The sequence below is a fragment of the Ruminococcus sp. RTP21484sp1_RTP21277st1_D2_RTP21277_210401 genome (assembly GCF_040924225.1).
Taxonomy (GTDB): Bacteria; Bacillota; Clostridia; order Lachnospirales; family Lachnospiraceae; genus Blautia_A; species Blautia_A faecis.
This window is the reverse complement of sequence record NZ_JBCOMJ010000011.1, coordinates 1-115,343: the sequence shown is the minus strand read 5'-3', so window position 1 is coordinate 115,343 and position 115,343 is coordinate 1. Positions and strand designations below refer to the sequence as shown.

Here is a 115,343-nt window from a genome sequence, read left to right as displayed (position 1 = left end):
GCACCGTAGTGGTTAGAGGTAGGGAATCCCTGATAGTGCATTCTTCCTGCTCCGCCGGTTGCAATGACAACTGTTTTTGCTCTTGCAACGGAGTAATCGCCGGTTTCCATATTAAGAAGAACAGCACCTGCAGTCTGTCCTTTTTCATCTTTCAGAAGTTCTACAGCGGAAGTAAATTCTACTACCGGAATGCCAAGGTTCAGAACCTCGTCACGGATAGTACGCATGATTTCAGATCCGGAATAATCCTTTGCAGCGTGCATTCTCTTTCTTGATGTTCCGCCGCCGTGTGTGGTGATCATGGTTCCATCGTCTTCTTTGTCGAACTCAACGCCAAGATCATTCAGCCATTTAATTGCATCCGGAGCTTCCATTACAAGTCTCTTTACCAGCTCTGGTTTTGCAGCAAAATGTCCGCCGCCGAAGCAGTCCAGATAATGCTGTACAGGAGAATCGTTTTCTTTGTCAGCTGCCTGGATTCCGCCTTCTGCCATCATGGTGTTGGCATCACCGATACGAAGCTTGGTCACGATCATAACGTTGGCACCTGCATTGTGTGCTTCGATGGCACAGGAGGAGCCTGCACCGCCGCCGCCGATTACAAGTACATCTACATCATAATCGATTTTGTTAAGGTCAATTTTTTCATTCAGAAGACGGCTTTCGGAGTGAAGCATTTCTGCCAGCTCCAGTGGTGCCTTCTGTCCTTTGTTTGGTCCTACTTTGATTTCTGCAAATGCATCCGGGTTATAGTCTGGATGGAATTTCTTAAGAAGAGCATCTTTCTCATCAGCGCTCAGACGTCTTGGCTCTGTTGCCATACGCTGTGCTCTTGTAGCCTCTACCTTTTTGATGGATTCCATCATATTTTCTGGATATGGTGCGTACATGTTTTTATGCCCTCCTTATTTCTCAATTTCTCTGTTGTTATAAAGTTCTTCCATGTCTGTGATCGGTTTCTGCATGATCTGCTCGATCAGATCATCGTATTTGCCTTCATGGATCTCTTCTACACGTTTTTCAAGATGCTCACTCTTAGGAGCAATGTATTTTCCTGTAAGACGTCTTGCAAGAAGACCTACCATCGGATGGGAGATACCTGCCGGACATCTTACGGAACAGCATCCGCAGCTTACGCAGTCAAAGGATTCTTCTGCGCATTTCTCAAGCTCACCTCTCTGCGCATATGCGATGTACTGCATTACATTTAAGCCCTGGGTACATGCTTTTGTACACGCGTTACAGCCGATGCAGCTGTAAATTTCCGGGTAGAGCTCCATCATGACCTGCTGGTTTGGCTGAAGGTCTTCGATGTTGTAGAGTCTCTTGTCTGTAGGGAAGAACGGGATGCTTGCTACATACATGCCTTCCTGTACCTGTGTCTGACAGGCAAGACAGGTTTTCAGTTCGTTGTCGCCTTTGATTCTGTAGATTGTGGCGCAGGCGCCGCAGAAGCCGTGACGGCAGCCGCAGCCGCGTTTTAAAGTGTATCCGGCGTATTCCATGGCCGTCATAATGGTCAGGTCAGCTGGTACGGTGTATTTTTTACCGAAGAAATATACGTTTACCATATTTTCCATGTTGTGGGGTCCTTTCTTCTACTTATTCAACCCGTACGACTTGTGAAATGGGTATCCCGCACGTGCCCGTCGCAACGCTCTGCTGAACTAATCGCTAACTGCGACTAAGGAGTTCAGGAGAGCCTTCACTCCTAAGTCTTCGTAAGCGCTGGATTTCAGCGCCGCTAAAACCGCTCCTGAAATGGGCATCTTAGCGAGATACCCATTCCCCAAGTCTGTGTACTGGCAATAACTGATTCATTTATTCGAAAGTTTCTTAAGATTAAAAAGTTTAGTACTCGTCAGGTAATTGATCGATCTCGTCCATTCTAAAAACCGGACCATCTTTACATACGTACTTAGATCCGATATTACAACGTCCGCATTTACCAATACCGCACTTCATACGAAGCTCCAGTGTTGTATAAACCTGAGTTCTTGTAAATCCAAGCTCCTCAAGGCCCTGAAGTACGAATTTGATCATGATCGGCGGTCCACAGACTAATGCGACTTTGTTGGTATCAAAGCCGATTTCTTTTAAATAAGTCGGTACGAAACCTACATGTCCGTCCCAGCCTTCCTGCTCACGGTCGATGGTCAGATAGACGTTTACGTCTTTTGCATTCATCCACACTTCCTGGATCTCTTTTAATTTTACAAGATCGTCTGCGGAACGGGAACCGTAGAGGATGTCTACAGTGCCGTAGTCATCACGGTTGTCCAGCACGTAATTGATCACGGAACGAAGTGGTGCAAGACCGATACCTCCGGCGATAAAGAGAAGATTTTTGCCTTTCAACTTATCCTCTACCGGGAAATGGTTTCCGTATGGTCCACGGACTGTGATCTCATCTCCCACCTGAAGGCTGTGAAGATAAGAGGTCAGCTCACCACATTTCTTAATACTGAATTCCTGATACTCTTTATTTGTAGGAGAGGAAGTAATGGAAAACATACCTTCGCTTACACCAGGAGCACAAACCATGGCACACTGTCCAGGCATATGTTCAAAAAGCTTTCCTCCATCCGGTGCTGTTACACAGAATGTTTTTACATCCGGAGTCTCCTCATGAATATCTGTGATCACGCCAACCTGCGGGATCAGAGTATCCAGAGTATAATTTTTATGACAGGTACACTCGCTCATTACTTTTCACCTCCATGCTTTTCAAAAGCCTTGATCACCTTTACGATATTTAAAGATGACGGACATTTTTCCACGCAGCGGCCACAGCCTACACAAGAGTACATACCGTCGTTATTAGCAGGGAAATATACAAGCTTGTGCATAAATCTCTGACGGAATCTCTGCATCTGGCTGGTACGGTTATTTCCGTGAGCCATCATTGTGAAATCGGAATACATACAGGAATCCCAGCAGCGGTAACGCTTTACACCGTGTCCTGTGTCGTAATCCTTAATGTCGTAGCACTGGCAGGTCGGACATACAAAGGTACAGGTTCCGCATGCCAGACATGGTTTATATAAGGTCTCCCAGACAGGAGAATTAAACTTCTCATCTGTGGCGTTTCCATCCCAGCCTTCCAGGGAAAGATGGGTGTATGGAAGTTTTTCCACAATGGCTCTGATTGCCTCTTTTTCCGCATCCACTTTTACCTGATCGTCGTCGGCCGGGATAAGAAGTTCTTTTACTGCTTCTGTAAGAGCCTCTCCTTTTTCAGTAAGAGCTTTCCAGTAAAGGCTTCCCTCCACCATCCAGGCTGCTACATCGGCAATGCCTTTTACGTCGGCATCTGCTTCCGGATCTGCTGCATCTGTTCCAAAAACCTTACAGAAGCAGGATTCCTCCGGCTCGTGACAAGCCATGGCAACGATAGTTCCATGATCTCTTCTTGCTGCGTAAAATGTATCAACAGGATCTGCAAGGAAAACCTTATCCAGAACTGCAACACCTTTTACATCGCAGGCCTTCATGCCAAATACAACGAAAGGACGACTTCTCAGCTCTTCCGGCTCTACGGTCAGCTTCTTTCCATCACGAACACAGGTGTAAAGTGTTTCGCTCTGTGGGAAAAAGGCATCTTTGCCGGATTTTACGGTTTTCAAGGTCTCAAGGTCTGCCTCTTCTCCCTCACTCCAAAGGCCGAAGTTGGTCTGTCCTGCCTTTTTGATTGGAAGGATCAGATCCTGGCTTTCTGCGATTTTCCGGAATAATGCTTCCAGATTTTCTTTTTCAATCTTATACATACATTATCCCCTTTCTGCCACTACACCTGGCTCTACATCATCAAATGTAAAGCTGGTCAGCGGGCCTTTTGACTCAGCATCTGCTCCTGCCTGATATTCACCGTAGAAAGTATCAATATCTTTGATGAACTTACGGTTAAACAGATGAAGCGGAATACCCTGCGGGCAGACACGGCTGCACTCACCGCAGTCTGTACATCTTCCTGCAACGTGGAATGCACGGATAATGTGGAACATTTTTTCTTCAAAGGAATCCACATTTGCCTTCTGTGCGCTGTCAAACTTGGTGCTGTCGAACACACATTTACGGCAGCTGCAGGCCGGACATGCATTACGGCATGCATTACAGCGGATACATTTACTAAGCTCCTTCTGGAAAAATGCGAAGCGCTCTTCCGGGCTCATTTTCTCAATTTTCTCAACTTCTGCGAAACGGTCTGCATCCTTTGTATCCTTGGATTCGCCGATGATCTCGTCGTAGATCATGTGCTCTTTTCCTTTGCATACATGGCAGCGCTCCAACATAGCATCTTTGTAAGCTACTGTCTTGTCTCCGTAGATTGTGGAAACGTTAAGTGTTTCACAATCATCGGTAAGCTCAGCGCCGGAAATGCTCTGGATTCCCTTGATGCCCATTTTACGAAGCTTTTCCACATCCAGCTTTCCTTTACAGCCAACACCGATAATGTAGGCTTTTTCGCGATCTACACGGTGCTCCTTGATCAGCTGGTTGAAGCTGTAGGTATCACAAGGCTTCAGACAGACAAGAGTTTTTCCCTCTAATTTGGAAGCCTCGATCATCATTTTACTTAAATTCTGTCCGCAGAAACCATTGTAGACAAATTCATCCAGGCTTTCTGCAGTTTCGAAATATGCTGCTTCCGGATTGTAAGGCAGGTCTCCGGCTTTCCAGCCAAGAACACGTGCTACGGTTCCATCAGCCAGCAGTTCTTTTGCACGAGCGATCAGTTCCTGCATCTTAAATCCTCCAATCTGACGTTTTTACCCAGAGAATGGATTTTTTCCACAAATTCATTCATAGTCTGGGAGAATTTTACACCTTCTGCGGCAGATACCCACTCAACACGGGTACGGCCGTTTTCCACACCGATGAAATCCAGCATGGAGAAAAGAAGGGTCATACGTCTTCTCGCGTAATAGTTTCCGGTTGTGTAATGGCAGTCTCCCGGGTGGCAGCCGCACATGATCACGCCGTCAGCACCTTTTTCAAAGGCACGGAGGATAAACATTGGATTTACACGGCAGGAGCATGGTACGCGGATGATCTTTACATCAGCCGGATAAGAAAGACGGCTGCTTCCTGCAAGGTCTGCACCTGCGTAGCTGCACCAGTTACAGCAGAATGCCACGATCTTCGGTCTGAATTCTTCTTTTGCTTCTATCGACATATTGCATCTACCTCCGCTAAAATCTGTCTGTTGGAGAATCCCTGGAGATCCATTGCTCCGGACGGGCAGGTTACGGTACATGCACCACAGCCCTGGCAAAGAGCATTGTTTACAACAGCAATTCTTCTTGTCTCACGGATTCCGTGGTCATTTACCTGTTTTTCCTCATAGGAAATCGCACCATACGGACACACATTTGCACACTGGGAGCATCCGTTGCAAAGAAGCTCGTCAGAATGTGCCGTACATGGGTTGGTGGTCAGCTTGTCTTTTGCAAGAAGGCCGATTGCCTTCACTGCTGCTGCGCCAGCCTGTGCAACGGTCTCCGGAATATCCTTTGGTCCCTGGCAGACACCGGAAAGGAAAATACCAGCTGTAGGGGACTCTACCGGACGAAGCTTTGCATGTGCTTCTGTGAGGAAGTTGTTGGTATCAATACTTGCGGTAAGCATAGTTGCAATTTTTCTTACATCCTTGTTTGGCTCGATGGCAGCTGCAAGAACCACCATATCAGCCTCCATAAGGATCTGTTTATTTTCAAGCAGGTCAGAAGCCTGAACCATAAGAGTTCCATCCGGCTGTGGGATTACCTTTCCAACCTGGCCTTTTACATAATTTACACCGTAATCTTCAACAGCTCTTCTGTAGAACTCATCGAAGTTTTTGCCTGGAGTACGAACGTCAATGTAGAAAACAGTTACATTTGTATCCGGGTATTTGTCACGGATCAGCATTGCATGTTTTGCAGTGTACATACAGCAGATCTTGGAGCAGTAGCTCTTTCCTCTTTCATCAGAGCAACGACTTCCCACACACTGTACAAATACAATGTTTTTCGGAGCTTTTCCATCGGAAAGTCTCTCAAGATGACCTTTTGTAGGTCCTGCTGCATTCATGATACGCTCAAGCTCAAGAGAGGTGATAACGTCCTTACTCTGGCTGTAAGCGTACTCATCATATTTATCCAGCGGAATCACGTCAAAACCGGTTGCAACCACGATTGCACCGTATTTCTGTGTAACAATTTCATCCTTCTGCTCATAATCAATTGCACCTGCAGCACAAACCTTGGAGCAGACACCGCATTTTCCGGTTTTGAATTTGGTACAATGCTCGCGATCGATTACCGGAACATTTGGGATAGCCTGAGCGAACGGAATATAGATAGCACTTCTGTTGTTCAGACCGCGGTTAAATTCGTTTGGATTTTTCTTGGACGGACATTTCTCAGAACAAACGCCGCATCCGGTACATTTGCTCATATCCACGCTTCTTGCTTTCTTGCGGATATCAACGGTGAAGTCACCTACAAAGCCGCTTACCTTCTCAACTTCACTGTATGTATAGATGTTGATTTTCTCATGTGCTGCTGCCTCTACCATCTTTGGTGTAAGGATACATGCGGAGCAGTCCAGAGTTGGGAAGGTTTTGTCCAGCTGGGACATTCTTCCACCAATACTTGGAAGCTTCTCTACAATATCAACCTCATAACCAGCCTCTGCAATGTCAAGGGCTGACTGGATTCCGGCAATACCTCCGCCGATTACAAGAGCTCGTTTGGTTACAAGGCTCTCGCCTGGCTGAAGAGGAGCATCCAGATTTACTTTTGCAATTGCGGCTCTTGCAAGGATTACTGCCTTTAAGGTAGCCTCTTCCATATCCTTGTGGATCCAGGAGCAATGCTCACGGATATTGGCAATCTCTACCATATATGGGTTTAAGCCCGCTTTCTGTGCTGCCTTTCTAAAGGTAGCCTCATGCATACGCGGGGAACAGGAACAGACTACGATTCCTGTCAGATTTTTTTCATGGATGGCGTTAATGATCTTGGCCTGTCCTGCTTCAGAGCACATGTACTGATAATCTTCCGCATGAACAACGCCCGGCTCTTTTGCTGCCATCTCTACTACTTTTTTTACATCAACTGTGGCTGCAATATTGGTACCACAATGACATACGAATACACCTATTCTCTGCACCTGTTTTTCACCTCCTGTATCTTCTGAATGCACTTACCAACAGCTGCTGCGGTGTGTCTTCATCAAGCAGCTCCGGAATTTCGTCTGCGGTCAGATAGTTCTGTTCACGCTCACGGACAACCAGCTGTCTGGCTGCATCGATCAGTTTTCCCGGTTTTACATCTCTTGGGCAACGCTCCACGCATGCAAAACAGGAAAGACATTTCCAAAGGGATTTTGACTGTGCCAGTGCTTCAATATCGCCGTTCTGTACATAAGTTACAAACTGGTGAGGCTTGATATCCATCTCGTTAAATGCAGGACAGGTTGCGGAGCATTTTCCGCATTTCATACATTTCAGGGGATTTACTCCGGAAATTTCTTTGATTCGCTCTGCCGCATTCTGAGTATTTCCATATGTATAAGCCATTACTTCGCCACCTCCTCTTTTACTCCGAGAGCTTCTGCAAGAAGTTCTGTAAAATAGTAAACAGGAAGATCGCCGGTTCCGTTCTTTTTCAGGTTATACATGCAAAGTGGACAGGCTGTGATCAGCATATCTGCTTCAAAGCCCTTTGCACTGTCCATGATTTTCTCGCACATATTCTGTGCCATTTCTTTTTCTTTCAGGGAAATGTAGCCGCCGCAGCACTCATTGCGGTATGGGTATACCACAGGTTCTGCGCCAAGGGCACGGATGAAGTCTTCCATAATGGTTGGATTCTCCGGATTATCAAATGACATGATTTTTCCTGGTCTTAAAAGAAGGCAGCCATAATATGCACCGATTTTTTTGCCGGTTAAAGGATTTACCACTTTCTTTTTAATCTCATCAAATCCAACTTCATCACGGAGTACTTCCAGATAATGAAGGACATTTGTCTCTCCTTTATATGGAGTATCCAGTTTCAGATAATTATTTGCTCTGGTGCGGATGTCGTCCACGTTTTTCATGTCGTCGTTCACACGTTTGAGCACATGATGACAGGCTGAACAGACTGTAATCAGATCCTGTCCTTTTTCTTTTGCGTCATTTAAAGCCCGGACGGAAGAAAGTTTGGTGGCAATCTCATCGCTGCCAAGAGGATATACGCCGCCGCAGCACTGCCAGTCTTCTATCTCTTCCATTTCGAAGCCCAGTGCTTTTGCAGAAGCTCTGGCATAGGCATCCAGATCTTTTGCCTTATTCTTCAGGGTACATCCTGGATAATAACTGTACTTCATGCTTCTTGTTCCTTTCTTGTTACTGTTCACAAAATATGCTTTTCTAAATTCACATATGTAAACAGCAGCTATTTGGGTTGCTTTCGCAAAGTGGAACCCGACTTACCGCTTTCCACGATAGAAGCCGGGATGTCTTTGCTGGTATAGTTGAATGTATTGCTTCACGGAATAATATCTGGGAACAATAACTTTTAAAGCTCAATCTGTGCGATTACTTCCTTCAGGGCATCGGCACTCTTCTTCAGCAATGCAATTTCCTCTTTATTCATACGCATCTGAACTTTTCCCTGTATTCCATTTGGTCCTACAAGAGTAAGGGTACTCAGGCACACATCTTCGATTCCATACTCACCGTGAAGCATGGAGGATACGGTTGCAAGGGAATCGGAAGCTGCCAGGATCAGACCTACCAGCTGGCAAACGGTAGCAGATACTGCGTAGAAGGTTGCGCCTTTCTTTGCAATAACTTTTCCGCCGGATTTCTGTACATATTCCAGCATGGCTTCTTTATCCAGAGGTTTCACATCCTTGCCGTGAGCTTTCATTTCTTCATAATACTCATCTGTGCTGAGACCGGAAATGTAAGCGCCTGTCCATGGAATGAAGGAGGTGTCGCCGTGCTCGCCAAACACATAAGCGTGGATATTTCCCTGGGCTACTTTGAAGTGCTCGGAAAGTCCATAGCGAAGTCTTGCTGTATCAAGAATAGTTCCGGATCCCATAATCTGATTCTCCGGAAGACCGGAAATCTTGGTAAATACATAGGTCATAATGTCTACCGGGTTGCTTACAATAATATACTTTGCGTCCGGAGCTTCTTTTACGATCTGAGGAGTGATGCTCTTCAGAATATTTACGTTTGTCTGAGTAAGCTCAATTCGGGTCTGTCCAGGTTTGCGGGCGATTCCGGATGTGATGATCACAATGTCGGAATCTTTGGCATCTGCGTAATCTCCGGCTACCAGAGATACAGGGCTTCTGAAGCAGGTTCCCTGCTCAATGTCCATAACCTCGCCTTCTACCTTTTCCTTGTTGATGTCGATCAGAACAATCTCGGAAGCGATCTCATCGTGTGCCAGTGTGTAAGCGATAGTGGAGCCAACGCTTCCAGCTCCGATAATGGTAATTTTGCTGCTCATAAAAAACTCCTTTCATGGGGGTGTGGGATTGTGTCAACTTTTCCCTCTGTTTTGTTACTTTTCCGTGGGATTGGTTGGTTTTCCCTGTGTGATGTCCTTTGTTTCTTGTTTATTTTTTAACAATCACAGTTAGAAAAAAAGCGGGTAAAAACTTTATTTTCTGCCTTGTGACATGGCCTAAACCAGAAACACAGAGGATTTTCTTCCTGTTTTCCTGGTTCAAGTCATGTCACTATGTGTTTCTTGACAAACAATTCTCAACAAAAGGACTTTTCCCTCTTCGTCTCCGCATAAAATATTGGTTTTCTCCGCTCTCATTAAGATACCACAATGACAATCTTTTAACAACTATTTTTTGAAATTTTTATCTTTATTTTTGGGCTTCTACATATTGTACAAATATAGGAGCTCTGTTTTGTGTATTTTTATGTAGGTTACTTTCGGTAACGGTTATGTCTGCTTATATGAAAATTTGGCTCCTCGCTCATATAAACAACACTTATTTATATATAGTTCATCTGAAGAGTTCCCAAAAACCTTCACAATAAGCTTGTCTCTATAGCACTTTACGTCCATTTACCGTTAGCTTAAATGTGGTTTTCAGAACTTCCGCTGATTTTCTGCAAAGCATCATCCGATCCAGAAAAATCTCGAAATAGTCGTACATAGAACAGATGCTTTCATCCACTTGAAGATTCAAGGCAAGTACAGATTTGTCTTTCTCAATTTTCAGCTTGGATTCTGTAACCGCGTAATTCACGCGGTCATGGATATCGTATGCTGAGCTTTCTTTCTGGCGCACTCGGCTTCTTCTTACATCTGTTTTATCTGCAATAATCAGAGCTGCTGAAACAACGTCTTCAGGGTTTCCTGTAGATTCATCATGATTTCCAATGGCAGATACAATGGTAATACGGTCTTCCATTGGCATATTGGTTTCTTTTAAAAGATCGTTTGCAAGCAAGGCACCGTATTCTGCGTGATGAGTTCTGTTGATGGCATTTCCAATGTCGTGCATATATCCTGCAATTTTGGCAAGTTCCACATCATGTTTGGAATATCCCAGTTTTTCCAGTATTTTTCCGGCTCTGTGGGAAACCTGTATACAATGTGCCTTGGAATGATCCGTAAACCCCATTGTCCCCAGATTGGCGTCTCCCTTTTTCAGATATGCATTAATTTCCTTATTATTTACAATTTCCTGGTACTTCAAGTAGATCAGTTCTCCTTTTTAGCTTTTTTCTCAGGATAATTATAAGGGGGAAAAAGCATGTTGTTGTCTTAGCCATGTAAAATTTTGTTTAAATTTTGAGAAGAAGAAAGCACCTGTCGGTTACAATTCGACAGATGCTTTTTTCTAAAGCATGTTTAAAAAATCATATATCTCACCAATGCTTTTTTCTTGCCCGAATCAGCATGCGTACAGCTTCACAATATTCTTCAGATTCTCCACTGCGTAATCCATACCTTCTACTGTAATGTGCTCGCATGGACCGTGGAAGGCGTAGCCGCCGGTGCCGAGGTTGGGGCAGGGAAGACCCATAAAGGAGAGGCGGGCGCCGTCGGTGCCGCCGCGGATGGCTACGGTTACTGGGGAAAGGCCGGACTGCTGGACGGCTTTCTTGGCGTTATCGATCAGGTGCATGCAAGGCTCGATCTTCTCTTTCATGTTGCGGTACTGTTCTTTGATGGTGAGGGTTACGGTACCTTCGCCGTATTTCTCGTTGAGAAGCTTGACGATATGTCTCATCAGCTCCTGGCGGCAGGCGAACATGGCGCTGTCGTGGTCACGGATAATGTAGTCAAGGCTTGCAGAAGACACATCTCCGCTCATTTCACAGAGATGGAAAAATCCCTCATACTCTTCTGTGTTCGCTGGGGTATCTCCTGCCGGAAGCATGTTATTGAACTCCATGGCAACCAGGGCTGCATTGATCATGGTGTTCTTACTGCTGCCCGGGTGTACAGAAAAGCCTTTGATCTTTACTTTCGCACCTGCGGCATTGAAGTTCTCATACTCGATCTCATTCTCCGCACCGCCATCTACAGTATAGGCAAAATCTGCTCCAAAGTCTTCTACATCGAAGAAGTCTGCGCCGCGGCCCACTTCTTCATCCGGGGTAAAGCCGATACAGATTTTTCCATGAGGAATGTTCTCTGTGATCACCTGCTCTGCCATAGTCATGATCTCAGCCACACCAGCCTTGTCATCTGCACCAAGAAGGGTGCTTCCGTCGGTGGTGATCAGGGTTCTTCCTTTTAAAGATGCCAGATGTGGGAAATCTTTCAAGGTAAGAGCATATTCACTGTCTCCCAACTTTACATCACCGCCGTCGTACTCCGGGATGATCTGTGGATTTACGTTTTCTCCGGAGAAATCAGGTGCTGTGTCCATATGTGCGATAAAGCCGATGGCTGGTTTCTCTTCCAAGCCTTCTGTAGCCGGGATCACGCCATAAACATAGCACTTGTCATCAATGCGCACGTCCTGAACCCCTATTTTTTTCAGTTCCTCTGCCAGCTGGTTTCCCAGGTCAAACTGACGGCTGGTGGATGGCACGTTCTCCTGCTCATCCTCGCTTGTGGTATATACTTTCACATAATTTAATAAACGTTCGTATGCACGCATTTTTGCTTTTCTCCTTCTCATGTATTCTTTATTTTCAAGCAGCTCGGCTAAATAATTTTACAGCTCTTCCAGTTTCTCCAGTTCCCCGCCAAATGAAGTATCCATACATTCTTCAAAAGACGCTTCCTTCTTCATCTTCTCCAGTGCCACTCCCGCCTTCTTTACAGTCTGCACCGTTCCGGCACCTGCTATGCAGCCGCCAGGACACGCCATGCCTTCCAGCAGATATCCGTTGTATTTCCCTGCTTTGGCTGCCATCAGCATCTTTTTACACTCCTGAAGTCCGTTAGCACTGACTACCTTCACCTCGCGATCCGGATCCATTCGCTTTACAGCTTTCACAACTGCGGCTGCCACACCGCCGCTAACAGCGAAGCCACGACCGTCACTACTGGCCTGGGTAAGAGGCTCTTCCTCCGGAAGGCTGGCGAAATCAACGCCCTTGGCATCAAACATGCCTTTCACCTCTTCAAAGGTGAGAACGAAGTCCACATAGCTTCGAACCGATTTACGGCTTGCCTCCAGCTTCTTGGCTGCACATGGTCCTACAAACACGATCTTGCAGTCTGGCTCTTCCTGCTTCAGAAGTCTGGCAGTCAGTACCATGGGAGTAAGCGCCATGGAAATGCAGTTGGCAAGCTGTGGAACCGTCTTTTTTGCCATAACAGACCATGCCGGGCAACAGGAGGTTCCCATAAACGGAATTTTCTCCGGCACTTCCTTCATGAAGTCCTTAGCCTCCTCAATGGTGCAAAGATCTGCACCCACAGCCACTTCCTTAATATCCGTAAATCCAAGCGCCTTAAAAGCTCCCCGAAGCTGGGTATTCTTCAATTCCGGTTCAAACTGACCTGCCACAGCCGGCGCTACAATGGCATAAACTGGTGTATCACTTTTTAATGCCATAATGGTCTGATAAATCTGTCCCTTATCTACAATGGCACTGAACGGACAGCTTACCAGGCACATTCCACAGGAAACACACTTGTCATAGTCGATCTCTGCTCTGCCATACTCGTCTGAATGGATGGCATTCATTCCACAGGCCTTGGCACACGGACGCTCCTGCTTGATAATGGCATTATATGGACAGGATTCCAGACACTTTCCACATTTGATGCATTTCTCCTGATTGATCACAGACCGCCCGTTTTCCATGTGGATAGCCTGCTTGGGACAGACCTCCTGACAAGGATGTTCCAGACAGCCCTGGCAGCCCTCTGTGACAATCACACGCTTCTCCGGACAGGAGTTGCAGGCGAATTTAATAATATTGATAAGGGGCGGCTCATAATATTTCTCTTCGATCAAGCTGGCTTCTACGCCCTTGGAAATTGGCGCATGCTCGGAAATGTTTCGAAGAGGCAGTCCCATTGCCACACGCAGTCTCTCTCCTACGATAGCTCTCTCCAGAAAAATACTGTCACGATATGTTGCAATCTCTCCTGGAAGAATTTTGTACGGAAGATCATCCATCTCTTTCTCAATGTCGCCCTCATAGGCAAGCCGGGCAATTTCAGTAAAAATCTGGTGTCTGATTTTTGTCTTTGATGAGTATAGTCCTCTCATTCTTTTTCTCCTTATGCTGTAGTATTTTGCACCAGCCAGATTTTACCGCAATCAATCTAACTGTCTTTATAAAGTTTTCTTTCTCCGCTTTTTTAAATAGTTGATATAAATTCATCAAGTATTTATTATACCACCTATCATACAAAAAAATTATAATTTAAGCAAATCTTTTTCCAATTTCTTTTCCTGGAGCATGTATGAAAAAGGCTTTCTTTTAGTGTGTTGAAAGTTGTTCAAATGTGTCCCTCCTGAAGAACTTTTCACCCTCCCAACACATTAAATAAGAAATGCACGCAAAAAAAGACACTGTACAGATTTCTCCACACAATGTCTTTCTTCAAAATTTTCACATAAAATATTATTTCATCCACCTATCTGGCAATCCAGATCACAGACGGAATGCACTGCTTTTTTTAAAAGTTCCATATGCTCCGGTTCTGGAGGAAGTATCTCCGGCAGCTTGTATTCTCTTCCAAGCCAGTCGTACTTATCCTGTCCCAGACGGTGATATGGAAGAAGGTGAATCTTCTTCACACCTGGCAATGTAGATGCAAAGGAAGCAATAGACTTGATTTCCTCCACACTGTCATTGAACGTTGGAACGACAGGTACACGAATCACCAGATTGGTCTGGCCAGAAAGAGCTACCTTTCTGGCGTTCTCCAGAGCCAGTCCATTGGGCTTGCCTGTAAACTGCTTATGCTTCTCCTGATTGGTATGCTTGATATCCATCAGGTAAGTATCCAGATAAGGCAGTACCATCTCTATATTTTTCCAGGGAACACAAGCCATACTCTCGATAGCTGTATTAATTCCACGCTCTTTCGCTGCGCGAAGAAGGTCACGGGCAAATTCCGGCTGACAGAGACATTCGCCGCCGGAAAGTGTCATTCCGCCGCCGGAACGGTAGTAGTATGGGCGATCCTTCTCTACCAGTTCGATCATCTCGCGGACCGTTACGTCTCGTCCCATGGTCTTCACGCCGTCTGGAGTTTTCATTGTCTGGATCTTATATTCCTGGGATTCCGGATTGCAGCACCACTGACATCTGAGCACACAGCCTTTCAAAAACACAATGGTACGGATTCCAGGACCGTCATGGATGGAATAGCGCTGGACGTCGAAAATACGTCCTGTAGTGTCTAAATATTCCATAGATTTCTCCATTATACGGAAGTGCCAGCAGACTTCTCTTAACGAAGCCACCAGCAATTCCATTTATATTTTTCGCAGAAAGTTCCCATTCACAGCCACACTTATCATCTCGCTAAGAAGTGAGCTATGGGGCAATTATAACTCTCCTGCATAAGAGTCTGCTGACTTTCTTTTTAGAATCCCTGCTCAGTTCTTCTGATAATGTCATCCTGCAGCGATTTGGAAAGTGTAGTAAACAGTGCACTGTAACCAGCCACACGTACAACCAGATGCTTATAGTTCTCCGGATGTGCCTGTGCATCGAGCAGTGTCTCTCTGCTTACAACGTTAAACTGCATATGCATTCCCTTCTGATCGAAGTAGGAGCGGATCAGTGCAACGAACTTCTCAAGACCCTCACGTCCAGACAATGCTGACGGATGGAATTTCTGATTGAACAGAGTACCATTGGATACGATGAAGTGATCCAGTTTTGCAACAGAGCTTGCTGCTGCAGTAGGTCCGTTCACATCCTTACCTGCGGATGGGGAAACACCATCTGCAACCGGAGTATGTGCATATCTTCCATCTGGTGTAGCACCAGTCTGTCCGCCAAGGGGTACGTTTGCAGAAACCGGATAAAGTCCTGCCTGGTACTGTCCACCACGTGGGTTCTTAAAGTTCTGAAGCGGTCTTGTATATGTGTAAGCCACATCTCTTGCGAAGTAGTCCACTTCCGGAATATCATTTCCGAATTTCGGAACTTCTGCGATCATATCGTGGATTTCCTGGTATCTTGCCATCTTCTCAGGTGCCATCTGGGCATTCATAACAGATTTCAGGACAGCTGCTGCAGTATCCGCATCAACCTTGGCACCGCTCTCAGTCATCTCTCTTAAGATGCCGGTTGTGATCTCTTTCACAGACTGCTCATCCAGGCCTTTGCCATAGTTCCATGCAAGAGCTTCCTTCAGCTCCTCCATCGTAAACTTCTTCTCTTCATAGACCAGCTGACGAATTGCATACAGGGAATCTGCCATGTTTGCAATACCAAAGCCCTGGGGACCGGTAAAGTTATAAACTGCGCCGCCTTCCTGTACGGTCTTTCCACGTTTGATACAGTCATCGATCATACTGGAAAGGAATGGAAGCGGACAACGCTTTGCATGAGCCACGTCAATGGCATTATCTGCATTTACAAGAAGGGAAATGCAGTACTCCATCTGTTTCTTGTATGCATCATAGAATTCATCGAATGTAGCCATCTGGGTTACATCGCCGGTAGGAATTCCGACCATCTCGCCCTGATCCATACCATTGGCAAATACAAGCTCCAGCGGACGGCACATATTAAAGAATGCTGCATCATGCCATCCCTCTGTCTTACCTGCTTTCTGTGGCTCTACGCAACCGATGATATTATACTCACGGGCATCTGCAAGGGAAAGTCCTCTGTTCTGCAGTGCTGGGATGATTACCTCGTCGTTATAATAAGCCGGAAGTCCGATACCCGTTCTGGTAAGCTCTGCTGCCTTGATCAGAAGGTCATGAGGAGAACCATTCCATACACGGATGGAAAGGGACGGAGCCGGAAGATGTACATGCATGGATGCCTCAATACACATAAAGGAAAGGTCATTGGTCACATCATTGCCATCTTTATCCTGACCTCCTACGATCAGGTTCTGGAACAGACTGTAGCCTGCGAAGCCTTCTGCGGAAGCAGCATCACGGACTTTATTCAGGTCATTTAATTTTACCCAGATGCAATCAAGAAGCTCCTGGGCTGCTGTTCTGGTAATCGCGCCGCTCTCAATATCCTTCTTATAATAAGGATACATATACTGGTCGAAACGTCCTGGGGAAATGGAATGTCCGCTAGACTCCATCTGGAGAAGCTGCTGCACAAACCAGAAGGACTGACACGCCTCCCAGAAATTGGTAGCTCCCTTCGCCGGAACCTTGCTGCAATTGGATGCAATCACAAGAAGCTCTGCTTTACGCTGTGGATCTGTACATTTCTCTGCCATTTCAAGGGCAAGCTTTGCATATCTGTCTGCATAATCAATCACTGCCTGGCAGCTCATGATAACTGCTTCCAGGAAACGGGAACGCTCTGCGTAATCTCCATCCCCCACATTGCATTTATCCAGCTCAGCCTGTGCTTTCGCCATAATGCCTTCGTATCCAATTTCAAGAACTTCCCAATACTTTACTGTAACGTGTCCTACACCATTGTAGAAATAATTTCCTGGTGTAAAAATGTTGTGATCGATGGCACGGATTGCTTCCGGTGCCATATATGCTGTGGCAAGCTCACTGGTAGTCTTGCCTTTCCAGTATTTGTGTACCTCGCGAAGATCTGCTTTGGCCTGCTCTGAAATATAGAATGGATCAGCAGTTCTGGTGGCAACCGTATCCAGCTCGTCTTCCAGCCACTGGTAGGAAAATTCCGGGAATGTCTGGCATCCTCTCGGTGCAATGGAGTTACTTCCCACGATCAGTTCCTCATCACGGATGATGATCGGAATATTATGTAAAATGTGGGAAAAAGCTTTCGCTCTTCTGGTAATGATCGGCTGGTCTTCCGTCTCCTTATAGGACTCTGTGATCAGCTTCGCTCTGTAAGATTCGATCTCCGGCATCTTGGCATAGAGATGATCTACCAGGCGGGTAATTCTGGAAGATTTGGGAATCTCACTTGTATTGTATTTTTCCATGGTTCTCCTTTCTCATGGATGTCCCGGCATATGAAATAGTATTCTGTATCTCAAAAACACAATATTCTCTCTGTCGGCAACATAAATGTCCGTTGTTCCATGACATAGTTTTCTATGCTCATTATACGTCATTTGCTATGCGGTGTCAACATAATTCAACACCAGTTTTGTTGTTTTAGTTGGTGTTTTTGGTTGATTTTTGTGGTTTTTCGTTGTTTTTATTAAAAAGCACAATTAAACCAAAAAGCGTTTTCCGATTTTCATATTTTGATTTCGGAAAACGCTTTTCAAATTATATCTCCACACAAATTATATAGCAGTTCAGTGCCATACGTTGAAAGTTATCAATTTATTTGAAATATATGTGTATTCTTTCTCTCTGCCCCGTCTTGATATTTTCAGCCAATGCAACAGCAAGAAATCCAGATCCTCCTGCAACTTTTATTTTGCTGCCATTTGGTGACATCTTTGCTACACCCCAGTTACTTCTTGCATACGATATTCCCCCTCTGAGTTTCCAACCTTTTTTCAGATTAAATTTAAATGCGATACTCTTATTTTTATATTTGGAATAACGCAGATTATAAATTGCATTCTTTTTAAAAGCAGTTCCTTTAATTGTGAGCTTTCCCACCTTTGCAGAAGAAACAGGATTTACATATTTATACACGGTAAATGTACATTTGTAAGTTTCCCGTTCAGTTTTCACAGTAATAGTTGTTGTGCCAGCTTTTTGGGGCGTAGCCCAAATAGCATTATCCTTTATCTTTACAGTTGCAACTTTTGTATTACTGGATTCCACAACTACTTTTCTTTTTCCAATGTAGGCAATAAGTTCATCCGGATTGTAGCATCTGCGATTTTCCATAGTTTTAGAAGAATAAATAGTTGCATTTGTCTTAAGAATTTTAAATACCTCTTTTGCGTAAGCAGGCACGGTCATTGCAAACATCATAGCAAATGTCAGCACAACCGTTATTATTTTTTTTAGTGACTTTTTCATTTTCAACACTCCCTTCATGATATGGACATTACAGAATACAATATATATATGCATTTTTGATTTTATAACAGTTTATACCCATTTACAATCTGTGCCAAAATGTGTGCGCAATTCTTTCGCGGGTTTGTCACATTCTGTTTTTTATCAATAAAAAAACTGCCATATCAGATTTCTCCAATACAGCAGTTTCCTCATCTTCTTATTTACCAGCTATGTAAAATACCAGTGCCTCATTCACATCTTAGTGGCAGTGTCCGCCGCAGCTTCCACAATTACCATTGCAGCCTTTTCCGCTTTTTTTATCCTTCACAATACTTCTCACTGCCAGACCTGCTATTACGACTACGATAGCACCAACAACTACTGTTCCCATATGATACTCCTTTCAGATTACCTATAAGCTCCTTTATGTTGTTAGTATATTCTAACATTCATTAGATGTCAATATTTATTTTATATTCCTTACACATTCAGCTTCATCTGTCCGTCTTTAATATATCCCATATTTCGCATTCCGCGGTAAATCACATAGGATAACAGTCCCGGAAGTAGGAAGTGGAACAATACAATTTTCAGAATTACCAGCACCGGTGATTCTGTTGCCACCATAGTCTGGTAAGTCATGATCTGTCCAACCAGACCAGAGGTTCCCATTCCGGAACCAGTTGCATTGTTTGTCATATGGAAAGGCCCGATAATGGCAATTGGGCCTAAAATAGCAGATGCCAGTGTAGGAGGCAGCCAGATCAGCGGACGCTTCATAATATTAGGGATCTGCAGCATGGAAGTTCCGATTCCCTGGGCAAAAAGACCGCCCACGCCATTATCCTTAAAACTTGTCACTGCAAATCCAATCATCTGACAGCAGCATCCGATCGTTGCCGCACCCGCTGCCACGCCATTCAGCCCCAGAATAATTCCAAGAGCTGCAGAACTAATTGGCAAAGTCAGTACCATTCCCATGATGACAGAAACCACAATTCCCATTAGGATTGGCTGCTGCTCAGTTCCCCAGTTTACCAGGTTGCCAAGCCATGTCATGAAGCTTGATACTCCCGGTCCTACCAGTATCCCTACAGCACCACCGGAAAGGATGGTGATTGCTGGTGTAATAAGAAGATCCAGTTTTGTTTTTCCGGCAACCAGCCTCCCAATCGTAATTCCCACATATGCAGCCACAAACGCTCCAAGAGGCTCGCCAGGACCGGATAACACTAATGCCCCTGTATCAGACAACAGGGTTCCTGCAATCAGGTTAGATGCATAGGCACCAATCATTCCAGCTGCCGCAGCCGACAACAGCACATAAGTAGATTCCCGGAATTTATACGCAACACCGATGCCGATTCCGGCACCTGTAAGCCTCTGGGCAACCACTGCAAATGCACTTAAATAAGTGCCATATGTACCGCCCATCAAATCACCAATCTGTTTCAAAATAGTTCCGATGATCAAAGTAGAAAACAACCCCAAAGCCATTCCGCTTAAACCATCAATAAAAATATTGTTTAAAACCTTCTTTATCGCTTTCATACTCTCTCCTTGTCCCCACCATCTAAAGCATGTAAAAAATTAATCTTGCAATCTGCAAAATACACCGAAAAGTGGGGCATGCAGACTGCGAGATTGTTTTTTCCGAACACGCTCTAATATAGATCCATCTTCTTCCTTCCCAGTTCAAGAAATACCTTCGTCCCTTTTCCAAGCTCCGACTCTATCCTGATTCCGTGATCCAGCCTTTTCATAATCTTTCCGCAAAGATAAAGCCCAATTCCAGTAGACCTGTTCTCTTCACGTCCATTATAGCCAGTAAACCCCTTTTCAAAAACCCGGGGCAAATCTTCGGCACGGATTCCGATTCCAGTATCTTCGATCACCAGCGTATGCGGCCTGGATATGCTCATATAGATGGATATTTTTCCTTTTTTTGTGTATTTCAGTGCATTTGATAAAATTTGTCCCAACACAAAGCCAAGCCATTTTTCATCTGTAAGCACCGTTTCCGATACCTCTTGATACTCCAGAGAAAGCTTTTTCCCAATAAATATTCTGGCAAATTTGTGAATCTGCTCACTAATCAGAGAATCCATATCCACTTCCTCAAAGCGGATGTCTGAAGCCATATCCTCCGTTCGAAGATACCCCAGCACCATCTCCACGTACTGCTCCACCTTAAAAAGCTCATTCTGAATCTCCTGAGGTCTGGGCTTCTCTTCCTGAAGAAGCAGTCTTGCTGCAGCAATAGGTGTTTTGATCTGGTGAACCCACAGCGTATAAAAGTCTGTCAATTCTGTACCAAAAGCACTTCTCTGATTTTCAGCCTCTATTCTCTTCTCATCCAGACTACGGCAGATTTCCCGGTAAATAGCCTCATTTTCATTCTCCGGAGCCTCCAGATATTCTTCTGAAAAATTGCCGCAGTCTCTTATGTAAAGCAGACTTTCCTGCTTTTTCCGGTATTTATGGTAATCCCACATAAGCCCCAGGCCTGTCAGCAGCATTTCAAAAACCGCCACATAACCTACAGGCTCCAGCGGAATATCATACAGAAAAAGGATTCCAGCCGTTACCGCTACCATAAGTAAAGCCAAAACACCTGTTTTCCATCTGGTTTTCAGATATTTAATCATACCATGTACCCCAGGCCTTTTTTGGTGATAATGAAGTTCTCTACACCCAGACCTTCCAGCTTCCGACGGATTCTTGTGATGTTTACTGTCAAAGTATTGTCATCCACAAAGCTGTCGCTCTCCCACAGTTTTGTCATAATCGACTCTCTGGATACAACATGCCCCTGATGTTTAAATAGTATCTGCAATATCTTCAATTCGTTTTTCGTCAGGTCTGCAAGCTTTCCATCCACTGAAATCGTCCCATTTCCAGGATTCAGCACTACGCCGCCCCTTTCCAGAAGACTGTTGTTCTGACCAAAGGCATAGGTTCTGCGAAGCACAGCCTGCACCTTCGCAGTTAACACATCCAGATCAAAAGGTTTCGCGATAAAATCATCTGCACCCCGGCTCATGGCCATTACCATATTCATATTGTCAGCCGCTGAAGACAGAAACATCACTGGTACCTGTGAAATTTTGCGGATTTCCTCACACCAATGAAAACCGTTAAAAAACGGCAGTTTCAAATCCAGCAGCACCAGCTGTGGATCTTTTTGCACAAACTCCTGAATCACATGAGTGAAATCTTCGATCTGAAAGACCTCATATCCCCAGGATTCCAAATGTCGCTTTACTATCTGTACAATAATTTCGTCATCTTCTATTATTAATATTTTATACATTTTTAATCAAGTTTTTCTTCTAAACGGACATGTCTGCCTGCGCAGACATCACCCCAAATGAAAGTCGATTGTTCCGCGCCTTTAGCGCTACCGCGCAGGACTTTTATCCTAAATATGCCTTCAGTAATTTCAGTGTATTCTTCGCTCCATCCCTGTGTGACCGCTCGTATCCATGAGAAGCGTAAACTCCCGGTCCGATCAGACCATGTTTCATATCATAGCCCGCCTTCAGCGCTGCATCCACGTCAGAACCATAGTGCGGATATACATCCACTGCAAATGCAATGTCATTCTCCTGTGCAGCCTTGATCAGGCCGGAAACCACCTGGTAATCATATGGTCCCATACTGTCCTTAGCGCAGATTGAAACCATGGTTTCATCACATTCCAGGCCTTTTCCAACACATCCCATATCTACGGAGATCATCTCTGTCACTCCATCTGGGATAGCGGCACATCCACCATGTCCCACTTCCTCATAAGAAGTGATCAGTACATAAATGGTACGCTCTGTCTGAATTTCTTTCTCTTTCAGATATTTAGCATAGCCGAGAAGAATGGCAGTGCTGAATTTATCATCAAGGAAACGGCTCTTGATGTATCCGCTCTCAGTCACAACTGTCCTTGGATCAAAGCAGACAAAATCGCCTGTCATGATTCCAAGTTTTTTCACATCCTCTTTATTCTTCACTGGCTCATCAAGAATGGCCTCCATCGTCTCATAAGTACGTTTGGTATCGCTATACTCGCCGTTTACATGAACAGACGCATTCTCCAGCTGGAAAGTTGCATCATATACTTTGCCGGACTTTGTATAAACCTTACAATTCTCAGCCTCTGCATTGTTTGGATTCATACCGCCAATATTAGTCAGCTTCAAATGACCGTTATCCATGATCTGGCAAACCATTCCGCCCAGTGTATCCATGTGGGCAGCCAGAACTACTGCGTTCTTATCGTCCTTTCCCCCAAGCTTTACAAGCACAGCGCCCTTCTGGGTGATCTGCGGCTCATAGCCCAGCTTTTCAAATTCTTTTTTTACAAAATCTGCTGCCATGTGGGTAAAACCACTTGGACTTGGCACTGAAAGCAGATCCTGTGCTGTTTTCATAATGTAATCTGTGTATTTTCCCATGATATTCTCTCCTGTTTTTTACAAATTTTAGTCTTCTTACCTATCGTTCTTCACTTTCTGTATAGCAATGCGCCTCACAGAAATTACTTTTAAGCGATAACATTATATGATACCAGTGTCAAAAGGTCAAAAAGCTGTTCGTGCTTGCACGATAAGGCTTTTGAACTTGGGACACGCCAAATATGAGAAAGTAGCGATTTACGCAGTAAATCAGCGGATTTCGAATATTTGGAGGATTGCGGGAGCAGCGTAGCTGCGTAGCAATCTGGGTATCAAATGAGTGTCAAAAGACCTTTTGACACTCATATCATTATATTTACTTATTATCCTCAAATGTGATAACTTTATAAACCCATACTTTTTGCCAATTCCACTGGTCTGGCTGCGTCACATAAGCTTCCCATGAATTTCCTGCGGCACTCTGGCTTTCACCAGAATTCCAGTATCTGTGTACTCCTCCGAAAGCAGCTGCCCATATTCCCGAATCAGCTGGATCTTGCCAGCCTCCTGGTAGGTAAAAAGCTTTTCCACATAAATCTGCTCTTCAGAAAGGATTTTCCCCAGAAGCTGCTTTAAATCCTCCAGACCTTCCCCTGTTTTGGCCGAAACCTTAAGAGTATGGTCTGCCATACTGTCGCGCAGGCGGATTGCTGCACCCACATCGACCTTGTTAAATAAAGTAATCGTCTTTTTGCCCTGGACACCAAGCTCCTGCAGGGTATCATAAACAACCTCCATCTGCTGTACCGCCTGAGGATTCGAGCAGTCTACCACATGTATAATATAATCTGCATATTTCGCTTCCTCCAGGGTACTCTTAAAAGCTTCAACCAGATTATGCGGCAGCTTACGGATAAACCCAACAGTATCTGTAAGCAGGATCTGCTGTCCGTCATCTAATGTCAATGCTCTGGTTGTAGGATCCAATGTGGCAAACAGCTTATCCTCTGAAAGCACTCCGGCTCCAGTGAGGGTATTTAACAATGTAGATTTACCTGCATTGGTATAACCTACAATAGCAACAGTCTTCATCTTTCCCCGGGTACGTCCGGTACGGAGCAGCTCTCTGTGCTTCTCCACCTGGGAAAGCTCTTCCTTCAGCGCTGTGATTCTCTTTCGGATCAGACGTCGGTCGCTCTCCAGCTTCTTCTCTCCAGGACCTCGGGTTCCGATTCCTCCTCCAAGTCTGGACAAAGACGCACCTAGTCCTACCAGTCTGGATGCTCTGTAACGGAGCTGGGCCAGCTCTACCTGGATCTTACCCTCACTTGTGGTGGCATGTTTTGCAAAAATGTCAAGGATCAGAAGAGTTCTGTCCATTACCTTACATTCCAGCTCATGCTCCAGATTGTTCATCTGTGCCGGGGAAAGTTCATCGTCACAGATGATTCCTGTAGCATCCGTGGCCAGCATAAGAGCACGTACCTCCTCAATCTTTCCTTTTCCAATATAAGTTCCAGGATGTACAGTCTCACGGTTCTGGATAATTTTTCCCACTGTCTGGGCTCCGGCAGTATCTGCAAGCTCCTCCAGTTCATCCAAGGATTCTTTCACATTGTCGTTCTCGTCCAGCTGAACGCCAACCAGAATCACCTGCTCCTGTATTTCTTCAATATATTCCATAAATCCTCCTTCCGGATCATCCATAAACTAACTTTCAGTTACTTTTCTATCTGAAAATCATCTGTTAGAGTATAACACAAACCCATTCCTTTTGGGAGAGGTATATTTCAGTTACTGTTCACTGGTAACGTTCCGCGAGGCGTTTTTTGTGAACAAAGTTCACAGAAAACCCGAGAATTGCGGCGCGAAATCATGCGAATGCATGATTTCTGTGCATCGCGAAGCGCGTTACTGTGAACGGAGTGAACAGTAACATATTTCAGATCTGAAAACAACAACTACAGTTCAGATCTCATATAGTATATAATAATAGTAAAAGACCAAAAAAGGAGGAACCTATGAAAAAGAAAAATCTCAAAACTCTTGCAGCATGCCTTTGCCTGTCCTGTACGCTCCTGACAGGTACTCTTCCCACCCAGGCAGCTGCCCGGACATCAGTTTCCCAAACTGCGAAATCTTCTTCCACTGTCACCAATAAGAAGACCCATTCCGGTAAGGGACAGGCTTCCAATTCCTCTTCTGGTACCTGGAAGACCAGCAAAGGCCGCCACTACTATTACAATGCCCGCGGCAAGAAAGTCAAAGGCAAAGTCAAAATCGGATCCCGCTATTACTTTTTTGACAAAAATGGAATTCAGAGTTACGGCTGGAAAAAAATCAAAAATGATTACTACTTTTTCCGTATCAGCACAGGAACCACCGGCGCATACATGCTGACCTCCACCACTATAAATGGTATCGCTCTTGATGCTTCCGGACGTGCCAGCAAATCCGGTTCTAACCTGCGCAAGCTGAAACTAATGACAGAAGCGAACAAGATCGTAGAAAAGATCAGCAGACCAGGAATGAACAAAATGCAGCGCCTCCGTGCCAGCTTTGATTACGTCAAGAAGCAGTACACCTACTATTGCTGGCGTGAATTCAGAAATACACAGGACTGGGAAAAGGATTTCGCCGAAGATATGTTTTTCCGCGGCGGACGAGGTGACTGTGTTTCCTATGCAGCAGCTTTCGCCTACCTTGCAAACGCTGTAGGAATGAAAAAAGTTTATGTAATCTGCTCCGGCGGTCACGGCTGGGCTGAAATTGGTGGAAAGGTCTATGATCCTGACTGGGCGCTTGTAAGCAGCGTGGATTCCTACTTTGCAATGTCCTACGATCTCAGTGGCGTGAACGGCCGCCCTATGTACCGGGGCAACCGCCTTTATGTAAAAAAAGTCTGAGAGTATTACCAAAAAAGGATTTGAAATCCGGCATTCAATATTGCCTCAGATTTCAAATCCTTTTTATAATTATAAAAATAACTTCAGGAGCCTACTCTGTTTCCTATTCATTACTTCCAGTCCTGGATTTCAGGAAATCAAGCTCTTTCGCAGCTTCTTCATCCTCCGGATACATTCCGACATAAGATACAGCTTTCTCCTGTGCGGTAGAAAAATCCAGTTTCTTCTCATAAGCTACAATTTCATTAAATAACAAGCTCTGCATTTCATCATCGGAAGCAATGGTAATTCCGCTGCTGATATTTTCCAGAGCAGAATCATAGTTTCCTTCTGCCATATCACACACTGCCAGTCCATTGTATCCCTGTGCGGCAGTCTGTGTCTGATTCCCGGACGTATCATCCAGCTTCTGATTGATATACTGCTGGTACATTGCCCGGGCATTTGCGTAATCTGACTGGGCGCCATAGACCATTCCAAGGACCAGAAGTGCCTCTGTACTTCCCTGATTGGAAGCATCTGTCAGCTCTTTCCGGGCATTGGTATAATCTCCCATATAGTAATAGATTCTTCCCCGGCTGCAAAGATCCTCTGCTCCCTTTGCCTCTGTGGACAAGACAGCCTCCAGATACCTGGTTCCATCCGCTTCCATGTCCTTATCCAGATACGTCTCGTAGATCTGGATGGCCCGGTCATAGCTGGAATCTTCCCCATACGCCTGCTCAAAATCAGAGGAAGCTTCATCATAGACATCCATTTCCAGGGCAACCTTTCCAGTAAGGAACCAGGCATCTGCATCCATCTCATAATTCTGAGCAAGCACCTGACAGTCTGCCATGGCATCATCCAGATACCCAGCCTGCAAACGTGCTGTAGCGCGATACAGATACAGGTCCCGGGCCATACTTTTGTTTACCTTCTCCTCGCCAAGAGCACTGGTAAAGGCAGTAATGGCATCATCATAATTTCCCAGACGCAGCTGACAGATTCCAATCCCGCGGTAAGACACTGCAGGCTTCACACCATTATTCACAGAAGTAGTAAATTCATCCAGCGCATACTCATAGCTGCCCTGCTCCAGATCTTTCTCTGCTTCCTTAAAAATCTGCTGTTTTTCATTATCACAGCCAGCCAGAAGGGAAAGCCCCATGACCGCTGCCAAAATTAATGCTGTTTTTCTGATTTTCATTCTCAACCAACAATCAGTCCTTCGGCTTCCATTACTTCCACAACACTGTCTACATACTGATGGCAGAGCTCATCTGTCTCGGCCTCCACCATAACACGGATCAGCGGCTCTGTACCACTCTCGCGGACCAGAATACGTCCGGAATCGCCAAGTGCCTTTCCTGCTGCTTCGACTGCTTCAACCACCTTCGGGTTCTCACGCGCAGTCTTCTTATCTGCTACACGTACATTTCGAAGAACCTGAGGATAAACCTTCATCTCTTTGGCAAGATCACATAAGGTAGACTTCTTATCTACGCATGCTTCCATGACCATAAGAGAAGTAAGGATACCATCACCTGTAGCTGCATAACGGCTGAAAATAATATGTCCGGACTGTTCTCCACCAATGCTGTAGTTATTTGCCATCATATTCTCGGCAACGTATTTGTCACCAACGGCAGTCTGCTCATAACGCATTCCTTCACGCTCCAGAGCTTTGTAAAGTCCCATATTGGACATCACTGTGGTAACAACAGTATTTCCATTCAGTTTCCCCTGCTCTTTCAGATATTTACCGCAGACATACATAATCTTGTCACCATCGATGATATTTCCACGATGATCAACTGCGATACAACGGTCAGCATCTCCATCATAAGCAAATCCGATATCCAGGCCATTGTCTATCACATATTTCTGAAGGACTTCGATATGGGTGGATCCACAGTTTGTATTGATGTTAGTTCCATCCGGCTGATTGTTGATCACATAAGTTTTCGCCTGAAGTGCCTCGAAAACACTTTTTGCAATTGCGGATGAGCTTCCGTTGGCACAGTCAAGTCCGACTTTTACATTTTTGAAATCACGGCTTGGAATGGAGATCAGATATCCGATATAGCGGTTTCGTCCGGAAGCAAAATCAACAGTACGTCCAATGTCTTCTTTGCGTGCAAGAGGAAGCTCCTCGATTTCGCCATCAATGTAGGCCTCAATACGCTCCTCGATCTCAGCCTCAATCTTCTGTCCGTTTCCATTCAGAAGCTTGATTCCATTATCATAGAATGGGTTATGGCTTGCGGAAATCATAATACCGCAGTCAAAATCCTCTGTACGAACCGCAAAGGATACACTTGGAGTAGTGGTTACATGCAGAAGATAAGCATCTGCTCCGGAAGCGGTAAGTCCTGCAACAAGGGCATACTCAAACATATAGCTGCTTCGTCTGGTATCTTTTCCGATTACGATCTTCGCCTTATGGTCACGTCCATAATACCAACCTACATAACGTCCTACTTTAAACGCATTATCAACTGTCAGCTGAACATTTGCCTCTCCACGAAATCCGTCTGTTCCAAAATATTTTCCCATATCTAATTATCCTCCTTGCTTATTACACCTGAAAGCATATAGGAATCATACATTCTTTTCCATATTTTCAGGCAAAACTGCAAACAATTACAATATACAGTATCCGATAATCTTATTTGTAAAGTCCGTTTGGATATACGCCAGCCTCGGTAAGCTCTTTAAAGGCTTTGATCACAACCTCTTTATCTTCCTGATAAGTTACACCAAACCAGGTATCCTTTGTCTCAAGCACATCTACCTGGGCAGTTCCCTTCTGGATCAATGTATCAATCATAACCGGAAGAAGATACTCTGCCTTGATATCACCAGCTTTTACATTCTGAAGAAACTCTACAAATCCATCATATAAAGTATCCATAAACGCAGGAGTCAGTCCCCACATGTTCATGGAAACAAGCTCGTTTAAGTCAAGCTTCTCTGCCGGCTGGCCATCTTCGCGACTCTCAGCGCCATCTGCTGTTTTAAAAATGTTGTGAGTCTCGGTAACACCTGTAAGCTTGCCGTCTGTAATGTGGCAAAGTCCTCTTGTAACACTTCCGTTATCACTTAAGGTGTTTCCAAGGCGGAAGCCTGCCATGCAAATATGCAGGACATCATCTGCCGGCTGCTCCTGAACCAGATAATCATGTACTTTTACGTATGCTTCCTTTCCATAATAGTCATCTGCATTGATAACTGCAAATGGCTCTGTAAGGAACTCTCTTGCACAGATAACAGCATGACCGGTTCCCCAGGGTTTGGTTCTGTCTGCCGGTTTCACAAAGCCTTCCGGAAGCTTCTCCATTTCCTGATATGCATACGCAACTTCTGCGATCTTCTCTACTCTTGCACCAATGGTGCTTTTAAATTCTTCTTCCAGATCCTTACGGATAATGAATACAATTTTATTGAAGCCAGCCTCCAGTGCGTCTCTGATGGAATAATCCATAATGATCTCACCGTTTGGTCCAACTGGTGCAAGCTGCTTGATTCCATTTCCAAATCTGCTTCCAACTCCGGCTGCCATAATTACAAGAGCTGTTTTTTTCATAGGTATATCCTCCCATTTTTCACATGATTGTTATTTCGCTGCTGCCCATAGCCTGGCCAGCAACTTTTACACAAAAGCAGTAACTTTAAGCTTACTGCTCCTGCAGATTGCTCAATTTCGCCGCCTGGTCTGCTGCGATCAGACTGTCGATGATTTCATCCAGATCTCCATTCAGAATGTTATCCAGTCTGTGAAGTGTAAGCTTGATACGATGATCTGTCACACGTCCCTGTGGGAAATTATAGGTTCTGATTTTCTCAGAACGGTCGCCTGTACCAATCTGGCTTCTTCTTGCTTCTGCTTCTGCATCATGCTGCTTGGCCAGCTCCATCTCATACAGACGGGAACGAAGAACCTTCAATGCCTTATCCTTATTCTTCAGCTGGGACTTCTCATCCTGACAGGAAATTACGATTCCTGTAGGAATATGGGTCAGTCGTACTGCGGAGTCTGTAGTATTGACGCACTGTCCGCCATTTCCGGAAGCACGGAATACGTCGAATTTACAGTCGTTCATATCCAGATGGAAATCAATCTCCTCAGCTTCCGGCATAATTGCAACCGTACAGGTGGAAGTATGGATTCTTCCGCCGGATTCCGTCTCCGGAACCCTCTGTACCCGGTGTACGCCACTCTCATATTTCAGTCTGGAATAAGCTCCGGCACCGTTTATCATAAAGGTAACCTCTTTGAATCCGCCGATTCCATTCTCGTTTAAGCTCATCATCTCTGTTTTCCAGCGCCTGGATTCTGCATATTTTACATACATTCTGTAGATCTCAGCTGCAAAAAGAGCAGCCTCATCTCCACCGGCACCGGCGCGGATCTCCACGATAACATTCTTATTATCGTTAGGATCCTTAGGCAGAAGAAGGATCTTCAGTTCATGCTCCAGCTCTTCCACACGCTTCTTGGCATCGGAAAGCTCTTCCTTGAGCATTTCTCTCATATCTTCATCCTTCTCCTCTTCCAGCATGGAAAGGCTGTCCTGAATTGTTTCTTTATTTTTCTTATATTCCTTATAGGTATCCACAATTGGCTGCAGGTCGCTCTGTTCCTTCATAAGCTTCTGGAAACGATCTGGATTAGATGTTACATCTGGCTCACCCAGCTCATTCAGAACTTCCTCGAAACGTATGAGCAAATCGTCCAACTTGTCAAACATGGTTTTCCTCCTGTTATGTTCTTCTCTTTACTTATATAAAACTATCGTCTGCCCAACACAACTCTGTCAAGTCCCGTCAGGTCTTTAACAATCTGTACATCAAAAAAGCCATTCTCCTGCATCAGCGCCTTTACAGCTTCGCCCTGATCATATCCGATTTCAAACAGCATCCAGCCATCTTCCTTTAGGAAAGCCTTTCCCTCCGATACGATTTTTCTGTAAAAATACAGACCATCTTCATGTCCATCCAGTGCAAGTCTTGGATCGTGATCCCGCACTTCTTCCATAAGCTCTTCAATCTCTGCGCTTCTGATGTAGGGGGGATTCGAAATAAGGATATCATACTGAGGCATATCTTTACCAGTGTTTTGTTGAAAAAAAGCTGACGAAAACAAGTCGCTTTCCACGAAAACAGCTCTGTCTGACACTTCCAGGCTTACCGCATTCTTATTTGCCACCTGAAGAGCAAGAGGGGAAACATCAGCACCCACACCATATGCATCCCCGGTAAGTGCCAGAAGACTTAAAAGGATACACCCTGATCCGGTGCACATATCCAGAATCCCTGGTGTTTTTTTCCCCTTCATAACTTCCAGAGCCTTCTCCACCAATGTCTCCGTATCCTGTCTCGGAACCAGTACGTTTTGATTTACATAAAATTCAAATCCCATAAAATATGCCTGGTGGGTAATATGCTGTAATGGAATATGACCTGCTCTTTTTCGGATCAATTCCCTGTATCTGTCTGCTTTTTCCTCTTCAATCCCGTCAGCTGAATGGGCGAAATAAAAAGCTCTGTTCATCCCTGTCACATACTCCAGAAGAAGCCAGGCATCCAGCCTGGCTTCCTGGATCTTATGCTGTTCCAAAACCTTGGTTCCTTCTTTTAATAGTGTTTCCAGAGAAGTCATTGTGCAGCTCCCGTTTCTGGCACATTCCCGGTGCGTTCTTCACTGTCCCCGCTTTCAGATTGCGCGGAAGCAGCAGAAGGATCACCGTTTTCTTTGTTCTCATATGGAATATCCAGATTGAATTCTGTCTTTAAATATGCTCTCCAGTCAAACACAGCCTCCACAGCCTTGATGGCAACCTCTGCCATATCAGCTGTAGGTTCTTTTGTGGTAAATTTCTGCATTGCCATACCAGGTTTACTCATCATCAAGGCAAATTTACTGTCTGTCCTGCCTGCCCACTGGATAATTTCAAATGAAATTCCAGATACTACAGGTACCATGAGCAAACGTCCGAAAAGACGAAGCCAGTAAAACGGTACCAGTACAAAAATAAAATGCAGGAAAATACTTACTATCATAACCAGGAACAGAAAGCTTGTTCCGCAGCGTCTGTGGAATCTGGAGCTCTCAAGCACGTTCTCTACAGTAAGCGGCTTACCATTTTCCACACAGTTGATACATTTGTGTTCAGCACCATGATACATAAAGGTTCTCTGAATATCCTTCATTCTGGAGATCAGGATCATGTATCCCATAAACAGACCCAGCTTCACAAACGCTTCCACAATGGTAACCACCACTTCCGAAGCGCCTACCTTACGGCAAAGACTGGCCAGTGCATAAGGAAGCAGCATAAAGGCTGCAATGGAAATTACAATAGAAATGGCTACAGTTACATAGAGCAAGGCTTTAAATGCCTTGTCCTCTTTTTTCTTCTTGGCTTCCAGTTCTTCCGGAGAAAGAGCAGCATTCTTCCTGGTCTCTTCCTCGTCCTCCTCATCACCTGCAATTTCAGCTGAATACATAAGGCATTTCGTTCCGGTTACCAGAGAATCGATAAAGCTTACCATTCCGCGGATGATCGGTTTCCGCCAGATCCTGGCTTTCCCGAAAATGCATTTATAATCTTCCACTTTTACTTCAATTTCTTTATCAGGACGTCGTACTGCAATGGAGTATTTATCCTTATGGCGCATCATAATGCCTTCCATTACAGCTTGTCCACCGATATTGGATGGTTTCATTTTATCCTCCAGTTACAAAGAAAGGTTGAGATTTCCCAACCTCAACCTTCTCATTCAGTAATATTCAAATTATTTATTCAGACCGTATTTCTCATTGAACTTATTGATACGTCCACGAGCCTGACTAGCTTTCTGCTGTCCTGTATAGAACGGATGACATTTGGAGCAGATTTCTACGTGGATGTCCTGCTTGGTAGATCCTGTTACAAAAGTATTACCGCAGTTGCAGGTTACAGTTGCCTGATAGTAATTCGGATGGATTCCTTCTCTCATGATTTTCACCTCTCTATATTTATTCTATTTTATTTGCGTTGAATCTGACGAATTCACACTTTACACAGCCTATTGATTATAGCATGGGGTTCTGAGAAATGCAAGTTATTTATAAAAATTTCTAAAACTAATCCCAGATAATATTCTGCACGGTGTTTTTTGTGAACATTACAATTTCTGTTTTTTTACCATTTGCACAAATTCAGCATTATTTGCAGTACGTGCAAACATGTTCAGGATCTGTTCCACTGCCTCATCAGACTTCATTCCGTTAAGAGCCTTTCGCATAATATATACAGCTTCCTGCTCGTCTTTGCTCAGAAGCAGATCTTCTCGTCTGGTACCGGATTTCTGAATGTCGATGGCCGGGAAAACCCGTTTCTCCTGAAGCTTGCGGTCAAGAACAAGCTCCATATTGCCGGTTCCCTTGAATTCTTCGTAAATAACGTCATCCATTTTACTTCCGGTGTCAACCAGTGCAGTGGCCAGAATGGTAAGGCTTCCTCCCTCACGCATATTACGTGCTGCACCAAAGAAGCGCTTCGGCATATGAAGTGCTCCCGGATCAAGACCTCCTGACAGAGTTCTTCCGCTTGGAGGAACAACCAGATTATACGCTCTTGCCAGTCTGGTAATGGAATCCAGAAGGATCACAACATCCTGCTTATGTTCTACAAGGCGGCGTGCACGCTCTACAACCATCTCGGATACACGCTTATGATGCTCCGGAAGCTCATCAAATGTGGAATAAATAACTTCCACATTCGGTCCCTGTATTGCTTCCCTGATATCGGTAACTTCCTCAGGACGTTCATCAATAAGAAGAATGATCAGATGCATATCCTTGTTATTCTTAAGAATAGATTTCGCGACATCCTTAAGCAAAGTAGTCTTACCTGCCTTAGGCGGGGAAACAATCATACCACGCTGTCCCTTTCCGATAGGGCTGATCAGATCTACGATACGCATGGCAGTAGTTCCGCCGGGACGCTCCATGATCAGACGTTCATCTGGGAAGATTGGGGTCATGTTTTCAAAATTGTATCTCTTCTGTCCCTCACTTGGATGGAAACCATTGATAGACGTTACATATAAAAGGGCACTGAATTTCTCCCCCTGTGTTTTAATACGGATATTTCCCTGAATTATATCCCCTGTCTTCAAATTAAATCTGCGGATCTGTGACGGGGAAACATAGATATCATTCTCTCCTGGAAGATAATTCTCACTTCGAATAAATCCAAAACCATCCGGCATAACCTCCAGGATTCCATTGGCCTTTTCGCCACTGTCAAGCTGGACCGTTTCAGCCGGAACATTGTAAGCATTGCTTACCCCCTCTTCTGTACGGTTCTCACTGGCTGCGCCTGTACGGGGCTGTTCCGTTTCCTCAGGTCTTAATTCGGCTGGCGGAACCACTTCTACAGGTTTCGCTACAGGAGTGCGCTTCACGAAGTTCTCCGGTCTGTTTTCCCCATTATAACTGTTCTGGCGTCCTGCATTTTCATTTCTGCCATAATTATTGCTGCGGTACTCAGGATTACGCCGTATAATGGTACGGGATCTGGTTGGTGCTTCTCTTCTCTCCGGTGAAGAAACACTTCCCGTATTTTCTGTTTTTTCTGCTGCCACAGGCTCTGGTCTTGCAGGTATGGTATTCTCTTCTGCTGTTCCGGAAATAGTCTGCTCATTTTCTGCAGTCTGTTCTTTCCTGTCCTCTTCCAGCATACGTTCAATTAATTCAGGCTTTCTCATAGTAGAAATGCCCTTCAGTCCTCTGGCTTTTGCCAAGTCTTTCAGCGTAGCCAGGGATAATGATTCATACTTTTCTTTCATCAATCATCTACCTCTTCGACTAATACAATTCTAAAACACATTTCAATTTTGATTTAACGGGATACAAATGTCTGATTAGACAGAAGCTATATACTGAATTATAAAAACATCCTTCAAAAAACTTATTAAAGTTTATTTTAACACATTTCAGGCGCCGTGTCTACATCCATTCCAAATACATGTTACTGTTCACTTAGGACCAGTGACCCCAATATATCTATCCCTGCCTGCAAGAAAGTGATAACCTTTGTTTTGTATTATACACACCTAAGGTTTTTCATTGCAAGAATTTTCTGTCGACACATATCCTGACTCTTCGACATAGTTACTGTTCACTCCGTGACCAGTAACACGCTTCGCGATGCACAGAAAGACGAACCTTCTTGTGACAAGCACAAGAAGTAGCGTTTGCTGCCCAAACTTAATTCTCGGGTTTTCTGTGAACTTTGTTCACCAAAAACACCTCGCGGAATGTTACCAGTGAACAGCAACTCGCCATATATAAGATTACGGTTCTCCCGGTGACAAAAAGGTAAGTACTATCTGTCACTTACCTTTTTATAAAACACTATTTTCCCGCGCCTGTGGTATCCACAGTAAAACACCCGGAGATATTTCTCCGGGTGCCGGTCATCTTTAAAATCATTAGTTCCAGAACGCTCCATAAATCTTCTGAATCTTAGCGATCTGTGCATCTGTAATCTGATTCAATGCATTCTGAACAGCTGCATAAGTCTGTGGTCTGGTGCTCTTCAGGGAAGCATTGTTCAAGATGTAATCCTTAACAGATTCTGCAAAATATTCGGAAGCATTCTGTGTTACATAGGCTTTATTGAAGGCTGTAACATTTGCCTTCTCAGCTGCAAAAATGCTCTGGAAGCTTGCTGTCTTATCTACATTTCCTGCGATGAATGCGAGGAAATGACCCAGCTCATGATAAACAGAATCATCAATCTGCTTCATTGTAATAGATCTTGATCTTGCATCAAAATATCCGGAATAGTTAACGGATGGATCAACAACAATCTTAAAGCCCAGCTGCTGATATGCTGCAATTACACGATTGTCCATCTTACCTGCAACACTTGCTACATTTGCTTCGTATTTGCTCTGGTTCTGTGAAGAGCTTGCTGCTGCAGTTGCCTGGGAAACGGAAGTACCAGAAGAAGTAGTGCTTACAGCGGTCTCATTGGCAATTGATACCTGCTGTGTAGTTGTTGTCTGAACAGTTGTTGTGATCTTGGATGTAACAACTTTCTTTTTTGATTTCTTGGTGTATTTCGCTGTTGCTTTGGTAACAACGGTTGTTTTGGTATCTACTGTTGTATTACCGGATTTATTTGTTTTATTGGTTACTTTTGTTTTGGTTTTCAGTTTCTTGGTGTAGCTCTTCTTGGAAGCCTTTTTTAATTTAACAGTCTTCCTGGTTGTCTTGGTACTGGAGGTAGTCTTCACAGTAGTCTTCGGCTGGGAAGCCAGTGGAGTTTCATCTTCTATAATGGAAGTCTCCATGATCGGATCTGTATAACTGGGGAATTCAGGTGTTTCTCCTGCTCCTGAGAATAATGAAACGCCGCCGATCACTGCTGCCAATGCTATTGCAGCACAACTGGAAACAACTTTTTTATTTGCAAGCCACTCTGTTATTTTCTTTCCTTTCATAAATAACACACCTTTCTTGAACCATAATGTAACTGACTTGCCGCTATCTGGAAACTATCAGTCCCATCAGTTTGTGGAAATAAAAAAACCGTTTATCAGATTAAATAAACGGTCGCCACAAATAGAAGAACCACGTCTCCTGTCATATTACATTACCTAATCAATATCAATGCGGCAACCGGCTGTCATAGTCCTGAGACCTTAGACCCTTGGCTTTGCGTCCCTGTCTTTCAACAAGTTTGCCTTTTATTCACTTCATATAATAAAGCAAACTGTTGCTTTTGTCAACGGAATTTCCTTGTTAAAACTTACAAAAATCCGTCTAAAAAGTACGAAAGCAAAAAATCTGTAAAAATATCTGAGAGGATCGTAACGCATGATAATCATTCCTGGTTTCATATCCGATTTCAAGTGTGTTTCCAAATTCTGCATTCCAGAACAGGCAATCCTCAACAAGGATATGTCTCACATCTGTGCAGCCTGACGGATCCTGGAATTCCACAGCCTTAATAGATATACAATCATCATTTGCCCTTATAAAGCAATTACGAAGCACTACATTCTCACATCCGACTATATCGACGCCATCTCCTGTGATCACTTTTCCCAGAACATTTACGTCTTCAATCAGAACATTTTTACATGCAACCGGAACAATATGCCAGGAACCACCATCCAGAAGTGTGATTCCACGTATTTCAATGTTCTCACCCAATACAGGAACGATCAGCTGCTCTGCTCCATTTTCGTCCCATGCATGCCAGTTTCCTCCATACAGGATTCCATTTCCCAGAATACGGACTCTGTCTGCCATTCTGGAATAGATTCTTCCGCTTACAACTGCTCCGTACTCTATATAAACAGTTTCGTCAGAATTAAGCTGAAGGCATCCCACATTGTAGGCTTTTCCACTTTCAAATACATAAGTGGCATTCTCAGGCTTCGGTATGTATTTTCCAGGAAGAACATAAAGTGGTGACTCCAGTTTATCGTCCAGTTCAAGAGTAATTCTCTTTCCGGCAGGAAGGCTTATACTGATTTTGTTCCCCTCTTCTTCGAACGGTATCTGTGCAGCTGCAGGACGGATAACAGCCTTCTGAAATGGTTCGTTTACTGTAACTTCTACCTCTGCCTTTTCATTTTCATCCAAGAAAGAAACAAAATCAAAAAATTCCGTATGATATACTCACTGTTCCTTTCCGTTTATCTTAACCTGATACAGCTCTGATACCGGAATATCTTCCACTGATTTCAGTTCATACAGTGGTTTCTCGCTTATCTTTCGCGGTACAAATTCCTATTTTTTCATCATTATGTTTCTCCTTTATATTTCATTTATTTTCAAAATTTATAATTATGTTTACAAACATTACTATACAATGTTTTTCTTTTTTAGTAAAGTGTTTTATTTGACAAGATACTTTGCTTTTTTTATGCATTTTGTATAAGTCCCTCTGTTTTTTCAATTACTGTTTGACTTATTTGTTTGATATATATATACTATAGGTTACTAAACAACCTTATTTTGAAAGGAAACATTATGGAAAAACTTCCTGCATACAAGAAATGTTATAACAAATTAAAATCCGATATAGATAATAACGTTTATCCCATAGGTTCCTATCTTCCCACAGAAGATGAGCTTGGAAAAATGTTTTCGGTAAGCCGTACGACGGTCCGGCATGCCATTGACCTTTTGGTTAAAGACAAACGCATAAAGGTAAAGCAGGGTGCCGGCACACAGGTGATCAATCCCAAAGAACGGGAGCTTACCAGCTTCTCAAAATTTCATAACGTAATAGACATAAACACTCTGTTTCCGGATAATGCCGCCCTGACCATCAGCGGAACCTGGATTGACCGTATTCCTGCAAACAGCCAGGTCGCCAGTGCGTTGGACCTTAATGAAGGAACAGAAGTCTTCCGCCTTCAAAGAGTGGTTTCCTCCAATGAACAGCCTGTGATAATTCAGACAAATTATATCCGTATTGATTTTTTCCCGGATTTAGATACCTACCGCGAACAGCTTGTAGATCTCTATTACTTTATTCAGAAGCACTACGGAATTAAATTTGAAACTGGCGAAGAACACATCAACATCAGCTCAGCTGATTTCCTTGATGCACAGATTCTCAACATTGAACCGGGATCTCCTATTTTTTTCAACACCAGAACAGCACACTGTTCACTGGGTCCTATGGAATACCTGGAAGCCAGGATCCGTCCTGATCTGTGCCATTTCGTGGTTCGTATGAAGGAACCACCAGCATGGTACGATCTTCCCGAATTTCAAAAATCCCTGGAACGTGTTTGAAAATGAATGATCAACTTATAAAAAGGAGCGGCGCTATGTCTAAACGCATTTCGGCCCTTCTGCTTTGCTTATTTCTATTTTGCCTGCTAATAGTTTTCCAAGCTGCAGGCTGCGGTCAGAACAGCAGCTCCGGTTCCGGCGAAGAACCGCCTGTTTTTTCCCCGCTGAAGGTTCTGGTTCCGGAAGCTCCGGGAACAGACACCATAGGATATTCACCTCTGATACTGGATATTTCAAATATCAGTCAGGGATATCTGACTGCTGTCAGTGACAGCAATGGTACCACCAAAAATATCCAGCTTTCCGCGGATGACGGCGTTGTTTATTCTTATTTTGTAAGCTCCGGCGAAAGTGCTGTCATTCCGTTTACCAGTGGAAGCGGCACCTACCAGGTATCCTGTTATGAGCAGGTAAACGGCAGTCAGTATGCCGCACTTTTTGCCCAGGCTCTGGAGGTTTCCCTGGAGAATGAATTTCTCCCGTTTTTGTATCCGAACCAGTATGTAAATTTTACCCCGGACTCAGAAGCCTGCAAGCTGGCTCTTTCTCTTCTGGCAGAGGATGCCACGGAACAGGAAAGCATTGACACCGTTTTCCAGTATGTAACCCAGCATGTCACCTACGACGAGGACAAAGCAGCCACCGTTGAGACAGGATATCTTCCTGACATAGACGAAACCCTCTCTACCGGAAAGGGAATCTGTTTTGATTATGCTGCCTTGATGACGGCAATGCTGCGAAGCAGGGATATTCCCTGTAAGCTTCAGATCGGATATGCAGGTGACATCAAGCATGCCTGGATCGATGTTTACATACGTGGAAAAGGATGGGTGGAACAGGCGATTACCTATGACGGGGAGAAATGGAACCGCATGGATCCAACCTTTACCGCCAACAGTGAAGATGAAGAGCTTATCAATTCCTATATCGGTGACAGCGCAAATTATACGCTGCAGTTTACCCGATAGCACAACGAAAAACTCCTCGCAGATTCATGGATTTTTTCAGAATCTGCCTGATGTTTTTTTCAGAGAGGACTTTCTATGATTACCAGATTAAACAATCGGGAGCTGTTCCAATTCTGTGAACAGTTTTCCATCATATTACATTCCGGAATGTCTGCCATTGAGGGACTTGCCATCTTAAATGACGACAGCCAGACAGAACGGGGCAAAGAAATTTTGACCTTTCTTTATAAAGACATGGAGGAATCCGGCTCCCTGGCGCACGCCATGGAGCAATCCGGTGCTTTTCCTGCTTCTGCTGCTGCTTATGTACGCACCGGCGAAGAGACTGGCTGTCTGGATGAGGTTATGAAGGGTCTGTCTGCTTTCTATGCGAAGGAGATTCAGATCACAGACCAGATTCAGAGTGCAGTCGCCTATCCCCTTGTTATGCTGGGCATGATGACTGCGGTTATTGTAATTCTTCTTGTAAAGGTTCTCCCGGTTTTCCGCCAGGTTTTCCGCCAGCTTGGACTGGAAATGAGCGGGATCTCCGGTGCCCTTCTTGGAATCGGCGAAACACTTAGCCGCTATTCTACTGCCTTCCTTGTTCTTCTGGCCGCGATGATCGGCTTTATCCTTTTCCTGGTTCTTCACCCAAAGGGGCAGGAACTGATCCGCAAAATAGTCTGCCGTTTTCCCGGCATGAAGGAAATTCCGGTAAATCTGGATTACAGTCGTCTTTGCCAATGTATTTCCCTGGGAATCCGAAGCGGACTTTCCCCTGAGCTTTGTGTGGAGCTGGCAGGGGCTGTGGTTACCCAGACTGAGATCAGGGAAAAGCTTGCTTCCATTCAGAAGCAGCTCGCGGAAGGATATGGATTTACAGAAGCCATCACGGAATCCGGACTTTTTAAGGCTATGGAGCTTCGTCTGATCTCCCTTGGTTTTCAGGCTGGTGCATCTGACGAAGTAATGGAAAAACTGGCTGAGCAGTATGAAGAGAAATCCACAGACTCTGTTTCCCACATTGTGTCAATTTTGGAGCCTACTATTGTGATCGTCCTTTCAATTTTGGTAGGACTGGTCCTTCTTTCTGTTATGATGCCGCTGCTGGGACTGTTATCTGAAATGATCGCATAACAACTGTAAGGGAGAGTGAAAATGGATATATTTGAAACCAGACTCATTCGTGTCAGGCGGATTTTCCGCTTTATTGTTCCAATCCTGTTCGCTGCAGTCCTCTGCCTGATCTTCTATCTTGGAATTGCACGTACACAGACTGATTCCCTGGAAAAAGAACAGGTTACTTTAACGCAGGCACTTGAAGGAGGTGCCATCCGCACCTACGCCCTCACAGGCCAATACCCTCAGAGCCTGGATGAATTGCTTTCAGATTACCATATTACCTATGATTCTGAGAAATTTGTGGTAGAATATGTTCCAAACGGATCCAATCTTCTGCCATCGATCAGCGTACTTCCGGTAAATGCCAGAAAAGGAGGTGCCAGATGAATTCCAGATTTACCCGGAAGAACCACAGCATTGATTCACTGGCAGCCCTGCTGCTTTTTGCAATGTATGCGCTGTTTCTTCTATTTCTGATGCTTTTTGGTGCCGGAAACTATCAGGCCTCTGTAAAAAGCCTGGACACTAATAACAATCTTTATACGGCAGCCTCTTACATCACTACCAAGTTTCGTCAGCACGATATTCCCGGAATGACCTCCCTTACAGAGCTTCAGGGAACACAGGTTCTTTGCTTTCAGGAAGCTATTGAGGGGAAAGATTACTGCACTTACATTTATTTTGATGGCAGTCATTTAAAAGAGCTTTTTACAGCATCGGATTCCCAGGCCGATCTTTCTATGGGGACCAACCTTGCACAGCTTCAGGATTTCCAGATTGACGCTTTAGAAAACACTTTTTACAGAATCACATTAACGGACACAGATGGACATTGTTCCAGTTTTCTGCTTCATCCAGGGGCTCCTGCCTGATTCGTAGGCTCCTGATTTGGGGCTGGTCACTTCTGAATGATGTGCTGAAAGGAAGTTTTTATGAAAAAAATCACTACCCATTCCAAATCCGGGCTTTTTCTTATGGAAATGATATTTGTCCTTCTTTTTCTGGGACTGACCTGCGGTGTCTGCGTAAGACTGTTTGCGGCTTCCTACATGGCAAGGGTACATGCCCGGGAGGACTCTCATATCCAGGAGCTTATCACCAGTGCCGGTGAAATTCTGGAAGGAACTGACGGCACTGTCCAAAATTTTCTGGCACTGATGCCAGATGGAGTTGCAGATCAGGACAGTATTTGCTATTATTTTGACAAGCACTGGCAGAATACTTCCGAAGAAAGCGCGGTTTATAAAATGAGGCTTGTCTGCTCTGCTTCTGACAAGGTCAAAGAAATTCAGGTCACTTTTGAAAAACTCCAGAATGCAAATGAGGAAACCAGTCTTTATACACAAACAATTCGCTTTCCAGTTTTTTCCACAAAGGAGGAAACAGATTCATGAAAGAAAAGAATCATCTTTTTTCCGCAACTGGAATTCCTTCCCTTTTTCTAATCTTCGGAGTACTTATGCTGGTGATCCTGTCCTTGCTTGGCTATGGTACTTCCAGGCAGGATCTGCGCGCCAGCAGCCTTTCTCTGGAGCAGACCTCAGCCTATTATAATGCCTGCAGTGAGGCAGCTGATTTTTACTCAGAGCTGGTTCAGACATTGGAGGGATTTCAGACGCAGGCAAAAACAGAGACTGCATATTACCAGCTCGTCTCCGATTATCTGAACTCACAGGAGAACGTAGAATGGGATTCAGAGGAACATACTGCTGAATATGTGAAAGCATTTTCCGACACCCAGAGTCTGGCTGTGAAAATTGTTGTATTCTGGACTGACTGTACAGCTGATTCCACTGCTTCTGCTACCGCTGCCTTTGATAACGTTGCCTCTGATAATGTTGCCTCTGATAACGCTGCTTCTGATAACGTTGTCTCTGATAACGCTGCTTCTGATAACGCTGCCTCTGATACCATTAATGCAGGATTGGACATGACCAGCAGCAATATCGCCGGGATCCTCTCCTGGAATACGGTTGTAACTGCAGACTGGAATCCGGACAACAGCCAGTCTGTCTACAAAGGAGAATAATTTTATGGAAGAAAAAGTAAAGGCTTTTCTGGAGCTTGCCACTCAGAAAAAAGCCTCTGATATATTTATTATTGCCGGTCGTCCCCTTTCTGTAAAAATTGACGGAAAGCTCTGTACACTGGATGGTTTTGAAGAACGGCTCATGCCTCCGGAGACAGATGAATTTATCCGGATCATTTACAAGCTTGCTCACGACCGGAATATAGAACCTATGCTGGAAACCGGTGACGATGACTTTTCCATGGCTATCCCTGGTCTCTCAAGATTTCGTGTAAATACATACCGGCAGCGTGGTTCTCTTGCCGCTGTCATCCGTATTATTGCATTTAATCTGCCTGATCCGCAGGATCTGCACATTCCTCCAGCTGTTATGGAAGCAGCTGATCTTACCAAGGGAATGGTTCTGATCACAGGTCCTGCCGGAAGCGGAAAATCCACCACCATGGCTTGTATCATCGACAAGATCAATCACAGCCGTGAAGGACATATCATCACGCTGGAAGACCCTTTGGAATACCTGCACCGACATGACAAATGCATTGTCAGCCAGCGCGAGATCTGTACGGATACTGCCAATTATCTAGTTTCCCTGCGTGCCACCCTGCGTCAGAGCCCGGATGTGATCCTTCTTGGAGAAATGCGTGACCACGAGACTATCCAGACTGCCATGACTGCTGCTGAAACCGGACATCTGATTCTTTCCAGCCTTCATACTACCGGAGCTGCCAATACCATCAGCCGTATTATGGATGTTTTCGAGCCCAGCCAGCAGCATCAGATTGCCATTCAGCTTTCCATGGTTCTGCAGACTGTTATTTCCCAACAGCTGGTGCCGGATGTGAATGGGCACAATATTCCGGTTTTTGAGATCATGAGGCTTACCCCTGCCATTCGAAATATGATCCGCGACAACAAAATTTATCAGATTGACGGTGTGATCGCCTCTTCCTCCCAGGCAGACATGAAATCCATGGATAACAGCCTGCTGGAGCTTTATCGAAACCGCCAGATCACAAAAGAAACTGCACTTAAATATTCATCTAATCCAGAAATGTTAAAACGGAAGCTCATGTAATGGGCTTCCGTTTTTTTAATATCCGAAGGTTGTCCTGCTGCAAAAAACCTTATAGTTTTTACTATGTGCAGACTATCTTCTATTCCACAATGCTTTACTGTAAATTCTATTTCTTTTCTGTAATTGATTTCCTACTTTCTTGTAACTGCCGCCGATGCTTTATACTTTCCCTTTACAACACCATTTGGCTCTTTTACATAAGCACGCACATAATAACGGTACTTCTTTCCTTTTTTCACCTTCTTGTCTGTCCAGGTGGAAGTTTTCCCCTTCTTAATAGTAGCGGCCAGCTTATATTTTCCGCTTCCGGTCTTCTTGTAAATGTAATAGCCATCACACTTCTTCTGTGCCTTCCACTTTAATTTCAGACCTTTCTTCGTATTGGAAACCGATGAGACCGTCTGCCTGGAGGGTGCTGATTTATACTTTCCACTGGACTTGTAACTGCTTGCCACTGTTTTCTTATCCACAGTACAATAAGCTCTTACTGTATACTCATAAACGGTAGTTGATTTTATCTTTTTATCTTTGTAGGATGTAGTAGCTGCTTTCTTTATGTTTGCAAGCTTCGTCCATTTTCCAGAGGATGTTTTCCTGTAAACCACATAGCCTGCTGCACCGGAAATCTTATTCCAGTTTACTGTATTGTAAAGTCCGGAAGAAACCTTCACCGACACAGACGGAGTGGCAAGCATTGTCTTAGCCGCAGCTTCCGCGGTATAATCGGAATATTTTGCAGTACCGTTCACCATACTGTACGCACGGATCTTGTATGTATACGTAATTCCCGGCTGAACCTTCGTATCTGTCCAGGAAGTATCCGACCAGGAGGCTGTCTCCACCTTCTGATACTCTCCGCCGGAGATTTTTCTATAGATCTGATATCCGGAAACTCCGGCTGCTTTACTCCAGGTCAGACTGATCTGGTTATAGGCTCTGGCTGCTGCCTGGAACGAAGCGGGTCTGGTTACATTCACTGCGTTGCTCAATGTTCTTGTGTGAGCTTTTATTCTTACACAGGCACTTGGACTTGTTTTGAAAAAATCACTCCAGCCATTTTTTTCATGGTAACAGAAGCTCTGATTCTCCTCCAGACCTGCCTGAAATTCTACCCAGTCATAGGCACTGTTGGTCTCGCACAGGTATTCCACCGTATCTGAACCGATATTGGTGATCACTACCGAATAAAGAGTTCCATTCATCAGATTTACCTCTGGCACTTCCACTGTGGAAATACCGGCATGTTCCTGATAAAAAGTAACCGGATTGGCATAGGCCGGAGTTCCGCTTACCGGATTGCTCTTATCCTTCAGATTTGTATAAATCTGAATGCTGTAGCTTCCTCCGTCAGTGTAAGTAGCCAGAACCACTTCTCCAAGGGCTTCTCCATTCCCATTTCCGGCTTTCGCCTGAAAAACATTGGCAATGGAGGAAATCCCACTGCTGCCGGAAGGATACAGCTTCAGCTTGCTCAGTGCACTGGAACCGTCATAGAAATAGTTGTTCCGGTACTTCGGACTGGTGGTGGCTTCTGCTGCTACAATATTGTAATTACATTTATTCTCATAGGAAATATAAAAATAACCGGCTTCTCCCCAGTCATCTCCCCAGCTGTTTCTGGCAATCCATGCCCCGTTTGAAGTAACATTGCTGGCAGAATTGAAATTTTCCCTGGAATAATTGTCATCCCAGCCAATCAGGGTTACTGCATGATTCACGCCTGCACTTCCCGGGTAGCTGTATGCATACGTATACGGATTATAATAGGTATCATACATTCCAAAGGACATGGAAACAGATCCATATTCTGATATCAGACTTTTAATGTTATTTACAGAATAAGAGGAAAACGCCGCATTTTCCAGATATGCTGTGGTCTGGTATGCCATTTGGGAGGACGGCACCTTGTCAGAGTCCAGGGTATGATCTGCATTTGTCTCATAAGGAATCTGTGACTCCAGTGCCATACCACTCCACGTACTCAGAAAAATAGCAGCAAGAGTCTGATTGCCTCCCTCTCTGTAGGAATGAAGAACCTCGTTTTTGTCATTAGCTGTATTTCCAAGAGGATCGTTCATTCGGTGGGCAAAGAAATATGCCAGATGTTCTTCTGACAGATCAAACAGCCCAGCTCCTGCCTGCAAAAATGAGATTTCCAGGTTGGCAGCCAATGTGTATGCCCAGCACATATTAGAAGGCTTTTGATTTCTCACCGGGATGGAAAGACTGCTTCGGGGATCGTATTTCGCAGGATAAGACGCAGCTCTGGCAGCACCTACGCTTCCTGTATCACCGTTTCCATTGCCAGCTGGCGGGTCTACATAGCTTAAGGGCTGCAGCTCACGGATCGGCTCCAGCTGAGCCTCAATCTCCGCATCGGTCAGATCGTCTTCATTTTTCTCTTCTTCGGCAGAATCCGGATCCATGCTGCCAAAGCCAAAATCTTGTTCCTGAAGTTCATCAGTACCACCATCTGAGAAACCGTCTGACAGGTCTTCCGATTGGGAGGGATTTCCATCTGTCATGCCTGTGAAGCTGGCATTGCCTGACTGACCGGCATCGTCTTCCGTACTTCCATTGCCAGCCTGGCTGTCATCGCCTTCTGCACTTCCATTGCCAGCCTGACTGTCACCGTCTTCTACACTTCCATTGCTAGCCTGGCTGTCATCAGCTAAAGTGCTTCCGCTCCCTGACTGATCATCACCTGCTGAAAAATCATCCTGCACATAAAACTCCTCCGCAGTCATCGCATCCGACGACACAGCTGATGCAGCGTCTCCTGCGCTTTCCATTTCCACACTTTCCGTCCAGACCATACTCTGCCCGGCAATATCTGCTGCCTGAATAGGCAAGCCTGTAAAAATCAGGGACTGGGCAAGTAACAGACTTACAGCTGCTTTTTTCAATAATTTCTTATATTTCATATTTACTCCTGTCGTTCTGAGCTTCCTGTTCCGGAGTATTTTTCACACAGGCTCCAGAGCGTATTAAAAAATCACCAGAACAGAATTTTCGTTCAAACAGATATTTTTCACTTATTTATGATTTTTTAGATATTTTTCCAGAAAATGTATTAATTTCTCCATTTCTTCCTGAGTCCCTACCGTGATCCGCAAATGATTGTCAATCCTCGGCTTCGGGAAGTATCTTACATAAATATGCTCCTGACGAAGGGCCTCAAAAATTTCTTTGGCCGGACAGCTTTTGTGAGAAGCAAAGATAAAGTTGGTCTTAGAATCCGGGAATGTGAAACCAAGGGCAGCCAGTTCTTTCTTCGCCCATTCTCTGGTAGCAATAATCTTCTCACAGGTTTCTGTAAAATATGCCTTATCCTGGATAGCTGCCACACCGGTTGCAAGAGTGGTACGATCCATAGTGTAGGAATTGAAGGAATATTTTACATCGTTCAGAAAACTGATCAGCTGTGGATGGCCGCACGCAAAGCCGATACGCATTCCAGCCATGGAACGGGATTTGGAGAAGGTCTGAACTACCAGGAGATTGTCATATTTCTCTATAAGCTCCAGTGCTGATTTCGCTCCGAAATCTACATATGCTTCATCTACGATCACAATGACGTCCCGGTTGTGTAAGAGAATCTCCTCGATGTCACCGAGGGGCAGCTCCACTCCTGTAGGTGCATTGGGGTTCGGAAAAATAATTCCACCGTTTTCTCCGAAGTAATCTTCTTTGCGGATACAGAAGTTCTCATCGAGAGCTTTACATTCATATGGGATTCTGAAAAGATCCGCCCATACGTCATAGAAAGAATAGGTGATATCGGGAAAAAGGATCGGTTTATCTGAGTTAAAGAAGGTGAGGAAGCTCATGGCAAGTACATCATCTGAGCCAACACCTACAAAAACCTGTTCGTCTTTCAGCCCATAGTTACAGGCAATTGCGTGTACCAGGTCGCCAGCTGTAGGGTCCGGATAAAGGCGGAGGGTATCTGGCTGAATCCCGTGTAATGCTTTCTCCACGCCTGGTGCAGGGGGATATGGGTTCTCGTTTGTGTTCAGCTTGATCATGTCCGGCTGATTGGGCTGCTCGCCGGGTGTATAAGGTACTACTTTACGAATGTTTGCTTCCCATGTATTCATTTCGGTCCATCCTCGCTTCTTCGTATTTTTATTATAATTTCTTTTTGAAAAAATCTGTAGTATGCATGTTTCTGCATAGTTATTAGTATTTTACTTTTTTCCTTGGAGTTTGTCAAATTAGGTATCTTTGTCTTCGGGATTGCAAGCGATGTTTAAATCTGAGCCATCACAAACTAATAATTGATAGCCATTGTATTTTTTCTCAAGAGTAAAAGAAGCATTGAATTCATGAAACAAAAATGCCCAAGTTTCCAAAAGAAGTATTTTTGGAAAACAGCCATGGAACGGTAGCCATTTCACCAATCAAAGACAATAATTGTTTTTTCACCTGTTCTGCAAATATCATAGACGAAAAGTGGGAAAAACCAGCTTTTTTTCAAAAACTGGGAAACGCGGTTTAGCAAAAAACCTCCAATTATGGAAACATCAGCATTTCCAAAATTGGAGGTTTTCTCATTCATTTTCAGGCTCCCAGTGTCAGGAGCTCTCCAAAACTCTGAATCTTCACATCAGCAGCCGCATATCCAGCTGCAATCCCAATTCCCACAGCCTGCATTCCCGCGCTCTTCGCTGCGTCAATTCCAGCATAAGCATCTTCCACCACATAACAATCCTCAGGCTTTTCTCCAAGGAACTCTGCTGCTCTCAAAAATACTTCCGGATCCGGTTTGGACTTGGTAATATTCGTTCCATCGGAGATCGCATCAAATGCATCCAACAGTTGAACCTTTTCCAGGATAAATTTTGCGTTCTTACTGGAAGAGCCAAGTGCCAGCTTATACCCCCTGTTATGTAATTCCGCAAGAGTTCTTCTTACATCTTCCGTCACATCAGCCGGTGTCATGGATGCCAGAAGCTCTCTGTAAGTATTGTTCTTACTCTCCATCAGTTCTGCTTTTTTCTCCTTGGAAAGAGCCGGTCCTTCATATCTCTCCAGAATAATTTCCAGGCTCTCCGATCTGCTCACACCGCGAAGACGGTTATTTATGGTCTCATCAAAATAAATTCCCATTTCATCCGCCATCTTTTTCCACGCCTGATAGTGAAATTTGTCAGTGAAAACAATAACACCATCTAAATCAAATATAAAAGCTTTCATATATTTCTCCATTCCGTTAACAACTGCAAATAAACCTGCCAGCAATCATCTTAAATATAATTTTTCCCACACAAAGGATCCGCCGGACTTACCCCTGTAAATTCCGAGCGTCCCATAATCTTATCCATTGCTGCCTGAATAAATTCCGGGTTCCCACTGTATGTATTAATGTAAGTTTTCACCATCGGTGCATCAAACAGATGGAATGGATAAGCTGTAGAAATCATCAGCGCCGGAATCTCCGGAGCAAACCAGGGTGCATCATCTCCAAGCCCGAAGCACACATTCCAATTCAAGCGAAGAGTGGTATTATTGGAAGCATTTTCCATGTTACAGATATAAACATACAAGTCGTAGTCCTGCTTCATCTCCTCCACACTTCGGTACATTTCGTGCATCAGTTTTCCTTTTTCCGGTGTCATACCTGCCGGATTCACGAAATCTTCCATAGAGATAGATACCCGGCGGTCACGGACCGTCACCTGGAAGCCTTCCTGCTCAAACTTCTCTTTCCATGACTGCACAAAAGCATTCTCTGGATCCAGATCTTTCTGGATTACATTCAGATAAACCCGCTTGTATTTCTTAGGGGAAATTGGAAGCAGTTCCTGCTCATCCCTTACCAGAGTTATTGCCTGGTCTGCCACCTTTTTCGCCCAGCTTTTGTGCTTCTCACAGCCCACAATTTCCAACGCCTCTTTTTCTGGAACCAGAGTGCCCTCCGCTTTCTTCTTATGAAGCCCCAGTGACGCTTTTGTGGCCAGAATTCTGAGAACTGCCTCATCCAGTCTATCCATGCTCAAATTTCTAGTTTTCGCACCAGCCAGAAGATATCCAAAATCCTCTTCCAGACTTTTGTTGAACAAAATCATGTCACAGCCTGCATTGATTGCCTGAACAATCGCCTCGCTGCGCTTCATAGCTGCGGTAAACCCAACCATAGGTGTTGCGTCTGTGCTGATCAGCCCGTTAAATCCCAGCTTTCCTCTGAGAAGCCCAGTAAGAAGCTCCTTGGATAAAGAAGCCGGACGCAGCATCTCTTCCCTGGTTGCCTGGGGATTGAGCGCCTTCACATAAGCAGGCTGGGCAATATGCCCTACCATCACGGTCTTCGCACCTTTCTTTATCAGATTCCCATAAACATATCCATAGGTTTCATCCCATTTTTCTGTAGAAAAAGAATTAACACTTGTAAGAATATGCTGATCTCTTTCATCCACCCCATCTCCTGGAAAATGTTTGATAGCAACAGCCACACCGCATTCATCTGCTCCCTTCATATATTCCAGGGCAAAATCCAGCACCTTCTTTGGATCACTTCCAAAAGTTCTTACATTGGTAATGGGATTGTGAAAATCATAATTAATATCCACAATAGGCGCAAAAGACCAGTTCAGCCCCAAAGCTGCACCCTCTTTGCAGGCGGTATATCCCATTCGGTATCCATTTTCCGGATCATCTGTAGCCGCCACTGCCATAGGTTTTCCGAAGGAAGTTCCCTCATAGGCAAGTCCGTCTCCGCCTGCTTCCGTATTAGCCGCAAGTAGCAGCGGAATATTGGAAAACGCCTGCAGCTTTCTATAAATATCCTGAATATTTTCCGCGCTGTCTGCACGATACATCAGACCACCCACCTGAATATCCTGGGTAAAATGCTTCAGCGTTTCTTCCTCTCCGTTGAACCCCATGGGGCAAAATACCTGTCCGCATTTCTGCTCCAGACTCATATTTTTCCAGGTATCCAGAACCCAATTTTCTCCTTCTTCATCCAGAAAAAAAGGATTTCCTTTCATATCGATCTCTGTCATTATTTTTCCCCTTTCAATGAGCCGTCTGCTGTAAAATACTTTCTAAGAAAATACGCCGGGCCACAGCTCCAGGCATGGCAGTAGCTGTTCACGATGGTGCCGCCATATGGTGATTCTGAAGGGTTTTCCGGATTATATAATTCCCAGAATGTATCCGCTCCCAGATCGGTCATGCCGCCCCAGTATGCTTCCATTTTCTGCAGAGCCATTTTTTTCTCCCCCACAAGAAGCAGCGCCGCAATATAATTGTGATACATGTATGGCGTCACCATTTTTTCAGCTTCCGAAATGGTCTCCACCCTGCGCAGAAGATTTACTGCTGCCTGGTCTTCAATCGCCTCTCCCAAAATCATCCACACCTGGGAAGCAACTGAAACCTGTCTTTCTTTTCCACTGATGTAGCATTGTTTTTCTCCATCCCAGAGATATAAATTCGCCGCATTTCTGCACTCACAGTAAAGCTCCGCCAGTTTTTCCTCCGTCATAACATCTCCTAGCACCTGGGCAATCCGGATAGCTGCACTAAGCGCATAAAGAAAAATCCCCTGGGCAGACGCCTGTTTATTCAGATTCAGATTCCAATCCACAAAGCACCAGCCCAGCACATCTGAATCTCCTACCAACATTTTCTCATCCAGCTGCTCTTCTGCCAGTTCGATCTGTCTTAATGCTACAGGCCATAACTCCTGCAAAGTTTCCTTATCCTTTGTAGCTTCGTAATAGTCCCAAAGTGTGTTTATGAAAAACAGGGAATAATCAAACATCTGGGTATCATCCACTTCCGGTTCCGGGGAAAGAAACAAGCACGCCCCCATCCTTCCTTTTTCCATAGGAAGTGCTGCAAACAGATACAGGCAGGCTTTCACCATATCATTATTGTTATAAGTTTCATAATTGGTCAGTGCCTGGATACGAAGATCTCCCATCCACAGTCTGCGGTCTCTCTTCGGACCGTCCTCAAACACCTGCTGCATACAATTGTGAAGGGTTCTGCATGCGATCTGATCCATTTTTGCCAGCTTATGATTCTGCGCCTTAAATGCGGAAAGCTCCTGGTCTTTCGCAGAAGAAACAGCGGTACAAAAAGCATCTTCCACAACAAGATCAAACTTGGAACTAATATCCAGAACCTCGATCATCACATACCTGAACGCATATCTCCTTGGCAGGCGCAGCTGGGAAGGAACCACATCCACATGGAGCTGTTCCTCTTCGATCCAAGAAGAACAGATCCAGCCCTGATAGCTTTTTCCATCTTCAAAAAGCTCCGTCGCATTTTCTGCAAAGTGAAGCTTCAGCCACACAGGCGCGTCTGGATGACTCCCCCTGTAATTCAGATTTAAAGTCAGATACCCAACCTGATGATTTCCAAAATCCAGGCATACCCGGCTTCCCTTTTTCAAAACTCTCTTTCTGTAATCAACTGCCTGCTCAATGACAATACTGTTATCATTTTTATAAAGTTCTACTGTCTGCACTGCATCTACTTTTGTCTCAACCAGATCCGGAAGCAGATTTAATGCTTTATTCAACAATTTCTGATTTTTCATTTCAGCCATAAAAACCTCTTGTCACATAGAATTTTGTCAAAATTGTTATAAAAATGCGACCCTACGGAGTTTTCCGGCAGGGCCGCTGCAATCTCAGAGCGTGTTTGAAAAAGGCTTTCTGCAAGATGTGCGTCACAATTTGTGGGAGATTTTGCCCGGATGAGGGCGTCGTAGCGGGCTACGACAACCGAATTCGGGTGAAATATACCGCAAAGTGGGGCGTGCAGATTGCAGGAATGATTTTTCAAACAGGCTCAAGTTATTGTCTGATTTTTCCCGTGAAAATTCTTACCAGTAATTTTTCATTATTCAGATAAATCAGGAATGCCATCAGCAATACTGCATTGATAATAGACTGCATGGAAGCGGTCACCACATTTGAGAGAACTGCAAATGTGGAATTCAGCAAAGACATGCAAACCGCAGCCAGCAAAAATCCAAGTTTCTCATTGCTATACCTGCTTATGTAAGAACCAATAAACATTGGCAAAAATGCTGTAAACATAATGGAAATAGAGCCAAAGTTCAGCTGGCCTCCATTGATGGTCGTACTTCTTGCCGCATTCAAAAATCCAACAATTCCCATCAGCGCACCGCAGATCCCATAACAGCCAATGGCATTTGGAATCTCTTTGATTCCTGTATTTACTGCTACCTTCTGCCCATTTTTCAATGCATTATAGTCATAACCAAACCTTGTATAATCAAACAGAAGAATGGAAAGGACCAGTACCACAGCAATAATAATCGCCGCATAAATCCAGGTTCCTACAAAGCCTGACATGGAAGAATTCTGTACCTCTGTCATTACATATTTTCCGCTTGTAATGGTGTACAAAACACCTTCATAGATCAGGGTTACACCCAAAGATGTTATGATGGGCGGAATCCTGAGAGTCACATAAATAAGACCAGATACCATTCCCAGCACAGCGCCGGCCGCAATAGTGATTACCAGCATAAGTGCTGCACTTCCTGAGCCGCCGCCTAATACTGCATAGCTTATCTTCGCTCCCACTACAGCAGACAGAGAAGCCATGGCTCCAAGTGAAAAATCAAATCTTCCACTGTTCAGGTTAATGGACAGGGCAATTGTTGTAATCATAACAATTGCAGTATAGACCACAAAATTATCAAAGCCCTTCTGATTTGTTATGATGTTTTCTCCATGTGACAGACAGATCACTTCCAAAATAAGTAAGGTCAGTACAGGGATCGTAAATGTTCCCGCTATTTTCTTAGGGGTGCTCATAAATTCCAGCCTCCATCCAGCCTGTCCGATTTCCTGGATATGGGCATCCAGGGTTATCGGTCAGAGCTTTCATAAATTAATTTCCAGTTATTTAAATTCGTAACTGTTTAATGTCTTCACAGTTACCTGCAAAACAATTACTTAGATTCTACTAATGTTTTTACATCCTCAAATGTAACGTTATCGCCAATAATACTGTCCAGAGTTTCTTTGTCATAGATTGGTGCATCACCACTGTCAGAAACAGAGTATTTATCAAATGTGTCGCTGTCAGTTGCTACCAGATATCCCTGGCTGATAGATGGAGCGTTTCCGTCCTCGTCTCTGATCACATTTCCATTGATTGCATTCATTACCAGTGCAAAAACTGGTCCGATAGAAGAAGAATATTTTCCAGCAAGATAAGTAAGGGTACCATTTTTCATAGAATTTCCGTTTGTCTCAGTAAAGGAATCAATATCTGAGAAGGAGATTCCTGCCTCACTTAAGGACTGTGCAAAGAATGTGGTTGCCATACCTACGGAAATAAATGCATCCGGTGTTTTCTGGATTGCTGCGTTTAACTCATCCGTTGTGGTGTCACCATATCCCTGAAGATAGGAAACAACCTCTACATCGCCTTCTACTTTAGATAAATCAACTGTCTGATCCTGGAAAATCTGTCCAGCGATAGCGTTCATATCGCTTTCTCCGCCATAGGTGCAACCCAGTCCGTTAAGGACACCAGCAACACGGTAAACATGCATTGGGTTCGGAATAAAAGCTCCATAGATTGCTACTTTGGAAACACCCTGCTCTTTGTAGTAAGCTCCCATATCTTTTCCAGCTTCAAACTCTGTATCATTTCCAGGTCCTACCTGACCAGCAAAATATTCATAAGTTTTGTAAGTTTCATACTGTGCGTCATCCAGCACACCGGAAGCTACCGCATAGTAAACTCCGTATTTTTCACAAGTCTCAATCTGCTGTACACGATCGTTGCTGGAAAAAGAGATGATTGCCTGACACCCCTGGGAAGCAAACTTCTCAATTGCTGTTTTCTCATCTTCTGCACTTTGCAGCGCATCTGTGTAGTTAAATTCTACGTCATAGTTACCAGCGATATAATTCTCATAATAAGAACGGAAGCCCTGTGCTTCCTCGCCACTTACGTCTGCAACCAGCACACCAATCTTTGCCTTGTCAGCAGCCTTTACTTCACTTGTTCCTGCTCCTGCAAGAACTGCTACAGCCATAGTTCCTGTTAATGCCATGCTTACCATTTTTTTCATTGTTCGTTTCATTAGAATTTCCTCCTTTTTATTTGCAGCGTTATACGCTAATTCACCATTAAAAATCCCATATATCGGACAGTTATTTCTTATTCTCCATTATCTTGGAAGTATATTTGTCTTATAATTCATGCTTGTTACATATACAACGATCAGGAAAAATACTGCACTGATCACCTGGGTGATTCCATAAGCCGCACTTCCGTCAATCACCAGCTCCAGAATGTCATTGAGCAGGATAAAGGAAAAACCGCCAACCAGTGCCGCATAAATTCTGGAACGTGCTCCGCCTGAAATAGGCATTCCGCCAAATACAATTGCAATAAAAATATTCATACCAATGCTGGAGGCCGTAGTGGTTGTTACAGATGGTGTATAAACCAGAGTAAGAAACGCTCCAAGCCCTACGCCCAGGCCTGCCATTACGAAAGCAATAATGGTATATTTGTTGGATTCAATTCCGGTAAGAGCTGCGCACACCGGATTTCCTCCGATAAATTTCTGCCTTCTTCCCACTTTTGTAAGATTGAAAACAAAATAACTGATAATAAAGAAGACTGCCAATACTACGATTTTAAAAACTATATTGTCAAACGGCTTTACCACTACTCCCGGAATACTGATCCCGCCAAGTGCACCACCCTTTGTGGTAATGATCTGTGAGGCAATCGCAGAAAGCACAGACATCATGGCAACTGTAGTAACAAATGCTGGAATATGAAATACCGAAGCCAGCAGGGAATTTACAAGGGAACATGCAACTCCGCTTACAAAGATTGCCAGGATCATTAACACCACATTCTGTGTAGTATTGTAAGTAACCACACCCATGGTTGCAGAAAACAAGGTTGCAGCGCCAAGACTGATATCAAAAGTTCCCAATGTGTAAATGAAAATTGCTCCTGTAGCAACCACCGCCAACACAACACCTTCGTTAAAAACAATCTGCAGATACATATCCAGCCGATAGCCTTTTGCACTGACTACTGCCAGGAAGATTCCGAATAAAAGCACCAGAGCCGCAAATGGAAGAACCTTTATCGCAGTTTGGGCTGCTATATATTTATTCATATTATTTTTCATAATCTGATGTTCCCCCTTAAATCATATATCCAATTACATCTGCGTCTGTCAGGCTTTCACTTCGCATAAATTCACCGGTAATGCTTCCGTCTTTCATAATCAGAAGCCTGTCGCTCATTCCCAGCAGTTCCGGAAGCTCCTCGCTGATCAGCAGGATTGCTTTTCCCTCTTTTTTCAGCTCCATCATCAGCTGATACATGGACTGTTTGACGCCAATGTCAACACCTCTGGTGGGGCAATCCAGGATCAGGATCTCACTTCCACAGCCGATCCATTTTCCAAATACAACCTTCTGCTTATTTCCGCCGGACAGCTGGCTTGTCAGCTGGTCGCCATCAGAACATTTAATAGAAAGATCTTTTATCTGTTTTGCCACATATTCTTTTTCCTTTTTATTTGTTATAAGGAATCCGTTTACGGCATATTTTTCCATTCCGCCAACTGCAATGTTGTCCTGGATACTTGCGGACAGACAAAGGGATTCCACATCCCTGTCCTTTGACACATAACCAATCTTGTTTGCAACTGCGATGTGGGGACTGTTGATCTTCGTTCCATCGTAAGTGGTTACTTCTCCCTCTTCCAGGGCAAGTGCGCCGAACATGGCTTTTCCCAAAGTGTGCATTCCGCAGGCGGCAAGTCCGCCAATGCCTAAGATTTCGCCTTTTTTCAAAGTAATGCTTACAGATTTTAACTCCTCTTTGTACTTCAGATTAGTGGCTGTTATGGCAGCTTCTTTCTGGCTGCTTGGGGTAAAATCACTTCTGTAATAATCTCCCTGAAGCTCGCGGCCGATCATACTTGTACGGATTTCATCCGCATTGAATTCTTCTTTTTTAAACGTACGGATCAGGTTTCCATCACGGAGAACAGTGAGTGTATCACAAACTTCCATAATCTCTTCCAGGTCATGGGAAATAAAGATTATTGCTTTTCCACTGTCCCGCAGCTTTCGGATCAAGGAATACATGATCTCACGTCCATCCTGTGAAAGTGCTGTGCTTGTCTCATCAATTACCAGAATGTCTGGATTTTTCAGCATAACCTTAGCGATTTCTACCAGCTTTCTGGTCTGAAAATCCAGTGAATCAATAGGCATATCGCCGATTACATGTTCTACTCCAATGGCTCTCATTGCCTCTGTCGCTTTCTGGTTCATTGCCTTTTTATTGATCATCCCCAGCTTGTTCCGAAACTGGGAAAGCTCTGCCAGAAAAATATTTTCTGCAACGGTTACCCCCGAAATGGTTCCGCTCTCCTGCACAACCATTCCGATTCCATTTTGTAGCGCATCTATCATACTCGCTGGTTCCCAGCTCTGCTTTTTGAAAGTCATTCTTCCACTGGTGGCTTTCTGCATGCCAGCTGCAATAGAAGATATGGTAGACTTTCCAGAACCATTTTCACCGATCAAACCTCTTATTTCCCCTGGATATACCTCCAGATCTACATTTTTCAGTGCTATTACGCTTCCAAAATTCTTGGAAATATTTTTCATTTCAAGAATCGGTTCACTCATGTTTACCCTCCGTTCACTTGAAAACTGTTTATGAGATTATTATATTCTTCCCCCTAAAATTTCAAATTCACAATTTAGCTCAGTTTTATTGATGTATTTGATCTAAGATGTTAAAATACATCATATAAATAGCTTTATTTTAATATTTTGGATTGTGTGAATAGATTTTGTAAAAGGGGGATTTTTATGGATGTTGAAGAACTGAGACATCAGATTTATCAGTTTAATGATGAAGAATTGTTTTATAAAGAACAGTATGAAGCCCGGGAAGCCGGGCAGATTTATGCTTATATCGCAAAACAGGATATTCAGGAGGTGATCCGCCGCCACTTACTGATTCCGGAAGTGAAAGAAACCATTCCACCGGAATTTAAAGACTCTTTCTTTTTTGATATGGCGGACAAAGATAGCATTGTGGTACAGAAGCATAACCGCTATAGCCCGGCGCTGATTCACTCCCACACATTTTTTGAGCTGGTATATGTTTACGACGGGAAGTGTACACAGGAGATTTCCGGACAGACCATTTCCATGAAAACAGGAGATTTCTGCGTAATCCCCCCTTCTGTAGAGCACTCTATTTCTGTTTATGATGATAGTATTATTATCAACATCATGCTCCGCCGCAACACTCTGCATAGTATGTTTTATAATTTTTTGAATACGCCAAATAAGCTCTCTTCTTTCTTTTTGAATAATATTTATGCAAAAAGAGCAAATGATTATATTCTTTTTCATTCAGGAATGGATTCTTACATCCGGGAATCTTTTTGCTGGATGTTATGGGAAAGTATGAATAAACAGGAATACTCTTATCAGTGCATTACCAATGTACTGCTTCTGGATTTCTATCTATTGGTACGAAATTACTCGGAATCTGTGCAGATGCCTCTTTTCAACAGCAAGATTGATGTGCAGCGTTATGCGATTATTCAGTATATCCAGGATAATTACAGAGATGTGACACTTTCGACTGTGGCAAAGCGTTTTCATTATTCCAATGAATACACTTCCCGTTTAATTAAAGATCTGATGGGAATGACCTATACAGAAGTGGTCCGTACCGTTCGAATCGAACGGTCCCAGGATTTCCTGGCGAATACAACTATGACTGTGGCAAATATTGCGGAAGCAATCGGATATGATACCACAGAACATTATATCCGCCAGTTTAAAAAACATACTGGGATGACGCCTTCTGCTTATCGAAAACAGGAGGCCAAAAATCGGTTGTTTTAATTTTCCATTCTTTTCAGCTCTGGCAGCACCGTCAGCAGCATGATAACGCCTGCAGTACCCAGGCTGATAATATTTTTTGCATTCTCCATGCATCCTGAAAGTTCTTTTTTCTTCAGGAGCCGTGCCTTCATTTCTGCCTTTTTCTCAAGGAAAAGAAGTACATAGGCTGCGGATAAAAACTGGGAGATTACAGTTGCAATGGCAGCTCCCCGGATACCAAATCCAAACACAAAAATGAATAGTGAGTCTAGGATCAGCGGGAAGCAGATTCCTATTTCAAAGTCGATTCGTTTCATTTTTTGTTTCTCTAAAAAACACTTGAACGCACTTTTTGACTTGTGCAGTAAAAGGTTAGTCATTAGCTTGCCGGAACGTTGCGACGCGCGGCGGTAAATATACATTGTGAAATCGCGTCCGGGATAACGACCAACCAATTAAATAGCAATAAGAAAAGCCCCCTAGGAATTTTTATTAACTTCCCAAAGAGCTTTCAATATACAATCTTATTAACCTGCCAGATGCAGTATTCCGATGAGGAATACCCATCCAAGTCCATAATATGTCACAACAGCAACAAGGTCGTTGACGGTGGTGATCAATGGACCAGAGGCTACGGCGGGGTCTACACCTACTTTTTTGAAAAACAGAGGGATACAGGTACCTACGGCACTGGAGATCAGCATTGCAAGGAGCAGGGCGACTCCGATGCAACCGGATACGGCGTATGCAAATACCAAAGTCTTTCCTTTAAATAAGTAAATGTAAAGTCCAATGAGTACAAAGGACAGTATACCAAGCAACGCACCATTGCAAAGACCAATCCGCATTTCTTTAAATACAAGTTCCAGCTTCTGCTTGCCGGTGAGGGACTCATCCATCAGGACACGGATGGTAACAGCCAGGGACTGCGTACCGACGTTTCCGGCCATATCCAATATAAGGGACTGGAAAGCCATGATGATGGGAAGCTGGGTAACTACGTTCTCAAAGACACCAACTACAGAGGATACAACCATTCCAAGACCAAGAAGAACGATCAGCCATGGCATACGTTTCTTCATACTCTCTTTCAGCGGTTCCTTCAGATCTTCCTCTGCGGTAAGACCTGCCAGCATGGCGTAATCCTCTCCCATTTCATCATCAACCAGGTCGATGATATTGGAAGATGTGATAACACCTAAAAGGCGGTTGTCATTATCCAGCACGGGAATGGAATCCTCGGAATACGCTTTCAGTTCTTCGATACAGTCGTCAATATCCTCTTCGGCATATACATATGGGTAAGAGGTTGCCACCAGATCTTCCAGAGATTTATCCTGTCTTGCAATGATCAGGTCTTTCAGATCAATGGCTCCGTAAAATTTCTGTGACTCGGTTACCACAAAGATTGTGGAAATATTATCGTTCTTAGCAGCCTGCTCTACAAGGCTGTTCATAGCCTGCTTCACAGTCAGGTTCTCACGAATGATAATGCAGTTAGTCGTCATACGGCTACCGATTTCATCCTCATCAAAGGAAGCGATCATCTCAATATCATGGCGGACATCATCATCCATTAATTCGAACAGCAATTTCTTTTTGGCTTTATCAATCTTATGAAGAACCTCTACAAGGGCATCAGTCTCCATGCGTGAAAGAATGGCTGCACCTTTTTTTACATCCATCTCTTTCACATATTCTGCTGCATTATCTGAGTCCGTATACTCAAAAATATCGGACAGCATATCCAGTTCCAGAATACGGTACAGTTTGCAGCGTTCCTGAACAGTCAGCCTCGGCATTGCATCTGCAATGTCATTGGCATGAAAATCTCCCAGCTTATCGCTCATAGCTGCCGGAGAGGTATTACTTCTTACTACAGCCAGAATGTCCTGGGTGTAGTCCTGCACTCTTTTCTCCATCCTACTTTCTCCAATCTGACAATAAGACAGTTCACCATTTCCAGGTGTTTATCTTATGTATTTTTGACAGACTTATACAAAGTCCATTTTTACGGACAGTAAAATCCGTATTTAAACAGAATATAAGCGTATAGCTTTTCTGTTCTTTGAGCGTGTTTGAAAAAGGTTTTCTGCAAGATGTACGTCACAATTTGTGGGAGATTTCACCAGAATGAAGGCACCATAGTAGGCTACGGCAACCGAATTCGGGTAAAATATACTGCAAAATGGAGCGCAGATTGCGGAAATGCTTTTTCAAACAGGTTCTAGGGAATATTGGATTCTTCTGAAGAACTCATAGGATAGAAAAAAGAAATGAAACAGTGTTCTTAAGCGCAATGCGCCTTTTACATGAAAAGAAGAACAGAATGTGCGCGATGCTCATCTGTCATTTCGTTTTTCCATCCTATGCAACTACTTCGCCCATGAGAATCGCAACTATCCATTCTGTTCACCTGCCTTTGTTCTTAGATTTTGTGGGAATATATTTTATTCCCACAGGTCATTCTAACTGCTTTTATACAAAAAATCAATTCCTATTTTGCTATTTACCTGATTTTTTCAAGTTTCTTTCCATTTCTTTACATAGCTGTCATTTTTCTGTGGGCAAATAGAAAAAGAGAGACGGCAAAAGCCGTCTCAAAAGAATCAACACGATATCAATTACAGCAACTGGCGCAATGGTCTTATTATAATTCTTAATACTCCATAGAACAGCTTTTTCTGCCAGTTCAGCACTTTCGTTTCGTACTGTGCTCCTTCGGTCTCCTGTCCGTTTGACAGAACTTCTTTACTTTTTTCTATGTAAGTACCTTCCGTGAACTGAATCTGCTGATTCAGTTCTTTGCTGTCGATAACAAGCATTAATTCCGTATCCAGATAAGTACTTCTCATATCCAGGTTATAGGATCCGACGACAGAAAGTCGGTCATCAAGCAGAACAGCTTTTGTGTGAACTGGAACCTCGTTCATCAGCTCATATACATCGGCACCGATACTCAGAATTTTCTTTTTCTGATTCAGGTAGTCGGTGCAGCCCCAGGGATTGGAGCCTTTCTCTACTGCGTTAAGAATGATTTTTAACTGGGCATGGGACGCGATTTCATTTAAAGTGTCGTACATGTATCCGTTGCAAATTACATATGGGGTCTGGATCGTTACATTGTCTGTATTCTGCGCCAGATAACGGATTGTCTGAAGTACCAGGGGCGTTTTTGGACCTGCATGGGTTCCGTTGTTGACAAGCGTAATTTTATTTGCCGGAATGGTATCCTCCTGCCAGGAGCTGTAATCTTCAATATCGGCGTATTTTTCTTTCAGGGAAGCGTAACGCATTTCTAAAGACTGGTACTGTTTTTCGTACTTTGAAAGCTTTTCCTGTGTCTCGTCTGCAATTTCATTTTCAACATTCGGTATTCCATTCACAATATTTGAGTTTTTTAAATTGCTTTCTGCACCCTCACTGTCATCCGATGCTTCTTCTGACACAGAAATATCTGAACTATTCTTTTTTCTTCCACCCTTTATTTGCACGCAGTCCTCATTCCATATCTGCCGGAAATACGCTTCCAGTTCCTGCAGAGATTCTCCCTCGCCCTTTGTGATATCCCACACCAGAATATCCCTGTCCACATTGATATCCGTGGTATAATCTCCAAGGAAAATATCATTGCTGTTGCGTCCACCCAGTAGATACATTTCGTCATCCACGATCACATATTTATCGTGCATACGGTAATTCAGCTTAAATAAGCCTGCTGGAGTCACCGGATTGTAAACACCAACAACTACATTCTCCCTCGCTGCCAACGCCTGAAAGTCTTTACTTCCATTCAAGAAAAGCTGCTGGTAAATACCATCGATCAATAGTTTGATTTCCACACCTCTTTTGGCAGCTTGATCCAATGCTGCAAGAAGATCTGTTCCGCTTTCATCTGCCCGCAGATCAAAGGTTGCCAGTACAATACTCTTCTTCGCCGCTCCAATCATCCGCAGACGCCACAAAAGTGCCTCTTCATTATCATCAATACAGCGGATCCGTTCGCCCCCTGACGTATCGGAAGTAAATTCTGTCTGTTTCAGCGTTTCCGCAAATTTTTCATCTGGCTTCCTGCAATACAGCGGTGCAAAAACATTTACCAGTACTACAATAAGTAAAAACCATAAAAATATATTCCGTATTCGTTTTAGATTTTTCTTTATCGTTATACACCCTTTCTAAAATCAACATTCCCACAAATATTTTTTCAAATCTACACAACCATTTTCTTTCAGAGTAACTCCTTCCCCTTTCAGCAGCCACTCCTGCTCTGTCCACCCCGGCGCCAGCCTCCCCATGTGGTTCACCACCCGATGGCAGGGAAACTTCCCATAGTTCTCTGCATGTGACAACACTCCCGCCACCAATCTGGAATTCTTCTCCCGCCCGATCAGCTTCGCGATCTGTCCATAGGTTGCCACTCTCCCAGCCGGAATTTCCTCCACCACGGAAAGAATCTCATAGGCAAGATCATCGTTTAATTTGGAGATATTTTCTTTGCGTTTGTTTGTTTTCAGTAAATCTGAAAAGGGATCGTCAATCATAACTTTTGTCACCTACTTTTATTCATTTCTATTTTGCCATGTAGTATTTCGTTTGGTGGCCCCCTTTTTTTGCTCCAGCACTATGCTGATGAGCTTTGACAATAGAAGCGTCAATTGACAGTTCTGTTAATTCGGCTTCTAAGCTCAAAACACGAAAAATATTATCAAGGGTGCCGTCTTCAATCCATTTACGGAAACGGGAATAAACAGTTTGCCAGGAACCATAACGTTCTGGAAGGTCTCGCCATGGAGCTCCGTTACGAGCAATCCAAACAATTCCTTTCAGAATTGCCCGGCTGCACTTTTGGGGGCGTCCCTGTTTTCCGGAATTTTCAGGCGGCAGTAATGGAGCTATACGGTTCCTTTCTTCATCGGTTAATTCGTATCGTCTCAACATAATTAACACCCCTTTTTCTTTATTCTAACATGAAAATGGGTATTAGAATATATGCTTTGTGCAACTTTTATTTTTCAAACAGGCTCTAGCGTAGGCGTAATCGACAGGGAAAATTATGTTGTACCCATTTGGACAATTTGAATATAAGACTCCCTCGTAAATCAAAATGCCATCACACCGACTACTCCAAGTGTGATGGCATATGCCTTCTTTCTGTATTTTCCTACTTGATTTACGAATGGGTAATTGAATGTTCCCGCCGGGGTATCACAGATACTGACTAAACTCTATCTTTTCCTTATTCGGTCCCTTAATTGTGAAAAATCTGACTCCGTTTTCCCAGAATGGTAAAAAATGGATCGTATCCCTGGTGGTATTTAAACCAGCATGGTTGATCAGTTCATATACTTTTTCGATGTCTTTTACATCAATTGCGACGTGATCAATAGCACCTGATTCCATTTTTGCGGCTTTATTCTCATAGGTCTCAATTACCAGATTATTCAGCTTGAGGAATGCAACTTTCTCATTTGCTTCCTCATTGACAGTTTGCAAAGCGACCTCAAATCCAAGCTTTCCATAAAATTCAATGGTTGCTTCTATATCATTTGTGGGAATTCCTACATGCTGAATTCCATTTAACTGCTCCCTTAACATTATTTTTCCTCCTGCTTTTTCTCATATAACAGCCCGGCTTCGGCCAGCTTTTCTAAAATCTGCCTCTTTTCCGCTTCCGTCTCAACTGGAATCTGCAATTCTCCATATGCAAAATCCGGCAGGCTTAAGACTCCAAGCATGGATTTCGCATCTACTATGTAACGGCCATAACACAAATCCACATCATATGCAATTGATCCTGCAATACTGACCAGTTTACTTGCATTCTGCATAGTTCCCAATATTACTTTTATTTTCATCGCTTTCACGCTCCTACGCAAACAGGCTGAGCACAATCGCACAGACCAGACCTGTAATTCCAATGATAGTTTCCATCATGGTCCAGGATTTCAAGGTCGTCTTCTCATCAATCTCAAGAAGGGAGCTGACCAGCCAGAAGCCTGAATCATTTACATGGCTGAAAGCGGTCGCGCCTCCGTTGATGGCACAGACCATAGCCGCCAGATAAAGTGGTGACAGTCCTGCTACTCCAGGCATAGCGGCCATGATTCCGGCTGCCATTGTCATGGCTACCACAGCAGCTCCAACAGACGCGCGGATCAGTGCTGCGATGAGAAAAGCAACCAATACTAATGGAAGACCGCTTTTTTCAAGGGCTGGTCCGATAATGTTTCCCATACCGCAGTCCTGGAGCACCCAGCGGATAATTCCGCCGCCAGTAATTACAAGAAGGATTTGTCCTGTAGGGCGCAGGGAACGGTCCAGGATTTTCTTTAACTGTTCTCCATCATATCCCTGTTTTTTACCAAGGAAGTACATGGCACACAACACAGCAATGATCAGCGCTACAAATGGAGTTCCCAGAAATTCCAGCACTGGTCTCGCCGGAGCAATACCAGGAATATAAATTGAAAGTGTGTTACACAAAATCAGTACCAATGGTACAAGGATAATACATAACACTGTAGAAAACTTCGGAAGATTTCCTTCTTCGGCTTCCCGAACTTCCTGAATATTTGAAGGAAGTCCTGCATTAATTTTACTTCCGATAAATTTTGACCATAAAATACCGGCAAAAATCAGTGACAAAATTCCAACAGGCACACCTACTGCGATCATAATGCCAAGATCCACGTTCAGCATATTTGCCACCAGGACAGAGCCTGCTGATGGCGGAATAAATGCAAAGCCTGTGGCAAGTCCTGCCAGAAGAGGGATCACATAATATAAAGTAGATTTCTTTGTCTTTTTTGCAAGTCCGAATGCCAGTGGAATGAGAATCACCACACCAGCCTCAAAGAATACGGTTGTACCAACTACCAGCCCTGTGATTCCCAGAGCAATTCCAGATTTTTTTTCGCCGAATTTATTGATCAAAGTCTGGGCAACACATTGTGCACCTCCGGATACTTCCAGGATTCCTCCAAACAAAGAACCAAGTCCAATTAACAGGACAATGCCCTGAAGGGTATCCCCAGCACCTTTTTCCACTGTACTTACCAGAGTTGGAACCGGCATTCCGGCTCCAAGTCCAATAACCAATGCTGAGATCAGCAGTGATAAAATCGGATGAATCTTAAATTTAATGATAAGAAGCAGAAGCAATATAATTCCTGCTGCTGCCGCGATCAGCAGTCTGGCTGACTCCGCCGCAAATACCGGTTCTGTCATTTTGTATCTCCTCCCCAAATTTCTCATTCCATAATCTACAGTTAAACCAATAATAACACCCGCATTTTTACTATCCTATATTCGGGACTTATCAGCGTAGTGCATCTCAGATAAATTTATTACGCTGCAACATATTTATGGATGGTAGCTCGCACAGCGCCAGGTCCTGCGATCATTTCCCGGAACATGTTCTCAATCTTCTCTCCCACACCAGCTTTGTAAAGATCTGTGAAGAACAGACGCTCGTTAGAAAGGATCGGCTTCAGCTGATCCTTAAAGGTCTCAGGCTTTCCAATAACAATATCCTTTAACTGTTCCTGAAGTTCCTCATTCATCGGATCTGGTGCCAGTTCGTATTTATTTCCTGCATCATCCACTGCCAGCATATATCTTAACCAGCCAGCGATTCCAAGAGGAATTGCTGTGAGCTTAGATGCATCCCCGAATCTCTTTACATATGCCTTCACAGTCTCTCCAAAACGGATTCCAACCATCTGGGATACATCCACAGCAAGACGAAGGTTGGTATCGCCAAGGTATTCATTTGGGAAACGATCGTTAAAGAGCTCATCCACAAATGCCTGTGGAGAAAGGATTCCAGGATCAGCAACTACCGGAAGACCCTCACCATAGGCTACCATACGTGCCATTTTCATCATGTCTTCATTTGTATTCAGCATATGGGCAAAAAGGTCATATCCAAGAACCACGCCAAGAGGACCAGTTGCAGAATGGACCGGATTCAGACATACCGTTACTTTCATTCGTTCAGAAAGGTTTACTGTATTTCTGTCTGCCATGTATACGCCGAAGCCTTTTTCCAGAGCAGGACGTCCGTTGGGGAAGCTGTCCTCTATTGCAAGATACTGTGGTTTCTCAGCATTTACAAATGGTGCAATGTATGTTTTCTTACTTGTGATAACAGGCTGCATGCTTTCTACGCCAAGCTTCTCAAGGTCGGCTGCGATCTGCTCACTGGGACGAGGTGTGATCTTATCGATCATGGTCCATGGGAAAGCAACCACTTTCTCATCACTTACATAGCTTACAAATCCATCATCTACAAATCCGGCTTTCTTCCATTCTTCTGTCATAGTCAGCACAGACTCACGAAGCTTCGCACCATTCTGGGAACAATTGTCCATAGATACAAGAGCGATCGGATATTTGCCTGCTTTATATCTCTCATAAAGCATTGCCACCAGAACTGCCATGGCACCTGTGGCCTTGTCCGGACCATTCTGGATATCAGCCTGTACAAATGGGAACCAGGTTCCGTCAGCTTTATGTAATGCGTATCCTTTTTCCGTGATTGTAAAGGATACCATCTGAAGGGATTTACTGGTAAAAATTTCTTTCAGACGGTTCCACTGAGCCAGTTCTGAAGACTGAGCCTTTACAGCTTCTGCCAGAGCGCCCAGAACCTTATATTCACGGGTTCCGTCTCCATGAAGGATTACATTTAATCCAAGATTGTCATATGGTTCATAAATCTTATCCACTACATCATAGTCAAAGGTCTCCACACAGGTAATTCCTCTGTCCAGAATTTCGTCTTCCAGAAGTCCGTCTGCAATACCACCGATAAATACACGGAAAATATTGCCGATTCCAAAATGTACCCATACCGGAGCTTCTTTCGCTTTGGCAGATATTTTCTCCACATCATAACCTGGAAGCTGAATTCCTGCATTTTCCCATGCTTCATGCTCTTTGATTCCGTTTAATGTTAATTTCATGTTCTGTTCCTCCCTAATTTTCTTATTGTACAGATCTGATTCTCAATCCCAATCTGTTTTGTTGTTCTTTATGTTTCTTTTTGTTTTAACTTATGTGTATGTCTTAATTGTAAGTTGAGTATATATCTTTTCTTTTCAAAAATCCATTGACAGAAATTCTAATTTTTGTTTCTAATTTTTGTATGGTTTTACCAGTAGTTTTCTGCTTATTGCTTTTCTAACTGTTCTATATTAAAATGCAAGTAAGACTTAACATTATCTGATAAAGTAAAGATTACGTAATTACTGTTCACTTCATGGTCTGCAGTACGCGCTTTGTTACCAGCGGACAGTAGCATTACGTATTTGAGTATTTGTTAACAGTTACTAACCTTACGTTGTACTAAGAACATAACCAGGAGACCATCATGAGTGAAAAAGGATTAACCACCATTGCTTTAAAAAAGATAAACCGTTCCAAGATTTACCAATACATTTACCGGAGCAAACTGACCTCCAAGCTACAGATCGTCCAGGATCTGCAGATGGGTCTGTCTACTGTCAGCCAGAATTTAAATCTTCTGGAAAATGAAGGGCTGATTGAGAAAAATGGTTACTTTGATTCCACCGGAGGACGAAAGGCCAATGCCATTCAGATTGTTTCGGATTTCAGAATTTCCATTGGTGTTGGAATATTAAAAAATATGTTTCATATCACCGCCATTGATCTGTACGGAAACACGGTCTATACGGATACAATTCCGCTTACCTACTCAAACACAGCTGTGTATTACCAGCAGATCACTGACAAAGTCAAGGACTTTATTGACAAAAACCAGTATCCGGAGAATAAAATTCTGGGGGTTTCCATCGCTACCCAGGGAATTACTTCCCCGGATAATACCACTGTTATCTACGGAAACATTATGAACAACACCGGTATGCGTCTAAAGGATTTTTCCAGGCATCTGCCTTATCCCTGCCATCTGGAACATGACTCCAAATCAGCTGCTTTTCTGGAATTGTGGAATCATCCGGAGCTTGACAGCGCTGTTGTCCTTTTATTGAATCGAAATCTTGGCGGTGCCATTATCACCAATCACCAGATTCACCAGGGACGTTCTATGCACAGCGGAACAATCGAGCATATATGTGTCAACCCTGACGGACCGCTTTGCTACTGCGGAAACCGGGGCTGTCTGGAAACCTATTGCTCTGCCAACTCCTTGGAACAGGCCAGCGGCATGACTATAAAGGAATTTTTTCCTCTTTTAAGAGAAAAAAAATCCCCCCAGCTTATACAAATCTGGGAGGATTATCTGAAACATCTGGCTTTTGCAATGAAAAACCTGAATCTGGTTATTGATGCACCCATCATTATCAGTGGATATCTTGCACCTTATTTTACGGAAGATGACACGGATTATCTGCTGCGGCAGATCAATTCCATGACTCCATTTGAGCTGAAAGAAGAACAGATTCTCGTGGGCACACATGGGCAGTATACACCTGCGATCGGGGCTGCACTTTTTTATGTGAAGGAATTTATCCAGTCAGTTTGACACTAAAAAAGCTACTGTTCACTCTGTGACCAGCAACACGCTTCGGGATGCACAGAAATCATGCATTCGCATGATTTCGCGCCGAGGTTCTCGTTTTTTCTGTGAGCTTTGCTTACAAAAAACACCTCGCAGAATGTTACCAATAAACAGTAACCTAAAAAATCAATGCAAAATATGTAATTACACATTTTTCTTGACAAAAGTTTTCGCTCTTATTATAATTACTGCTGTTAATTAACAGTGGTAATTATTTTTTTGTAAGGAGAAATAACTATGGACATTGAACTTATCAAGCGTATGATGGATGCCTGTTATCAGGGCAAGCGGATCCGGGATATGCTGCCGCCTCTGCCAGATGGAGTTGCATCTTCTTATATTCAATATCTGGATATCATTGAAAAGCTGGAAAAGCAGGGAATCCAAGTGAGGGTATCAGATGTAAGTGATGCTCTTTCCCTCCCACGTCCCGGTGTAACCCGTACAGTGAAGGACATGGAAGCCAAAGGCTATGTGAAAAAGTTTGCATCTGCAGAGGACGGCCGGGTTACTTATCTTACTGTCACAGAAGCCGGAAAAGCCCTTTCCGAAAAGTACAATAAGCAGTACTTTACTATCCTGTCCGGTTATGTAGACAGTATTCCAGATGAGGACATTCTGTGTACCATCCGGACCATGGAGAAATTTTATAAGATTATGTGTGAAAGGAGAATTGACCTTGACAAATGAAAAAAATGATTTCACCCAGGGCAGCATTCTGAAAAAGCTTGCCCTTTTTATGCTGCCGATTCTGGGAGCGCTTGTACTGCAGGCAGCATATGGTGCCGTAGACCTTCTGGTAGTTGGACGCTTCGGCTCCACCTCCGGATTATCTGCCGTTTCTACCGGAAGCCAGGTACTGAACCTTGTGACTTTTGTGGTAACACAGTTTGCTATGGGAATCACAGTCCTCATAGCCCGCTATCTTGGCGAAAAAAAGCCTGAACGGATTGGCTCTGTCATTGGCGGTGCTGCAGTTGTTTTTGCTGTTATCTCTGCCATACTTTTTATTGTAATGATTACCTTCGCCCACCCTATTTCCGTGCTTATGCAGGCTCCTGTGGAGGCTGTTTCACTTACCACAAGCTATGTAAGAATCTGTGGAAGCGGCATCTTCTTCATTGTTGCCTATAACCTGCTCGCTGCTATTTTCCGCGGGCTTGGTGACAGTAAGTCGCCGCTTTTATTCGTTCTGGTAGCCTGTATTGTAAATATTTTCGGAGATTTATTTCTGGTTGCAGGACTTCATCTGGATGCCGCCGGCGCAGCTCTCGCAACCGTTTTCGCACAGGCGGTCAGTGTAGTATGTGCGATCATCATCCTGCTGAAAAAGAAGCTTCCCTTTTCCATCAAAAAATCCGACTTCTGTTTTAATTCCCAATGTAAACGTTTTCTGGGAATCGGACTGCCTCTGGCTCTCCAGGAATTTCTTACCCAGCTGTCCTTCCTGGCACTTTGTGCATTTGTAAACAGATTGGGACTGGAAGCCTCCTCCGGATATGGGGTTGCCTGCAAAATTGTAAACTTTGCCATGCTAATTCCAAGCGCACTGATGCAGTCCATGGCATCCTTCGTTTCCCAGAATGTAGGAGCGGGAAAGCCGAAGCGTGCAAAGCAGTCCATGTTCACCGGAATCGGAGTCGGACTGCTATTCGGATGTCTGGTTTTTGTTCTGATTCTATTGAAGGGTGATGTACTTGCCAGCCTGTTCTCAACTGATGCAGCAGTTATCCAGAAAGGCTTTGAGTATCTGAAGGGCTTCGCGCCTGAAACAATTTTAACAGCAATTATGTTTAGTATGGTTGGTTATTTTAACGGAAATAATCAGACCTTATGGGTTATGTTTCAGGGATTGTTCCAGACACTTCTGGTGCGTCTTCCAATGTCATATTATATGAGCATTCAGCCTGCTGCCAGCCTGACAAAAATCGGCCTGGCGGCACCTGCCTCCACACTGGTTGGAATTTTGCTTAATATGATTTTCTTTCTGTATTTCAACAAAAAAATTAATAACAGGCAATAAGTAAAAATTCAAAGTGTCTACACGATGCGTAGACATTTTGAACAGGCGAAAGCCGTATAAAAAAAGTCCCCTGCGCAGTCTGTAAAATATACTGCGTAGGGGACTTGTTTTGTGACGGGGTTATTCTTATTATGCCCGTTTTGCTGCTTTTTCAGCCTCTGGTTTTTCCAAAAGCTTCTTAATACCCTGGATTGCAACCAGCACACCCAGTATTAACAGTAATACTGCAAATATCAGCTGTAAAGAATTTCCAAGATCCAGACCTGTTGTTACAAATGCTTTGGAAAGCTTTACAATTGTCATTCCAAGTGCGGTAAAGGTAACTGCCATCATAAATACCATTGGTACCCAGAGCATCCAGCCCTGACGCTTGGTTTTCTTTAAGAATACTGCGCAGGCTACCAGTGCCAGTACAGATAACAGCTGGTTTGCAGAACCAAACAGTGGCCAGATTTCTGCATATCCAACCTTTGTAAGCAGGTAAGCAAGTACAAGTGTAATGATGGTTGCAAAGTATTTGTTTGTTACTACTTTCTGGAATGGACTCATATTTTTCTCATCTGTGTCAGAATCAAGGAAAAATTCCTGGAAGGACAGACGTCCTACTCTGGCTACAGAGTCAAGTGATGTAAGCGCAAAAGCAGATACAGCAAGGTTGATCAATGTAAATACCAGTGAGTGAGGCAAACCGATCACAGAAAGGAAGTTTGCAATCGCACCTGCGAAAATCTGGGGCTGGGTGGTAAGTCCCTGTGCAGCAGCCTCTCCTTTTCCAAATGATGCAACTGCGATCAATGCGATGATTGCAAGCATACTTTCCATAAGCATTGCACCAAATGAAACTGGAAGCATGTTCTTTTCATTTTTAATCTGCTTGGAAGCAGTACCGGAAGATACCAGGGAATGGAAGCCGGAAACTGCACCACAGGCGATTGTTACAAATAAGATTGGGAACATGTATTGTCCATCTACATTAAAGCTTGTAAAGGCCTGAAGATTACATGCCGGGTTCGCTGCAAATACACCGATAACAGCGCCCACGATCATGAAGATCAGAAGATAACTGTTCAGATAATCACGTGGCTGAAGCAGCGCCCATACAGGAGCTACACTGGCAATCAGAATATATACAAAGATAATAATGTGCCATGTTCCAAGGCTTACATACATCGGGAACTGCAGTCCCAGCACAATTGCTGCAACCAACAGCACAATTGCAAAAGCAGTATTTACCCATTTATTGAACTTTGTGTATTTCAGGAAAAATCCAAGTCCAACTGCTTCAAAAATGAATAACATGGAAGTTGTTGCAACAGCTCCATTTGCCACTACCTTTGTCACTTCTCCTGCATCATTTGTGGCAAATCCGTTAAAGGTTCCGGCTACAACATCTGCGAATGCCGCAACAACCAGAATACAGAATAGCCAGCAGAATAAAAGGAATAATTTTTTTCCAAGTTTTCCAATGTACGCTTCAATAATGTATCCGATTGTACGTCCTTTGTTCTTTACAGAGGCATACATAGATGCAAAGTCCTGAACTGCTCCAAAGAACACACCACCGATCAGGATCCAAAGAAGTACCGGAAGCCATCCAAAAATTGCAGCCTGGATTGGTCCATTGATCGGGCCGGCACCGGCAATGGATGCGAACTGATGTCCAAATACTACATTGGTATCGGCCGGTACATAATCAACTCCATCCTCCATTTCGTAAGCCGGAGTTTTGGCTTTCGGGTCAATTCCCCATTTGTTCTGGAGGTAACGGCCATACAGAAGATAGGCGCCGCCCAGAACTACGATAGCGATTACCATCATCATAATTCCACTCATAATCTTTCTCCTCGTCTTTCATTTGTAGTCAAGTGGTTAATATATATAAAAAACGCCCTTGCTATCCAATGGATAACAAAGGCGGAATTTCCGTGGTACCACTTTGTATTATCGTATCTATTACTAAATACGACCACTCATTGCTGTCTGTATAAACAGCTTCTTCTGTAACGTGAAGACTACGTCCCAGCTTACTGAAATTAGTTATTATTTTTTCAGCGGGATGCTCCCAGGTGATACCACAAAATACCTTCTGCCGCCTCTCACCAGTCTGCGGCTCTCTGTGTTCCGGTTATCTTTTGTAATTTGTCCTGTTCAATGCATTTCTCTTTATCTAACTAAAGTTTTACTACTTTTTTTAGAAAATTGCAATACATTTTTTGTATATATTATACGATTTTATCAATCTGTTTTTGTGCATTTTCGCTGGCCGGTATCAGTATCTTCAGGTCAAACCAATTCTCCTTTGTATCAATGGAAACAGCGCCATCATATTTATTTACCGTATAGCGAATGCTTTTCAGTCCATAACCGTGGAATTCTTTGTCCCGCTTCGTTGTGATAAACGCTCCGCCCTGGTAATTCAGTTCGGTATCATAATAATTTTCAAACCGGAGAAGCAGAAAGTTTTTCTGTTTTGAGACACTGACGTGTATTAATCTTTTTTCTTTATCCGGAATCTTCAATTCACATTCAATGGCATTATCCAATGCATTTCCAAAAATACTGCAGATATCCATAACATCCATAAAATCCAGCAGGGTTCCATCTGCAACGCAGGTAAAGGTTATGTTATGCTTTGCGCAATAAAGGCTCTTGGTAGTCAGCACGGTATCCAGCACTTTATTTCCTGTTTTGTTCTGACTTTCATATTTCTTTATATCTGCTTCCATTTTATCCAGAAATGCTTCCCTTTTTCCAGGATCAGCTTCACTTCTTAGCACAGCAATCTGATGCTTCAGGTCATGATACTTATAATTGATCAGCTCAATGCTTTCTTTTGACTGCTTGTATTGCGCATACTGATTCTGAAGCACATTCTGCACCGCCTCCAGTTCTTTTCTCACCCGGAGCTCACAGCACTGTATCAAATGTGCATATAAAATTGCAATTCCTGCAACATCTACCATAGTACGGATATTCCCCATTTCAAAAGAATATCTGCCTGTAAATGGCGTGTTCACATTCACATAACTCATATTGCTGACAGCAAATACGGCAATACTGATCAGGAGTCCGGAAAAATATTCCCTTCTGGTGATTTCCATCTGTCCATCCTTTGGCATATGAATATGAAGAATTTTGTACAATATCACTGCAATCACACCATAGATCAGAAGAATTGCCATTCCCTGCTGCCACCAGGACATCCATGCTTCTTTCCCTGTATAACACAGGATCTGCCACCCGGCAGAAGCCATAAATTCAGCTGCTACAAAAGCAATCATTCCAAAATATGCCGCATCTGTCAGCCTGATCTCACAGCAGCAAAAAACAAAAGCAACCATCAGAAAAACCGCAAATATCATACAGGGGATCCAAAAAATCAGTCTTACCCCACCGGTAGAAATCAGAAATACGCTCTGTATTCCAAATGCACCTGCCACAAGACAACCTATTACAGCCGGTGAAAATCTTTTTTTGAAAGGCAAAATAAAAATCAGACAAGCCATCCACTCTGCAAGTGCCGTATAAAGTCTTGGAATATCGGGCAGATAATATTCTGTCATTTTATCACCTCTCCCCAATATCTGGTCAGGGCTTCCATGAAGACCTTTCTTCGTGCACGGCTCAATGTCAGATTTTCTCCCTTCACCAAAGCACATCCATCCTGGATCCGTTCCACATGCTGGAGGTTGATCAGATATCCCTTATTTCCACGGCAGAAATTCATCTCCGCAAGCTTTTCCTCCATCTCCTTCATTTTCCCTGTTGTTTCATAGTTTCCCAGTATGGTATGGAGTATCAGAGTATGTCCCTGACTTTCAATATAATAAATATTTGCAACATTGATTCTGACCATACCGCCTTTCATATTCACCATGATAATCTTCGTTTCCCGCTTTTTCATCCGGCTGATAGCACGGTTAAGCCTCTGGGAAAATGCGAAATAAGACACCGGCTTCAATACATAATCCAGCGCATCCACTGCATATCCTCTGATCGCATATTGTGCCATATTCGTAATGAAAATGATCACAACCTCCGTGTCAATTTTGCGGATTTCCTCAGCAGCAGACATTCCGTCCATAAATTTCATTTCCACATCCATCAGGATAATATCGTACTGGGATTTATATTTATTTACAATCTGATCGCCGTCTGAATAGACTGTAATGTCAAACATCTCTTTGTTCTCTTCTTCATATTGATGCAGAAACTGCTGAAGCTGCTTTGCATACATTTCTTCATCTTCCACAATCGCAATGCTGATCATACCAGTCCTCCTTTTTTCCTGTTATTACAACTCCTTTCATAATAAATAATTTTCCCTCACTCTGCAAGACAAAAATCACATAAAAAAATCCCCCTTTTTTCTCTGAAACTTTTACAGATTCCTTGCTCTGCTTTTTCCAGATTTAAAAGGGGGACTTATGTCTCCAGATTACTGTTTAATTATTCGTTTACAGCCTGTTTTTTCTTTTTTCTCCAACGTACAATTACAATTGTATCAACTACAATAAGAACAACTGCAAGAATCACGTCAATCATTACAAACAGTTTTGTCATATTGGTCATTCCGCTTGCCGGATTTCCATCTGCATAATATCCGCTGTTTGCTACTGTATAAAGGATATTTTTGCAAGCCTGACGCATTGCAAGAACTGCTGTTGCGCTCTCATCTGTCAGTTTGTTGGACTCTGCACTGTTAAATCCAAGCATCAGATCATTTCCGTTTCTGATACAATGATCGGTGATCATGTAACCATAAGAACCGTCATAATCGGTTTCTACCATTCCAACGAATCCCCATTCTCCACGGAGCACGTTGTTCAAAAGCTCGTTGTTTGCACAGCTTGGCACTGTACCGATCCAGTTGAAGGAGGACATAACTGCCATTGCTTTTCCTTCAAAGCCCTTTGTTGCAAGCTCAAATGCTTTCAGATATCCTTCACGGATGGTCTGCTCAGAAGCAAATGTGAGAAGGAAGGAGCATCTGTTTGTTTCCTGATCATTTAATGCAAAATGCTTCATGTATGGATAAACACCCTTGGTGGCTGCTCCATTCATTTCATTTGCTGCCATGTATCCGGACAACAGACTGTCTTCTGAATAATACTCGAAGTTACGTCCTGCAAACGCTGTACGGTGGATGTTCATAGCGGGTCCGTACCATCCGTAGTTGTCAGCATCTACATATTCCTGTCCCATAGAAACGCCGATTTCATTTGCAAGTTCTTTGTTCCAGGTCTGAGCCATAAGAACTTCAGATGGATAAGCAGTTCCATATGCCTTTGTGATGAAGTTGTTTAATCCTGCAGGTCCATCACAGTCAGATGTGGCAATTTTACCTACTGATTTGATTTCTGCAGTCTGCCATCCACCAACATTGATCAGAGTAGTCATATCTTCAAAGCTAAGCTGGTCTAACAGCTTATCCCAGTCTGCATCGTCATAATCTTTTCCGGTAAGGTCAGCAAGCTGAAGTCCGTTGTCTGCTCCCATTTCCGGCATTTCATCAGAATCATTGTTATATTTGGTTCCATCATAAATGCCAAATACATTCTCTTCTACGGCTGCTCTTGTCTCGTCGCTCATTACATAAGCATCCTCTTCCGGCACACCGCATGCTTTGTCATAATTTGCAAAACCGTCCTCACGGGAAAGCTGCTCAAAGTCGCCTCTCGCATAATCCTCAAACTGGTTTGTTGCAACAGTTTTGTCGGAAGAACGACCATCTTTGCTGTAATCAATATCTTCATCAACGGTGAACTTCTCTTCACTAAGAACTGTATGAGAGTCTGAACGAAGAGAAATTGTGTATTCGCCAGCCTCTAAGATATAACCGCCTCCGGAGATCTTAATACCTTCAGAATCATAGGAAGCCATATCTTCTTTGTTGATGGTAAAGGATTTTGTCTGGGATTCTCCCGGCTCAATAGAATCTGTTTTCTCGAAAGCGATCAGGTTTGCTGCTGCTTTCTCAATTCCACCGTTTGTGTAAGGTGCTGTGTAATAAATTTCCACAACATCTTTTCCTGCAACAGAGCCTGTGTTCTCTACTGTTACATCAAAGGTGACGGTATCTCCGTTATCCTTGAAATTCTCAATCTGTTTGTCAAAGGTTGTGTAGCTGAGTCCATATCCAAATGGATACTGTACCATATCCTCATACTTGATAAGACCCTCTTCAGCTGCTGTTTCATAGAATTTATATCCTACATAGATTCCTTCTGCATAGTTTACAAATCCCATGCTTCCTTCGTAAGCCGGATCATTTGCTGCGATCTGCTCTTTCAGATCTTCTACGTTTGTATAAGCATTCAGACCCATATTGTTGTAGTATGGAGTCTCTGTCAGATCCTTTACAAAGGTATCTACTGTTTTTCCAGATGGGTTTACAGAACCATTGATGATCTCGCCCAGTGCTTCGAAGCCTGTTGCACCTGCTCCAGGAGCAAAGATAACAGCACCGATCTGCTCATATTTGTCAACCCAGTCCAGTTCCATTGCATTATTTGCATTTACAACTACAATAACATTATCAAACTGGGAGCATACTGTATCCAGCATATCTTCCTCTGTATTGGAAAGCTCGAGATAGCTCTCTCCCTCATCGAAGTCATCATAGTCTCCATTGTTTGTGTAGCTTCCTTTTACATATCCGTAATTATCCGGGGAAACCGATACTTCCTCTGCCATCTTTGCATAGCTTCCATCAATTACAGACTTCATATCGGTTGGAAGGTCTGCACCCTCTCCACCGGAACGTCCAATTACAACTACAGCTGTGTCAGAATACTCTTTTGCTTCGTCCATCAGGCTGTCTGTGTAATAATCCTTTGTCGGCTCAGGAAGTGTCCAGTCCTGCTGTGCCATAGCAATTGTAGGACGGTCAGCTCTGTAGTCAGTATACATCTTGGTAAGAGACTCGTTTGTCTCATATCCGGCATCCTTTAAGGACTGCAGAATACCGATTGCTGTGGAAGAATCAGAAGATCCTGATCCTGTTCCGCCAAACAGCGGGTTTGTAGAATCCCAGCCGAATACATTCAGTTTCTTTGTATCTGAGGAAAGAGGTAAGATACCATCGTTTTTCAGTAATACCATTCCTTCTTCAGCAACCTTCTGAATGGTTGCACGGCTCTGGTCTGTAGTCTCTTGTGCAAGTACTACTTTCTTTGCGTTTAAAACACTTGATACGTTGTTGTACATCGGTCCGTAGCAGATTACATTTACAAGCACTGCAACAATTGCAATAAATGCAATGGCAGCCTGCCAGCGGATCACATGGCGGAATCCCTTTTTGGCTTTATGAGCCACAACCATTACTACGATCATCACAACAAGTAAAGCAAAGATTGCGATAACGTAGCCGATCAGCTTCTCAATATAGGATGTAAGGTCAGCCTGACTTACACCGAGACTGCTGAAAACCGGGCTCAGTAAGTTTACTAAAAATCCTGTCATAATCATTTCCTCCCTTTGTTATTTTCAGGAGTATTCTATCAGATTTCAGCAGATTCTGTTGTATTTTACATAAACGGTTCTTTTTTTACATAAACGGTTCTTTTTTTTACATAAACAGTAGTTTTTATGGCATTCGTTTTATTAATCCATTCGGAAACACTTGGTGTAAAAGTCAATAATCCGACCTGCTTTTTAAAATGTTCAGATTGGAACACTTTAAATTGCTACATCTTGTACATTAATTATCCTATTCTGGCAGGCTACTTTCCAAACAGAGTCGTCCCCACCCGATTAAGTCATTCGGCACTTTTTCCACTCCTGGCAAGGCTTTTGCACCACGACGGAGATAGGCTTTTAGTTTTTCGCCATAGAGGTAGGGATCGTTTCGGCGGGTGATTCCCCATTCCATAAGGAGGGCGGCTGCACCGGTAACGAAAGGCGTGGAAAAGGAGGTGCCAGTGAAGGATGCATAGCCTCCACCAGAGCGGGGAGCATAGATATCAACACCGGGAGCGACAAGGTCGGGTTTTGGATAGGGGAGGGCACGACAGCCGCGGCCAGAGAAATCGGCATAGGTGTTTTGGCGGGCATCGTAGGCGCCGACACTGATTACGCGCCTGGCAGTGGCAGGGATTGTGAGGGTTCCCTGAGGACGTGGAAGATAGAAGGCTGTGCCTGGGTTTAGCGTTTTGCCACCTGGAAGCCACAGGAAATATTCCCCGTTTTTTATATTTCTTGCTGCTAAGATTATTTTCCACACACCGCTGTCTACATAGGGTCTTTTCCCATCCCGCGCCAGAAAATCCACATAAATCTCCTGCGTCACATGATATGGTGCCGGTTTTCCATAATAAATCAGAAGTTCCGTATTTCCCGCCTGCCAACGCTGGGCGCCCAGTGTTTCAAAAAGGGGGCCAACACGCTCCCCGGCTGGATTTTCCAGATAGATTTCCATCTCATCTTCATAATTTTTCCAAAGCTGCACATTTAAGGTTGGCTCAAAGGCACCAACACCAAGTTCAATTTCCTGGATTTCACCTGGCGAAAGCTTTCCTCCGGTATGCAGAGCATCATTTCCATTGTTGCCCATTCCTACACAGATCACATTTTTCCCCATTCCGGACACATTGTCCAGATAAGTTTCCAGCAGAGAATCGCCTCTGTGTGAACCATAATTATTTCCAAAGCTTAAATTGATTGCGATTGGTCTTCCAAGCCGTATGGCCTGCCGAACCAGATAATCTACACCTTGCATCAGCTCTGTAGTTCTTGGAAAAGAGTCCTGTCTTGGAATTCCCATTTTCACAACCAGAAGGTCACTTTCATATGCCACACCCCGGTTCACTGCACCATGGGAAAAATCGCTGCCAGCTGCCACTCCAAGCACAGCGGTTCCATGACCGCTTCCATCTTCAGACGTAACAAGGCGCCGTCCCTCCTGCACAGAGAGGGACAACGCCTCATTAATTTCCTCATTGGTATATTCAGTTCCTGTTGCATAGCCCTCCGGTGGATTACCGGGAATGCTCTGATCCCACAAACGCAATATTCTGGACTTTCCGTCTGCTGTGAGAAATGCAGGATGACGGTAATCCACGCCGGAATCTACAATTCCGATCAACACACCGCGCCCTGTCAGCCGTAGATTTCCCGGCTCATCGCGCTGCACCTGGGTAATACAGCTTGCCTCTTTTGAAAAAAGATCTTCAAAATACAGACGGGTGGGCTTTTCTATAAATTCTATCTGGGGACGTCGGGCATATTCTTCCAGCATACTTTCAGGAAGCGTCACAATGGCATACCCGCCAAGGAGAGGAACCACGGAAATTCCGGATCCACCAAGCAACGCCTCAACAGAATCACCCATTTCACTATACTTCACAATAATTTCCCACTTTCGTGTCTGCTTCTCATACCCCACATTCAGATTTCGGGATTTCTCTCTTTCCTCTTCTGTGGCATCCAGCGCAAGGTTCAAAAGATTATCCAGCTTCTGATCTGGCATATTTCCTCCATTTTGCAGCATATGCATACTCAGAATATACTTATCTTTAATTTACGCCAACCCGTTTTAAATAATACCTCAGCCTTCCTATTATATTTCAGAGCGTGTTTGAAAATCATTCCCACCATCTGTACTCCCTGCTTTATGGAAATTTTTTGCAGAAAGCCTTTTTCAAACACGTTCTAAACCCTCTGTAGATTTTCAAATACCAGTTATTTTTCCTCTACTTTCACCTTTTTCAGCAGAAAAATCATCACCAGCAGCACCACTGGGAAAATCAGTCCTACGCCCATACCCACGCGGATATTATCTCCTGCATTCTGTGTGACACGCCCCACGATTCCAGGGCCTATGCTGCCTCCAAGGTCTCCTGCCATGGCAAGAAGGGCAAACATGGCGGTTCCGCCGGCTGGAAATTTCTTAGAGGAAATACTGATGGTACCAGGCCACATGATTCCAACAGAAAATCCACAGACAATACAGCCGATCAGTCCTGCTGCCGGATTGGAGGACAGAGATGCAAGAAGATAGCAGAATACGCATAAAATTCCGGATCCTGCCATAAATTTCATCAAGTCCATTTTATCTCCGTATTTTCCAAAGATCATACGGCTGATTCCCATCGTAATGGCAAACATGCAGGGACCGGCCAGGTCTCCGATGGTCTTTGACAGTCCAAGTGCCGCCTCTGCATAGGCAGATGCCCACTGGGACATGGACAGCTCTGATGCCCCTGAACACACCATCAGACACACGGCAATCCAGAACACAGGCTTACGAAACAGTTCCCTGATCTTCATGCCTTCCCCTTCATCCACCAGATGTTCGATGGGACAGGTGGCAAAGTTGTAAACATTAACGGCCGGAACGATTGCCCACAAAACTGCCAGCCACTTCCAGCTGTCCATTCCAAAAACTGCGAAAAACAGGGTGGAAACTGCAATGGTTCCCACAGAGCCCCAGCAGTAGAAGGAATGAAGAAGACTCATGGTCGCTTCTTTATTTTTGAAAGGACATGCTTCCATAATAGGACTGCACAGCACTTCAATCAGTCCGCTTCCAACAGCATAAACAATAACACTGATGATAATTCCCATAAAAGGATCTGGCAAAAGCTCCGGAAGAAATGCCAGCCCCACCAGTCCTAAAGCGGAACTGATCTCAGAGGTTACAATGCACACGCGATATCCGATTTTGTCCACAAATCGGGCACAAAACAAGTCAACCAGCAGCTGGGTAAAGAAAAAGCAGGTGGAGATCAGTGCAATATTTCCAAGGGAAATATGATAATCTGTGTGAAATTTCAGAAACAGCAAAGGTGCAAAATTTGCTGCTATAGCCTGGGTGATAAAGCCCATATAACAGGCTCGTTTGGTTTTCTGGTAATTTGGCATGATTGGTTCTCCTTTTTTTCTTCTTTAAAGAAGATTTTTGTCTTATTGGATTATATTATATTTAAATGTGTTTTTCATTGGATTATTTCTGATTTTTATTGTATAATATCGTAAAAACATTAATTTTCTATTTTTTCGGGGCACTTCCCAGAGCGGTTCGAAAAAGGTTTTCTGCAAAATATACCGCAAAGTGGGACGAGCAGATTGCGGGAATGATTTTCAAACAGGCTCCAGGTCTCGATTTGAGGATAAACAAGATATGAAAGAAACCAACGTATATACCAAAATTATTACCGACGAAAATTTAATGGAGACCATTCCCCACGGAAGCCAGGACTATCCCTTTCGCTACTATTATGAGCATTTAGCCCAATTTGATTTTAACTGCATAGACTGGCACTGGCATACGGAGCTGGAATTTGTGTATATTCAATCCGGAACCGTAACTGCATGGATTGGGGAAAAACAGCTGGAGCTGCCAGCTGACAGCGGCATTTTTATTAATTCCAAATTCCTTCACCGTTTTTCCTCTCCTGTGGATGCTGTCATCCCAAACTTTCTCTGCATGCCCTCTTTCCTTGCAGCTACAGACAGCTATATTTACCAGAATTATGTGAAGCCTATCATTTCATCGAATATTCCTTTTTGGATTTTTCGCAGGGAGATTTCCTGGCAGGCCAAAGTTCTTGATCTTATGAAGCAGATTATTTCTGCGCAGACTTCCGGTTCTTCCTGCCATCTTCTGACCTCTGCCCTTATGCAGCAGCTCTGGCTGGAAATATACAAGCATACAGACCTTTCCACTACACCGGAAATCACTGGACAATTCTCTGTAAACCGCGCAAGACTCCAGCTGATGATGCAGTTTATTCACGAAAATTACAGAAGAAATCTTTCCCTGGACGAAATTGCTGCACAGTCTATGATCAGCAAAAGCTCTGCCTTAAATCTTTTTCGGAGCTATCTGCACATCACGCCGGTTAACTATCTAATAAACTATCGGCTGAAACAGGCTGCTCTTCTGCTCTCCCATACAGAGAAAAAAGTCAGCACCATTTCAGCCGAAACTGGTTTTCACAATGTAGATTATTTTTGCAGAGCCTTCAAAAAACACTACCAGGTGACACCTGGGGAATATCGGAAAGAAAAGTGGGATAAATAGCTGTTATTTGTTATTTTTACATTTCGCATTCAGTGCATTCACAACAGCGTCATAAAGCGGTTTCGCCTGCGGTGCAGCCCCAAGCAGCTCTGCCACTTCATAAACACCATATGCGGTTGCATACAGGCGGACTTTCTTTACCTTTTTATCAAGTACAAATGTCTTTCCAAATACCGGGAACGTGTGATCAAGGTAACAGAATCCTTATTCTCCCAGAGACACAGTCTGGCTCATGAGTGGTCACCTCCATCTGGTAATTTATTTAAACTCAGTTTAGCATGTTGCCATATGTAAAACAAGTTAGATCGTCACATAAAGATAATTGAACACCAGCTTTCTCTGATACTCATAATACTTCGCCTTTTTCTTGATCATTTCCATTACAGCACGGTCAACCTCGTCACCGCGAAGGTCGAAAGGATTGTAGGAATTGACATTGTCCCGGATCCGCAGGATGCATTCACCGTTGTTATCCATTACTTTTACGGATACATAATATTTCTTATCTGTTTCGCCGATACCAAATTTCATAATATTCAGAAGCAGCTCCTCCACGATCAGATGGATAAAGAAGGACTGTTTAAAATCAAGTTCCCATTCATCGCACAACCCTTCCAGATTCTGGGACATTTTTTCCATACTGCCTTCCTCGATGGGATAATATTCCTCAAAAACCCGGTTGGTAAAACTGTATTTTTCTTTTATGTAATCTTTTATTTTTCCAAATATCTGTATTGCCAAAACCAGCAGCAGGCAAATTCCCTCACTTATCACATACACAAGCGCAAGCCCTACAATACCCTTTTTCTCAATCAGCAAAAATCCGGCCACCAGCATGAGAATGAAGTTGCGTAAAACAGATAAACCGGAAGCGCATCTTGTCTTTCCTATTGTTTGCCAGAAGGACGTGGTTACCACATTCACTCCTGCCAGAGCCACACTTAATGCGTAAATACGAAACGCCACTGTTGCTGTTTCCAATGCCTGGCCATCATTCAGACCAAAGAAAACCAGAATATTCTTTGCGCCGGCAGCAAAAAACAATGCCATAAGCATTCCTGCAGCTGCAACGATCCGCAGTCCATCGTGGTACACTGCCAGCATTCCTTTCCAGTCCTTCTCACCGCCTAAAATAGAGATAACCGTAGATGCCGCGGCTCCGGCACCGTCAAACATGGCCCCCGGAATGGTGCTCATGGTATAAATAACGCCAAATACAGCCACAGAAAAAGTGCCATTTTCAGAATTTTCCTTTAACAGCATGGTATTAAACACCAGCATAACCACCGCCTGAAAAATAAATGCAGAGCCTACGCCAAATCCATTTTCCACATATTCTTTGATCTCATTTCCTGTAGGAATGTGAAAATGAAAGCTTAAAAGCGCCTGCTTGTTCCAAAAATGAGTAAGCAGAATCAGAGTTCCTACTGTTTCCGCAATACATAAAGACGCCGAAGCCCCAACCAGTCCCCAGTTCAGCACTTTCATAAACAGCAAATCTAGGCTTAAATTTGTGACAATAACGCCAGCTGAAGAAATGGCAGCCAACTTTGGTGCGCCGTCTGTACGCACTGCTATGGAAAGAATATTATACACTACATAAATCGGGGCAAAAGCAAATACCACAGTCAGATACTGCAGTGCCTGTGGCAAAAGCTCCGGTGTGGCACCAAGCAGACTGCATAATGCGCTGCGAAATACGAGCGATGCTGCTGCGAAAAGCACACCTGTTATCAGTCCTGCACTTAATACGGAGCCGAAAACCCGATTTGCACCTTTCAGATCTGCTTCACCAAGTTTTTTCCCAATTAAGACGCCTGCACCGCCGCCTAAGGTGATTCCCATAAGTAGATAAAGCAGAAATACCGGTGTTGCAATGTTCGCCACAGCCAGGCCGGTACTGCCTATAAAATTTCCTACCAGAGTAGCATCCACAAGGGTGGATACGGTAACCCCAAGAGAAGAACATACTCCCCAGAATAAAAAGGTTCTGTATGCACTTTTTGCATAGTTTGTTTCCATATAATTTTCCTCCTGCCCATCACTTCCCAATAATAAAATTATATCGTTCATTTCTGTTTAAAACAATACTATTTTTATATGAAAGTCAGCTGTTCCGCGCCTATGGCACTCCCACAGCTGCCGACCGCATTCGTAATCCGGGCTATCGCCCTACTTACTCATACGGTCTAGCCCGTCCGATACCCAAGAATTCGCTGATGCAAGCATGGCTCATTCTTGGTTGCCGTCCAGGACTTTCATAGCAAGTAAAAAAACGAGCCATCCTCCACAAACGCAGATTCCTGCATTCATGGTTCGGACGGCCCGTGTAATTTTACCGAATAAAGTAAGTCCCCTGCTGGGGTTGCGAATATCCGCTTGACTTTTTAGATTTCAGCTAATTTCAGCAGATCCGGAATCTTGGACTCCCAGCCAAGTGCCATGATATGAACACCCTGGCAGTATGGCTTGCACTCTTTGATAATACGTGCAGCGATCTCAACACCGGTAATTCCAGCTTTTGTCTTTTCTTTGTCAGCCTTCAGTTCCTCAATCATCTCATCCGGAACATGAATGCCGGCAACATTGTTATTCATGAATTTCGCCATTCCAGCGGACTTCGGAATAATAATTCCAACCTGTACAGGTTTTCCGAACTGTTTTGCTCTTTCCATAAATTTGATAAATTTCTCCGGCTCAAATACAGCCTGTGTCTGGAAATAATCAGCACCAGCAGCAACCTTTCTCTCCATCTTTGCAAGCTGTGCATCAACAGAATCACTGCATGGAGAAACAACAGCACCCTTGGAGAATTTCGGAGGCTCTCCAACAAGCTGGTTTCCACCAAGATCTACGCCAGACTCCAGAAGCTTCACTGTGTGAAGAAGAGATACGGAATCAAGGTCGAATACCGGTTTTGCCTGAGGATGATCGCCCATTTTAGTATGATCACCGGTAAGACAGAGAATATTGTCAATACCAAACATAGCAGCGCTGAGAAGGTCAGACTCCAGAGCGATACGGTTTCTGTCACGGCATGCAAGCTGGAAGATCGGATTCATGCCTGCATCTTTGAGAACCTTACACATTGCAAGAGATCCAAGACGCATAACAGAAGACTGGTTATCTGTTACGTTAACTGCATGAACACCTGTAAGGTATGTTTTGGCTTCTTCTACCAGCTCATCTACATGGATTCCTTTCGGCGGTCCTACTTCTGCTGAAACTGCAAATTCACCACGATCGAATAATTCTTTCATTTTCATATTATATTTGCTCCAATCATTAAAAATTTAGGATTAACCTTTTATTTCACATCATCATCTGTAGCAAAATTGTGGATCTGTGTCGGGCATTTCAGCATATCAAGGCGTCCAATCTCTTTCAGGCGTCTGTAAATACGCTCCCATCCACACTCCATTTCACTGTCCACTTCGCATTTTCCATTCTTGGAACCGCCGCACTGGCCATTCACAAGGCTCTTGGAACATGCTGTGATCGGGCAGATTCCACCTGTCAGATTCAGATAACACTCACCGCACTGATCGCATTTATATTCTAATGGTGTCACTCCCTGGAAACCAGGTACCGGATATGTATCACAGGCAGCACAGACCATCTTATCTTCCAGATATTCAGAAATTGTCTGCACACCAACACCACAGGAAAATACAAGAACCATATCTGCTTCCTGAATTTTGCTCATATGTTTCTGAAGACGCAGCTCCATATTTTCCGGATTACAAATATAATCAGTAGTCATAATTCCTGTCACATTTCCTTCAGCGGAAAGCTCCTTCTGAAGTTCAACAGCTTCTTTTTCCGGAAAATGAACCTCTTTACATCCATGACAGTTAATAATGAAAACTTTTTTTCCGGCTGTCAGTGATGTGATTGCTTCTTTTGCTTTTAACTGGGTAATCAACATATCACTTCATCCCCCTTACTGCATTTTTTCCGGCTTTAATACTGTCGATGATCGGAATCTTGGAAGAACAGATATACTGACAGCATCTGCACTCAACACAATCCATAACATTCATGTCCTTCATGCCCTGCCAGTTCTCGTCTTTGGCATATTTTACAAAGTACAGCGGAGACAGCTCCATCGGACAGACATCTACACAGCGTCCGCATTTGATACATGGCTGCTCTTTGGTCTCATCTGTATCAATTGCAATGATACCGTTGGATCCCTTCATCATAGGTACATCCAGTGTATTCAGAGGGAATCCCATCATAGGTCCGCCCATCTTAACCAGAACATCCTCATCTGTAAATCCACCACAGTAGTCAATCAGCTCTCTTACGCTTGTACCAATTTTGATGATAAAGTTTCCAGGATTCTTGATCTTCTCACCTGTAACAGTTGCAACACGCTCAATCAGAGGCATTCCTGTCTGGATTGCGTCTGAAATTGCCTTTACTGTACTGATATTATCTACTACAACACCAACATCTGCCGGAAGACCGCCGCTTGGAACAATTCTGCCCATAACACGCTTGATCAGAGTTTTCTCAGCGCCCTGTGGGTATTTGGTTCTGGCAACAAATACTTCCATATCTCCGATATTGGCAACTTTTTCCTGCATTAATTCAATGGCATCCGGCTTATTATCCTCAATAACAATGATACCCTTCTGGGCGCCGGTTGTCTTAAGGACTGCTCTCAGACCAAAAATAATATCATCTGCATACTCAAGAAGCACTCTGTGGTCTGCTGTCAAAAGCGGCTCACATTCGCATCCATTGAGAAGGATGGTATCAACTGGTTTCGCCGGTTTCAGCTTGACACAGGTCGGGAAACCTGCACCACCCATACCAACGATTCCTGCTTCACGAATGATATCAATGATTTCATCCGGAGTAAGCTTGTCAAGGTCTCCATGTGGCTGTACGGATTCGTGCAGAGTATTTTTTCCATCCGATTCAATAACAACAGCCATCACTTCACTGCCTCTTGTGCCGTGCATACGAGGTTCAACAGCAACTACCGTTCCGCTTACGCTGGAATGTACAGGAGCGCTGATAAATCCGGCAGCTTCGCCGATTTTCTGACCGACTTTTACAATGTCACCAACCTGAACGATGGGATTCGCCGGAGCACCCAGATGCTGAGACATGGAAATTACAACCGTCTTCGGATCCGGGAACTTCTTAAGAGCAATGTGCTCACTGAATTCCTTGCGCTCTGACGGATGAACACCACCATAATAACCATCCAGTCTGTTTTCTCTGATTGATTTCACATAATCATTGATCACCTTGAAATTAACCTTGGAGAAATCACGAACCTGTACGGGCTGATTAAGGAATTCTTCCAGACGTCCCTGTTTCGCCAGTCTCTGGTAAATTTTCTCCCATGCGCAGTCCTTATTGGGATCTACTTCGCACTTTCCATTCTTTGCTCCTCCACACTGACCATTCACAAGACTCTTGGAACAGTCAACGATGGGACAGACACCACCGGTAATATTCAGATAACACTGTGCACATGCATCACAGCTCTTCTTGGTAAGTGCCATGCCATGATGACCTCTGTAGTTAAGGGTATTGCTTGCAGCAACAACCGGCTTACCTGCCAGATCCGCAACAGTCTGAATACCAAGACCACAGGAAATTACTACCACATTCTCTGTTCCTTCCGGAAGCAGATCCTGCAATTTTCTTTCTGTATGCATTTTGTTGCATAAGAAATCAACTTTCGCACTACCTGTGACAGTCTTTCCCTGCTCCTTTGCAAACTTCAGGAATTCATCGCAATCCGGTTCCTCAACCGTCTCAAATTCCTTAAAGCACTTATTACAGGCAATCACAAACAGGTTGTCCTTGCCGTTCAGCACTGATGCAAGCTCATCACTGCTTTTCAGCTTGTACTTAGTATAATTTTCCAATTGCTCACCTTCCTTATAATAGAAATTATATTCTTATACTATCTGTTCTTATCCGTTCCCTCCACAAAAAAACTTATAAAATCAGATAAATAAGTTACATGTTTTTTCCTATATAATATAACATAAACTGACTATTTTATCCAGACTTTGTGACTATTCTTAACCATACTGTTTTTATTTTTTACAAAATCATTCCTGGATGTGTTATAATTGGGATATCTGTTGAATAACCGTTAATAAAGATACTTATGAGGTGTAATATTTATGAGATACAAAGATGAATTCCATATCGCATCCACAGCGGTTCTGCTTAGTATGGCTATGTTTGGAATTTCCGTAGTGGTTCCCAAGGAGAGCCGTGTTCCCACAGCCAAGACCACTTTGACAGAAGCACCGGAAACTGCAGCTGAACAGGCTGAACAGGCTGAATTTCCGATTTACAGCCAGGACAGCAACTATAACAGTTCTTACGATAGCAGCCAGAACGATACTTCTTATGACAGCAGCCAGGTAGACGGCAGCTATGATAATTCAGATACGGATTCCTCTGACAGTGGTCAGATTACTTATCCTACAGAAGATTCCGAAGACAGTTCAGGAAGCGACACTACCGATAATACCGATATTCCTGATTATACAGAGGATCCTTCAGAGGACTACGGAACAGAAGACAGCGGAGACCTTGATTATACAGAGGATGGCTCTGGTACCGGTTCCGATAATAGAGACAGCTCATCCGATACTTCCGGTCAGGATATTGAATACTATGAATAACAAAATCCCCGAAAATTTCGGGGATTTTGTTTTACCTGATCTTATTCAAAAATCCAAATGGTTCCTTATCTTCCAGAAAATGCATCAGCATATATGCCGTCATGATCGCTACATTCTCTTCCTTCAGAATCCGCTTCACTTCCTCGCGGTCCGCCAGAATCACTTCAATCTCTTCCGTATCTTCCTGTGCCTTGGAACTGATTTCGCCGCTGGCATATCCATATACAGTCGCACAAGACTCGTCTGTCATTCCTACAGTAGTGAAATAGGGCTTCTGGTAAGCTTCTGCTACCGGAATAGGATCAAGCTTCAGTCCGGTTTCCTCGTACATTTCACGAATTGCGCCTTCATGGTAATTCTCATCTGGCTCTACCAGACCAGCTGGAAATTCATAAATATAATCACCTAATGTATAACGATACTGGCGAATCAACACCACTTTGTCATGTTTTTCGCCATAAATGCTATAAATGATCACACCGTCCGGATTGTTCTTATGTGTCACCATTTTCAGGCTGTCTACATCTTTTGCACGGGAAGACACAAAATAGTTTACCGGGGTATTGTGCACACTGGTGGCTTTTACATTATAAAGGTTTACATAACGATTATCTGTCTGTTTGGTAATGCTGTTGATTTTTCCCATAGGAACCTCTTTTCGTCAGTTCTTGCTGTTCTGGTCAGAGGTCTCGCTAGAGCGTGTTTGAAAAAGGCTTTCTGCAAGATGTGCGTCACAATTTGTGGGAGATTTTGTCCGGATAAGGGCGCCGTAGCGGGCTACGGCAACCGAATTCGGGCAAAATATACCGCAAAGTGGGGCGTGCAGATTGCGGGAATGATTTTTCAAACAGGCTCTAGATCTCACCAAGGAACAGAGAATCAGTCACCGCGAAGAATCACACGGATTCTTTTATAAATAAAGAACACGATCACTGAGGTTAATGTGTATTTAAATAAATTGAATGGTACAAGAATCATAATTGCAAAAGTAAGAAGGTTGGTTACACCGCTGTGTACTGCTGCACCCATTTCAATAAATGCCTGTACCGGCATTCCAAATGCCTTGCCGTATGCCGGAAGAAGTACAAATGCGTTTACAAAGCATGCAAGCACTGTGGTAAGAATTACACCTGCTGCCATACCTGCCACTGCGTGTGTTCTTGTCTTCTTATGCTGATAACGATAAATCAGTCCGGCTGGAACTACATAAGAACAGCCAAAGAGGAAGTTTGCCACATCACCAACGCCTGCTGTCATAGTTCCCTTGGTTACCAGATGTACCAGAATTTTCACCAGTTCAATCAGTATACCTGCTACAGGTCCCATTGCAAAAGAACCGATCAGTGCTGGAATCTCAGAGAAATCCAACTGATAAAAGGACGGTGCCAGAAATGGCAGCGGTACCTCAAAATTCATCAACACACCTGCCACAGCACCTAACATTGCTACCTGGGCAATGGTTCTGGTGCGGCTTCGCTCCATTACGTTTCCATTTTTGATTACTTGTTCGCTCATACTCATTGCTCCTTAAATTATAATATTTAAAGAAAATTTCTGCAAGTATGGGATTAAAATGTTACCAGTAAACAGTAACGGTTACTGTTCACTGGTAACGTTCCGCGAGGTGTTTTTTGTGAACAAAGTTCACAGAAAACCCGAGAATTGCCGCGCGAAATCATGCGAATGCATGATTTCTGTGCATCGCGAAGCGTGTTACTGTGAACGGAGTGAACAGTAACCAGTAACGTTAAAATCACCACATAAAAAGCCCCGGAATCTCTTCCGGGGCAATGAGCACGTACAAAAAAATATCAACCGATCTAAATATTCTGCGCGTTCTTCTCTCATCCAGACTTTACTGTCGGTTTTGGAATTTCACCAAATCAGCCGCCAAAGCGGGTCGCGGACTATACCGCCGGTAGGGAATTTCGATTTCCAAGGATTTCGATCACCCTGCCCCGAAGAAATTTTCTTTTCATGGTGGATTATACAATAGAAATAAGATAATTTCAATAGGAAATCTATTTGTACATCTATTTCATATTTTCTATTATATATCTATTATCATTTGTCTTTATTTGTCTCCACCACATGTACATCCATCTGCGGATACGGAATGGAAATTCCGTTGGCATCAAAAGATTCTTTGATTTTCTCATTGAGGCGCCATTTGATCTTCCAGTATTTATCGGTAGGCACCCAGACGCGAAGACCCATGACTACGGCACTGTCAGCAAGTTCGTCTACAAAGACCAGCATGTCTTTGTCCGATTTGGTTCCGGGATCTTCCTGTAAAATGTGCTGCAAAAGCTTTTTTGCTTTCTTAATATCGGAATCATAGGAAATTCCCACTTTGATTTCCAGGTTACGCAAATTCTGCGCAGTTACATTGATAATGGTGCTGTTGGATAATTTTCCATTTGGAATGATTACGTGCTTATTGTCAATGGTGATCAGGGTCGTATAGAACATCTCAACCTTATATACGGTTCCCTCCGTTCCATCAGCCTGATCCTGTATAATATAATCTCCTACCTGAAAAGGCTTAAACAAAAGCAGCATAACGCCGCCAGACAGATTCTCCAGACCGCCCTGCAAAGCAAGACCGATGGTAACGCCGGCAGTTCCCAGAAGAGCTGCTACGGAAGATTCCTTCACACCGAAATTAGTAGCTATATTAAAAATCAGAATCAGATACAGCAAAAATTTCCCAAAAGAACAGATGAACTGGGCAACCCCCATGTCTATGCCGGCCTTTTCCATGGAACGCTTCGCAACCTTCAGCAGCCACTTGATCAGCTTTGTTCCCACATAAAACGCTACAATAGAAAGAACCACTTTCATTCCGAAGCTGATCAAATCCGGAATATGACCGTTAAAGTAAGCCTTGATCTGATCCCAGTTGGAGTTTACTTTATCCACTGTTTCCTGGACAGTCTCCTGAACTGCATTCTCTATAACCTGTCCTTCCAAATTCCCATCTCCTTTTTTCAGTCCTTTCCCACAAACAACTTTGTCCCTTGTTATCCAAAAACAATTTCGTCCACCCCGCTCAAAATCGCAAAAGCGGCAGGAACTAATACCCATTTAAAACAGAGCAATCTGTCCTGTTTTCCACAGGAAATTCATTTTGGAAGCAAATTATCCACCGTCTACTGCAAGACTCTCCACAGTATCAACTGCGCTGCCAGAATTAACGGCACACCCAGGCGAAATTTCCACTTTCTGGTTTTATGATGAAAAAACTGCATTCCAAGAAGAGCCCCAGCGGAACCGCCAATGGCAGCCACCGCAAGAAGCTGAGCCTCTGGGATGCGCCACTGTTTTCTGATGGCTTTCTGCTTGTCCATGCCGTACATCCCGAAGGCTGCGATATTAACTAAAACCAGATACACAACAAGCATATTTTCTAACATTTTAATCCAACTCTCTAATTCCTCTGCCAAACACGCTATAAAGCGTGTTTGAAAAAGGCTTTCTGCAAGGCAATGTCAAGAGAAGAGAAATAATGCTTTCCCTCTTCTCTTTATTTATTTAACCCTTTCATAGAAAGGCTGATCCGGTTCTTCTTCTCATCCACACCGAGAACACGAACCTCCACAACATCTCCGACGCTTACAGCTTCCAACGGATGTTTGATAAATTTTTCACTCATCTGGGAAATATGAACAAGTCCGTCCTGATGAACTCCGATATCAACAAAAGCTCCGAAATCGATTACGTTGCGGACAGTTCCTTTCAGGATCATACCCTCTTTCAGATCCTTGATATCCAGTACATCTGTGCGGAGAATCGGCTTCGGCATCTCATCACGCGGATCTCGTGCCGGTTTCTCCAGCTCTTTTACAATATCCCGAAGAGTGATCTCTCCAATTTCCAGTTCATCAGCAGTCTTCTTGTAATCCCTGATCTGTCTGGAAAGTCCGGCAAGCTTGCCTCCTGCAATATCCTCAGCGGAATATCCCAGTTTCTCAAGAAGCCTGGAAGCCGCCTCATAGCTCTCCGGGTGAACGCTTGTCGCGTCAAGAGGATTGGAGCCGCCTGTAATACGCATGAAACCAGCGCACTGCTCGAATGCTTTCGGTCCAAGCTTCGCAACCTTCAGAAGATCTTTTCGGCTTGTGAAACGGCCATTCTCCTCACGGTAAATTACAATGTTCTTTGCAATAGCCTTGGAAACACCGGAAATATACTCAAGAAGGGAAGCAGAAGCAGTATTTAAATCCACACCTACTTTATTTACAGAATCCTCAACCACACCTGTCAGAGCCTCGCCAAGCTTCTTCTGGTTCATATCATGCTGATACTGCCCTACACCAATGGATTTCGGATCGATCTTAACCAGCTCAGCCAGAGGATCCTGCACACGTCTTGCAATGGAGGTAGCACTTCTCTGTCCTACATCAAAATTTGGGAATTCGTCTGTAGCAAGCTTGCTTGCAGAGTAAACAGAAGCACCTGCCTCATTTGTAATCACATACTGAACCTTCGCTTCCGGAATCTCCTTCAGCATATCAACAATAACCTGCTCAGACTCTCTGGAAGCAGTACCATTTCCAACAGAAATCAGGGAAATGCCATACTTCTTGATCATAGCTTCTACTGTATCCTTCGCAGCGCGAATCTTCTTCTCGTTAGTAGGAGCAGTTGGATAAACAACTGTGGTATCCAGAACTTTTCCAGTAGGATCTACAACGGCCAGCTTACAGCCTGTACGGAAGGCCGGATCCCATCCAAGGACAGTCTGTCCGGCGATTGGAGGCTGCATGAGAAGCTGCTCCAGATTTTTGCCAAATACTTTGATGGCTCCGTCCTCTGCCTTCTCAGTCAAGTCACTTCTGATCTCGCGCTCGATTGCAGGAGCGATCAGACGCTTGTAACTGTCCTCTGTCACTTCTTTCAGAATCGGTGTAGTAAATGGATTGTCTCGGGTGATCACCTGCTTCTCAAGGTAACGAAGAATATCTTCTTCTGGTGCAGCTACCTTGATAGTGAGGAATTTCTCTTTCTCACCACGGTTCAGCGCCAGCACACGATGTCCAGCCAGCTTCTTCACCGGCTCCTCAAACTCATAATACATCTCGTATACAGACTGTGCCTCCGGATCTTTTGCCGTAGAACTGATGGTTCCTTTTTTTGCAGTAAGATCACGGATGTGGATTCGATAATCTGCCTCATCGGAAATATGCTCTGCAATAATGTCCTTTGCACCAGCAATGGCATCTGCCACAGAAGCAACCTCTTTTTCCTCGGAAACAAAGGCTTCTGCTTCTTCCTCGATGGACTTGCCTGTCATCTGAAGCATAATAATATTTGCCAGCGGCTCCAGACCTTTTTCCTTGGCAATTGTTGCCCTGGTACGTCTCTTCGGACGGTACGGACGATAAAGATCCTCTACCACTACCAGTGTCTGTGCTGCCAGGATCTGTGCTTTCAGCTCTTCTGTCAGTTTTCCCTGGTCCTCAATGCTGGAAAGAACCTGATTCTTCTTGTCTTCCAGATTTCGAAGATAAGTCAGTCTCTCGTTCAGGTTACGAAGCTGCTCATCATTTAAGGTTCCAGTAGCTTCTTTTCTATATCGTGAAATAAAAGGGATGGTGTTTCCCTCATCGATCAATTTAACAGCAGCTTCTACCTGCCATTTCTGCACCCCAAGTTCCTGGGTGATTACCTGTAAAATATCCATTTTTTCAATCTCCTCTTGTTGCTTGTATTTCTAATTTCTGTAACCGTCATTATTTTCTGTATCATATCCGTTTCCAGAATCATTGGTCCAGTTATGAAAGCCGCCGTCAGCAGTTCCATCTCCTGGCAGTCTGTAGTCCAGTTCCCCATCCAGATCCCGATAAAATGCCACCATGGACATTTCCATATAAGGCATGATCCAGAAAAGTGCAATATAGAACGTGAACACAGATAATAACAAAAGCGGGATAAAGCTGAGATTCAGCTTCACATATCTCCAGATATTTCCCTTCATCAGCCTTGCGCTCTCTTTCAGTGCCTGGATTCCTCCAAGCTCTGTGTCATCCGCCATGAGAAAGTAGGTCATGGCAAATGGAAGGGAAATAAGAAAATTCAGCAAAGTGCTTACAGCCAGCAGTCCCAGAGTCATGGAAAGCCACTGGATCTGGGAATCCACAGTCAGTCCCGGATCTGTGGTAAAGCTCACATAATAGTAAGGGATTGCTGTGACCAGCTGGATCAGCGCCAGCACAAAGCCTGCAACGATCACCCTGTCTGGCTGGTTTTTGAAAAAGTAGCCCAGATCTCCCAGAGAAAACTCCTTTCCCCTGGAAATATTCAAAAGCATATACCCCAGACCAGCGGAAATGATCCCCACGATCAGTGACACCACCAGCATAAATACTTCACTGAGAACCAGATCCAGCGCGGATGTGCCAGAAAATAAATTGGTAGAAAGGATTGTTCCTAAAGTATTCAGACCATACACTGCCAGAAGCCCAAGGATCACAGTTCCAACATGTCCCTGCAATGCCTTTTTTGCCTGCAGTTTGATTTCCTTCGTACTTCTTTTTTTCATAATCATCATTCTCCTTTGCAGTGAAACAGCAGGCCGGGATTCTGATGCATCCCGGCCAGATATATTGCAGCACCATTTCGCTGTTTTCACTTTTTGCTCCATTAAGCCATGCCAGTTGTTCCCAATATAGCATTCTTCCATCTGACATCTGTAATTTTTTAATTACGCCGTTCTCTTGTTTCCCCAGAAAAACAGCGCTACCGTACCAGGACCTGTATGGCTTCCGATGGTAGTTCCGATGTTATTGATCTCAACCTTCCCATTTAATTTCGGGAAACGCTCTTCCACCAGCCTTGCCACTTCCCTGGCATCCTCTATACATGCGGACTGGGAAATATAACATTTCCCACTATAGTCAAGTCCGCCCTCAGCGTACTCTTCCATTTTGTCTACAACAGCCCGGATCACCTTTTTCTTGGTACGGATCTTAAATCTTGGGATCAGTTTTCCCTGATCATCCATATTCAGCAGCGGGCAGATATTCAGCATCGTGCCGAAAAAGCCGCTGGCCTTGGAAATACGGCCTCCTCTGATATAAAACGTAAGATCTGTGGAAAAAAACCAGTGATGCAGGTTCAGCTTGTGTTCCTCCGCCCAGGCATGAACCTCCTCAATGGGTCTGCCCTCATCCCGAAGGTCTGCAAGTTTATCCATAAAAAGCCCATATCCGGAGGATGCTCCCAGAGAATCCACCACCAGGATCTTACGCCCCGGATATTTTTCCTCCAGATCCGCTTTTGCAACGTTAGCTGAATTGATAACGCCAGAAATTCCTGAAGACAGGCAGACATGGAGCACATCTTTTCCCTCTTTCAGAAATCCTTCGAAATATTCTTCGAATTCATCTGCATTTACCTGGGAAGTCTTGGTGGATGCACCATCCTGCATGGCCTTATAAAATTGGTCAAATGGCATAGACTGTCCCAGATCATCTGCATATTCTTTTCCATTTAGTTCATAATGAAAGCAGATATAGGAAATATTTCTTTTCTCAAAATGTTCTTTCGTAAGGTCTGCTGTGGAACAGCAGCTGATCACATAGTCGCTCATATTTCCCTCCTGTTACTAATTTTGCAAAACCTCCAGATCGGGTTCTCCCTTATTCTGGAAGAATTTCATTTCTGTACGCAACACTTGCCACTGTATCCGGATCCTCATCCTTGTTAAACCAGAACTGTGCCCGGTTGTCAATCTTGGTATCTGCAGTCTTATAAATATTCAGGTAATCTCCGTCCTCATCACACGCATAGCCTTTTTCCTCTGCAGCTGCGATCAGGTCCGCCTTCTTCGCACCCAGGGTAAATCCACCGGAAAGAGTAAGGGTAAGAGCATCACTGTCGTAATTGCCTACCTCAAGCTCCCGTACAAAACAGTTCTCGATGGCAGTTGCATCCTGGGTAAAATTGTAAACACTGAAATGCACACTCTGGTTATTCTTCATCATGTCTACAAATTCCAGATCCCGGCCAGCCACATAAGCGCCATCTTCCACATCCTGAAGCTCCCAGCCATTCTCAAGGAATGCAGACACCGGAGCCGGAAGGGAATAAAGATCTCCGCAGAATTCCAACTGTGGAGCCAGCAGATCATCTCCCAGCTCAGTAGGAGCGGTATAGGAAGATACGATTTCTGGAACTTCCTCGCTTACACTTCCCTTGTCATATCCTTCTGGCTCTACGAAGTTACGCATATCTACCTGCTTCAGAGTATTGTCATCCTTATATACATAGAAATGAACTTCCTCGTAATAATCTTTCGAGTAGGAATACTTGGTATACAGGTCTCCCTCGTAAGTATCGCTTGGATCACCATAAGCAGCTTTGATATCATCAAAATTGGATTTTCCCATTACGATTCCGCCAGGCAGTTCTACAGGAGTAGCCGCCACATCAAAATCATAGCTTGCATCAATATCAATTCCTGCTACCAGACACTGGTTTAATGGCAGCTGGTTGATTCCAAGATTGATCACATCTACGGAAACGCGGTCGTCCCCTTTGTAAAAACTGATGGAACCATAGGAATTGGTTCCAACGCCCATCTCCGGGTCCTCGTTCTTGCCAAGTGTCCAGTCTGCTGCAAAATCCTGGTAATACATAGGGAACTGGTAAACCTTATCCCCGATCTTCACCTGAAAATCGTACAGGCTGTCGGACAGCTCTGTAACCGTTTCTGCACCAGCCTCAGGCTCATCAGCAGCCTCTCCTGCTGCCTCTGTAGTTTCGGCTTCCTGTGCCTCTGCATAAGCCGCGGACGGAACCGCACACAGGCACATTGCTGTAAAAAGCACTCCCAATACTTTTCTTTTCATACAGAAATTCCTCCTTAGAATGTATATTTGATCAGTCGGCAAGGCCGAAAGCATCGTGTACTGCATTCATAGCCCGGATTCCGTCTTTTTCGTTGATAAGGACGGTAATACGGATTTCAGATGTGGAGATCATATTAATGTTTACGCCTTCATTGTAAAGGCTCTCAAACATCTTGGCAGCCACGCCAGGATTGCTGAGCATACCGGAGCCAACAATGGAAAGCTTGGCGATATTGCGCTCAGAGTGAAGCTCCTTGAAGCCAAGGCGCTCCTGGCTCTCCTCCAGAGTGGCAACTGCATCATCCAGATCATCCTTATTTACGGTAAAAGAAATGTCCTTTGTTCCTGCACGTCCGATAGACTGCAGGATAACATCTACATTAATATTTTTCTTTGCAAGGGTATCAAATACCTTAAATGCAACACCAGGCACATCACGAAGTCCCAGTACTGCGATCCTCACAGCGTCTGTATCCAGCGCAACACCGCTGATCAGCATTCTTTCCACGCTAACTACCTCCTTAACTACCGTTCCTTCACTGTTATTCAGGCTGGAGCGGACCACAAGGGGCACTCCGTATTTCTTCGCCATTTCCACAGAACGGTTGTGAAGTACACCCGCTCCTGATGTTGCCAGATCCAGCATCTCATCGTATGTGATCTCTTTCAGCTTTCTGGCATTTGGAACCTTACGTGGGTCGGCTGTATAAACGCCGTCCACATCTGTATAAATCTCGCAGGCGTCTGCATGAAGCGCTGCTGCCAGTGCCACGGCAGTGGTATCAGAACCGCCTCGTCCCAGGGTGGTATAATCATCATACTTATCCACTCCCTGGAATCCGGTAACGATGACAATCCTGCGGGCATCCAGCTCACGGCGGATACGCTCTGTGTCAATTCTTTTCAATCTTGCATTCTGATGGCTGCTTGTGGTATGCATGGTCACCTGAAAAGCATTCAGGGAAACCGCCGGAACGCCCAGCTTGTGCATTACCATGGCCATCAGAGATACGGACATCTGCTCACCGATGGTAAGGAGCATATCCATCTCACGCTTCGGAGGCTTGTCGTCCATATCATGAGCCATACGGATCAGCTCATCTGTATATTTTCCCATGGCGGACAAAACCACCACCACGTCATTTCCTTTTTTATATTCCTCGATACAACGGTTGGCAACATTATACATTCTCTGTTTGTCCCCAACGGAAGTACCGCCGAATTTCTTAACTATCAGCATAGTTTTTCCTTTCACGCTGTCAGTTTTATTTTTTATCTGCGCATACAGACAGTTTCACGCAGCTGCCCATTACCTGAATAACTGCGGTTTCATGTTATCAGTCTTTCACGCGGATCATGCCCAGAACATTCTCTCCAAGCGCTTTCACACGCGCTTTGTACTCGCCCTGTGTCATAAGTCTGGTAATAAAACCAAATTCTTCCGGAAGGGAATCCGGCTCGATCACAGCCTCAACCTTACCAAAAGCCTTATCCACCTCATCCAGGGAAGTATCCTTCACACGGACAAAGAAACGGCCTTCTACAGAATCCGGCTCCATCAGGGTCATCTCTTCATTGCTCCAGTTATTCGGAATGGTGTCATGAAGATGCTTTGCAGCCTCCACAACGTCTGCTGCAACTGCACTGGCAGTAGGAAGCTTGCCAGCTCCGCTTCCATAGAACATGGCATCGCCAAGCATATTTCCATGTACAAAAATACTGTTGAACACACCTTTTACGCCATAAAGAGGATTATCCTGTCCAACAAGGAAAGGTGCTACAAGTGCGTAGAAGGAATCGTCTCCCAATTTCTTGCTTGTGCCAAGAAGCTTGATGCTTCTGCCCATTTCTCTTGCGTATTCCATATCCTCTGGTGTGATCTTTGTAATTCCTTCTGTATAAACATTTTCAAAATTCAGGAATTTTCCATATGCCAGAGAGGAAAGAATGGCAATCTTACGGCATGCGTCCTGTCCTTCCACGTCAGCGGTAGGATCAGCCTCTGCGTAGCCTTTTTCCTGAGCCTCTTTCAGAACAGTATTGAAATCAGCACCTTCTGTGATCATCTTATCCAGCATATAGTTGGTAGTTCCGTTCAGAATTCCGCTGACCTCATCGATCTCATCTGCGGTAAGAGAACCGTTGATGGCACGAATGATCGGGATTCCACCGCCGCAGCTTGCCTCGAAAAGGAAGTTGATCTTTTTCTCTTTTGCAATTTCCATAAGCTCAGGACCGTATTTGGCAACCAGAGCTTTATTTGAGGTGCACACACTCTTGCCGGCTTCAAGTGCTCTTTTTGTAAAAGTATAGGCAGCACCGGTTCCTCCCATTACTTCTACTACAATTTTAACTTCCGGATCATTTACGATCTGCTCAAAATCATGAACAAGAATCTCTTCTACCGGATCTCCCGGGAACTCACGAAGATCCAGTACATATTTGATCTTAATCTCTTCCCCGGCTCTTTTGTTAATCAATTCATGATTGGTGCGGATGACTTCTACTACACCACTTCCAACTGTGCCATATCCTAACACTGCAATATTTATCATCTGTCCGTTACTCCCTGCCTAAAATTTTTAAATAATGGATTCCTTCCATCTGTTCAATGTCATCCACCATTGCCTCTGCATCCCCTTCTCCCTGAAGGATCTGCACACTTAAGGTAAGAGTGGCAATACCACTGATGGGAATACTCTGATGTATAGTCAGAATATTGCCATGATTTTCCGCAATAGCCCGAAGAACATTGGATAAAATTCCCGGCTCATCATCCATCTGTATAATAAAAGTGATGGTCTTTCCCTTGGCTTCCTCGTGGAAGGGAAAAATATCATCTTTATATTTATAGAAAGAGCTTCGGCTGATTCCCACAGCGTCTGCAGCTTCCTGAACTGTAACTGCCCGCTTTGATTCCAGAAGCTTCTTCGCTGCAACTACATTCAGAAGCACTTCCGGCACAGCCCGCTCTTTTACTACAAAATATTTATTCTTATCTGTTGTCTTTGGCATCCTGCATTTCCTTCCACTTTCACTGCGCCCTGCAAATCTCTGCCATTACAGCCGCTGTATCCAGACATAATCCGGAAACTGGCATTGCCCTGTTACCGTTACTTCGTGAACAGCAGCATGCTTTTACTGCTGCTCTGCAGGTCTCTTCGCAAGTGCGATCCATTTCAGATATGCATTAATAAAGATATCAATGGCACCATCCATAACTGCATCTACATTTCCGGTTTCTTCATTGGTACGGTGATCTTTGACCATGGTATATGGCTGCATAACGTAGGAACGGATCTGGTTGCCCCAGCCGATATCCGTTACTTCGCCTCGGATTCCGGAAAGCTTGGCTTCTGCTTCCTGCTGTTTCAGAAGATATAACTTCGCTTTCAGCATCTGCATAGCCTTATCTTTATTCATATGCTGGGAACGCTCATTCTGACACTGTACCACGATTCCTGTTGGGAAATGAGTGATACGGATAGCGGATGAGGTCTTGTTGATATGCTGTCCGCCGGCACCACTGCTTCGGTAGGTATCAATACGGATGTCCTCATCATTGACCTCTACGTCCAGATCTTTCTCAATATCCGGCATTACATCGCAGGATACGAAAGAGGTCTGGCGCTTTCCAGCCGCATTGAACGGGGAAATACGTACCAGACGGTGAACACCTTTCTCAGACTTCAGAAGTCCGTATGCGTTCTCTCCGTTTACCTGGAACGTAACAGATTTGATACCAGCTTCATCGCCGTCCAGATAGTCCAGAACTTCAATTGAAAAGCCCTTGCGTTCAGCCCAGCGTGTATACATACGATACAGCATACTGCACCAGTCGCAGGCTTCTGTTCCACCAGCTCCTGCGTTCAGTTTGATAATAGCATTCTCGCCGTCATACTCTCCTGAAAGAAGTGTCTTCACGCGGATACTGTCAAACTGTGCCTGGAACTCATCCAGCATTTCCTGGATTTCTTCGATCATGGACGGATCATTTTCCTCATAGCTCATCTCGATCAGGGTCTCCATATCTTCTTTCTGGGTTACCAGATTCTGATAGGTTTCCATGTCGTCCTTCATGCTCTTTAATTCTTTCATTTTCTTCTGGGATACTTCTGCATTGTCCCAGAAATCAGGCGCTTCCATTTCGCGCTCTAATTCTTCAACCCGCTTTTCTTTGTTAGCCAGGTCAAAGTGAATCCCTCACTTCCACTAATGGTTCTGTGTATGTTGCAAGAATGCTCTTGAACTGGTCTAATTCAACCATAGCTTCACCTTCTTTCTAATATTTCTGTGTAACAGTCCAGTGTTTTCTGAATCGTTACATTTCTCCAACAATGCCGCCGGCCTGGAACGTGTTTGAAAAATCATTCCCGCGATCCGCACGGCACACAGACTTTCAAACTATACAATAGCATATTCCGTGGAAAATTACAATAAAAAGCGGTGTGGAAAGGAACAGCCACCCGTTACCGTTTCCTCTGTGAATAACAGTCATTCTCTCTGTTGCGATTTTTTCTCAAAAATGGATTTTAGAATAGGTTGAAAAATCTCTGTATTTCTTATATCATAAACTAATGGTTCGTTTGTGGAACATGGTTCTATGATATGATGATTTTGGTTAAAGCTATTAATGAAGAGGTATCATTTTTGAAGAAGAAAGAAGCGGTATTTATTGGTGCACTATTGGTTATTTCAGTGGTGCTTTGTATTTTTGTTTATGCGGTTCCACATGGAACTCATGGGTCGATCCAGATTACGGTGGATGGGGAACTTTATGGGACTTATTCACTGGCGGAGGATCAGGTGATCCAGATTGGGGATACCAATGTGTGTGAAATTAAGGACGGCGAGGTAAAGATGACAGAGGCGGACTGCCCGGATCATCTTTGCATGAAGCAGCCGGCAGTGGGCAGTGCAGGCGGATATATTGTGTGCCTGCCAAACAGAGTAGTCATTCAGGGAGAGGGCGATTCAGATTCACAGGATTCCGAAAGTGGATTTGACGCAGTGGTGTAAGTGATGAATCAGAAAAAGACAGCGTATCTTGGGCTGTTTGCAGCCATTGCCATTATTTTCGGGTATGTGGAATCGTTGATTCCGTTTTTTGCGGGAATTCCGGGAATGAAACTAGGGCTTGCAAATCTGGCGGTGCTTTTTGTGCTGGAGAGGTATACGTGGAAAGAAGCGGCGCTGGTTTCCATTGTGAGAATTTTTATTATCGGTTTTATGTTTGGAAGCGGCTCCAGTATTATGTATAGCCTGGCGGGGGCGACCCTTAGTTTGATTGTGATGGTTTTTGTGAAAAATAAGATTGGATTCGGGCAGCTGGGTGTAAGTGTGGCTGGTGGCGTTTCCCATAACATCGGTCAGCTGCTGGTGGCGATTCCGGCAACGCATACGGTGGGACTGTTGTATTATTATGCTCCGGCGCTGATGGTGTCGGGAGTGATTACAGGACTGCTGATTGGAGTGCTGACGAAGGAAGTGCTTAAGAGGATTCCGTAATATGTTACCACCGTACGCATCTGGGCTGAATATATTCCACGCGGGGAGGCGCAACATTCCGCGGAGCTAACTGCTAACTGCGACTAAACATCTCAGGAGAGCCTTCGATGTTAAGTCTTCGTAAGCAGTGGATCTCCGCTCCATTAAAGGCGCGCCTTGAATGCCCCGCTTAGGAATATATTCAGCCCAAATGCTGTTGATTGAAAAAGAGCTCCTGACGATAGTTTTGAACTATCGTCGGGAGCTCTTCTTGCTATTCCATAAGTTATCATTTTCTATGAATTTATCATGGACAACTTATAATTCGTTTACTATATATCCGTCTTTCATTAATTCGAATTTATCCATCAATCCACTTGTCACATACACATTTTTGTCTTCATCAACGAATACGGCTTCTGCATCATATTTCTCTAAAAGAAGTTTCGCGGCGTCCAGACCCAGAACGAAGCAGGCAGTGGAGAGGCCGTCGGCCAGGTAGCCCTGGTCGCAGACGATGGTGACGGAGGTGAGACCGTTCTGGACGGGGTAACCGGTCTTTGGATCCAGGATATGGTGGTAGCGGATTCCATCTTCTATGAAGTATTTTTCGTAGTCGCCGGAGGTGGAAAGGAACTGGTTGGCGTCCAGGGTGATGGCGCCAAGGTAGTCACCTTCGGTGTCACGGGGATCGGTGAGGGCTACTTTCCAGGGGGAACCGTCTGGCTTTTCGCCGTAGGTCATGACACTGCTGCCACCAAGGTTCAGAATCATACCGAAAACGTCTGGCTGGGTTTGCAGGTAATCCATGATCTGGTCACAGCCCATGCCTTTTCCAACGGCACCAAGATCCAGGGTACAGCCATCAAGAAGGGTTACATTGTTTCCGTCCACCTGAATTTTCTCGTAGCCCACTTCGGGAAGAAGGGTGTCAATTTCGGACTGGTCCGGGACATGAGGATTCTCGCCGTCAATGTTCCACAGGCGGATGATCTTTCCAAGGGTGGGGTCAAAAGCACCGTCGGAATCCTGGGACAGTTGGCGGATTTTCTCAAGGTCGGCGGCAAGATCATCAGAGACTTCCATGGTCTTGCCTTCAGCATTGTTCAGCTGGGAAATCTGGGAGTTTTCCTCTGTCCAGGAAAGGAGGGTGGTTTCCATTTCGCGGAGCTTTTCGCCAATCTGAGTGTTGATGTCCTCGCCTGAGGTATAAAGGGTTTCGGAAACTACCGTGTCCATTGCGAAATCTGCGTTGGTGTATTTTTCTATGTCAGATGCATAAACAACTGTAGTTGTTTTTCCCAGTACTGTAGCAGAAATGACAGTGAGAAGCAGGCTGCCGCAGAGGATTCCTGCCGCACTTCTCTTTCTCAAATGCCTTCTCCCATTAAACATATCCAAGCAGGTAAGTGATTGACCTCTGGACTGCTTTTTATAATGTACCTTAATTAAATCGACTTCATTCTGAAATCTTACTTTACTTCTTTTTTTACTCATATCCTGTTCTTTCTGATTTTATTTTCTCTTATTTTCCAATAGCTTTCGCCCATCTTTTTCCAGCGCTTGTTTAAAAAAGGCTCTCATCTTTCGCCTTCGGAATCCCGATCCGGATATTCTTCTTCGGGCAGATTCCCTGGCAGGCGTGGCAGCAGATACATTCTCCTGAGAGAGGGGTATCACCGTCAATGTCCAGATGAGCAGGACAGCGCTTTTTGCAGGCTCCACATTTCGCCGGACAGGTGCCTCTGTCACGGTTGAACAGCGCAGAGGGCGCTATAGGCATTATAGCAAAAATTGCGCCCATTGGGCAGAGGAACTGGCAGAAAAATCTTTCCTGAGTGCACATTCCGATCATGAGCAGAATCAGCAGCACAATCCCCACCTTGTAGGCAGCACCGGGAAGTCTGCCAGCGGTGAGCATGGAAAACACATCCCAGGGGCTCATGCCCTGAAGCTTGCTGTACCAGCCGGTAAGGATAGATACAAGAAGCACCAGAAGCCAGATATATTTCACCTTCTGCAAAATGCGGATGGCTTTTTCTGAGTATCCGTGACGGCCTTTTTTATGAAAAACCTTCTGGCGGATAAACACAGTCAGCTCGTACAATGCATCCCCAAGGGAACCAAATGCGCAGGCATATCCGCAGAAATGCCGTCCGAACAGGCAGGTTACCACCAGCAGCACGGCAGTCACATCCAGAAAGGAATTCCAGCTGATTGCCTGATGTGCTGCGATTGCCTGAAAAACGGACTTCACGCCTGCGAATGCTGTGGAAAAAAGTGCCGGAGCAAAAATGAAAAACAGAAGCTGGATGCCGGCACGGATCAGCCGGATTTTTCTCTGTCTCTTTTTCATTGATTTTCCGCCTTTCCAAGTGCATCATTTACAGCGTTGATAATTCCAGTGGAACTGAAGGTTGCTCCGGAAATGGTGTCAACATCTGTACTCTGGGCAGCCAAAATGGTACTGATCACGCCCTGTCCCTGGGAAAGGTATGCAGAGTCTTCGCCTGGTGCACTTACCACCTGAATGTCTGTAATCGTATCATTTTCAAGTGTAACCTGAACCTGGATGTTGCCGCCAAAGCCCTGGCCGTCTCCTGTGTAGGTTCCGTTTTTGTAGACAATATCTTCACTTTCTTCCTCAGAAGAAGCGTCCTCAGCCTCTGTCTCATCTGTATTCTTGTCATCTTTTTTCGCGTCCTCGGAAGCATCCCCGGAAGCCGCTTCTTCCGTCTGGGCTTTCTGATTCTTCGCTTCCTCTTCTGCCTTTTTCTTCGCCTCTTCCTGCGCTTTTGCAGCCTCTTCAAGGGCACTTAATATCTCATCCTGCTGTTTTTCCAAGGCCTCCACTCTGGTTGTCAGACTGGCGATCTGCTGGTCTTTTTCGGTATCACTATCTTTTTTCTGCATGGAGTTGTAGCCAAGAACGACACCAACGATCAGAAGCAGACATAAAACTCTCATAATAAAACTCTGGTATTTCATGGGTTATGCTCCTTTTGCCTGATTTAATGCATTTCTAAATGCCTGAATAAATCCCTGGGAGGAATATGTGCATCCAGATACTGTATCTACACTGTCTGCGGACTGCTTTCCCATAACCTGTCCAAGAATTCCCTCCCAGGCTGTATCTGCATATTCTTCATCATCATAGGAAAAATAAGTTGCTCCCACAATCTGTCCTCCGGATATTGTTACGGTAACCTGTACACTGTCTGGTCCGTCATTGCCTTCTCCAATGCCAGTGTAGGTTCCATCTGTATATGCACCAGCAGGCACAGGCGTGGGTTCTGGCGTAGCTGTCGGTTCCGGCGTCACAGAATTCTCCGGTGTATCCGTCGGTTCCGGTGCAGAAGTTGGCGCTGGCGTTTCAGTAGGCTCTGGTACAGCTGTAGGCTCCGGTGCAGTCGTTGGTTCCGGAACAGAAGTCGGCTTTGGCGTATTTGTGGGTTCTGGCTTCTCGGTGGAATCCGGCGCCTCAGTGGGCTCTGGCGTTACTGAAGGCTGTACCTCTGTATTTTTTGCCTGCTCCAATGCTATTTTGGACGCATCCAGAATTCCCATAGAAGAAAATGTTGCACCACTTACAGTGTCAATTCCTTCTGTACTCTGCTTTTCCAGTATTTTAGGCTGTATGGATCTCCATGCCTTATTGAAAAAGCTTCGGGTATCTGAGTTTGTATTGGTTACTTCCGTAATTTTTCCATCTTTAATTGTCAGTGTTATGTTGACCTGTCCGGAATATCCCATTGCAGACCCTGTATAGGTGCCATCTTTCAAAAGATTTACAACCGGCTGCTCATCTGACGGATTATCCGGAGTCTTGGTAGGCTGTGGAAGCTCCGTTGGAATTGGTGTTACAGTTTCATCAGGTACAGCAGTCGGTGTTGGAGTTATATCTTCTTCCTTTGAGTCTGTAGTTCCTGATTGATCAGCCTTTGAAAGAGCCTGGGATAAAGCTCCGAGAATTCCATTGGAAGAAAATGTTGCACCACTTACAGTATCAATTTCAGAAGTACTCTGTCTGGAAATCACATTGGACTTGATTGTTTTCCATGCTTTATTAAAAAATTCAGGTGTATCTGTATTTGTGTTGCTTATTTTTTTGATTTTTCCATTTTTTATTGTAACCTTTACCGTTACGGTTCCATCAAAGCCTTCTGCCTGTCCCTCATATACGCCATCTTTATAGCTGACAGAAGTATCTTTCTTCGGTTTCTTTGCAGGTTTTGGCGTTGGAGTTGGTGTGGCAGCCGGTGTGGCAGAATCACTGTTTCCTGCCTGTGAAAGGGCATTCTGTACTGCCTGGATAATCCCGTTTGAGGAATAAGTTGCACCGCTGACTGCATCCACATTCGGGGACTGGCTTGATAAAACCTTACTTACAACGCCCTGTGCAGAGGCAAAATAAGAGCCTGTTTCTCCAGAGGCACTCAATATATCAACAGCTGTGATTTTCCCACCTGATACAGTTACCTGTACGGTAATCGTTCCTCCAAAGCCAGTTCCGCTTCCCTGGTAAGTTCCATCTTTATAGCCGCCTTCCGGAACTTCTGTAGTTGGTGTAGTGGTGGAGCCATGACCTACCCCTGAAGATGCAGCCGTTTTTACTGGAAGGGTCTTTGAGCTTCCTTTTTTTATACCACTTTTTTTCTTTGAAATTTTGGAGGTTTTTTTCTTTGAAGAAGCTGATGATGTGTTCTTGCCTGCTTTCAGCAGACTCTCCTCTTCTGCCTCGTCATCTGCTGCCTCATAGGAATAGGCTGTTTTCAGAAGCGATTCCAGATCCTGGGATTTTACAACCTCTCTGGTTTCAGCAGTCACTTCTTTTCCACTGCTGCCAGCCTGAGCACCTGCTGCAGCCACAGCCGCAATAACCACTGCTGCTGGAGCAAGTTTCACCAGATTCTTTTTTTCAAAAGGATTCTTATCACTGTCTCGTTTTTTCATGCTGTCTCCTGTTAAAATATGTAGCAAAATAAGTTTCTTTTTACAAGCAAAAGCAGGGGCTGTTAAAAACGGCCCCCGTTCCTTTGCCTTGTTTTTGCACAAGTATTATTTGTTATCGTAAAAGCTTTGTAATCATTATTTTACTTTTACTTTGAATTTCTTAGATACTCCATTACTTGTAACAGTGATGGTTGCAGTACCTTTCTTCTTACCTTTTACAACACCTTTTGCAGTAACAGTCGCTACTTTCTTGTTGCTGGACTTGTATGTTACTTTTCCGGATGGTGTTGCGGTTGCTTTGATTTTTACTGTTTTGCCTTTCTTGATTGTTGCAGAAGATTTTGCAAGCTTCAGAGAAGGTTTCTTAACCTGGATTACTACCTTCTTAGTGTAGTTTCCAACTTTTACCGTAATGGTTGTCTTTCCTGCTTTTTTCGCTTTTACAACGCCTTTGGAGGTAACAGTCGCTACTTTCTTGTTGCTGGATGTAAATTTAACTTTTCCAGTTACATCATTTTTTACAACCGTAATGGTTGTGGAGGTTTTTCCTTTGGTGTAAATTGTGGAAGCTTTTGCAGTTGCTGTAATTCCTTTGGCCGGTGCTGCAGTCGGTGCCGGAGTTTCAGTTGGCTGTGTAGGTGCTACAGTTGGCTGTGCCGGGGTCGGTGTTGCGGTCGGCTGTGCCGGGACTGGTGTTGCAGTCGGCTGTGCCGGCGTTGCAGTTGGAGACGGAGCTTTTACAAGCATGTTAAGAGCTTCTCTTAAATGTCCGATCTGCTCTTCTACGCCATAAGTTGTCTGATTCTTAATATTTGCAAGCATTTCCTCACACTCTTCAAGCTCATTTGCAATGCTGTCTTTTGCAGCAGCCCAGCTCTCCGGAGTATAATCAGCCTCGTTCAGGGCTTTTGCTTCTGCGATAATGTTTTTCAGTGGTGTGGAATCTGCATCACCTGCAGGTTTCGCAATATTCTCAGCTGTTGCCTGGAATTTTACAACGTAATCCTGGTATCCAAGGGCATGAACAGTAAGGATCCAGTAACCAGTTCCGTCTGTTCCTTCCGGAAGCTTGCATCTTCCTGATTCTGTAAGGCCAAGCTGGATACCCATCATTTTATGCATCCAGTTATCAGCTGCAAATTTTGTTCCATAGTTTGCAAGTCTGTTTGTATAAGTGGAATCATTTCCATAATATGCCCACTCAACAGACTGCATATGTGCACCAAGATCGCCATAGTTTCCAGTCAGGTCAACTCTCAGGAACTCACCATAGGAACCATTTCCAGGCTTTACAGTTGCTGTAATTCCGTCTGCCACTTTCAGCTCTGCATCTTTGATACCAGACTCAGTTCCGTTCTGTCTTGCTCCGATTACAAAGCTTCCATCTTCAGCTTTTGTAGCTTTTTTCAAACCATTTGTATTTGCAGTTACATTTGCAACGGCTTCATAGGATTTCAGTTCTTTCTCGCCATAACCGCCGATCAGCTGTCCGCCATTTTTTACAATTGCATGGCTTTCTGCAAAAGCAGCAAGGTCAGCTCTCTTAATCTCAACCGGTACATATTTCAGTCCAGTTACGGTATATCCGGTTACATTGTTCCGGTTAAATACTTCTGATGTTCCATCGGCATAATAAACTGTTTTTCCGTCTGCGCTCCAGTGGGAAACTGTTTTTCCATTAAGAACCGCGATTGCCTGGAAGCTTCCTCTGTGAAGGCCATGGTTTGCAGTTGCTCTTGTTACAGCATCAAATGCTCCAAGGTCTGACTCACCTCTTCTGTCTTTTTCTTCAGAAGAAGCGGTGGAGCCTGCATTGTATACATCCTCGGAAGCCCAGTACTCAGCCCATGTAAGACCTGCGTATACATATACGTTTTCGTTGTAAACAAATGTTACATCTGGGTATCCGGCAGCACTTACAACTACTGTATCTCCATCGTTTACAGCTGTTTTAGAATAATCAAGAGTTCCATCCTCCTGAACAATCTTCACAGCACCTTTTCCGCTTGCAGCATACTCTTGGTCACCAATTTTTACTTTTGAAACTGTTTTGGTAAATGCAACAAACTGCTCAGCGGTAATATCTGCCGCAGCAACCAGTTTTCCTTCATACTCATCATAGGAAGCCATTACAGTATCTGTTGTTGCTGTAAAAGTAGCGCTGACAGGAGCATATTTTCCATTTGCATCGGAAATTGTCAGAGTATGTGTTCCAGGTGTAAGATTTGTAACCTTTACTCCTGTCTCTGTTGTCGCTGCTTCCACATCATCAACTGCATATTTCTTTGAATAATCAGATGGAAGTGCTTCAGATAATTCAACTTTAACCTCTGCATCTGTTACCTTGATGTTGTCAACGATTGCACTGACACCTGTTTTTACCGGAACATAAGTATCTGGAATATCAAAATTAATTTCCCCCTTATCCGTATAGTACGTTACGCTGGAAATAGTTTTTCCCATCATGGATTTGTAGTGGTCAGAGCTTATTGGGCAACCGTGAGATTCTGTTGTAAAGCCGGTGCTCCATGCAAGTTCTTTTCCTTTCCAGATATTCTCAAGATGACGGAGTGCATAAGTGGTTCCGTCTGTTGTATTGATGATTACACCATAAATCTTATCACCATTAGATGCATTTACTACTGCCTTTACTGCTGTCTCATCCAGCTCAAGCTGATAATCTCCATATTTGGAATTAAGCTTTAATTCAGCATTCACACTAACATTCTGTTCGGACATTCCCTGAACAGCGCCAAAAGAAATATTTTCGTTCTCATCTACGCTCATTTCCTTGTAATATGCAGGAGTTTCTGCCGGAACATAATAAGTATAGCTTGGCTGTTCAATAAGAGCCGCTGCACCAGTATATGTATTAGTACTTACCTGGCCTTTCATGTTCGTAGTAATCTCTATAGTAGTGCTGTCTGTAATCTGTTTAAAATTTTCCAAATCAGAAGCTTTATTCACTTTTACCGGAAAAGTAACACCTGCAAGTTCATTTCCTTCCGCGCTTGTATGATAAGCAGCATTTCCATTCATCACGCCGCTCATCTTTGTTTTTGCTTTCGTCGCGGATGTAAATGCATCTACTTTTACATCATTGTTTTTCAACTCAGATCTGTAAAAAGCTTCATAGGGAATGTTCATCAGTACGATCTGACCATCCTCCACTGTTTTCACAGCTCCCGCTTCATTGTTGGTTTCGCCCTCAGTGTCTGCTAAAAAAGCATCTTCTGTGTCTCCGGTTTCGCCGTCCTCAAATCCAGACTCCTCTTCTGCGGCTTCTCCAGATTCAAAACCATCCTCTGTGTCTGTACCAAAATCTGCTGAATCGTCAGCCTCTGATGATTCGTCATAGTCGTCTGAAATCTCATCAGAATCATATATAGTCTCATCAGAAACCTCAACAGACACTTCACCAGAAGTAAAATCTTCTGCCATTACTCCAACTGGTGAACTGGTCATCGCTACAGCTGCACTCATAATGATCGGAGCAATTTTTCTTAATAACTTTTTGTCAGCCATCCTCTTCCTCCTCATTTAACTATTATTAGTATTTTCTAACCTTTGTTTATTTTACAGAATCGCGTTAGAAATGTCTATCTTTTTTTAGTTTAGACATTGCACTTTTTTTATCAACAAGAGTGGGCTTCCGTATACCGACAAGCTGATTCTGTCTCCATATTTTAATTACTTTCCTCTCTTCAGATATAATGACATCGCTTACAGACAGCACACTCATTTGCAGCAAAAAAATCCAGGCACGGAAGTCTTCTTACTTCTATACCTGGATTCTCGTACATCGAAAATTAAGTAACTGCCATATTGACTTGTCTGATTTTTCATCTGCTGCACCGCCTTCCTACGCGATGCACAAAAATTATACTGTGTATCATTTCCCTTTGGCAGCCTTTAAATTTCATTTTTATTTATCTTTTCTGCCATATCTGCATTTTGCGCCCTCTGGCGGTCACAAATACGTTTTAGAACAGCCGTTTTGCTACACAGACACGGCCGTTTGGATGCGCCATACACCATATTTTCTTTCTATGAGAAAAAGCTTTCAGCCACGCTCATCTCTGCAATATATCCAACAGTTCCTGTCATAAAAATAGTTCCATCTTCTTTAATGTCGATCTGGATCATACCACCTGGCTGGTTTACATTGATTCTGTTTTCCATCAGACCTTTTCGGTAGGCTGCAATGGCTGCTGCACAGCTTCCTGTACCGGAAGCTTTTGTGTAACCGGAGCCACGCTCCCAGATCTCGATATCCAGATTTCCTTTATCAATCTGGCGGCAGATCTGCAGGTTCACTCTTTCCGGGAACTCATCTGCATTTTCCACATATGGCCCCAGCTCTCTTACTTTTTCCTGAGATACCTGATCCATGAAAATAATGCAGTGTGGATTTCCTACTGTGAGACAAGTTGCCTTGTATTCTTTCTTGTTAAATGTAAATGGCTCATCGATCACCTCACGCACCTCGCCAGTTACCGGAATCTCTCTGGAAAGGAAAGAGGCTTTGCCCATATTTACGCGGAACTCTGTCGCTCTGGCATTCAGACACTCTACTTCGATTGTTCCGGATAAAGTCTCAATGGCAAATTTTTTCTCTGTAACATACTCATTGTCCATAAGATATTTTGCAAAAATACAGACACCGTTTCCACTGATTGCAGCTTCACTTCCATCGGAATTAAAAATATGCATTCCCATTTTTCCGTTAATGTCAACTGGTCCGTAAAGCACACCATCCGCTCCAAGTCCGAACCCCCGCTGGCAAAGAAGCGCAACTTTTTTGCCCTGCAGCTGAAGCTGGTTTTTCTTCGCATCCAGTACCAGATAATCATTTCCAAAGCCCTGATATTTTGTCATGATAATGCTGTCTCTCATTGTTTTCAATTCCTTTCTGACGAAACGCCCGTGATCTTTTTTCTCAAATCACATCTTATATCCAGTATAGCGTTTATTTTTCCCATGTACATAGAATAACTTGCGAAATATATTGCAAAAAATGCGGTATTTCATTTATAATAAAGTCATATTTCAAGCGCAGAATTGAATTATGACGCTACGCAAACGTAGCTGCAAACAAAGTTTGCGGTTCCATACACACTATAGTTAAAACAGGAGCCATAACATATGAATTCTTTCAATGAGCCAACTGAAAAAACCGGCTATCTGGAGCAGGATTTCCGGCTTTTTCACATCAAGGACCAAACCAAGCGGGAATTTTCCTACCATTATCATGATTTTCACAAGGTGATCATCTTTCTTTCCGGAAAGGCAGCCTACCACATTGAGGGAAAGTCCTACTACCTGAAGCCCTGGGACATTCTCCTCGTGAACCGTCACGCCATCCACAAACCTGAAATTGATTTTTCGGTTCCATACGAACGTTTTGTACTATGGATCCGCAACGACATCAAATCCACAGAACTGCTCCGCTGTTTTCAGAAGGCGATTGACCGGAGTTACAATCTAATCCGTCTGGACTCTGACACTCAGGAAAAATTAAAGCAGCTTCTCTACGAACTGGAAGCTGCCCTGAAAGACAAAAAATTTGGAAGCGAGCTTCTTGGCTCAGCTCTTTTTACCCAGTTCATGGTTTATGTAAACCGCATTTTTCTGGAAAAGCAGTACATTTACGACGCTCGCTCCTACAGCAGTGATTCCCAGATAGAAGAGCTTCTCCGTTATATTAACCACAACCTTACGGAAGATCTTTCCATTGAAACCCTTGCGCGGAAATACTACCTGAGCAAGTATCACATGATGCGGAAATTCAAGGAGGAAACCGGTTACACCATCCACAACTACATCATTAGCAAGCGCCTTCTTCTCGCCCGCACAAAAATTTCCGAAGGCACCCCCATCCTGAAGGCCGCCCAGTTAAGCGGCTTCTCCGACTATACCACCTTCTCCCGGGCCTATAAAAAACAATTTGGCACCGCGCCGAGCCAGACAATATAATTGCTATTTAGTTGATTAAAAGTTCTTCAATGCGGACGCATTTGGACAATGTGTATTACTCACTCGCCGGCGCAACGCTCCGATGAACTAATCGCTAACTGCGACTAATG

At 44.0% G+C, this 115,343-nt stretch carries 102 protein-coding genes, 2 riboswitches and 1 other annotated feature (1 of these 105 running past the window's edge); of the genes, 21 read left to right on the top strand and 81 right to left on the bottom strand.

The window, feature by feature from the left end; translation table 11 throughout:
* The 22 genes from AB5706_RS09535 to hflX all read right to left on the bottom strand — a co-directional run.
* Window positions 1-890: the 5' portion of an FAD-dependent oxidoreductase gene (locus AB5706_RS09535; RefSeq protein WP_173770990.1), read on the bottom strand. 724 nt of this gene lie to the left of the window's left edge; 890 of the gene's 1,614 nt are visible here — the first part of the coding sequence; its start codon is at window positions 888-890; its stop codon lies off the left edge, out of view.
* Between the two features lie 15 nt (window positions 891-905).
* Entirely contained in the window at window positions 906-1,580 is a 675-nt protein-coding gene (locus AB5706_RS09530) for a 2Fe-2S iron-sulfur cluster-binding protein (protein ID WP_118578143.1), read from the bottom strand.
* A gap of 271 nt (window positions 1,581-1,851) precedes the next feature.
* Window positions 1,852-2,706, bottom strand: coding sequence for an FAD/NAD(P)-binding protein (locus AB5706_RS09525; protein WP_021924662.1), 855 nt, complete (start codon window positions 2,704-2,706; stop codon window positions 1,852-1,854).
* Window positions 2,706-3,767 carry a 4Fe-4S dicluster domain-containing protein gene (locus tag AB5706_RS09520; RefSeq protein WP_173718185.1) on the bottom strand — a complete coding sequence of 354 codons (1,062 nt, stop codon included), beginning with the start codon at window positions 3,765-3,767 and terminating at the stop codon, window positions 2,706-2,708. The genes AB5706_RS09525 and AB5706_RS09520 overlap by 1 nt, the downstream gene beginning before the upstream one ends.
* Before the next feature lie 3 nt (window positions 3,768-3,770).
* The gene (locus tag AB5706_RS09515; protein WP_195409075.1) at window positions 3,771-4,745 is read right to left on the bottom strand and encodes a 4Fe-4S dicluster domain-containing protein; all 975 of its coding nucleotides are present in this window, start codon (window positions 4,743-4,745) and stop codon (window positions 3,771-3,773) included.
* On the bottom strand, window positions 4,733-5,176 hold the full coding sequence (locus tag AB5706_RS09510) for a hydrogenase iron-sulfur subunit (RefSeq protein WP_118578139.1): 444 nt from the start codon (window positions 5,174-5,176) through the stop codon (window positions 4,733-4,735). Before AB5706_RS09510 ends, AB5706_RS09515 begins: the two co-directional genes overlap by 13 nt.
* On the bottom strand, window positions 5,167-7,155 hold the full coding sequence (locus tag AB5706_RS09505; RefSeq protein ID WP_173718187.1) for a CoB--CoM heterodisulfide reductase iron-sulfur subunit A family protein: 1,989 nt from the start codon (window positions 7,153-7,155) through the stop codon (window positions 5,167-5,169). The genes AB5706_RS09510 and AB5706_RS09505 overlap by 10 nt, the downstream gene beginning before the upstream one ends.
* A gap of 7 nt (window positions 7,156-7,162) precedes the next feature.
* Window positions 7,163-7,564 carry a 4Fe-4S dicluster domain-containing protein gene (locus AB5706_RS09500; RefSeq protein ID WP_173716025.1) on the bottom strand — a complete coding sequence of 134 codons (402 nt, stop codon included), beginning with the start codon at window positions 7,562-7,564 and terminating at the stop codon, window positions 7,163-7,165.
* Entirely contained in the window at window positions 7,564-8,358 is a 795-nt protein-coding gene (locus AB5706_RS09495; RefSeq protein WP_368366025.1) for a CoB--CoM heterodisulfide reductase iron-sulfur subunit B family protein, read from the bottom strand. The genes AB5706_RS09500 and AB5706_RS09495 overlap by 1 nt, the downstream gene beginning before the upstream one ends.
* Window positions 8,359-8,549: 191 nt before the next feature.
* On the bottom strand, window positions 8,550-9,497 hold the full coding sequence (locus tag AB5706_RS09490) for an L-lactate dehydrogenase (protein ID WP_204452664.1): 948 nt from the start codon (window positions 9,495-9,497) through the stop codon (window positions 8,550-8,552).
* Window positions 9,498-10,053: 556 nt separating this feature from the next.
* Window positions 10,054-10,710, bottom strand: coding sequence for an HD domain-containing protein (locus tag AB5706_RS09485; RefSeq protein WP_368366024.1), 657 nt, complete (start codon window positions 10,708-10,710; stop codon window positions 10,054-10,056).
* A 198-nt stretch (window positions 10,711-10,908) separates the two neighbouring features.
* The gene (gene pepT / locus AB5706_RS09480; protein ID WP_368366023.1) at window positions 10,909-12,126 is read right to left on the bottom strand and encodes a peptidase T; all 1,218 of its coding nucleotides are present in this window, start codon (window positions 12,124-12,126) and stop codon (window positions 10,909-10,911) included.
* Between the two features lie 57 nt (window positions 12,127-12,183).
* Window positions 12,184-13,695: a 4Fe-4S dicluster domain-containing protein gene (locus tag AB5706_RS09475; protein WP_173718190.1), complete on the bottom strand. Its 1,512-nt coding sequence runs from the start codon at window positions 13,693-13,695 to the stop codon at window positions 12,184-12,186.
* Window positions 13,696-14,058: 363 nt separating this feature from the next.
* Complete coding sequence (locus AB5706_RS09470) at window positions 14,059-14,850, bottom strand: glycyl-radical enzyme activating protein (protein ID WP_173716021.1); 792 nt, start codon at window positions 14,848-14,850, stop codon at window positions 14,059-14,061.
* 173 nt (window positions 14,851-15,023) lie between these two features.
* Window positions 15,024-17,549: a glycyl radical protein gene (locus AB5706_RS09465; RefSeq protein ID WP_173718191.1), complete on the bottom strand. Its 2,526-nt coding sequence runs from the start codon at window positions 17,547-17,549 to the stop codon at window positions 15,024-15,026.
* Window positions 17,550-17,898: 349 nt separating this feature from the next.
* Window positions 17,899-18,558, bottom strand: a complete 660-nt coding sequence (locus AB5706_RS09460) for a hypothetical protein (protein ID WP_173718192.1) — start codon at window positions 18,556-18,558, stop codon at window positions 17,899-17,901.
* Between the two features lie 235 nt (window positions 18,559-18,793).
* Window positions 18,794-18,925: a FeoB-associated Cys-rich membrane protein gene (locus AB5706_RS09455; RefSeq protein WP_148461082.1), complete on the bottom strand. Its 132-nt coding sequence runs from the start codon at window positions 18,923-18,925 to the stop codon at window positions 18,794-18,796.
* 89 nt (window positions 18,926-19,014) lie between these two features.
* Entirely contained in the window at window positions 19,015-20,085 is a 1,071-nt protein-coding gene (locus tag AB5706_RS09450) for a PTS sugar transporter subunit IIC (RefSeq protein WP_118578128.1), read from the bottom strand.
* A 113-nt stretch (window positions 20,086-20,198) separates the two neighbouring features.
* Window positions 20,199-21,182, bottom strand: a complete 984-nt coding sequence (locus AB5706_RS09445) for a sensor histidine kinase (RefSeq protein WP_368366022.1) — start codon at window positions 21,180-21,182, stop codon at window positions 20,199-20,201.
* Complete coding sequence (locus AB5706_RS09440; protein WP_368366021.1) at window positions 21,179-21,847, bottom strand: response regulator; 669 nt, start codon at window positions 21,845-21,847, stop codon at window positions 21,179-21,181. Before AB5706_RS09440 ends, AB5706_RS09445 begins: the two co-directional genes overlap by 4 nt.
* Window positions 21,848-21,950: 103 nt before the next feature.
* Window positions 21,951-22,982 (bottom strand): M42 family metallopeptidase, encoded by a 1,032-nt coding sequence (locus AB5706_RS09435; protein WP_173718193.1) that lies wholly within the window; start codon window positions 22,980-22,982, stop codon window positions 21,951-21,953.
* Window positions 22,983-23,369: 387 nt separating this feature from the next.
* Complete coding sequence (gene hflX / locus AB5706_RS09430; protein WP_173718194.1) at window positions 23,370-24,605, bottom strand: GTPase HflX; 1,236 nt, start codon at window positions 24,603-24,605, stop codon at window positions 23,370-23,372.
* A 338-nt stretch (window positions 24,606-24,943) separates the two neighbouring features.
* On the opposite strand from hflX, the gene AB5706_RS09425 reads away from it, so the two are divergent.
* A complete protein-coding gene (locus tag AB5706_RS09425) occupies window positions 24,944-25,828 on the top strand; it encodes a transglutaminase domain-containing protein (RefSeq protein ID WP_368366020.1) in 885 nt (294 codons plus the stop codon).
* Window positions 25,829-25,931: 103 nt separating this feature from the next.
* Here the strand turns inward: AB5706_RS09425 and AB5706_RS09420 are convergent, their stop codons facing one another.
* The 10 genes from AB5706_RS09420 to AB5706_RS09375 form a co-directional block, all read right to left on the bottom strand.
* Window positions 25,932-27,017, bottom strand: coding sequence for a tetratricopeptide repeat protein (locus tag AB5706_RS09420; protein ID WP_368366019.1), 1,086 nt, complete (start codon window positions 27,015-27,017; stop codon window positions 25,932-25,934).
* Between the two features lie 2 nt (window positions 27,018-27,019).
* On the bottom strand, window positions 27,020-28,366 hold the full coding sequence (gene glmM / locus AB5706_RS09415; protein ID WP_148461077.1) for a phosphoglucosamine mutase: 1,347 nt from the start codon (window positions 28,364-28,366) through the stop codon (window positions 27,020-27,022).
* Window positions 28,367-28,478: 112 nt separating this feature from the next.
* A complete protein-coding gene (locus tag AB5706_RS09410) occupies window positions 28,479-29,396 on the bottom strand; it encodes a sugar phosphate nucleotidyltransferase (protein ID WP_294432583.1) in 918 nt (305 codons plus the stop codon).
* 91 nt (window positions 29,397-29,487) lie between these two features.
* The gene (gene prfA, locus AB5706_RS09405) at window positions 29,488-30,561 is read right to left on the bottom strand and encodes a peptide chain release factor 1 (protein ID WP_118578120.1); all 1,074 of its coding nucleotides are present in this window, start codon (window positions 30,559-30,561) and stop codon (window positions 29,488-29,490) included.
* Window positions 30,562-30,602: 41 nt separating this feature from the next.
* Complete coding sequence (prmC, locus tag AB5706_RS09400; protein ID WP_195409070.1) at window positions 30,603-31,472, bottom strand: peptide chain release factor N(5)-glutamine methyltransferase; 870 nt, start codon at window positions 31,470-31,472, stop codon at window positions 30,603-30,605.
* The gene (locus AB5706_RS09395; protein WP_195409069.1) at window positions 31,469-32,539 is read right to left on the bottom strand and encodes a DUF1385 domain-containing protein; all 1,071 of its coding nucleotides are present in this window, start codon (window positions 32,537-32,539) and stop codon (window positions 31,469-31,471) included. The genes prmC and AB5706_RS09395 overlap by 4 nt, the downstream gene beginning before the upstream one ends.
* A 69-nt stretch (window positions 32,540-32,608) precedes the next feature.
* Window positions 32,609-32,812 carry a 50S ribosomal protein L31 gene (rpmE, locus tag AB5706_RS09390; protein WP_148461074.1) on the bottom strand — a complete coding sequence of 68 codons (204 nt, stop codon included), beginning with the start codon at window positions 32,810-32,812 and terminating at the stop codon, window positions 32,609-32,611.
* Window positions 32,813-32,980: 168 nt separating this feature from the next.
* Window positions 32,981-34,648, bottom strand: a complete 1,668-nt coding sequence (gene rho / locus AB5706_RS09385) for a transcription termination factor Rho (RefSeq protein WP_368356750.1) — start codon at window positions 34,646-34,648, stop codon at window positions 32,981-32,983.
* Between the two features lie 645 nt (window positions 34,649-35,293).
* Window positions 35,294-36,310 (bottom strand): anthrax toxin lethal factor-related metalloendopeptidase, encoded by a 1,017-nt coding sequence (locus tag AB5706_RS09380; protein WP_368366018.1) that lies wholly within the window; start codon window positions 36,308-36,310, stop codon window positions 35,294-35,296.
* Between the two features lie 170 nt (window positions 36,311-36,480).
* A riboswitch (cyclic di-GMP riboswitch) is annotated at window positions 36,481-36,564 on the bottom strand.
* Window positions 36,565-36,632: 68 nt separating this feature from the next.
* Entirely contained in the window at window positions 36,633-37,460 is an 828-nt protein-coding gene (locus tag AB5706_RS09375; protein WP_195391894.1) for a glycosyl hydrolase family 28 protein, read from the bottom strand.
* Window positions 37,461-37,850: 390 nt separating this feature from the next.
* On the opposite strand from AB5706_RS09375, the gene AB5706_RS09370 reads away from it, so the two are divergent.
* The 8 genes from AB5706_RS09370 to AB5706_RS09335 all read left to right on the top strand — a co-directional run bounded on the left by AB5706_RS09370 (window position 37,851) and on the right by AB5706_RS09335 (window position 43,800).
* The gene (locus AB5706_RS09370; RefSeq protein ID WP_148461064.1) at window positions 37,851-38,624 is read left to right on the top strand and encodes a GntR family transcriptional regulator; all 774 of its coding nucleotides are present in this window, start codon (window positions 37,851-37,853) and stop codon (window positions 38,622-38,624) included.
* A gap of 35 nt (window positions 38,625-38,659) precedes the next feature.
* A complete protein-coding gene (locus tag AB5706_RS09365) occupies window positions 38,660-39,592 on the top strand; it encodes a transglutaminase-like domain-containing protein (RefSeq protein ID WP_173736026.1) in 933 nt (310 codons plus the stop codon).
* 75 nt (window positions 39,593-39,667) lie between these two features.
* Entirely contained in the window at window positions 39,668-40,711 is a 1,044-nt protein-coding gene (locus tag AB5706_RS09360) for a type II secretion system F family protein (RefSeq protein ID WP_173736027.1), read from the top strand.
* A 21-nt stretch (window positions 40,712-40,732) separates the two neighbouring features.
* Window positions 40,733-41,083, top strand: coding sequence for a hypothetical protein (locus AB5706_RS09355; protein ID WP_118584198.1), 351 nt, complete (start codon window positions 40,733-40,735; stop codon window positions 41,081-41,083).
* Window positions 41,080-41,568 carry a DUF4860 domain-containing protein gene (locus AB5706_RS09350; protein ID WP_368366017.1) on the top strand — a complete coding sequence of 163 codons (489 nt, stop codon included), beginning with the start codon at window positions 41,080-41,082 and terminating at the stop codon, window positions 41,566-41,568. Before AB5706_RS09355 ends, AB5706_RS09350 begins: the two co-directional genes overlap by 4 nt.
* Before the next feature lie 60 nt (window positions 41,569-41,628).
* A complete protein-coding gene (locus AB5706_RS09345; RefSeq protein ID WP_118584200.1) occupies window positions 41,629-42,090 on the top strand; it encodes a hypothetical protein in 462 nt (153 codons plus the stop codon).
* Window positions 42,087-42,725: a hypothetical protein gene (locus AB5706_RS23100; RefSeq protein ID WP_472515478.1), complete on the top strand. Its 639-nt coding sequence runs from the start codon at window positions 42,087-42,089 to the stop codon at window positions 42,723-42,725. Before AB5706_RS09345 ends, AB5706_RS23100 begins: the two co-directional genes overlap by 4 nt.
* 4 nt (window positions 42,726-42,729) lie before the next feature.
* Window positions 42,730-43,800 (top strand): type IV pilus twitching motility protein PilT, encoded by a 1,071-nt coding sequence (locus tag AB5706_RS09335; protein WP_173717895.1) that lies wholly within the window; start codon window positions 42,730-42,732, stop codon window positions 43,798-43,800.
* A 131-nt stretch (window positions 43,801-43,931) separates the two neighbouring features.
* On the opposite strand, the gene AB5706_RS09330 is transcribed toward AB5706_RS09335, so the two are convergent.
* From AB5706_RS09330 to AB5706_RS09300, 7 genes are all read right to left on the bottom strand, one after another.
* Window positions 43,932-46,724, bottom strand: coding sequence for a C1 family peptidase (locus AB5706_RS09330; RefSeq protein ID WP_368366016.1), 2,793 nt, complete (start codon window positions 46,722-46,724; stop codon window positions 43,932-43,934).
* Window positions 46,725-46,835: 111 nt separating this feature from the next.
* Window positions 46,836-47,900: a histidinol-phosphate transaminase gene (hisC, locus tag AB5706_RS09325; protein ID WP_368366015.1), complete on the bottom strand. Its 1,065-nt coding sequence runs from the start codon at window positions 47,898-47,900 to the stop codon at window positions 46,836-46,838.
* 296 nt (window positions 47,901-48,196) lie between these two features.
* The gene (locus AB5706_RS09320) at window positions 48,197-48,361 is read right to left on the bottom strand and encodes a hypothetical protein (RefSeq protein ID WP_173717892.1); all 165 of its coding nucleotides are present in this window, start codon (window positions 48,359-48,361) and stop codon (window positions 48,197-48,199) included.
* A gap of 2 nt (window positions 48,362-48,363) precedes the next feature.
* On the bottom strand, window positions 48,364-48,999 hold the full coding sequence (gene pgmB, locus AB5706_RS09315; protein WP_173717891.1) for a beta-phosphoglucomutase: 636 nt from the start codon (window positions 48,997-48,999) through the stop codon (window positions 48,364-48,366).
* A 50-nt stretch (window positions 49,000-49,049) separates the two neighbouring features.
* On the bottom strand, window positions 49,050-50,807 hold the full coding sequence (locus tag AB5706_RS09310) for a glycoside hydrolase family 3 protein (protein ID WP_173717890.1): 1,758 nt from the start codon (window positions 50,805-50,807) through the stop codon (window positions 49,050-49,052).
* Entirely contained in the window at window positions 50,807-52,366 is a 1,560-nt protein-coding gene (locus AB5706_RS09305) for an alpha-L-rhamnosidase-related protein (RefSeq protein WP_202017071.1), read from the bottom strand. Before AB5706_RS09305 ends, AB5706_RS09310 begins: the two co-directional genes overlap by 1 nt.
* Window positions 52,354-52,563: a DUF6783 domain-containing protein gene (locus AB5706_RS09300; protein ID WP_308768373.1), complete on the bottom strand. Its 210-nt coding sequence runs from the start codon at window positions 52,561-52,563 to the stop codon at window positions 52,354-52,356. The genes AB5706_RS09305 and AB5706_RS09300 overlap by 13 nt, the downstream gene beginning before the upstream one ends.
* Between AB5706_RS09300 and AB5706_RS09295 the strand changes: the two genes are divergently transcribed.
* A complete protein-coding gene (locus tag AB5706_RS09295) occupies window positions 52,483-52,674 on the top strand; it encodes a DUF6783 domain-containing protein (RefSeq protein WP_306467780.1) in 192 nt (63 codons plus the stop codon). The genes AB5706_RS09300 and AB5706_RS09295 overlap by 81 nt on opposite strands.
* Here AB5706_RS09295 and AB5706_RS09290 read toward each other — a convergent pair.
* From AB5706_RS09290 to AB5706_RS09275, 4 genes are all read right to left on the bottom strand, one after another.
* The gene (locus tag AB5706_RS09290) at window positions 52,617-53,609 is read right to left on the bottom strand and encodes an ABC transporter permease (protein WP_173717889.1); all 993 of its coding nucleotides are present in this window, start codon (window positions 53,607-53,609) and stop codon (window positions 52,617-52,619) included. The genes AB5706_RS09295 and AB5706_RS09290 overlap by 58 nt on opposite strands.
* 137 nt (window positions 53,610-53,746) lie before the next feature.
* Window positions 53,747-54,892, bottom strand: a complete 1,146-nt coding sequence (locus AB5706_RS09285) for a type 1 periplasmic-binding domain-containing protein (RefSeq protein WP_173736033.1) — start codon at window positions 54,890-54,892, stop codon at window positions 53,747-53,749.
* A gap of 87 nt (window positions 54,893-54,979) precedes the next feature.
* Window positions 54,980-55,963, bottom strand: a complete 984-nt coding sequence (locus AB5706_RS09280; protein WP_243271400.1) for an ABC transporter permease — start codon at window positions 55,961-55,963, stop codon at window positions 54,980-54,982.
* A 16-nt stretch (window positions 55,964-55,979) separates the two neighbouring features.
* The gene (locus AB5706_RS09275; RefSeq protein ID WP_173736034.1) at window positions 55,980-57,482 is read right to left on the bottom strand and encodes a sugar ABC transporter ATP-binding protein; all 1,503 of its coding nucleotides are present in this window, start codon (window positions 57,480-57,482) and stop codon (window positions 55,980-55,982) included.
* A gap of 186 nt (window positions 57,483-57,668) precedes the next feature.
* On the opposite strand from AB5706_RS09275, the gene AB5706_RS09270 reads away from it, so the two are divergent.
* Window positions 57,669-58,721, top strand: a complete 1,053-nt coding sequence (locus AB5706_RS09270) for an AraC family transcriptional regulator (RefSeq protein ID WP_173736035.1) — start codon at window positions 57,669-57,671, stop codon at window positions 58,719-58,721.
* Here the strand turns inward: AB5706_RS09270 and AB5706_RS09265 are convergent.
* From AB5706_RS09265 to AB5706_RS09220, 10 genes are all read right to left on the bottom strand, one after another.
* Window positions 58,718-59,017, bottom strand: a complete 300-nt coding sequence (locus AB5706_RS09265) for a polysaccharide biosynthesis C-terminal domain-containing protein (protein ID WP_330386374.1) — start codon at window positions 59,015-59,017, stop codon at window positions 58,718-58,720. The genes AB5706_RS09270 and AB5706_RS09265 overlap by 4 nt on opposite strands.
* Window positions 59,018-59,227: 210 nt before the next feature.
* Window positions 59,228-60,622: a magnesium transporter gene (mgtE, locus tag AB5706_RS09260; RefSeq protein ID WP_148461056.1), complete on the bottom strand. Its 1,395-nt coding sequence runs from the start codon at window positions 60,620-60,622 to the stop codon at window positions 59,228-59,230.
* A 111-nt stretch (window positions 60,623-60,733) separates the two neighbouring features.
* The gene (locus AB5706_RS09255; RefSeq protein ID WP_472515479.1) at window positions 60,734-60,901 is read right to left on the bottom strand and encodes a DUF6783 domain-containing protein; all 168 of its coding nucleotides are present in this window, start codon (window positions 60,899-60,901) and stop codon (window positions 60,734-60,736) included.
* Window positions 60,902-61,324: 423 nt separating this feature from the next.
* Complete coding sequence (locus AB5706_RS09250) at window positions 61,325-62,665, bottom strand: phosphatidylserine/phosphatidylglycerophosphate/cardiolipin synthase family protein (protein WP_368366014.1); 1,341 nt, start codon at window positions 62,663-62,665, stop codon at window positions 61,325-61,327.
* A 219-nt stretch (window positions 62,666-62,884) separates the two neighbouring features.
* A complete protein-coding gene (locus AB5706_RS09245) occupies window positions 62,885-63,244 on the bottom strand; it encodes an MGMT family protein (RefSeq protein WP_173716515.1) in 360 nt (119 codons plus the stop codon).
* 28 nt (window positions 63,245-63,272) lie between these two features.
* Entirely contained in the window at window positions 63,273-63,641 is a 369-nt protein-coding gene (locus AB5706_RS09240) for an IS5 family transposase (protein ID WP_368366013.1), read from the bottom strand.
* Window positions 63,642-63,908: 267 nt separating this feature from the next.
* Window positions 63,909-64,298, bottom strand: coding sequence for a VOC family protein (locus tag AB5706_RS09235; protein ID WP_294423266.1), 390 nt, complete (start codon window positions 64,296-64,298; stop codon window positions 63,909-63,911).
* Entirely contained in the window at window positions 64,298-64,558 is a 261-nt protein-coding gene (locus AB5706_RS09230; protein WP_368366012.1) for an HPr family phosphocarrier protein, read from the bottom strand. Before AB5706_RS09230 ends, AB5706_RS09235 begins: the two co-directional genes overlap by 1 nt.
* A 13-nt stretch (window positions 64,559-64,571) precedes the next feature.
* Window positions 64,572-65,930 (bottom strand): GntP family permease, encoded by a 1,359-nt coding sequence (locus AB5706_RS09225; RefSeq protein ID WP_368366011.1) that lies wholly within the window; start codon window positions 65,928-65,930, stop codon window positions 64,572-64,574.
* 119 nt (window positions 65,931-66,049) lie between these two features.
* Window positions 66,050-67,669: a mannitol dehydrogenase family protein gene (locus AB5706_RS09220; protein ID WP_368366010.1), complete on the bottom strand. Its 1,620-nt coding sequence runs from the start codon at window positions 67,667-67,669 to the stop codon at window positions 66,050-66,052.
* A gap of 407 nt (window positions 67,670-68,076) precedes the next feature.
* Between AB5706_RS09220 and AB5706_RS09215 the strand changes: the two genes are divergently transcribed.
* From AB5706_RS09215 to AB5706_RS09205, 3 genes are all read left to right on the top strand, one after another.
* Window positions 68,077-69,210 (top strand): ROK family transcriptional regulator, encoded by a 1,134-nt coding sequence (locus tag AB5706_RS09215; RefSeq protein ID WP_368366009.1) that lies wholly within the window; start codon window positions 68,077-68,079, stop codon window positions 69,208-69,210.
* Between the two features lie 273 nt (window positions 69,211-69,483).
* Window positions 69,484-69,936 carry a MarR family winged helix-turn-helix transcriptional regulator gene (locus AB5706_RS09210; RefSeq protein ID WP_173716524.1) on the top strand — a complete coding sequence of 151 codons (453 nt, stop codon included), beginning with the start codon at window positions 69,484-69,486 and terminating at the stop codon, window positions 69,934-69,936.
* On the top strand, window positions 69,926-71,269 hold the full coding sequence (locus AB5706_RS09205; protein WP_368366008.1) for an MATE family efflux transporter: 1,344 nt from the start codon (window positions 69,926-69,928) through the stop codon (window positions 71,267-71,269). The genes AB5706_RS09210 and AB5706_RS09205 overlap by 11 nt, the downstream gene beginning before the upstream one ends.
* A 129-nt stretch (window positions 71,270-71,398) precedes the next feature.
* Here the strand turns inward: AB5706_RS09205 and AB5706_RS09200 are convergent, their stop codons facing one another.
* The 6 genes from AB5706_RS09200 to AB5706_RS09175 form a co-directional block, all read right to left on the bottom strand.
* Window positions 71,399-73,102, bottom strand: coding sequence for a carbon starvation protein A (locus AB5706_RS09200; RefSeq protein ID WP_368366007.1), 1,704 nt, complete (start codon window positions 73,100-73,102; stop codon window positions 71,399-71,401).
* A gap of 74 nt (window positions 73,103-73,176) precedes the next feature.
* Window positions 73,177-73,430, bottom strand: a binding site (T-box leader).
* 61 nt (window positions 73,431-73,491) lie between these two features.
* Window positions 73,492-74,832 (bottom strand): ATP-binding protein, encoded by a 1,341-nt coding sequence (locus AB5706_RS09195; RefSeq protein ID WP_173770027.1) that lies wholly within the window; start codon window positions 74,830-74,832, stop codon window positions 73,492-73,494.
* Window positions 74,829-75,539 carry a LytR/AlgR family response regulator transcription factor gene (locus tag AB5706_RS09190; RefSeq protein ID WP_148461047.1) on the bottom strand — a complete coding sequence of 237 codons (711 nt, stop codon included), beginning with the start codon at window positions 75,537-75,539 and terminating at the stop codon, window positions 74,829-74,831. The genes AB5706_RS09195 and AB5706_RS09190 overlap by 4 nt, the downstream gene beginning before the upstream one ends.
* Window positions 75,540-75,718: 179 nt before the next feature.
* On the bottom strand, window positions 75,719-78,733 hold the full coding sequence (locus AB5706_RS09185) for a glycoside hydrolase family 3 C-terminal domain-containing protein (RefSeq protein WP_368366006.1): 3,015 nt from the start codon (window positions 78,731-78,733) through the stop codon (window positions 75,719-75,721).
* A gap of 247 nt (window positions 78,734-78,980) precedes the next feature.
* Window positions 78,981-80,738: a S8 family peptidase gene (locus AB5706_RS09180; protein ID WP_368366005.1), complete on the bottom strand. Its 1,758-nt coding sequence runs from the start codon at window positions 80,736-80,738 to the stop codon at window positions 78,981-78,983.
* A 212-nt stretch (window positions 80,739-80,950) separates the two neighbouring features.
* Entirely contained in the window at window positions 80,951-82,132 is a 1,182-nt protein-coding gene (locus AB5706_RS09175) for an MFS transporter (RefSeq protein WP_118580427.1), read from the bottom strand.
* 98 nt (window positions 82,133-82,230) lie between these two features.
* Here AB5706_RS09175 and AB5706_RS09170 point away from each other — a divergent pair, with 98 nt between their 5' ends.
* Both AB5706_RS09170 and AB5706_RS09165 read left to right on the top strand, forming a co-directional pair.
* Entirely contained in the window at window positions 82,231-82,395 is a 165-nt protein-coding gene (locus AB5706_RS09170) for a DUF6783 domain-containing protein (protein WP_368072602.1), read from the top strand.
* Window positions 82,392-83,294: an AraC family transcriptional regulator gene (locus AB5706_RS09165; protein WP_368366004.1), complete on the top strand. Its 903-nt coding sequence runs from the start codon at window positions 82,392-82,394 to the stop codon at window positions 83,292-83,294. The genes AB5706_RS09170 and AB5706_RS09165 overlap by 4 nt, the downstream gene beginning before the upstream one ends.
* A gap of 300 nt (window positions 83,295-83,594) precedes the next feature.
* Here AB5706_RS09165 and AB5706_RS09160 read toward each other — a convergent pair whose 3' ends face one another.
* The 4 genes from AB5706_RS09160 to rsxC form a co-directional block, all read right to left on the bottom strand.
* The gene (locus tag AB5706_RS09160) at window positions 83,595-85,316 is read right to left on the bottom strand and encodes an MATE family efflux transporter (protein ID WP_368366003.1); all 1,722 of its coding nucleotides are present in this window, start codon (window positions 85,314-85,316) and stop codon (window positions 83,595-83,597) included.
* A 365-nt stretch (window positions 85,317-85,681) separates the two neighbouring features.
* Window positions 85,682-86,560 (bottom strand): methylenetetrahydrofolate reductase, encoded by an 879-nt coding sequence (locus AB5706_RS09155; protein WP_368366002.1) that lies wholly within the window; start codon window positions 86,558-86,560, stop codon window positions 85,682-85,684.
* Window positions 86,561-86,601: 41 nt separating this feature from the next.
* Entirely contained in the window at window positions 86,602-87,222 is a 621-nt protein-coding gene (locus tag AB5706_RS09150) for a methylenetetrahydrofolate reductase C-terminal domain-containing protein (RefSeq protein WP_368366001.1), read from the bottom strand.
* Window position 87,223: 1 nt separating this feature from the next.
* Complete coding sequence (gene rsxC, locus AB5706_RS09145; protein WP_368366000.1) at window positions 87,224-89,188, bottom strand: electron transport complex subunit RsxC; 1,965 nt, start codon at window positions 89,186-89,188, stop codon at window positions 87,224-87,226.
* A gap of 264 nt (window positions 89,189-89,452) precedes the next feature.
* Between rsxC and AB5706_RS09140 the strand changes: the two genes are divergently transcribed.
* A complete protein-coding gene (locus tag AB5706_RS09140) occupies window positions 89,453-89,962 on the top strand; it encodes a hypothetical protein (RefSeq protein WP_368365999.1) in 510 nt (169 codons plus the stop codon).
* Between the two features lie 31 nt (window positions 89,963-89,993).
* Here the strand turns inward: AB5706_RS09140 and AB5706_RS09135 are convergent, their stop codons facing one another.
* Window positions 89,994-90,608, bottom strand: coding sequence for an NUDIX hydrolase (locus AB5706_RS09135; RefSeq protein WP_118580392.1), 615 nt, complete (start codon window positions 90,606-90,608; stop codon window positions 89,994-89,996).
* Between AB5706_RS09135 and AB5706_RS23095 the strand changes: the two genes are divergently transcribed.
* Window positions 90,528-90,878: a DUF6783 domain-containing protein gene (locus AB5706_RS23095; RefSeq protein ID WP_472515477.1), complete on the top strand. Its 351-nt coding sequence runs from the start codon at window positions 90,528-90,530 to the stop codon at window positions 90,876-90,878. The genes AB5706_RS09135 and AB5706_RS23095 overlap by 81 nt on opposite strands.
* On the opposite strand, the gene AB5706_RS09120 is transcribed toward AB5706_RS23095, so the two are convergent.
* The 11 genes from AB5706_RS09120 to prfB all read right to left on the bottom strand — a co-directional run bounded on the left by AB5706_RS09120 (window position 90,842) and on the right by prfB (window position 103,084).
* Window positions 90,842-91,477, bottom strand: coding sequence for an ECF transporter S component (locus AB5706_RS09120; RefSeq protein WP_118580386.1), 636 nt, complete (start codon window positions 91,475-91,477; stop codon window positions 90,842-90,844). The two genes, AB5706_RS23095 and AB5706_RS09120, sit on opposite strands and share 37 nt — an antisense overlap.
* Before the next feature lie 317 nt (window positions 91,478-91,794).
* Window positions 91,795-91,932, bottom strand: a riboswitch (FMN riboswitch).
* 94 nt (window positions 91,933-92,026) lie between these two features.
* Window positions 92,027-92,935 (bottom strand): mechanosensitive ion channel family protein, encoded by a 909-nt coding sequence (locus AB5706_RS09115; RefSeq protein WP_233456050.1) that lies wholly within the window; start codon window positions 92,933-92,935, stop codon window positions 92,027-92,029.
* A 179-nt stretch (window positions 92,936-93,114) separates the two neighbouring features.
* Window positions 93,115-93,378, bottom strand: a complete 264-nt coding sequence (locus tag AB5706_RS09110; protein ID WP_173716542.1) for a DUF1294 domain-containing protein — start codon at window positions 93,376-93,378, stop codon at window positions 93,115-93,117.
* A 110-nt stretch (window positions 93,379-93,488) separates the two neighbouring features.
* The gene (locus AB5706_RS09105) at window positions 93,489-95,648 is read right to left on the bottom strand and encodes a Tex family protein (protein ID WP_173716543.1); all 2,160 of its coding nucleotides are present in this window, start codon (window positions 95,646-95,648) and stop codon (window positions 93,489-93,491) included.
* 30 nt (window positions 95,649-95,678) lie between these two features.
* On the bottom strand, window positions 95,679-96,506 hold the full coding sequence (locus AB5706_RS09100) for a DUF975 family protein (protein ID WP_173716544.1): 828 nt from the start codon (window positions 96,504-96,506) through the stop codon (window positions 95,679-95,681).
* Window positions 96,507-96,668: 162 nt separating this feature from the next.
* Complete coding sequence (locus AB5706_RS09095; RefSeq protein WP_148461034.1) at window positions 96,669-97,556, bottom strand: DegV family protein; 888 nt, start codon at window positions 97,554-97,556, stop codon at window positions 96,669-96,671.
* A gap of 49 nt (window positions 97,557-97,605) precedes the next feature.
* Window positions 97,606-98,817, bottom strand: coding sequence for a hypothetical protein (locus tag AB5706_RS09090; RefSeq protein WP_148461033.1), 1,212 nt, complete (start codon window positions 98,815-98,817; stop codon window positions 97,606-97,608).
* A 31-nt stretch (window positions 98,818-98,848) separates the two neighbouring features.
* On the bottom strand, window positions 98,849-100,057 hold the full coding sequence (locus tag AB5706_RS09085) for an aspartate kinase (RefSeq protein ID WP_118580501.1): 1,209 nt from the start codon (window positions 100,055-100,057) through the stop codon (window positions 98,849-98,851).
* A gap of 97 nt (window positions 100,058-100,154) precedes the next feature.
* Window positions 100,155-101,372, bottom strand: coding sequence for a homoserine dehydrogenase (locus AB5706_RS09080; protein WP_173735267.1), 1,218 nt, complete (start codon window positions 101,370-101,372; stop codon window positions 100,155-100,157).
* Between the two features lie 7 nt (window positions 101,373-101,379).
* Entirely contained in the window at window positions 101,380-101,832 is a 453-nt protein-coding gene (locus AB5706_RS09075) for an ACT domain-containing protein (RefSeq protein ID WP_173735268.1), read from the bottom strand.
* Between the two features lie 123 nt (window positions 101,833-101,955).
* A protein-coding gene (gene prfB, locus AB5706_RS09070) for a peptide chain release factor 2 (protein WP_148461030.1) occupies window positions 101,956-103,084 on the bottom strand; the annotation gives its coding sequence in 2 pieces (ribosomal slippage) (window positions 101,956-103,008 and window positions 103,010-103,084; 1,128 coding nt in all).
* Between the two features lie 383 nt (window positions 103,085-103,467).
* Between prfB and AB5706_RS09065 the strand changes: the two genes are divergently transcribed.
* Both AB5706_RS09065 and AB5706_RS09060 read left to right on the top strand, forming a co-directional pair.
* Entirely contained in the window at window positions 103,468-103,836 is a 369-nt protein-coding gene (locus tag AB5706_RS09065) for a NusG domain II-containing protein (RefSeq protein WP_226815079.1), read from the top strand.
* A 3-nt stretch (window positions 103,837-103,839) separates the two neighbouring features.
* Window positions 103,840-104,325 (top strand): Gx transporter family protein, encoded by a 486-nt coding sequence (locus tag AB5706_RS09060; RefSeq protein WP_148461028.1) that lies wholly within the window; start codon window positions 103,840-103,842, stop codon window positions 104,323-104,325.
* A 297-nt stretch (window positions 104,326-104,622) separates the two neighbouring features.
* Here the strand turns inward: AB5706_RS09060 and AB5706_RS09055 are convergent, their stop codons facing one another.
* The 6 genes from AB5706_RS09055 to dapF form a co-directional block, all read right to left on the bottom strand.
* Window positions 104,623-105,678: an FAD:protein FMN transferase gene (locus AB5706_RS09055; protein WP_368365998.1), complete on the bottom strand. Its 1,056-nt coding sequence runs from the start codon at window positions 105,676-105,678 to the stop codon at window positions 104,623-104,625.
* A 193-nt stretch (window positions 105,679-105,871) separates the two neighbouring features.
* Window positions 105,872-106,660 (bottom strand): 4Fe-4S binding protein, encoded by a 789-nt coding sequence (locus AB5706_RS09050; protein ID WP_173771554.1) that lies wholly within the window; start codon window positions 106,658-106,660, stop codon window positions 105,872-105,874.
* On the bottom strand, window positions 106,657-107,292 hold the full coding sequence (locus AB5706_RS09045; protein WP_368365997.1) for an FMN-binding protein: 636 nt from the start codon (window positions 107,290-107,292) through the stop codon (window positions 106,657-106,659). Before AB5706_RS09045 ends, AB5706_RS09050 begins: the two co-directional genes overlap by 4 nt.
* Before the next feature lie 3 nt (window positions 107,293-107,295).
* Entirely contained in the window at window positions 107,296-109,257 is a 1,962-nt protein-coding gene (locus AB5706_RS09040) for an FMN-binding protein (RefSeq protein WP_368365996.1), read from the bottom strand.
* Between the two features lie 135 nt (window positions 109,258-109,392).
* Window positions 109,393-112,782 (bottom strand): penicillin-binding Tp47 domain C-containing protein, encoded by a 3,390-nt coding sequence (locus AB5706_RS09035; protein ID WP_368365995.1) that lies wholly within the window; start codon window positions 112,780-112,782, stop codon window positions 109,393-109,395.
* Window positions 112,783-113,304: 522 nt separating this feature from the next.
* Window positions 113,305-114,153 carry a diaminopimelate epimerase gene (gene dapF / locus AB5706_RS09030; protein ID WP_173735272.1) on the bottom strand — a complete coding sequence of 283 codons (849 nt, stop codon included), beginning with the start codon at window positions 114,151-114,153 and terminating at the stop codon, window positions 113,305-113,307.
* 249 nt (window positions 114,154-114,402) lie between these two features.
* On the opposite strand from dapF, the gene AB5706_RS09025 reads away from it, so the two are divergent.
* Window positions 114,403-115,233, top strand: a complete 831-nt coding sequence (locus AB5706_RS09025; protein WP_173771558.1) for a helix-turn-helix domain-containing protein — start codon at window positions 114,403-114,405, stop codon at window positions 115,231-115,233.
* Window positions 115,234-115,343: the final 110 nt, after the last annotated feature.

Coding starts and splice junctions, on each gene's coding strand:
- AB5706_RS09530 (WP_118578143.1), bottom strand. CDS start 1,580: ATGGAAAATATGGTAAACGTATATTTCTTCGGTAAAAAATACACCGTA.
- AB5706_RS09525 (WP_021924662.1), bottom strand. CDS start 2,706: ATGAGCGAGTGTACCTGTCATAAAAATTATACTCTGGATACTCTGATC.
- AB5706_RS09520 (WP_173718185.1), bottom strand. CDS start 3,767: ATGTATAAGATTGAAAAAGAAAATCTGGAAGCATTATTCCGGAAAATC.
- AB5706_RS09515 (WP_195409075.1), bottom strand. CDS start 4,745: ATGCAGGAACTGATCGCTCGTGCAAAAGAACTGCTGGCTGATGGAACC.
- AB5706_RS09510 (WP_118578139.1), bottom strand. CDS start 5,176: ATGTCGATAGAAGCAAAAGAAGAATTCAGACCGAAGATCGTGGCATTC.
- AB5706_RS09500 (WP_173716025.1), bottom strand. CDS start 7,564: ATGGCTTATACATATGGAAATACTCAGAATGCGGCAGAGCGAATCAAA.
- AB5706_RS09495 (WP_368366025.1), bottom strand. CDS start 8,358: ATGAAGTACAGTTATTATCCAGGATGTACCCTGAAGAATAAGGCAAAA.
- AB5706_RS09490 (WP_204452664.1), bottom strand. CDS start 9,497: ATGAGCAGCAAAATTACCATTATCGGAGCTGGAAGCGTTGGCTCCACT.
- pepT (WP_368366023.1), bottom strand. CDS start 12,126: ATGCGTGCATACGAACGTTTATTAAATTATGTGAAAGTATATACCACA.
- AB5706_RS09475 (WP_173718190.1), bottom strand. CDS start 13,695: ATGAGAGGACTATACTCATCAAAGACAAAAATCAGACACCAGATTTTT.
- AB5706_RS09470 (WP_173716021.1), bottom strand. CDS start 14,850: ATGGAATATTTAGACACTACAGGACGTATTTTCGACGTCCAGCGCTAT.
- AB5706_RS09465 (WP_173718191.1), bottom strand. CDS start 17,549: ATGGAAAAATACAATACAAGTGAGATTCCCAAATCTTCCAGAATTACC.
- AB5706_RS09455 (WP_148461082.1), bottom strand. CDS start 18,925: ATGGGAACAGTAGTTGTTGGTGCTATCGTAGTCGTAATAGCAGGTCTG.
- AB5706_RS09450 (WP_118578128.1), bottom strand. CDS start 20,085: ATGAAAGCGATAAAGAAGGTTTTAAACAATATTTTTATTGATGGTTTA.
- AB5706_RS09445 (WP_368366022.1), bottom strand. CDS start 21,182: ATGATTAAATATCTGAAAACCAGATGGAAAACAGGTGTTTTGGCTTTA.
- AB5706_RS09440 (WP_368366021.1), bottom strand. CDS start 21,847: ATGTATAAAATATTAATAATAGAAGATGACGAAATTATTGTACAGATA.
- AB5706_RS09435 (WP_173718193.1), bottom strand. CDS start 22,982: ATGGGAAAATACACAGATTACATTATGAAAACAGCACAGGATCTGCTT.
- hflX (WP_173718194.1), bottom strand. CDS start 24,605: ATGGAATATATTGAAGAAATACAGGAGCAGGTGATTCTGGTTGGCGTT.
- AB5706_RS09425 (WP_368366020.1), top strand. CDS start 24,944: ATGAAAAAGAAAAATCTCAAAACTCTTGCAGCATGCCTTTGCCTGTCC.
- AB5706_RS09420 (WP_368366019.1), bottom strand. CDS start 27,017: ATGAAAATCAGAAAAACAGCATTAATTTTGGCAGCGGTCATGGGGCTT.
- glmM (WP_148461077.1), bottom strand. CDS start 28,366: ATGGGAAAATATTTTGGAACAGACGGATTTCGTGGAGAGGCAAATGTT.
- AB5706_RS09410 (WP_294432583.1), bottom strand. CDS start 29,396: ATGAAAAAAACAGCTCTTGTAATTATGGCAGCCGGAGTTGGAAGCAGA.
- prfA (WP_118578120.1), bottom strand. CDS start 30,561: ATGTTTGACAAGTTGGACGATTTGCTCATACGTTTCGAGGAAGTTCTG.
- prmC (WP_195409070.1), bottom strand. CDS start 31,472: ATGACTTCTCTGGAAACACTATTAAAAGAAGGAACCAAGGTTTTGGAA.
- AB5706_RS09395 (WP_195409069.1), bottom strand. CDS start 32,539: ATGAAACCATCCAATATCGGTGGACAAGCTGTAATGGAAGGCATTATG.
- rpmE (WP_148461074.1), bottom strand. CDS start 32,812: ATGAGAGAAGGAATCCATCCGAATTACTATCAGGCAACTGTAACCTGC.
- rho (WP_368356750.1), bottom strand. CDS start 34,648: ATGAAAGAAAAGTATGAATCATTATCCCTGGCTACGCTGAAAGACTTG.
- AB5706_RS09380 (WP_368366018.1), bottom strand. CDS start 36,310: ATGAAAGGAAAGAAAATAACAGAGTGGCTTGCAAATAAAAAAGTTGTT.
- AB5706_RS09370 (WP_148461064.1), top strand. CDS start 37,851: ATGGAAAAACTTCCTGCATACAAGAAATGTTATAACAAATTAAAATCC.
- AB5706_RS09365 (WP_173736026.1), top strand. CDS start 38,660: ATGTCTAAACGCATTTCGGCCCTTCTGCTTTGCTTATTTCTATTTTGC.
- AB5706_RS09360 (WP_173736027.1), top strand. CDS start 39,668: ATGATTACCAGATTAAACAATCGGGAGCTGTTCCAATTCTGTGAACAG.
- AB5706_RS09355 (WP_118584198.1), top strand. CDS start 40,733: ATGGATATATTTGAAACCAGACTCATTCGTGTCAGGCGGATTTTCCGC.
- AB5706_RS09350 (WP_368366017.1), top strand. CDS start 41,080: ATGAATTCCAGATTTACCCGGAAGAACCACAGCATTGATTCACTGGCA.
- AB5706_RS09345 (WP_118584200.1), top strand. CDS start 41,629: ATGAAAAAAATCACTACCCATTCCAAATCCGGGCTTTTTCTTATGGAA.
- AB5706_RS23100 (WP_472515478.1), top strand. CDS start 42,087: ATGAAAGAAAAGAATCATCTTTTTTCCGCAACTGGAATTCCTTCCCTT.
- AB5706_RS09335 (WP_173717895.1), top strand. CDS start 42,730: ATGGAAGAAAAAGTAAAGGCTTTTCTGGAGCTTGCCACTCAGAAAAAA.
- AB5706_RS09330 (WP_368366016.1), bottom strand. CDS start 46,724: ATGAAATATAAGAAATTATTGAAAAAAGCAGCTGTAAGTCTGTTACTT.
- hisC (WP_368366015.1), bottom strand. CDS start 47,900: ATGAATACATGGGAAGCAAACATTCGTAAAGTAGTACCTTATACACCC.
- AB5706_RS09320 (WP_173717892.1), bottom strand. CDS start 48,361: ATGAATGAGAAAACCTCCAATTTTGGAAATGCTGATGTTTCCATAATT.
- pgmB (WP_173717891.1), bottom strand. CDS start 48,999: ATGAAAGCTTTTATATTTGATTTAGATGGTGTTATTGTTTTCACTGAC.
- AB5706_RS09310 (WP_173717890.1), bottom strand. CDS start 50,807: ATGACAGAGATCGATATGAAAGGAAATCCTTTTTTTCTGGATGAAGAA.
- AB5706_RS09305 (WP_202017071.1), bottom strand. CDS start 52,366: ATGGCTGAAATGAAAAATCAGAAATTGTTGAATAAAGCATTAAATCTG.
- AB5706_RS09295 (WP_306467780.1), top strand. CDS start 52,483: ATGTGCGTCACAATTTGTGGGAGATTTTGCCCGGATGAGGGCGTCGTA.
- AB5706_RS09290 (WP_173717889.1), bottom strand. CDS start 53,609: ATGAGCACCCCTAAGAAAATAGCGGGAACATTTACGATCCCTGTACTG.
- AB5706_RS09285 (WP_173736033.1), bottom strand. CDS start 54,892: ATGAAACGAACAATGAAAAAAATGGTAAGCATGGCATTAACAGGAACT.
- AB5706_RS09280 (WP_243271400.1), bottom strand. CDS start 55,963: ATGAAAAATAATATGAATAAATATATAGCAGCCCAAACTGCGATAAAG.
- AB5706_RS09275 (WP_173736034.1), bottom strand. CDS start 57,482: ATGAGTGAACCGATTCTTGAAATGAAAAATATTTCCAAGAATTTTGGA.
- AB5706_RS09270 (WP_173736035.1), top strand. CDS start 57,669: ATGGATGTTGAAGAACTGAGACATCAGATTTATCAGTTTAATGATGAA.
- AB5706_RS09265 (WP_330386374.1), bottom strand. CDS start 59,017: ATGAAACGAATCGACTTTGAAATAGGAATCTGCTTCCCGCTGATCCTA.
- mgtE (WP_148461056.1), bottom strand. CDS start 60,622: ATGGAGAAAAGAGTGCAGGACTACACCCAGGACATTCTGGCTGTAGTA.
- AB5706_RS09245 (WP_173716515.1), bottom strand. CDS start 63,244: ATGATTGACGATCCCTTTTCAGATTTACTGAAAACAAACAAACGCAAA.
- AB5706_RS09240 (WP_368366013.1), bottom strand. CDS start 63,641: ATGTTGAGACGATACGAATTAACCGATGAAGAAAGGAACCGTATAGCT.
- AB5706_RS09235 (WP_294423266.1), bottom strand. CDS start 64,298: ATGTTAAGGGAGCAGTTAAATGGAATTCAGCATGTAGGAATTCCCACA.
- AB5706_RS09230 (WP_368366012.1), bottom strand. CDS start 64,558: ATGAAAATAAAAGTAATATTGGGAACTATGCAGAATGCAAGTAAACTG.
- AB5706_RS09225 (WP_368366011.1), bottom strand. CDS start 65,930: ATGACAGAACCGGTATTTGCGGCGGAGTCAGCCAGACTGCTGATCGCG.
- AB5706_RS09220 (WP_368366010.1), bottom strand. CDS start 67,669: ATGAAATTAACATTAAACGGAATCAAAGAGCATGAAGCATGGGAAAAT.
- AB5706_RS09215 (WP_368366009.1), top strand. CDS start 68,077: ATGAGTGAAAAAGGATTAACCACCATTGCTTTAAAAAAGATAAACCGT.
- AB5706_RS09210 (WP_173716524.1), top strand. CDS start 69,484: ATGGACATTGAACTTATCAAGCGTATGATGGATGCCTGTTATCAGGGC.
- AB5706_RS09200 (WP_368366007.1), bottom strand. CDS start 73,102: ATGAGTGGAATTATGATGATGGTAATCGCTATCGTAGTTCTGGGCGGC.
- AB5706_RS09195 (WP_173770027.1), bottom strand. CDS start 74,832: ATGACAGAATATTATCTGCCCGATATTCCAAGACTTTATACGGCACTT.
- AB5706_RS09190 (WP_148461047.1), bottom strand. CDS start 75,539: ATGATCAGCATTGCGATTGTGGAAGATGAAGAAATGTATGCAAAGCAG.
- AB5706_RS09185 (WP_368366006.1), bottom strand. CDS start 78,733: ATGACAGGATTTTTAGTAAACTTACTGAGCCCGGTTTTCAGCAGTCTC.
- AB5706_RS09180 (WP_368366005.1), bottom strand. CDS start 80,738: ATGCCAGATCAGAAGCTGGATAATCTTTTGAACCTTGCGCTGGATGCC.
- AB5706_RS09175 (WP_118580427.1), bottom strand. CDS start 82,132: ATGCCAAATTACCAGAAAACCAAACGAGCCTGTTATATGGGCTTTATC.
- AB5706_RS09165 (WP_368366004.1), top strand. CDS start 82,392: ATGAAAGAAACCAACGTATATACCAAAATTATTACCGACGAAAATTTA.
- AB5706_RS09160 (WP_368366003.1), bottom strand. CDS start 85,316: ATGGAAACAAACTATGCAAAAAGTGCATACAGAACCTTTTTATTCTGG.
- AB5706_RS09155 (WP_368366002.1), bottom strand. CDS start 86,560: ATGAAAATGAAAGAATTATTCGATCGTGGTGAATTTGCAGTTTCAGCA.
- AB5706_RS09150 (WP_368366001.1), bottom strand. CDS start 87,222: ATGTTGATTACCCAGTTAAAAGCAAAAGAAGCAATCACATCACTGACA.
- AB5706_RS09140 (WP_368365999.1), top strand. CDS start 89,453: ATGAGATACAAAGATGAATTCCATATCGCATCCACAGCGGTTCTGCTT.
- AB5706_RS09135 (WP_118580392.1), bottom strand. CDS start 90,608: ATGGGAAAAATCAACAGCATTACCAAACAGACAGATAATCGTTATGTA.
- AB5706_RS09120 (WP_118580386.1), bottom strand. CDS start 91,477: ATGAGCGAACAAGTAATCAAAAATGGAAACGTAATGGAGCGAAGCCGC.
- AB5706_RS09110 (WP_173716542.1), bottom strand. CDS start 93,378: ATGTTAGAAAATATGCTTGTTGTGTATCTGGTTTTAGTTAATATCGCA.
- AB5706_RS09105 (WP_173716543.1), bottom strand. CDS start 95,648: ATGGATATTTTACAGGTAATCACCCAGGAACTTGGGGTGCAGAAATGG.
- AB5706_RS09100 (WP_173716544.1), bottom strand. CDS start 96,506: ATGAAAAAAAGAAGTACGAAGGAAATCAAACTGCAGGCAAAAAAGGCA.
- AB5706_RS09095 (WP_148461034.1), bottom strand. CDS start 97,556: ATGAGCGACTATGTGATCAGCTGCTGTTCCACAGCAGACCTTACGAAA.
- AB5706_RS09090 (WP_148461033.1), bottom strand. CDS start 98,817: ATGAAAAGAAAAGTATTGGGAGTGCTTTTTACAGCAATGTGCCTGTGT.
- AB5706_RS09085 (WP_118580501.1), bottom strand. CDS start 100,057: ATGCTGATAGTTAAGAAATTCGGCGGTACTTCCGTTGGGGACAAACAG.
- AB5706_RS09080 (WP_173735267.1), bottom strand. CDS start 101,372: ATGATAAATATTGCAGTGTTAGGATATGGCACAGTTGGAAGTGGTGTA.
- AB5706_RS09075 (WP_173735268.1), bottom strand. CDS start 101,832: ATGCCAAAGACAACAGATAAGAATAAATATTTTGTAGTAAAAGAGCGG.
- AB5706_RS09060 (WP_148461028.1), top strand. CDS start 103,840: ATGAATCAGAAAAAGACAGCGTATCTTGGGCTGTTTGCAGCCATTGCC.
- AB5706_RS09050 (WP_173771554.1), bottom strand. CDS start 106,660: ATGAAAAAGAGACAGAGAAAAATCCGGCTGATCCGTGCCGGCATCCAG.
- AB5706_RS09045 (WP_368365997.1), bottom strand. CDS start 107,292: ATGAAATACCAGAGTTTTATTATGAGAGTTTTATGTCTGCTTCTGATC.
- AB5706_RS09040 (WP_368365996.1), bottom strand. CDS start 109,257: ATGAAAAAACGAGACAGTGATAAGAATCCTTTTGAAAAAAAGAATCTG.
- AB5706_RS09035 (WP_368365995.1), bottom strand. CDS start 112,782: ATGGCTGACAAAAAGTTATTAAGAAAAATTGCTCCGATCATTATGAGT.
- dapF (WP_173735272.1), bottom strand. CDS start 114,153: ATGAGAGACAGCATTATCATGACAAAATATCAGGGCTTTGGAAATGAT.
- AB5706_RS09025 (WP_173771558.1), top strand. CDS start 114,403: ATGAATTCTTTCAATGAGCCAACTGAAAAAACCGGCTATCTGGAGCAG.